Raw genomic sequence first — 115,343 nt, 5'->3', positions numbered from 1 at the left:
ATCGAAAGCATGGGCGCCATCGCCATCGATTACCGCAGCAGCGCGGTCGAAGACTACGTGGCGCAATACACAGCGGGCGAAGGATTCGACGTCGTCTACGACACGGTCGGCGGCACCACGCTCGACGCCTCCTTCCTCGCCGCGCGACATCATAGCGGCCACGTGGTCAGTTGCGCCGGCTGGGGCGCGCACAAGCTGGCGCCCCTATCGTTTCGCGCCGCCACCTACTCCGGCGTATTCACCTTGCTGCCCTTGCTGTGTGAACGCGGCGAGGGCCGTGCGCATCATGGCGAGATCATGCGCCAGGCCACTCGCATGGTGGAAGCAGGTCAGATACGCTTGCGGCTGGATCAACGACGCTTCGCGCTGGCCGACGTCAACCGCGTGCATCAACTGATGGAAAGTCGCAGCGCCGAAGGCAAGCTGGTGATCGATATCGCAGACTGAGCATCGCTACGACCGCAACCGTCCGCTCCCTTCGACGCATTGAGGCAGGAACAAACCGCGCAATCGATTTATCATGCTGCAGTAGCCCATCAGTCAAACACGCCATCACGCGAAATACGGACGGAGACCCACATGAAAATTGCAATTCTCGACGACTATCAGGATGCAGTGCGCCAACTCGACTGCTTCGCCATGCTGGATGGACACGATGTCAAAGTATTCACGAATTCGGTGCGCGGCACCGGCCAACTGGCGGCGCGGCTGGCCAATTTCGACGCACTGGTGCTGATCCGTGAACGCACCGTATTGAACAAGCAGTTGCTGGAAAAACTGCCGTTGCTGAAACTGATCTCGCAGACCGGCAAGGTCAGCGGCCATGTCGATGTCGCCGCCGCCACCGAACGCCGCGTCGCCATCGTCGAAGGCGTCGGCGATCCGACCGCACCGGCCGAACTGACCTGGGCGCTGATCATGGCCGCCATGCGCCGCGTGCCCCAATACACGGCGGCTTTGCGTGCGGGCGCCTGGCAACAGGTCTCCGCCACCCCGCATCACAACCTGATCGGCAGCGCACTCAAGGGCCGCACACTGGGCATCTGGGGTTACGGCAAGATCGGTCAGATGGTGGCAGGCTACGGCAAGGCTTTCGGCATGCAGGTGCTGGTGTGGGGACGCGACCCAAGTCTGCTGAAAGCGCGTGAACACGGCCATGCAACGGCAGCCAGCAAGGAAGAATTTTTCGACCAGGCCGATGTGCTGTCGCTGCATCTGCGCCTCAATGACGCCACGCGCGGCATCGTCACCGCAGCCGATCTGGCGCGCATGAAAACCAGCGCCTGCTTCATCAACACCAGCCGCGCCGAACTGGTCGAAAGCGGTGCGCTGGAACATGCACTGGAGCAAGGCAAACCCGGCCTGGCCGGCGTCGATGTGTTCGAACAGGAACCGCTGCCGGTCGATTCAGCACTGCTGAAAATGGATAACGTGGTGGCGACGCCGCATCTGGGCTATGTGGAAAAAGACGGCTACGAACTCTACTTCCGCGCCGCCTTTCAGAACATCCTCGACTACGCCGCCGGCACGCCGAAGAACGTACTCAATCCTGAGGCGTTGACTTAGTCCCCGAGGCAGACTCTCCCGCCCCCGGCCCCAGCGGCAACTCGCTGCTGGCCGGCGTCGCATAGCGCTGATACTGGGCATGCGACATCTTCCACAAATGCAGCCAGCCCGGCGGCCACGGCAAAGGCGGCCCGGAATACGCAGGCACGCCGCGCCGCACCGGAATCACCGGCAAATGCTCAGGCATCTGCTTGCTCTGGCCCCAGCCCAGACTGAAAGCGTAATCCGGCAGCAAGGCATCGCACACCAAAGAAAACCAGGCCGTGTGATCGTCGTCGCGGCCCAGCGCCTGCGCCAGTCCATGCGGATCGAATTGCGCCAGCATGCTGGCCAGCTCCTGCGGCGTTGCGCCCGGATTGTCGCCCCAGCCCAGCACCGGATTGAAGTTGTAATCGGCGCCCGAGCCATACCAGCCTTCGCGCCACGGCCGCTCTATCCACTGCCGCGGCCCCGCGAACAAATGCCAGCGCCAATGCAGCCCGGAAGGCTTGGGCCAGCTATATAAATACAAGCGCTGATAACCGGCGCGATGCAGCTCGCGCACCATCGCCATGAGGCGCGCCTGCGGCATGCGATCGGGCGGCGTGCGACGGAACAGGATGGGCGTGCCATCCGCATGCTGAACTTCATCGGAAGACAGATTCAGATCGAGCGTGCGCACCTCGCTGCCAAAGCGCGCAGAGATCCAGCCGGTCAAAAGATTGACCAGCACGATCACGCCATAGCCGCGATGACGGTGAAAAATAACGGTGCCGGGAGCGAGCGGTTTCATAGGGCTCCATTATAAAACCCATTTGATTTTCACTTTGGCGGGCGTCGGGTTCGGCAGGCTTCACGTCCATTCTTGCCGGCTCTTGCCTGTGCGCACCATCAATGTGCTTCACAAAATTCATCGCGTAATCAGTACTCCGTCAGCGCGACATAACACTATGCACAAGAGGCATGCACGACTGCGCATTTCCGCACCGACATGCGGCAAAAATGCCTCTGTACTGGCATCTGTACTGTGGTTTTAATGCAGTGAGCGCAACTCAGATGAGTATCGTTCATGCATAAATTTTTTCGCCTCAGTTAGAATTCGCAGCGCAAAAATAAACAGAAGTAAAAGCACCAGAAGGGCCGCGCCAAAAAGATGCAGCCCAACATCGCCGTAAAAAAATCAACATAAAACAAGCGCTCACACTCGCTACCACACTCGGAGAACAGCAACCGCCGCCGGCATCCTTGGACTCTGGCATGCGATTTTCTTTGCCTTGAGAAAACACCGAAACAATACGGTGACAATGCAGAACCATGAAGAGAGACGCCATCCAAATCGATCACTGGATCGCCAGGATGCAGCGACGTCAGGTGGCGGGTCGTGCGAGCACTCCATAAGGGACTACTTGATGACTGCAACAGTAGCAATAAAAACAGAGACCTTCCTGCCCTACATGCGCGACGTCGCCAAGTGCGAACAATCGCTGCAAGAGCTGAATCTGATGTGGCGCGTGATCGAAGCCTCGGCCAAGATGAACTGCCCGCTCGAAGCCAAAACCATCCTGCCGACCATGGCCGCCACCCGCAACGGTTTCAGCCGGCTGGAGCGGGAACTGGTCAGCAGTCTGGTGGAAGAAAAGGTGCGCAATGTGCTGGCCGAAATCGGCACCAAGGCGCAATACGTGATCGACATCGTGGTACGCAATCTGTTCGAGCGCACCGCCGATGTCGGCTTTCTCGCGACCGACCGCGAGCTGTGCAATTTCGTCGCCGGCATCCACGACTCGGCCGACGCTGCACGCTATCGCCTGCGCGAGTATCGCAACAAATATACGGTCTATGACGAGATCATCCTGCTCGACACCGAGGGCAATGTGCTGGTGCAGATCGACCCCGCCACGCCGCTGGAGCACAGCGCCGATCCGCTGATTGCTCAAACCCTGCAATCCGACACCTATGTCGAAACCTTCCGCGCCACCGACCTGCGACCGGCCAAGGATCGCGCGCTGATTTATTCGCGCCGCATGCATCATCCCCACACCGGCGCGGTGATCGGCGTGCTGTGCCTGTGCTTCCATTTTGAAGAAGAAATGTGCGGCATCTTTTCTGCGCACCGCGACCCCGATGCGCGCGCCAACATGCTGCTGCTGGACGGAGACAATCGCGTCATCGCCAGCGCCGACGGACTGTGGATTCCACCCGGAACGGTAGTGCCGGTGAATCGCGATGGGCACGCCAGACTGATGATGTTCTGCGGCCGCGAATATCTGGTGCGCACCTTTGCATCGGAAGGCTATCAGGGCTATCCCGGCCCTGTCGGCTGGCAGGGCCAGGTGATGATTCCGGTCGAAGTCGCCTTCAGCGGCATCGTCAGCGACGTGCTGAGCACGCTGTCGCCGGAACTGGCCGAAGGCCTGCTGGCGCATGCACATTCATTCTGCCCGCCGCTATACGACATCATGACGGCGGCCAAGACCATCCAGCGCATCGTGTGGAACGGCCAGGTGATGACCGCCGGTCAGCGTGGCGAGATGATGAAACTGAAAACCATCCTCGATCAGATCAGCGAAACCGGCAATCGCAGCAACGAGCTGTTCGCGCAATCGATCCACGATCTCTATCAGACGGTGCTGGCGTCCAGCATGCGCGATGCTGAATTTACCGCCGGCCTGCTGGTTGATCTGCTCGATCGCAATCTGTATGAGCGCTCCGACGATTGCCGCTGGTGGGCGCTCACGCCCGAGTTGCGCGCGGCGCTGGCGCAAACGCAGATCGATGCCGCCAGCAGCGCCAAGCTGACTGACATCCTGACTTACATCAACGGCCTCTACACGGTCTACACCCGCATTTTCGTCTACGACCGCAACGGCCGCATCATCGCCAGCACCGGCGATGACAGCGCCGCGCTGCTCGGCAGCAGCATTGATGCCGAAACGCTGGCGCAGGTGACGAGTCTGCGCACCCGGCAGCAATATCATGTCAGCAAGTTCGAGCCGAGCACGCTGTACGGCGAGCGCGATACGTATATCTATCACGCTGCGATCCGCGATCTGCAGCATGACGACAGCGTAGTCGGCGGCATCGGCATCGTGTTCGATTCCACTCCCGAATTCTTCAACATGCTGCGCAGCGGCCTGGCCGGCAAGGCCAAGACCAAGGCCTTTTACGTCGACCGTTCGGGCCGCATCATCTCCGGCACTGACGACACGCGCCCGGTCGGCAGCCTGCTCGACATCGATCCGGCGCTGCTGCAGATCGCCAACGGCGAACATGCCTCGCGCGTGACCGAGCATGACGGCCAGTACGCCATCGTCGCCTGCAGCGTCTCCAACGGCTATCGCGAATTCAAGGTCAGCGACGGCTACAAGGAAGACGTGATCGCCGTGGTGTTCCAGTCCTTCGGCGCGGTCAGTCTGAACGGCGCCCAGACCGGCGGCAGCACCTATCTTCTGGAAAGCGATCCAACCGCCTCCGACGGCATGGAATACGCGACCTTTTTCTCCGACCACAATCTGTTCGCCATCGCTGCCGCCAACGTGATGGAAGCGGTGCCGTACTCCGATGTGCTGCCGACCTCGATGGGCAGCCGCCCGGAACAAATCGGCGTACTCGGCCTGCAACGCGACGACGCCCACAAGGAATTCATCTGGGTGTTCGACCTCGGCCAGCTGATGCGCGGCAGCAAATCGGCCGTCACCAGCAGCAGCCAGGTGATGATCGTCAATCACGGCCAGCACACCATCGGCCTGCTGGTCGATGAATTGCATGCGGTGCCGCAATTCAATCAGGCGCAGATCATCCATACTCCGTTTGCGATGCAGGGTGAATCGATGCTGGTGACGCAGGTGATCAAGGCCAATCAGGGGCAGCTGCTGATTCAGGCGATTGAAGTCGAGCGCCTGTTCGGGTATCTGATCGACGGCAGCATTCCGATGCCGCCGGCGCCGGAGCTGGTCCCGAATGCAGAGCAGACAGGCGATTCGCAATTGCTGGCGGCCTGATTCGGAAAGACAAAAACACTTGCTGGAAAGAAGGTGCAGCGAGCGAAGCTGCCCGTCGGGGGAAAGAGGATGTCGGCCCATGTATCATGAGCGGCTGACATCCTCTTTATATTTTTGCTGACAAGAAACCAGGAACGGACATGAGCCTACGCATCATCGCCACCGGCGGCACCTTCGACAAACACTACGACGAAATCGCCGGCAAACTCGGCTTCGCCGCCAGCCATCTGCCGGAAGTGATTGCGCGGGCACGCCTGACCATCGAGGCGGAACTGGAAGAACTGCCGCTACTCGATTCGCTCGACATGCAAGACATCGACCGCCAGCGCGTGCTGGCCGCCTGCAGTCGTGCGCCTGAAGACGCCATCGTGATCATCCACGGCACCGATACCATGCAGGACACCGCGCGCGTTCTGGGCGCCGCGCCGCTGGGCAAAACCATCATCCTGACCGGCGCCATGATCCCCTACTCGATTCAGGGATCGGATGCACAATTCAACTTCGGCTTCGCCTGCGGCGTGGCGCAAGTCTTGCCGCATGGCGTCTATGTCGCGATGAACGGCCGCGTCTTCCCCTGGGATCAGGTGCAAAAGAATCGCAGCGCAGGGATTTTCGAGGCGCCGCCGCAGGATTGAAGTACGAGCGCATGGCCTCCCGCTTCTTGCAGCTGCGGGAGGAATAGAAAAAGCGAGGCCTGAGCCTCGCTTTTTCTTTGCGCGCCGGATGTCACTCAACGCGTCACTCAAGATGTTCTTTCACGATGCCTGCTGCGATCAGAACCGATGCTGCATCCCCAGCGTCACGCCGACCTGGCTGTTGCCGAAGCCGACGTCGTCACGCGATACGCCTACCAGCTGATTGTTCCTGGCCTTGGCGTAGGCGCCGCTGGCGTACAGATCGGTGCGCTTGGACAAGGCGTACTTCAGACGCAGCGAGTACATGATCGGGTCGGCATCGGTGCCTGCCGCCACGTTCTTGATGTTCTGATAGTAGATGGTGCCGATCAGGGTGAATGCAGGCGTCAGCTTGTAGCTGCCGCCGCCCCAGAAGAAATCGCTGCGCAGATCGGTGGCGCCGGAGGCCAGCGTCTTCTTGTAGTAGCGATAACCGAGGTTGGCCTTGAAGGCTTCGCTGAACTGATAGCCGCCGGCCAGATGCGCACTGGTGGCCTTGTCGTAAGCGCCGGTGGTCGCAAGCGCCGCGCCGTTGACGCGGTCAAAGGTCGCCGCAACCGTGAACGGGCCGGTGCCATAGCCCAGACCGAGCCCGTACTTGGCGCTGTCACTGTTATTGCCGGCGGCTTCACCGAAGGCGTACATCGCACCCAGCTTGAAATCGCCGAACTGGCCCTGGTATTTGATCAGGTTGGAGACGCCGGTCGGCATGCCGTCCTTGCGCGCACCGGTGGCGCCGGCCGAGGTCACCCACGAATACTGTCCGGAGTAACCCATGGGGTCGAAGGGCAGAATGAAATCATAGGTGGTGCTGAATGAACGCCCCGCCACCACGCGGCCAAAGCTTCCTTCCAGGCCGACGTTGGACTGCCGGTTGAACAGTTGATTGGCATCGCCGTCGAAACCGCCGGTGTCGAGCTTGAAGCCGTTTTCCAACTGGAAGATCGCCTTCAGACCGCCGCCCAGATCTTCGCTGCCGCGAAAGCCGATGCGCGAGGTATTCATCGCGCCCGAACTCAGACGCGTGATGCTGCCGCCGTTGGCGCCGGCGTTGTTGACGTATTCCACGCCGGTGTCGATCAGACCGTAGACGGTAACGCTGCTCTGCGCCGCAGCCACGCCGCTCAACCCTGCCAACGCGCCCAGAACGGCGCCGCTGATTAATTTCTTTTGCACTGTTTCATCTCCTTGGTAAAAATCGTTTTTATGTTTGCCTGCCGCCCATCAGGTGCATGCGCCTTTGCCGCATGCACCTCCCTGCCCGTGACTCTGATCTCAAAACTCTGATCTCAGATCAGAATGCCCACAACGCCTGTTCCGGCAAGGTCAGCCAGTACTCGCCCTGCTCCAGCTTGTGCGGCGCGTAGGCGCGCAGGCCGACCACGGTGCTGTCCGCATTGGCCGGCTTGAACAGGCATTCCCAGCGGTCGCCCAGATACATGCAGGTGGAAAGCGGCAGGCGAATCGCGTTGTCGGTCTGCTGATCGGAGATGCGCACCTGCTCCAGACGGATGATGGCGGTAACCTCGCTACCGGTATTGGCGCCGCGTGCGCTGGCCACCACCGTGCCGCCTTCGACCTGCAAGGTGACGCGCTGGCCGTCGCGCTGCAGCACCTTGCCCTTGAGGCGATTGTTGCTGCCCATGAATTCGGCGGTGAACAAGGTATCCGGCGTCTGATACATGCTTTGCGGCGTGCCCTGCTGTTCGATCTTGCCGTTGTTGAGCAGCAGGATGCGATCCGAAATCGCCATCGCCTCGCCCTGATCGTGGGTCACCATCAATGCCGACAAGCCCAGGCGCACGATCAGCTCGCGCAGGAAGGCCCGCGCTTCTTCGCGCAGCTTGGCGTCGAGATTGGAGAGCGGCTCGTCGAGCAGAATCACTTGCGGGTTGTAGACCAGCGCGCGCGCAATCGCCACGCGCTGCTGCTGGCCGCCGGAGAGCTGATGCGGGAAGCGTTCGCCCAGATGGCCGAGGCCGAGCTGCGACAGCACTTCCTTCACGCGTTCGGCAATTTCGGTGCTGGCCATCTTGCGCAGCTTGAGGCCATAGGCGACGTTGTCGAACACGGTCTTGTGCGGCCACAGCGCATACGACTGAAACACCAGGCCGAGATTACGTTCTTCGGCCGGCATTTCAAAATTCCGCACGCCGTCGAACACGCGCCGCTCGGCGATGTCGATAGTGCCGGCCTTGGGCGACTCCAGCCCGGCGACCGCGCGCAGCAGCGTGGTCTTGCCGCTGCCCGAAGGCCCCAGCAAAGCGACTACTTCGCCGCGCTGCAATTGCATGGAAACGCCCTTGAGAATCGGATTGGCGCTGGCGCCGCTGCCATAGTCGAGGTGCAGGTCGTTGACGGTGAGTTCTGACATGTTGATTCCTTTAGAGACGCGCCGGCGCTACGCTGCCCCGGCGTCAATTCATAACGTGATTAGTCGTGCAGCTTGATGCCGAATCTGAGGGCAATGCCCAGTCCGATGGCCACCAGCGCAATGTTGATGAAGGACAGCGCAGCCACCAGTTCCACCGCCCCGGCGGCCCACATCGACACGATCATCGAGCCGATCACTTCGGTGCCGGGCGACAGCAGATACACGCCGGTCGAATACTCGCGCTCGAAGATCAGGAACACCATCAGCCAGGCGCCCAGCAGACCGTACTTCACCAGCGGCAGCGTGACGTCGCGTGTGACCTGGCCGCGCCGGGCGCCGACTGCGCGCGCCGCTTCTTCCAGCTCGGGGCCGACCTGCAGCAAGGCGGTGGTGATCAGACGCAGACCGTAGGCCAGCCACACCACCGAATACGCCAGCCAGACAGAGAAGATGGTGGATCGCAACTCGCGCAACTGAGGAATGAAATTCTCGACCAGCCAGCGCGCGATATCGTTGTCGAAACCCTTGAGGAAGTTATCCAGCAGCGCAGGCACGAACAGGAACACCCACAGGAAAGACAGACCGGCCAGCAAACCCGGCACCGCACGCGGCACCAGCACGCTGTAATCGAGGAAGCGCGTGATGCCGTCGCTCTTGCGATGCATCGCCAGCGCAATCGCGCTGTAGCACACCACCGCAATGGCGCCGCCGATCACGCCGATCAGCACGGTATTGATGATGCCGCGCACCAGCGACGGCTGACTCCAGACATCGCGGAAGTTCTGCAGCGTCAGCACGTCCAGCAGCTGCACGCCGTCGCCCCAGTGCGAGACGAAGGTGCGCAGCGCGATGCCCGACAGCGGCACGATCACGGTGAACAGCAGCCAGCCGGTGATCAGCGCGAACGCGATCCAGCGCCACTTGCCCAGCGGCAGCGCCTTCTGGCGTGCGCCCTTGCCCTTGATCGAGACATATTTGTTGGCCGAACGCAGCAGCCAGCGCTGCAGCATCACCAGCGGCATGGTGACCGCCACCAGACACACCGCCACCGCCGCCATCAGGTGATAGGAAGGCGTGCCGAGCTTGTTGGTCAGCTTGTAGAGATAGGTCGCCAGCACCAGGTGACCTTCGGGATCGCCCAGCACCAGCACCAGACCGAACACTTCGAAACCAAGGAAGAACACCAGCACGCCGGAATACGCCAGCGCCGGCATGATCATCGGCAGCGACACATTGAGCGCCACCTGCAGCGGCGAAGCACCGGCGACACGCGCCGCTTCTTCCACGTCGGAACCCAGACTCTTGAGCGCCGCCGAAGCATACAGATACACGTGCGGCACGTGCGTGAGGCCGGCGATGATGACGATGGCCGGGAAGGAATACACGTTCCACGGGTCGCCCTCAAAACCGAACACCCCCAGCATGTTGCGCACCCACACCGTATAGAAGCCGACCGGCCCCATCGCCACCACGTAACCGAAGGCGATCACCATCGGCGAGACGAAGATAGGCACCAGCAGCATCGGCGCGATCCAGCCGCGTCCCGGCAGATCGGTGCGCACCATCAGGAAGGCCAGCATGCCGCCCAGCGGCACGGCGATCAGGGCCAGGCCCGACGCCAGATAGAAACCGTTGACGAAGGCCTGACGGAAATCCGTATCGTCAAAGATGAAGCGATAGGAATCCAGCGTCAGCGTCTTCACCGGCGCGAAGAACGGCGCCGACAAGAAGCTCTGATAGAAGATCAGCAGCAGCGGCACGAAAATGGCCAGCGCCGCCAGGACCACGACCACGCCGCGCGGCCAGTTCAGTCGCGTGAGGAAGCGCCCGAGGCCGCTGCGAGCGCTATCGCTGCGATGAGGACTTGAAATTGTTTGCATGATCTGCCGTTCCAAAATGAGAGGGCTGCCACCCGCCGCCACGCCTGGTCTCTGAAAACGCAGACAAGCCGGTGGCATGGGCGGCCGCCGGCGCGACCTCCCCGCGAAGAGAGAACCATCTTGAAATCCGACCCGACCGGTCAGCCGGGTCGTTTGCTGCATCATCCGCAGCCGCGTCGGAATCGACACGGCAGACGGATCATTGCGCCGCGCTTACTTCTTGCCTGCGGCGTCCTTCCATTGCTTGAGGAAAGCCAGACGCTTGGTCTGGTCGAGGTATTCCAGCAATTCGGTATTGACCGGCATCGGCTTCAGGGCTGCGCCCAGTTGCTTGTTCAGCTCGGCCGAAGTGGTGGCGCCGGTGACGTCGCCGCGGATCGCGAACAGTTGCGCGTCATTGGCGATGATGGTCTGGCCGCGCTTGGACAGGATGTAGTCCAGCCACAGCTTGCCAGCATTGATGTTCTTGGCCGATTTGTTGACGAAAATCACGCGCGACAGCACCAGGTTGTAATCCTTGGTGAAGGCGATGCCGATCGACGGGTCCTTCTTGGCGCGGGTCAGCGCGTAAGGGCCGAGGATGTTGTAGCCGATCAGGTTTTCACCGGAAGAGATGCGTTCCAGCATGGTGCCGGTAGACGACTGCACGCGCACGGCAACGCCGCCCAGAGCCTTGGCGAAATCCCAGAATTGCGGATTGAGTTTGAGATCGTGAGTGATCAGGCTGAAACCGACGCCCGATTTTTCGATATCGTAGGTGGTGACCTTGTTCTTGTATTTGTCGGTCTTGGTGGTCAGCAGTTTGGTGAATTCGGCGTGCGTGGTCGGCACTTCGGCTTCCGGCACCAGACGCTTGTTGTAGACGATGGCGGTCGGCTCGAAGGTGGTGCCGTAGGCAGTGTCCTTCCAGTTGGCCCAGCCCGGCACGGCGCCCGCTTCCGGCGACTTGTAGACCAGGCCGTAGCCTTCCGAGGCCAGCTTCATCTGCAGGTCCATCGACGACGACCACATCACGTCGGCGGTGGTACCGCCGGCGGCGGCTTCGGAGATGAAGCGGTTATAGACTTCGGTGGAATTCATGTCGTTGTACTCGACCTTGACCGCCGGATACAGCGCGCTGAAATCCTTGATCAGGGCTTCCGCCGCCTTGGAATCCGTGGTGCTGTAGACCACCACCTTGCCTTCCTTCTTCGCCGCGTCGACTATCTTGGCGTAGTCCGCAGGGTAGCCGGCCGGCGCCTGCGCCAGTGCGCTCGCGGACAAAGCTGCCAGCGGCAGGGCCAAAGCCAGGGCAATGGTGATGCGGCGTTTTTCGAACATGTGATCTCCTTGATGTTTTAGTGATGGGCAAGACGGTGCGGTCATCTGACCAGCCCCAGCTCCTGCGATTGCTTGCGATATTGCTCGACCAGCTTGCGCACGTATTCGGTCAGCGGCGCGCCGGTCATGGCGAAGGGATACAGTCCGCTGGCCGCGCGCTGGCGCTGGAATTCTTCGCTGGCCATGGTCTGATCGAAGATGGCGACCCAGCGCCGGTAGTCGGCATCCGGTGTCTGCGCGCTCATGTAAAAGCCGCGGATGATCGGCCACACTACGTCATAGCCCTGTTCACGCGCGGTTGCCACATCGGCCAGCGGCCCCGGCAAACGCTGCTCGGACAACACGGCCAGAACGCGGAATTTGCCTTCCTTGATATAGGCCGCCGCCTCCGAAGCGTCGCCGGAAATCATCTGCACGTGATCGGCCTGCAAGGCGGTGAAAGAATCGCCGCCGCCTTCCAGCGCCACGAAACGGAAATTTCTGGGATCGATATTGGCGCGCCTTGCGATCAGCGCCACCTTGAGCCAGTCCTGGCTGCCGACCGTGCCGCTGACGCCGATGGTGATCTTGCCGGCGTCGCGGCGCATGGCCTCGATCAACTGGCGCAGGTTCTTGTAGGGCGCGTCGCTGCGCACGGCGATCATGCCGTAATCGGCGCCGACGCCGGCCAGCCAGCGCACGTCGGAAACGGCAGCCTGACCGTATTTTCCCTGCGCCAGATTGAGCAGCGAGCCGCCGGAAAAGGTCACCAGCGTATCCGGACCGCCGCGCCGCTGCGACACCACCGAGCTCCAGGCCACGGCGCCGATGCCGCCCGGCAGATAGCTGATCCTGACATCCGCGCCTTCCTTGCCGGGATTCGCCGGCAAGCTCTTGCGCATCATCTTGCAGGCGCCGTCCATGCCGCCGCCCGGCTTGGCCGGCACGATGCATTCCATCGCGGCGGCAGCAAGGCTGAACAGCGAAAGGAAAAGCACACAGGCCAGCTGCCGGCGGCCATGCAGGAACGCGCGCATGAGGCGGCTCAGAGCCCGGTCGAAATAGTCAATGCGGTGTGTCCGCCCTCGACTGCCTGTCGGCAGCGATGCTGTGGCCGGCAAGAAGCGGGCAAGGTGCTGCGCGCAGGCGCATGAATGCTGGGGTAGATCATCCTGTGTCTCCGGTCTATGGTTTTTATTATTTTTGATTTGATTATGTGGGCGCATGCTACCCGGCCAAACTTTCAACAGGCTTTCAGTGTGATGAAAGCTTGCGCGATTCGCGCGCGCGGGCGCTGTTGCAGCGGCGGTGCTTCTGTTAGCATCCGCAACTATTCGTAACGGCAACGCCATGTTGATGGCGATCTGCGCGTCCTTGCATGACCGGAATTTAGGCATGGCGATTCCTTGTTGCAGTGCATGGTTTATTGCTGATCAAGAGGGGCGTCGCGATATTTTCGGTGTCTGTATGCTGGCTGTTTCGTCTCATATTTTCCGGCTCTTTTTTCTATTCACTGCAGTTTTCCGTCCATGGCATCAGCATCATGCGCATTCTATTGGTTGAAGATCACGTCGAACTCTCGCGCTGGCTTTCCAAGGCATTGCGCGATGCACAACTCACGGTCGAATGCGCGGTCAACGGCACCGATGCCGACAGCCTGCTGCTGACGCAAGAGTACGCGCTGGTGATCCTGGATCTGAGCCTGCCCAAGATGGATGGACTGGAAGTCCTGAAACGCCTGCGCGCACGCGGCAGCCGCACGCCGGTGCTGATCCTGACGGCACGCGGCGGGCTCAACGATCGCGTCAACGGCCTCAATCTTGGCGCCGACGATTATCTGGCCAAACCCTTCGAGCTGGTGGAACTGGAAGCGCGCGTCAAGGCGCTGCTGCGCCGGGCGCAGGGCAACGAAGCGGTGACCATCCATTGCGGCGCACTGAGCTTCGACACCGTCTCGCGCATGTTCAGCTACGGCGGCGCGCTGCTGGCCTTGACGCCGCGCGAACACGCCGTACTGGAAGCCTTGCTCACGCGCGCCGGCCGCACCGTGCCCAAGGAAAAATTATTTCAGGAAGTGTTTTCGCTGGACGACAACGCCAATCTCGACGCCATCGAAATCTACATCCATCGCCTGCGCAAGAAACTCGATACGCTCGAACAGGGGCGCGTTTCCATCACCACCTTGCGCGGACTCGGCTATCTGCTGCAGGTGGCCCCTGCATGAAAATCCGGCTGCGCGCGCAGCTCAAGGGCATGAGCCATGCTTCGGGCAAGCTGGGCAGCCTGCGCAGCCAGCTGATGCGCTGGCTGCTGGTGCCGCTGCTGATGCTGGTGGCGCTGGATGCGGTCTCGGTGTATTACAACGCGCTGGAAGTGGCCGACCTGGCCTATGACCGTTCGCTGCTGGCCTCGACCCGCGCGCTGGCCGAACGCGTGTCGGTGGTCAACGGCCAGGTGGTGGCCGATGTGCCTTATGTTGCGCTCGACAGTTTCGAGACCGACACACTCGGCCGCATCTATTACAAGGTCACCGGCGTCAAGGGCGAATTCGTGTCCGGTTATGAAGACCTGCCGCCGCTGCCGCCCGATGTCAAGCGCTCGGAAGCCTATCCGGCGCTGGTGCGTTTTTATCAGGCCGACTATCACGATCAGCCGGTGCGGATTGCTGCGCTGTACCAGCCGGTTTACGACGATACGATGCGCGGCATTGCCATGATTCAGGTCGGCGAAACCATGGATGCGCGACGCGGCCTGACGCGCAAGATCCTGTTCGACACCATGTGGCGGCAAGGCGTGCTGGTGGTGGTGGCGGCCTTGCTGGTGTGGTTTGCAGTGCGCTTCGTGCTGCGGCCGCTGATGCAGTTGCGCAGCGATGTCGAGTCGCGCGCGCCGACCGATCTGTCCGACTTCGATCCGGCGCGCGTGCACAAGGAAGTGCGGCCGCTGGTGCTGGCCGTCAACGGCTATATGGAGCGCCTGCAAACCCTGATCACCGGCCAGCGCCGCTTCATCGCCGACGCCTCGCATCAGCTGCGCACGCCGCTGACGGTGCTGAAAACGCAGGCCGAACTGGCCTTGCGTGAATCCGACCGCACGCCGGGCAATTCCGTTGCGCTGCGCGAGCTGGTCGAAAGCATCGCCAACACCACCGACTCCACCGTGCATCTGGCCAATCGTCTGCTGACGCTGGCGCGCGCCGAACATGGCGCGGCCGAGGGCGGCATCGCACCGGTCTCGCTCACCGACGCGGCGAGGCAGGTGGCGCTGGAACTGGCGCAAAGCGCGGTTGCCCGGCGCATCGATCTGGCCTTCGACGCCAGCGGCGAAGTGATGATTGACGGCAGCCCTCTGCTGTTGCACGAGATGATGGTGAACCTGCTCGACAACGCCATCCGCTACACGCCGGCCGACGGCAAGGTGACCATGCGCGTGTGCCAGCAGAACATCGCCGCAGATGTGTATGCAGTGCTGGAGGTGGAAGACACCGGCGCCGGCATCGCAGCGGCCGATCGTGAGCGCGTGTTCGCGCCCTTCTATCGCGCGCCATCGGCGCAGCTGGCGAATCCGCACGGTGCCGGTCTCGGCATGGCAATCGTGCGCGACATCGCATCGGCGCACGGCGGCGACATCATTCTGGCCGATGGCCCCAGCGATCTGGGCCTGCTGGTCAGAGTGCGCTTTCCGGTGTCGCGCATGGCAGCGGGCGCCACCTCAGGAAAATCAGGCAAGGCCTGAACGCAACGCCTTCTTGCATCATTGCTGTTCATGCTGCTGCGCCCAGCTGCGGAAGAATTCCAGCAAAGATGCCAACCGCACCGACAAGACCCGATGCTTGTTGCGCACCATGTAGAAATGGCGGCGCAGCACCGGCAACGGGGTCGTCAGTTCGATCAGGCGCCCCGACTCCAGCAAATCCTGAACCACGGCGCGCGACAGGCAGCTGATGCCCATGCCTTCGGCAGTGGCGCGCTTGATCGCTTCCGAATTGCCGAATTCGCAAGCGGACGGCAAATGATGCAGATACGGCAGCAAGGCATGCTCGACCGCTTCGCGCGTGCCTGAGCCTGCTTCGCGCAGCAACCAGTCGGCCTGGCTCAGTTTTTTCAGCGTCAGCTTTTTGCCCTCGGTGGCCAGCGGGTGCTGCGGCGAAGCGACCACGATCAATTCGTCCGTCATCCACGGTTCGACCAGCACATCGCCGGCATGGCAGGGGCCTTCGATCAGCGCCGCATCCACCTCGAAATTGCTGACCGCCGCGACGATGTCGGCGGTATTGGCCACCAGCGCGCGCACCCGCAGTTGCGGATGATCGCGCCGATAGCCGGCAATCATTTGCGGCAGCATGTAACTGCCTATGGTGGTGCTGGCGCCGATGTGCAATTGCGCGCCGGCATGATCGGGCGCCAGAAATTGCTGCTCGATGGTGGCGGCGGCATCCAGCATGTGCTGCGCCTGCGGCAGCAGCAAGCGGCCGTTGTCGTTGAGCATCAGGCGCTTGCCGACGCGATCGAACAGTTGCACATCAAGCGCGCTTTCCAGTTCGTTCAAGGCGGCGCTGGCGGCCGATTGCGACAAGGCCAGCGTTTCGGCGGCGGCCGTGGTGCTGCCTGACTGCGCGACCGCCAGGAAGATTTGCAATTGCCTCAGGGTGAGTTTCATGTCTGCGCTTCAATCTATCGATTTTTCAGGTAGATATTAACAAAATAACGCGTTTTTCTTTTATAAGCCCGCACATTAAAGTGTCCCCATACCGATCATCGGCGCAGTTCCCGATCACCAGCAGGGGTACAACATGAACACTCGCAGCGCAACAGCACGGCTTTCCGGCAGCAATCACACAAGTCGCTTCGCAGTCGGCGCGGCGAGCCGCCACCTTCCCGGCCTGGCGCTGGCGGCGGCGCTGGCCGCGGTCGCCATCGAAGCCAGCAAGAACAGCTGGCTGCTGGCGCATGGCTTCAGCGCGCTGACCATCGCCATCGTGCTGGGCATGCTGCTGGGCAATACGCTGTTTCCACGGATGGCGGCGCAATGCGGCAGCGGCGTGGCGTTTTCCAAACAGAATCTGCTGCGTCTGGGCATCGTGCTGTATGGCCTGCGCCTGACGTTTCAGGACATATCACAAGTCGGTCTGAGCGGGGTGGCGATCGACGCCTGTATGCTGATGTCCACCTTCGGCCTGGCCTGGGTGCTGGGCGTGAAAGTGTTCAAGCTGGAGCGCAACGCAGTCTTGCTGATCGGCGCCGGCAGCTCGATTTGCGGTGCGGCGGCGGTGATGGCGACCGAGCCGGTGCTGCGCGCCCGCAGCGAGCAGGTGACGGTGGCCGTATCGACCGTGGTGGTGTTCGGCTCGGTAGCGATCTTCCTGTATCCCATGCTGTATCAGCTGAGCGCCGATCTTGGCGCGCACTTCGGCGGCTGGCATGGCCGCAGCCCGGACTTCGGCATCTACATCGGTTCGACCGTGCATGAAGTGGCGCAAGTGGTGGCGGCCGCGCGCTCCATCGACGAGCCCACCGCCAATACCGCAGTGATCGCCAAGATGGTGCGGGTGATGATGCTGGCGCCTTTCCTGCTGTTGCTGTCGGCATATATCCAGCGCAGCGATACGGCACGCAACCGCGCCTCGCCGGCTGCGAATGCAGTAGATGCAGGCAACAAGACTTCGCGCGGCGCCGGCATCCCCTGGTTTGCCTTTGCCTTCATCGTCGTGGTCGCGCTGCATTCGCTGTTCCCGCTGCCGGCTGCAGTCTCCGGCGCGCTGCTGGATCTGGATACCTTCCTGCTGGCGATGGCGATGGCCGCACTGGGCCTGACCACGCACCTGTCGTCAGTGCGCCGCGCCGGAATGCGTCCGCTGTTGCTGGGAGCGCTGCTGTTTGTGTGGCTGATCGTGGGCGGCGCCTTCATCAACACCGCGCTGGCGCAAGTGTTCTGACGCGCAGACCCGACCGTCAATCAACATCAGATCAGCGAAGACAAGGGCTCAGTGAATCGAGCCCTTGTCTTCATTCAGCTCACGGATGATGCGGATGGTGTCGATGTCCGCTTCCTGATAGGCCGAGCGGCGGAACTCGTTGTAGAAGGCTTCGCTGCTGTCGGCGGTTTCGGGCTGGCCGTCGTCGTATTCGAAGCGCACGAACAGCACGCCGTCCTGCGGTTCTTCGATGGTCATGCTCATGCGCGACTCGGGGATATTGCCCTGCGCCGGCACTTCGTACAAGACCTGAATCTGCGGCAGATAGGTGACCTTGTCGCGGATCACCAGACCGCCGTAGCGCAACTCGCGCCGTACTGAATCGACGCTCTTGTCTTCCAGCCGGCATTCGTCCAGATGCGGCATGAACAGCTTGGGCGATTCGGCGCGCAGCACCAGACCGTGCCACAGTTCCTCGCGGCTCATGGGGTCGATCAGCGGATTGAGCGGATCGTTGATTTGAATCAGATGGTTGAATTTCATGGTTTGCCTTGCATTATCGAGACAGAGGCGCGACTACCGCTGCCCGCATGCAGCGAGACCGCGGCTGCATGCGCATGACGAACGCGCATTGTCCCACATCGCGGGCTGCTACAATGCTGCGTTTCCCCGCCTGCCGCGTGCTTGAAGGCCACTCTTTATGTCCGCCCCCTCTTTCGGTCTTAACCCTCCGCAAAACGAAGCCGTCCACTACATGGCAGGGCCATGCCTGGTGCTGGCCGGCGCCGGCTCGGGCAAAACCCGCGTGATCACGCAAAAGATCGCGCACCTGATCGAGAACTGCGGCTACGAATCCAAGAACATCGCGGCGCTGACCTTTACCAACAAGGCCGCGCTGGAAATGCAGGAACGCATCGCCAAGCTGCTCAAGGATCCGAAACAGGCCAAGCATCTGACGGTGTCGACCTTCCACTCGCTGGGGGTGAAGATACTGCGGCAGGAAGCCAAGCATCTGGGGTTGAAGGATCGCTTTTCAATCATGGACAGCGATGATTGTTTTTCCCTGGTGCAAGATCTGGCGGTGACCACCGACAAGCAACTGATACGGCGCATCCAGACCGAGATTTCGCTGTGGAAAAACGGCATGGTCGATCCCGAGGTTGCGCTCAGGATGGCGGTCGATGAAGAGCAGGCCCAGGCTGCGCGCATTTTCCGCAGCTACGTCGGCACGCTGGCCGCCTATCAGGCGGTCGACTTCGACGATCTGATCCGCTTGCCGGTGGAGCTGTTCCGCGCCAATGAAGAAGTGCGCGACCGCTGGCAGCGCAAGCTGCGCTATCTGCTGGTGGATGAATATCAGGATACCAACACCTGCCAGTACGAACTGGTCAAGCTGATGGTGACCGGGGTCGGCAAGAAGCCGATGTTCACCGCCGTCGGCGACGACGATCAGGCGATCTACGCATGGCGCGGCGCCACCATCGAAAACCTGAAGACGCTGCAGGTGGATTTCCCCAATCTGCATCTGATCAAGCTGGAACAGAATTACCGCTCCAGCACGCGCATCCTGCAAGCCGCCAACGCGGTCATCGCCAACAATCCCAAGATGTTCGACAAGGCGCTGTGGTCGGAACATGGCCTGGGCGATCCGATCAAGGTGATGGCGATGGACGACGATGAAGCCGAGGCCGATCAGATCGCCATGACGCTGTCGGCGCATCGCTTCGAGCGGCATGCCAAGTTTTCCGATTACGCGATTCTGTATCGCGGCAATCACCAGGCGCGGGTGCTGGAAAAATCGTTGCGGCGCGAACGCATTCCCTATGTCATGTCGGGCGGCCAGAGTTATTTCGACCGTGCCGAGATCAAGGACATCATCAGCTATCTGCGCCTGATCGCCAATCAGGACGACGACCCGGCCTTCATCCGCGCCGTCACCACGCCGCGCCGCGGCATCGGCCAGGCCACGCTGGAAGCGCTGGGCACGGTCGCCGGCCAATGGCAGTGTTCGCTGTTCGAAGCGGTCTACAAGGGCGGCACCGAGGAAAAACTGGGCGACCGCCATCTGCTGCCGCTGCGCAAGTTCTGCGACTTCATCAATGCGCTGGAATCACGCGCCAGCCGCCCCGGCCCGTCGGGTAGCGGCGAGAACGCGGCCAAGGTGCTGGACGACATGATGGAAGCGATCAACTACGAGTTCTATCTCTACGACACCTTTGAAGAACGCGCTGCGCAAGGCAAGTGGCAGAACGTGATGGACTTCACCAACTGGCTCAAGGAACGCGGCTGCGGCGGCCGTGATCGCGACCGCGAAGAAAAGAATCTGCTGGAACTAACGCAGATGGTGGCGCTGATGAGCATGATGGAAGGCAAGGATGAAGATCCTGATGCAGTGCGCCTGTCGACGCTGCACGCCTCCAAGGGGCTGGAGTTTCCGCATGTGTTTCTGGTCGGCGTGGAAGAAGGCATCCTGCCGCACAAGGGCGATCCGGATACGCCGCCCGAAGTCGCCGCCGCCCGCATCGAGGAAGAGCGCCGCCTGATGTACGTCGGCATCACCCGCGCCCAGCGCACGCTGCACGTGAGCTGGTGCAAGCGGCGCAAGCGCGCCCGCGAATACATCGCCTGCGACATCTCGCGCTTCGTCAAGGAAATGCGGCTCGATGAAGGCACCGCCGTACCGGAAGAAAGCGAACAGATCACGCCGCAGAACCGGCTGGCGAATCTGAAGGCGCTGCTGTCCAAACCGCGTCCGCCGCTGGCGAATTAGGCCGGCCAACCCGTAGCTGCGCAGCGTGGCGTGGCGCGCTCTTTTCCGGTTTCGCTTGCATCCCTTAAATCCTTCCTTACAATCCCCACTTCCGATGCGCGGCCTGACGCGCATCCCCGTTTTTCCCGGCATGAGCCGCCCCCCCATTTTCTTTTTGATGAGGTCCTGAAGCATGAACAGTTTTCTGAAAAACACCGTACGCACGCTGGCGCTGACTGCCGGTTTCGCCAGCCTGATCGGCCTGAGCGCCTGCGGCAAGAAGGAAGAAGCACCGGCCGCGCCGCAGGCCGCCGCCGCTGCCACACCAGCGCGCGTGTATCTGGTCGGCGTGGAATCGGCCTATGCGCCGTTCTCGGCTGAAAATGAAAAGAAGGAAGTGGTCGGTTTCGACATCGACGTGATGAAGGCGCTGGCCAAAAAGATCGGTATCGAAGTCAAATTCGTGCCGACGCCGTTTGAAGGCTTCTTCAACTTTCTGGCGCAAGGCGACCGCGATCTACTGATCTCCGCCATCACCATCACCGAAGAACGCAAGCAGTCGGTGAGCTTCTCCGAGCCGTATTTCGAAGCCACGCAAACCATCGCCGTACCGGCCGCCGACACCCGCGTGCAAAAGATGGCTGATCTGAAAGAACTGAAGGTCGGCACGCAAAGCGCCACTTCGGGCGACGATCTGGTGCAGCAGGTGCTGGGCAAGAACAACGCCAACATCAAGCGTTTCGACTCCACCCCGCTGGCGCTGAAGGAACTGGAAGGCGGCGGCGTCGATGCAGTCGTGGCGGATGAGCCGGTGGTCAAGAATTACATCGCCAACAATCCGAACAGCAAGCTGCGCACGGTCTCCGACAGCAGCTTCCCCAAGGAAAACTATGGCATCGCCGTGCGCAAGGACGATCCGGAACTGCTGGCCAAGGTCAACAAGGGCCTGGCCGACCTGAAGGCGGACGGCACCTTTGCCGCGATCAGCGCGCAGTATTTTGGCAAGTAAGTCGGCAAACAGGGGATAGCAGCATTCCAGCCCCTTCCGCAACACCGATCGGCATTGCTTTCAAAGCGATGCCGATTATTTTTTCAGACTCCTTTCGAACAAACACCAAATGCAAGGGCGAGCGTAGTGTTAGCGCGCGCCGGCCTCGTCACGCGTGCAAAAATGCGCGGCATACCCGGCCGCAATCCCGCAGCCACTCTGGGCGAGAGCAGGCCCGCCTGCATGAGGGACAACATGAGTACATCCACTTTTTCGGCATGTCACAAGACACCACTTCCGGTCTCGCTTCGGCATCTCTTGCTGAGCCTGGCATGCGGTCTGCTGCTCGCCGGCTGCGGCAAAGAGACTGCCGTCGACGGTCCGCAGGCGATCAAGACCTATACGGTCGGCACCGACGCCGCCTATGCGCCCATGGAAATGCAGGATGAGAAAAAGGACATCATCGGCTTCGACATCGAGCTGCTGAACGCCATCGCAGACAAGGCCGGCTTCAGGCTCAGATTCGTCCATACGCCGTTTGAAAGCATTTTCAGCTCTCTGCAACAGGGCGACCGCGACATCCTGATCTCCTCCATCACCATCACCGACGAGCGCCGCCAGGTGGCCGATTTCTCCACGCCCTATTTCGAGGCCCGGCAGCTGATCGTGGCGCCGCAGGCCGACATGCAGATCCATCGCTTCGAAGACCTCAGGACGCGCAAGGTCGCGGTACAGACGGCCACCACCGGCGACCTCCTCACGCAAAAGCTGATGGGCAAGAACAATCCCGACATCAAGCGTTTCGACTCCATGCCTTTGGCCATGGCGGAACTGGAAAGCCGCGGCGTTGACGCCGTGGTGGCCGACGAGGCCATGGTGAAGTACTACCTCAGGCACCATGACGGCGCCAATTTCCGCACACTGTCCGATCCGGCTTTCTCGCAAGAACACTACGGCATCGCCGTGCGGCGCGGCAATGCAGAGCTGCTGAACCAGATCAACCGGGGTCTGGCGGCGCTCAAAGCCGACGGCACTTACGCCCGCATCAGCGAAAAATACTTCGGTACGCAGTCGCCCTGACAGGGTGCCGCCCGCGGCGATGTGATGCGGCCCTCGACGGGCGGCTATCAACGGCGCCACAACAACTTTGCCAGCCGGGCGTACGCCATATACACTGTCACCCGCGCCGGGTCGCCGGGCATTGCCAGACGGACAATCATGCAAGCGCGGCCATCGCCGGACCTCATGTTTCCGACTGTTGCGCTGGCCACGGCCGGTCTGTTTTCAGAAGGATCGATGCCGGCGCCATCCAAATGATGTAAATCGTTTGCCGCTGTGCGAACCGCGCTGGTCTGCAGGTAGTCGGAATCGCCCTCTTTGCTTTCCCGCAGGCAAATCGCCTCATCCCGTTTTTACTTTCAGTCATTCACGAGTTCAACATGGATTTTCGCTGGAGCATCATCCAGGGCTATGCCCCGCTGTTCGTCAAAGGCTTTTTCATGACGCTGCAGGTATCCCTGATCAGCATCCTGGCCGGCACCGTGATCGGCCTCTTCATCGGCATGCTGCGCCTGTCGGAGGTGCGCCACGGCGCATGGAAGCTGCCGCTGATGCTGGGCCGCTGGATCGCCGGCTTTTATGTCGCCTTCTTTCGCGGCACGCCGCTGTTCGTGCAGATTCTGCTGATCCACTTCGCACTGATGCCGCTGCTGATTCATCAGGATCACGGCCTGCTGATTTCAGGCGAGCTGGCGCGCACCATCAAGCAGAACTACGGCGCCTATCTGTCGGGCGTGGTGGCGCTGTCGCTCAATGCCGGCGCTTACATCTCGGAAATTTTCCGCGCCGGCATCCAGTCTATCGAGCGCGGCCAGTCCTACGCCGCCGCCAGCCTCGGCATGGATTACCGCCTGACCATGCGCTATGTGGTGCTGCCGCAGGCCTTTCGCCGCATGCTGCCGCCGCTGGGCAATGAAGCCATCACGCTGCTCAAGGATTCTTCGCTGGTGTCGACCATCGGCCTGGCAGAGCTGGCCTACGCTGCACGCACCGTGGCCGGCAGTTATTCCCGCTATTGGGAACCCTACATCACGATTTCGGTGGTCTACTTCAGCATGACGATTTGCCTGGCGCTGCTGGTGGCGCGCCTTGAACGTAAATACGCTGCGCCCCACCGGCGCTGATTGAACTCCATTGACGATTGCCAAGATGTCCACCTTCCCTGCTTCCTCCGACGCTTCCGCGTCGACACCTCGCGCCGCGCGCATCGCCGTCATCGGCGGCGGTCCGGCCGGCCTGATGGCCGCTGAAATGCTGGCGGCGCAAGGGTTGAGCGTCGACCTGTACGACGCCATGCCTTCGGTCGGCCGCAAGTTTCTGCTGGCCGGCAAAGGCGGCATGAACATCACGCATTCGGAAGGTTTCGCCGACTTCATCACGCGCTATGCCGCGCGCCGTGAACAACTGACGCCGCTGCTCAAGCAATTCGGCGCCGAGCAACTGCGCGCCTGGATACAGGGCCTGGGCATCGACACTTTCGTCGGTAGCTCGGGACGCGTGTTCCCGACCGACATGAAGGCGGCGCCGCTGCTGCGCGCCTGGCTGCATCGCCTGCGCGAGTCGGGCGTGCGCTTTCACATGCGCCATCGCTGGCTGGGCTGGCCGCAAGGCAATGCGCAACAAAACGATGCACAACAGGACCAGCGCGGCCAGACATTGCGCTTCGCCACGCCCGATGGTGAAATCGCCATGCAGGCCGATGCCGTAGTGCTGGCGCTGGGCGGCGCCAGTTGGGCGCGCCTAGGCTCTGACGGCGCGTGGCTGCCGTGGCTGCAGGCGCTCCAGGTTGACATCGCGCCGCTGCAACCATCCAACTGCGGTTTCGATGTGGCCTGGAGCACGCATTTCAGCGAACGTTTCGCCGGCCAGCCGCTCAAGCCGGTGGCAGCCAGCGTAGCGCTCAATGACGGCAGCATGCAAGGCCGGCGCGGCGAATTCATCGTCACCGCCGGCGGTGTCGAAGGCAGTCTGATTTACGCGCTGTCGCCCAGTCTGCGCGATGCCATCGCCGCCAACGGCATCGTGCGCTTGTATCTCGATCTGCTGCCGGACTGGTCGCTGGAAAAAGTACAGGCCGAACTGGCCCATCCGCGTGGTGCGCGCTCCATGTCCAGCCATCTGCAAAGCCGTCTGCAACTCAAGGGCGTGAAGACCGGTCTGCTGCGCGAGCTGGTCAACAAGGATGATTTCAACGACCCGGCCAGACTGGCGCAGGCAATCAAGGCCCTGCCGCTGCCCTTGCAGCGTCCGCGTCCCATCGACGAAGCGATCAGCAGCGCCGGCGGCGTGCGTTTCGAGGCGCTGGACGACGCGCTGATGCTGCGCGCCTTGCCGGGCGTGTTCTGCGCCGGCGAAATGCTGGACTGGGAAGCACCCACCGGCGGCTATCTGCTGACGGCCTGTTTTGCCAGCGGCCGCGCCGCCGGCGAAGGTGTATTACACTGGCTGGCCGCACAGGCATCGCCCATGGAGCAAGCAACGTGAATACCGACGAACGGCTGATCGACATCGAGATCAAGCTGACCCGGCAAGAAGACAGCATCGACGAACTGAACCAGACCGTCTACCGCCAGCAAAGAAAAATCGACGAGCTGGAACAACTGCTGGTAGCGCTGGCCAAGCGCGTGCAGGAAACCGCGCACGCGTCCAATGAGCGCAGCGCCGCCAACGAAAGGCCGCCTCATTACTGATGGCGGCAGCGCGGCCGCAGGCGGTTTACAATCCCTGCTCTGGTTTGCCTGATTGTCCGGGCATTCGCCGCGCACCTCATTTCTCTCATCACATATCCCAGGATGGATTCCGATCGCCGCCGCATCGCGCATCTGGACATGGATGCCTTCTACGCGTCCGTGGAGCTGCTGCGCTATCCGCAACTGCGCGGCCAGGCGGTGGTGATCGGCGGCGGCTCGGCGGCGCGACCGGTGCTGCAGGAAGACGGCAGCCTGCAGTTTGCCAGGCTGCGCGACTACACCGGGCGCGGCGTGGTGACCACCTCCACTTACGAGGCACGTGCGCTCGGCGTGTTTTCGGCCATGGGCATCATGAAGGCGGCACAACTGGCGCCCGATGCGATTCTGCTGCCGACCGATTTCGATGCTTACCGACGCTGTTCGCGCGCCTTCAAGGAAGCCGTCGCCGGCATCGCGCCGCTGATCGAGGATCGTGGAATTGATGAGATCTACATCGATCTCAGCGAGTGGCCCGATGAGGCCGAAGACGTTGCCCGCCGGATCAAGCAGGCAGTGCATGAGGCCACCTCATTGACCTGTTCGGTGGGCGTGGCGCCCAACAAGTTGCTGGCCAAGATCTGTTCCGAACTCGACAAACCCAATGGCCTGACGATGCTCTGCCGGGAAGACATTGCGCTGCGTATCTGGCCGCTGCAGGCGCGCAAGATCAATGGCATCGGCCCCAAGGCGGCAGAGAAACTGACCGCCCTCGGCATTCACACCGTCGGCGATCTGGCGCAGGCCGAGCCGGAACTGCTGCGCGCGCATTTCGGCCGCAGCTATTCCGAGTGGCTGTACAACGCCTCGCACGGAATCGATGAGCGCCCGGTGGTCACTTCTTCCGAACCCAAATCGATCAGCCGCGAAACCACCTTCGAGCGCGATCTGCACGCGCGCCACGACAAGGCCAAGCTGTCGGAAATTTTCACGGCGCTATGCAAGCGTCTGTCGGAAGATCTGGACCGCAAGGGCTACGTCGGCCGCACCATCGGCATCAAGCTGCGCTATTCGGATTTTCGCGGCGTGACGCGCGATGTCACGCTGCCGGCGCCGACCGACGATGCCGCCGCCATCCGCCAGGCGGCCGGCGAATGCCTGCGCCGCGTGCCGCTGGAACAACGGCTGCGTTTGCTGGGCGTGCGCGTGGGAACGCTGTCGAAGAAGAGTGAGATGGAAGAAGCGCCGCAGCTGATTCAGCAGGAACTGCCCTTCTCTGACTGAAGATGCGACTGCGGTTTTTTCGCGTCTTCCAGCGCAACAATTGCCGCATGCCACGCCCTTTTGTTCTTCCCCTGCCCCTCTCTTGCCTGATTGCTCACAGATTGTCCGGCAAGCAATCCCCGCCATGCAGTAAACGTCCTCAAGGCTCGCGTGATGCCGGTCGCAACGTGTAAAATGCTCCCTTTTGCCCGGAACGCTTTATGTGGTTTAAGAACCTTCAACTCTATCGCCTGCCGGCCCCGTGGGCGATCACCGCCGAACAGCTCGAATCCCATCTTGCACCTCAGGCATTTACCGCCTGCCCCAGCCTGGAAATGCAGAGCCAGGGCTGGGTGTCGCCGCGCAACAATGAGCAATTGGTGCACGTCGTCAATCGCCAGTTTCTGTTGCAGCTGAACACCGAGAAGAAACTGTTGCCGTCCAGCGTCATCAATCAGGTGACCAAGGCGCGCGCCGCCGAGCTGGAAGAACAGCAGGGCTTTCCGCCGGGCCGCAAGCAGACCAAGGACCTGAAAGAACAGGTCACCGATGAGTTGCTGCCGCGCGCCTTCAGCATCGTGCGCAGCACTTACGCCTGGATCGATCCGGTCAACGGCTGGCTGATCGTCGATGCCGGCAGCTCCGGCAAGGCTGAAGAAATCATCAAGCTCTTGCTGAAAGCGATTCCGAAATTCCCGCTGGAGGCACTGCGCACCGTGATGTCGCCGTCGGCCGCGATGACCGACTGGCTGGTCAGCGATGAAGCGCCCAACGGCTTCACCGTGGATCAGGATACCGAACTGCGCTCCAGCGGCGAAGGCAAGGCCACCGTGCGCTACGTGCGCCACACCCTGGAAGCCGAAGACGTGCGGCGCCATATCGAATCCGGCAAGCAATGTACGCGTCTGGCGCTGACCTGGGCCGACAAGGTGTCCTTCGTGCTGACTGAAAACCTCAGCCTCAAGCGCATTACGCCGCTGGATGTGCTGAAAGAAGAAAGCGACATCACCTCCATGAACGACGACGAGCGTTTCGACGGCGACTTCATGCTGATGAGCGGCGAACTGGCCAAGCTGTTCGCCAGTCTGCTGGAAGCGCTGGGCGGTCAGCTGCGCGAGAACGACGGCACCGGCGCCATGGCGCAGGCGGCCTGAAGCAGGCGACTTGACGCACATCTGACTGAACGCCGATGTGCTGTGCACAAAGGCGATGGCAGTTTGCAGATACAAACGGGAACGATGCTTTTGGCTTCGTTCCCGTTTTGTTTTGTCAGGCAGATGTTGCTTGCCCGGCTGTTCAGCCGGCTGCCAGCGCGCGCGTCCTGGCGGTAGTTTTGCCGGCCGCCTTCCCCGCACTCTTTTTTTCACCAGACAGCGGTTTTGCCAGCACCATCTCCAGCGGCAGGATCGCATGCTGCAGAGTCGCCGACAGGCGCGCCGCCGATAAACCATCGCGTGCGCCCAGCGCCAGCCCATTCAAAAAGGCCGTATAGAAATCGCCGAGTGCGGTGATGTCGGCATCTTCGCGAATCTCGCCCTCGCGCTGCGCCTTGAGCAGACGGTTGCGGATTTCGTTGCGGCGTTTGAGCCGCCGTTGCGACAACTCATCCGCATGCTCCACATTTTCCGGCGCGCAGTTGATCGCCGAGATCACCACCATGCAGCCCTTGCCGCTCGCCAGACTCGGCATGCCCGGCGTCTTGCCGGTGTACATCTCGACGCTGGCGCGCAGCATGCCGAGCATGTCTTCGTGTATGCCCTTGCCGGCTTCCAGCACGCGCAACGGGCCGGCGCCGGTGGTGCAGGCGTAAAACTCCACGGCCTCGCGGAACAAGGCATTCTTGTCGCCGAACGCTGCATACAGGCTGGGCGCCTTGACGCCGATGGCCGCCGTCAGATCGGCCATGGTGGTGCCTTCATAGCCTTTTTGCCAGAACACATGCATGGCCTGCTGCAATGCCTGTTCGCGGTCAAAACTGCGTGGACGGCCCCTGCTTCGTATCATCGGTCTTCCTTGAAAGTGTGTCGCTGAAGGAGCACAGTGTAGTTTATTTTAATCTGTATTACAAAAATAGCTTGAAGAAAACGGCCGGCGTTCCTATTATCTAATCCTCGTTACATAAATACGAGATGGCGGAAACGCAAGCTCGGCAGCAAGACAGCGCCGACTGCATTAACCCAACAGGCAATATGTTTTTGCCTGCCGGCGGAGCAAGATGAGTTTGTTTTTCGCTCGCTCCATTCGTTACATTCATGCAATTGTTTATTGGCAATTCACACGCACTTCACTCCCCATCCAGGCTTCAAAAGGAATGACCGGCGCTCTCTGAAAGGAATCACCATGAGCCGCAAGACTCGCATAGAAAACTATCGCAACATCGGTATCAGCGCGCATATCGATGCGGGCAAGACAACGACTACCGAGCGCATTCTTTTTTATACCGGGGTCAATCACAAGATCGGTGAAGTGCACAACGGTGCGGCCACCATGGACTGGATGGAGCAGGAGCAGGAACGCGGCATCACCATTACTTCGGCTGCCACCACCGCCTTCTGGAAAGGCATGGCCGGCAATTATCCCGAGCACCGCATCAACATCATTGATACCCCGGGCCACGTCGATTTCACGATCGAGGTGGAGCGCTCCATGCGCGTGCTGGATGGCGCGGTGATGGTGTACGACTCGGTCGGCGGCGTGCAGCCGCAATCGGAAACCGTCTGGCGTCAGGCCAACAAGTACAAGGTGCCGCGCATTGCTTTCGTGAACAAGATGGATCGGGTCGGCGCCGACTTTTTCCGCGTGCAGAAACAGATTGAAGAACGCCTGAAGGGCAAGGCGGTGCCGATCCAGATTCCGGTCGGCGCCGAAGATCACTTCACCGGCGTGATCGATCTGGTGAAGATGAAGGCCATCATCTGGGACGAAGCGAGCCAGGGTGTGTTGTTCGAGTATCAGGAGATCCCTGCCGATCTGCTGGAGCTGGCGCGCACCTGGCGCGATCGCATGGTGGAACAGGCGGCCGAGGCCAGCGAAGAACTGCTCGATAAATATCTGAGCGGCACCCCGCTGAGCGAAGACGACATCAGGCACGGTCTGCGTCTGCGCACGGTGGCCAATGAGATCGTGCCGATGCTGGCTGGCAGCGCGTTCAAGAACAAGGGCGTGCAGGCCATGCTGGATGCGGTCATCGATTACCTGCCGTCGCCGGTCGACGTGCCGGCCATCGAGGGCCATGATGAGCAGGATCAGGTGATCGAGCGCCATCCCGCCGACGATGAAAAATTCTCGGCGCTGGCGTTCAAGATCATGACCGATCCCTTCGTCGGCCAGTTGACCTTCTTCCGTGTGTATTCCGGCATCGTGCATTCCGGCGATACGGTCTACAACCCGATCAAGGGCAAGAAGGAAAGGCTGGGCCGCATCCTGCAGATGCACGCCAACGAGCGCAAGGAAATCAAGGACGTGTATGCCGGCGACATCGCCGCCGCAGTCGGGCTGAAAGATGTCACCACCGGCGACACCCTGAGCGATCCTGAACATCCGATCATTCTGGAGCGCATGGTGTTTCCGGAACCGGTGATCTCGCAGGCGGTGGAACCGAAGACCAAGGCCGATCAGGAAAAGATGGGCATCGCCCTCGGTCGTCTGGCGCAGGAGGATCCGTCCTTCCGCGTGCATACCGACGAGGAATCAGGCCAGACCATCATGTCCGGCATGGGCGAGCTGCATCTGGAAATTCTGGTGGACCGGATGCGGCGCGAGTTCAGCGTCGAAGCCACGGTCGGCAGGCCGCAGGTAGCTTACCGCGAGGCGATCCGCAAGGCGGTGGACGATGTCGAAGGCAAGTTCGTCAAGCAGTCCGGCGGACGCGGTCAGTATGGCCATGTGGTGCTGAAGCTGGAACCGCAGCCGGCCGGCAAAGGCTATGAATTCGTCGATGCGATCAAGGGCGGCGTGGTGCCGCGCGAATTCATTCCGGCGGTCGACAAGGGCATACAGGAGTCGCTGCGCGCCGGCGTGCTGGCAGGTTATCCGGTGGTCGACATCAAGGCCACGCTGACCTTCGGTTCATACCATGACGTCGATTCGAACGAAAATGCATTCCGCATGGCCGGTTCGATGGCGTTCAAGGAAGGCATGCGCCGCGCCGGTCCGGTGCTGCTGGAACCGATGATGCAGGTCGAGGTGGAAACGCCGGAAGACTTCATGGGCAATGTGATGGGCGATCTGTCCTCGCGGCGCGGCATGGTGCAGGGCATGGAAGACATGGTCGGCGGCGGCAAGCTGGTGCGCGCCGAAGTCCCGCTGTCGGAAATGTTCGGCTACTCCACCACGCTGCGTTCCTTGTCGCAGGGTCGTGCCACCTATTCGATGGAGTTCAAGCACTATGCCGAAGCGCCGCGTCAGGTGGTCGAGCAATTGAGCGGCGGCAAGAACGCACGTTGATTGGCGTCTCGGTTGGTATCTCGATCAGCTGCAAGATTGGCAGCAAGTAATGAAGCCCGCCTGTCTCACGACAGGCGGGCTTTTTTTACCTCATCCCTCTCAGGTAAACATGTCGGGCTGGGTCGCCACCAGTTGATCGTAGATGGGCTGGAAATGCAGCCAGCCTATGTAGTCGCTGCCGACATGTTCGCGGCTGTAGCGCGCTTTTTCCGGCGGCACCAGGCGCGGCGTTTCACCGGTCGCCATCACCAGCAATTGCTGCTTGCAGCAGCGCTCCAGCGCGATAAACCAGAACGCCGCCGATTCGATGCTGTGGCGGCTGGCGGTCAGCAGGCCATGATTCTGATGGATCGCGGCCTTGACGCCGGCAAAGGCGTTGGCGACACGATGCCCGGCCTTGACCTCGACTGCGACCTGGCCGGCCTCATCGCCGATTACCACATGGTCTTCAAAAAACGCAGCGGCATCCTGGCTGATCGGCGCCAGCGGCTTGCCGAGCGCCGAAAACGCAGTGCCGTATTCAGTGTGCGCGTGACACATCGCCACGATGTCGGGATGCGCCTCATGCACCGCCGCATGCAGCACGAAGCCGGCGCGATTGACCGCGTAATCGCCCTGCACCACACGGCCTTCGTGATCGACCAGGATCAGATTCGACAGCCGCACCTGATCGAAATGCACGGCCATAGGATTGGTCCAGTAGAGATGCGGATGCTCGGGATCGCGAATCGTCAGATGGCCGGCGAAGCCGTAATCGAAGCCCTGCTGCGCGAAGGCACGGCAGGCTGCGACCAGCCGCTTCTGCAGATGCAGACGTTCTTCGGCGGGCGTCTTGAATTCGGGGAGCTCAGGAAAATTCAGTCCTCGCTGCTCGGGTTGATACACGGAAATACGTTTAACGCTGTCCAGCATGATGCGGTCTCCTTGTTTCTTATTCGAATCTGATGTGTGAAACGAAGATCATCATGGCACTTGCCTGCCGCGTTGACAAAAGAGCTGTTTTCACACATCGTTGAATCTGATTCAAGCATAAAACTATTCCAAATCAACGAGACCGGCTCTGGCATATGGTTTTTGCCAGGCAGCCATCAATCCAGCTGCCCCCATCATGCGCAAATTGCCATCCTTCTTTTCGCTGCGCGCTTTCGAAGCCGCCGCCCGCCTCGGCAGCTTCACGCTGGCCGCAGGCGAACTGCATCTCACCACCTCCGCCATCAGCCATCAGGTGCGCGCGCTGGAGAACTGGTGCGGCAAGGAATTGTTTCTGCGCCAGACGCGCCGCGTCACGCTGACGCTGGACGGCGAATTGCTGCTCAAGCGTCTGACGCCGGCCTTCGACGCCATCGAAGATGCCTGCGCGGTGTTCCGCCCAGTGCCTGAAAATCGCGCGCTCGCTGTCCATTGCGCGCCCAGCTTCGTCAGTAAATGGCTGAGCCCACGCCTGGGCCGGTTCATGCAGGCGCATCCGGCGATCAGCATTGAACTCTCTTCGAGCGCGGAGGCCAGCGAACTGCAGCGTGAAGATGGCGTGGATATCGACATCGCCTACGGCATGCCGCCGCATCGGGACGGCGTGGTGGTGGAAACGCTGGGCCCGGAAGCAACGCTGCCGCTATGCGCGCCGCACCTGCTGACGCAACATCAGATCGATACCCCGCAAGATGTGCTGAACATGACGCTGATCGAATCCAAGCTCAACCCGGTGCGTTGGGCGGACTGGTGCGAACTGCACGGTCTGAAGATGCCGACGCGCCCGCATCCCTCGTTTGATCGCGGGGCGCTGGCGATTGCAGCGGCCGTCGACGGGCTCGGCGTGGCGCTGGAAAGCACGCGCTTCGCCGAGGCCGAACTGGCGCGCGGCGAACTGGTGATCGTGGGGAGTAATGGAAATGGATTCAAAGCGATAGAACGCGAGATGCATTTTCTTTGCTATCGGCGCAGCGACGCAGCAGACAAGGAAATTGCTTCGTTCCGGGAGTGGCTGTTGATGCAGGCGAGTTTGAGTGGCGGGGAATAAGCGCAGGCGGCTTGCTCCGCCCCGCCTCTGAAATGTTTTTGCTGCGCAAAATTCAAAGGTCAACGTAAAAACGCCTGCTTGGCTTTCGCTAAACAGGCGTTTTAACATGGCGGAGAGGACGCGGCTCTCCTACACAGGCGCAGGCCGCCGAAACGCTTGCAAGCGTTTCGCTTCGAGACCCGCCGCAAGCCGCGCAGGCGGCTTGCTCCGCCCCGCCTCTGAAATGTTTTTGCTGCGCAAAATTTAAATGTAAACGTAAAAACGCCTGCTTAGCTTTCACTAAACAGGCGTTTTTAACTTGGCGGAGCGGACGGGGCTCGAACCCGCGACCCCCGGCGTGACAGGCCGGTATTCTAACCAACTGAACTACCACTCCTAAATCGTATTCAGCTCTCGCTGAAAGACCGCTATTGTATAAGAGCTCTGATAGAAATACCAGCACTTTTATCGGGCCATATTACTTTCTTCAGATCAACCGCAGATCAGGCCTTGAACTTGCCTTCGAAAGCCAGTTTGCTCAGCGGCTCGCGCGGGCTTGGCAGCTCGCGCGCCTGCAGACCTTCGGGCAGGATGGACTTGTCGCCCAGCTTGCCGATGGCGATCGCGGCTTCCACCGAAAACTCCGGCGGCACGCCGAGTTCGGTACGCGCTTTTTCTTTATCGAAACCGGCCATGCCGTGCGCATGCCAGCCGGAGATGCTGGCTTGCAGCGCCATATAGCCCCAGGCCGAACCGGTGTCGAAAGAGTGCGTGGTGGCAGGTACAGCTTCAGTTGCGCCCGGCGGCACCATCACTGTCTTCGACAGCACGATGATCAGCACGGAGGCCTTTTCCGCCCAGCTGCGATTGAATTCATTCAGCAAACCCAGCAGGCTGTCCCATGCCGGCGTACCGCGACGTGCATAGACGAAACGCCAAGGCTGCGCGTTATAAGCCGAGGGCGCCCAGCGTGCCGCTTCGAGGAAGGTCAGCACGGTCTCTTCCGAGATGTCGGCGCCGGTGTAGGCGCGCGGCGACCAGCGGCTGATGAAGTTCGGATCAATAGGGTAATCGGCAACGCGTGGATTGGATGACATGCTTGCTCCTGCGGATGAGTTTCGGGGGAAAGCGGCATCTTAGCAGCGGCGCAGTTATTTTGCAGAGCAGCAGGCGACTTTGCTGCTGCAGATGAATCTGGCGCAGACCGGACTGATCAACCCGCAGGGCACGCGACGCACTCCGCATGGCGCCGCAAAGGACAAAACCGAAGCGCTATAAAAAAACCCGCGCACCATACGGAGCGCGGGTTAAATCCAATTCTCAGGGGTGATGAATTGGAGGGGGAGGACGTTCAGAATAACCAGCCCTCCCGGATGAGCCTATCCTTTTTACATGCTGTAACAACCCCTTTTTATTCTTATCAACTGATGCTGAATGTTGCGGGGCACGATCGTCGGTTGAATCTGCTTCTGCGCATGCCCCGAAGTACTTACACGATCGGAATTCATCATCACCATGTCGATATTTTTTACACTCCATCCATTGGATAAATGTAAGTCCTTGATTTCAAAAGACGGCATATCTTTTGCTTTGCATAAATTTACAACAATAGACATGGGTCGAAAGTGAACATCAAGAAAACATTATTCTCAGCACTGGCATGCCTCCTGCTGATCACCGGCAGCGCATACGCTTCGGTAGTTAAATTCACCGAAAACAACAACCGCAGTGACTCGTTTGCTGACGGTACTTTCAGCAAAAATCTGAGCCACACCTACGGCGACGGCTTTTATGCCAACAACAGCACGCAAGCGTTCAACGGCTATGGTCAAAATGGCGAATTCATTTTGTTCAACTCCGCCGTTCAGCTGATCTCATTGCAGCTTGCAGATTGGCAGTACATCACGTCGACAACCGTTTCGCTTTATGACGCAGCCCAGAATCTCCTGGGCTCACAAACGGTTGCCTCGAACACTCTGCAAACGCTTACCTTCAACACAAATAATGTTACCAAGCTGGTATTTACGTTCACCGGCGGTACTCCAAATCTGTATGGCGATGGCCGGCTTGTAGGATGGTTCATAGTGGACAACATCACCTACGGCCCCAATCAATCAGTCCCTGAGCCCGCCGGCATTGCCTTGCTCGGTCTCGGCCTGGCTGCGATGTATCTGCGTCGCAAGAAGATGATCTGATCAATTCCTCAAGCCATAAAAAAACCGCCGGCAGGCGGTTTTTTTATTGGCGGTCGTATCCACGACTGCCTCAGACGCGCCACCGGCCATGAATATGAAATATAAGCCAGCCTTAAAGACTGCTCGCATTCAGGATTTGTCGAAAAAATTTACAGTGAGCCCGCAAAGATCGGGATATTTGGCTTAAGTCCTTGATTTTATTATGTGGATCACTTTTTGCTACAAGGAGGCAAATTGTAAATATTCGCAAAGAACCTCAAACGAAAGTTGAACATGAATTTCAAAAAATACGCCATCGCTTTGCTGTCGGCAGCCAGCCTCAGCACCGCATACGCTGCACCAACTTTCTTTGTGGCGAATCCATCCGGCAATTCGACCGACTGGACCACTTCCGTGATTTCGCTGGGCGGCGTGGTGAACTCCAACGTCAACTTTGACACCATGGCGACCGGCGCCCTGCAATCGCAGTTCTATCAGTTGTCGGATGGCGTGACCCTGACGACCACCGGTGCATTCGGCGGTGTGACCAACGGCGCCGGGCCAGGCCAGAGCAATGCCAGCAATGCGCAAACCGGCGAAGGCGCGCATGCTGCCTCCAATTATCTGTATGGCCCCTCTGGCGCTAAAACACTGACGATCTCGTTTGCCAGCCCGGTACTGGGCGTGGCGCTCGCAACAATCGACAAATTCGGTTACGGATCCACCTCCGATCCGATGAGCATCACGGCTTACAGCGGCGCAAACGGCACCGGCAGCAATCTGGGCTCGGCGACCGTCTACGACCTGCTGAACTTCCAGGTCAACAACATGTTTTACATGGGTGTGTCCGATGCATCCAACCAGATCCGCTCACTGGTCTTTTCGTACTCCGGCAGCACCACCGGCGACACCATCGGCATCGACAACATCTTGTTCGCAACCGCAGCAGTTCCGGAACCTGCCAGCCTGGCTCTGCTCGGCATCGGTCTGGCCGGTCTGTGCCTGCGTCGCCGCAAGCAAGCCAAACAAGCCTGATCCGACTTCCATCGGCTTCGGCCAAAAACAAAACCCGCCATCAAGGCGGGTTTTGTTTTTGGCGCTACGCAAAATAATTTCAGGGGCAAGAGACCCGGCCCCCCTCATTCACGACATTACTTGCCGATACAGAAGCGTGAAAAAATCACGCCCAGCAAATCGTCCGGTGTGAATTTGCCGGTAATGCTGCTCAGCCTTTCCTGCGCCAGCCGCAACTCTTCAGCAAACAAATCGAGCGCGTGTTCGCCGGCTTCGTTGTCCAACGCGGCATGTTCGGCCGCCAGTTGCAGATGTTCGCCGGCCGCTTTCAGCGCGATCAGGTGGCGTTCGCGCGCCAGGTAGCGCGACTCCACCGTCTGCTGCCAGCCGGCAATGCGCAGCAACTCCGAACGCAGCAAGTCGATGCCGACCTTGTCGGTGGCCGACAGATAGATGTGGATCGCGTCCGGCATCTTGTCGATGGCCGGCTTGTGGCCGGAGCGGTCGATCTTGTTCCAGATGCGGATCACCGGCACGTTGCCGGGAAAGCGTCCGGCGATGCCTTCGTCTTCCAGCGTCGGACCGCGACCGGCGTCCATCATGTGCAGGATGACGTCGGCCTTGGCGACTTCGGCCCAGGTGCGTTCGATGCCGATGCGCTCGACCTCGTCGGGGCCGCTGCCATCGGCTTCCGCTTCGCGTATGCCGGCGGTGTCGATGATGTTGAGCGGCATGCCTTCGATCAGGATGGTCTGGGTGACCTTGTCGCGCGTGGTGCCGGCAATCGGCGTGACGATGGCGACGTCGGAGCCGGCCAGCACATTGAGCAAGGAGGATTTGCCGACATTCGGCTGACCGGCCAGCACGGCATTCAGACCGTCGCGCAGCAGCGCGCCTTGCGCGGCGTGCATGAAGACGTCGGCCAGCGTGGCGCGGATTTTATCCAGCTTGCCGCGCGCATCAGATTGCTTGAGAAAATCGATTTCTTCTTCCGGAAAATCCAGCGTGGCCTCCACCAGCATGCGCAGCGAGGTGACTTGCTCGACCAGTTCGTGGATCACTTGCGAGAAAGCGCCGGACAGCGACTCCGACGCCGACTTTGCGGCCGCTTCGGTGGTCGCTTCGATCAGGTCGGCAACGGCTTCAGCCTGCGCCAGATCGAGCTTGTCGTTCATGAAGGCGCGCTGGGTGAACTCACCCGGCTCGGCCAGCCGCAAGCCGATTTCCTCGCCGGCCTGCAGGCAGCGCTTGAGCAGCATCTGCATCACGACCGGGCCGCCGTGACCTTGCAGCTCCAGCACATCTTCGCCGGTATAGGAATGCGGACCGGGGAAATGAATCGCCAATCCCTGATCGATCACGCTGCCGTCGGCCTGGCGAAATGGCAGATAGGTGGCATGCCGCGGCTGCAGACTTTGCTTGCCGCACACTGCCTGCAGCACCGGCAGCAGGTTCTTGCCGGACAAACGGACCACGCCGATGCCGCCGCGCCCGGGGGCGGTGGCAATGGCTGCGATAGGAGAGGAATCGAGCGTCATTTTTAGTAAATACCTGTAAAGACTTTTTTGATCGAAAAAAAACCCGTGAAACGAATGACACGGGTTTTTTAATTTTTCAGGCAGTTTGCGGCTGCCTTGCAATGCTGGCCTCAGTCCCGGGCAAAGGCAGGCTTTGCCCGGGCGGACGAGGCTTGCTTACTTGGCTGCGCCGGACTGGATCTTCTTGGTGATCACCCACTGCTGCGCAATCGACAGCACGTTGTTGGTGACCCAGTACAGCACCAGGCCGGACGGGAAGAAGAAGAACATGAACGAGAACACCAGCGGCATGAACATCATGACCTTGGCCTGCACCGGATCCGGCGGCGTCGGATTCAGCTTGGTCTGCAGGAACATCGAAGCAGCCATGATGATAGGCAGCAGACCGACCGGCATGTTGAAGTAAGGCACGGTGCCGAACAGCGTATCCGGTGCGGTCAGATCATGAATCCAGCCCAACCATGGCGCACCGCGCATTTCGACGCTGGCCAGCAGCACCCAGTACAGCGAGATGAACACCGGAATCTGAATCACGATCGGCAGACAGCCGCCCAGCGGATTGATCTTTTCGGTCTTGTACAGCGCCATCATCTCGCGGTTCATGTTTTGCGGATCGCCCTTGTGGCGTTCGCGAATCGCGGTCATCTTCGGCGTGACAGCCTTCATCTTGGCCATGCTGCGATACGAAGCAGCCGACAACGGGAAGAAGATCAGCTTGATCAGCACGGTCAGCAGGATGATGGTCCAGCCCCAGTTGCCGACCAGCGCGTGGATGTGGGTCATCAGCCAGAAGATCGGCTTGGCGATCAGCGACAGAATGCCGTAGTCCTTGACCACGTCGAGGCCAGGCGCAGTCGCTTCCAGCACCTTGGAATCCTGCGGGCCGGAATACAGATGCGCATCCATGGTCACGCTGGCGCCGGGCGCCACTGCGCCCATCGGCAGAATGGTGCCGACCGAGTACAGGTTGGTGGCAACCTTCTTGGTGAAGATTTCGCGCTGCACCTTCTCAGGCGGGATGAAGGCCGAAACAAAGTAGTGCTGCACCAGTGCGATCCAGCCGCTGTCGGCCTTGGTCGCGTGCTGTTCCTTGCCCTCTTCGATCTTCTCGAAATTCAGCTTCTGATACTTGTCGGCTTCGGTGTACACCGCAGGGCCGGTGAAGGTGCTATAAAAATGCGATTCGCCGCCCGGCTTGTTGCCGTCGCGCAGCAATTGCAGATACAGCGAAGGATTGATCGCGGCGCTGCTGTCGTTGGTGACAGTGTGCTTGAGATCGATCACGTAACTGTCGCGCTTGAAGGTGTAGGTCTTGGTCAGCTTGACGCCGTTTTCCTGCGCTTCCAGCACCAGTTGCACTTCGTTGCCGTTATCCAGCGAACGGGCGCCCGGCTTGGCCGTGAACACCGACTTGTGATTCGGGAACTGACCGCCGATCAGGCCGGTTTGCGCCAGATAGGTATGGCCGACGCTGGAGTCGAACAACACCAGATTCTTGGTCGGATCAACCGTATCGCGTTGCTTCAGCAGTTCCAGACGCTTGAGTTCGCCACCGACGGTGTCGATGTCAGCCTTGACCACATCGGTCGTGATGGTGATGGTTTCGCCTTTGGCGACAGCTGCACCGCCGACATCGGCGGCGCTGGCCGTCGATGCGCCTGCAGCGGTAGTGCCGGTTGGCACCGGTGCGTTGGCACCGTTGGCGCCGGCCGGAGCTGCAGCTTGCTCCTGAGTCGGAGTCGCCGATGGGAAAAACATCGACTGATGTCCGTTATGGCGCATCCAGCTATCCCACAGCAACAACAGGGAGAAGGAGAATACAACCCACAGGACGGTACGTTTGATATCCATATGCGTATTGATCTATCGGTCAGGAGTGGCTGCAACCGTCGACGGTCGCAGTTGAAGAAGAGAGCGCGGAGGAAGATGACGCAGAAGACTGCGAGCGTGCCGAACCAGCGCCGGCAGCACCGGAATTTCCAGAGTTGCCGGACGCGGCCCTGGAGGCCGGCACCGGATCGAGGCCGCCTTCATGCCAGGGATGGCATTTGCACAGGCGCTTGGCGGCCAGCAGGCTGCCTTTCAGCGCGCCATGCGTTTGCACCGCCTCGGCAGCGTAATCGGAACAGCTTGGATAGAAACGGCAATTCTGCCCGAGAAACGGGCTTACTCCCAGCTTGTAGGCACGTAACAGCAGGAGCAAAGGCGTTTTCATCACTTCCTATTTCCTGGCAAACGCGGGTGCGTTCTGCAAAAAAACGAACAGTTGCGTCACTTCTGCACGCAATGCCGTCTTAAGCCGCACGCTGGTCGCCGTATCGCTTTTGGCGTTGACGGATTTCGACAAGCGCACGATGCAGTCAAATGCAGGCAACTGCGTCTGCCGGAACAGTTCGCGGGTGATGCGTTTGACCGTGTTGCGGGTCACTGCGCGCGGCGCCAGCCGTTTGGCGACAACCACGCCCAGGCGGGCTTGCGGCAACTCACTGCGACGCGCATACAACACGAAATGATCGGTGCGATATACGGGGCGCAAACGAAAAACGGATGAAAACTCATCCGTTTTAACGATTCGCCGATCGCGTGAGTAGAGAGTTGAACGGTCGTCTGTCACGCAACAAGCAGCAGCGCTTCAGGCAAGCTTAAGCTGCCAGACGCTTGCGGCCCTTGGCGCGACGAGCGTTCAGGACAGCGCGGCCGCCACGGGTTGCCATGCGTGCACGGAAGCCATGGGTACGCTTGCGACGCACGACGGAAGGTTGGTAAGTACGTTTCATGATGGACTCGCTTAATCAGCAAAAATAAATCGGAATTCCTGGAACCGCTTTCAGCGCGCCTGTTCCGTATTGACGATGCCCCGGCGCCGGTGTCCGGGCCTCTGCATCCTCTAACATCTTGTTTCTACGCTGCTTGTCTTCCCTGTCTTTATACGTTTTGTATTCCGACGTTCCGAAAACCGAAACAGCGCTGCGATGGCACGTGCGCAATTCTTCAGATGGTGAACCCTGAATTAGACTGCATTTTTCATTTGCCTGTCAATGACTTATGCACTTTCGAGCGCCTTTAGCCGCCATGCTCAGGGGGCTCCGGTCACAAATGCGTGGCGGATTTGCCATACTTTTTAGTCGAGATACAAAAAATTGCAATTTACTCAATTCCTCGCGGCAACTTCATTCGGAGATGACTTGAGTTAACTCCCGCCGACCTGATCGAATGAAAAGACCAGTTAACGAAAAGCAATGTCCGCACTTCTACAAATTTACCGCGCACCGAAACCATGCAGATGAACAACATTCACGGTCATTCGTCTCGCCGTGTTTTTATCTTGACCCGGCAAGAATTAACGCCGAGGACGCATCCGAAGTGCGCCGCAATCCGTAAAAGATTACAGCAGTCGTTCACAATATCCGGCAACCGTGAAAGCGACCGTCAACACCGTAGCAAGCGCCAGATGGCTGGGTACGGCCACAGTCGCGCGATCGAGCTGATCGGATTGCAAAGACGGCGCAACATGGCGGGAGAAAAATGCGCGCTGCGGGGACATTGTGCGCGCAAAAAAAAGAGCACAGAAAAGGAAACGAAGACCGCAAAAAAGTAATGGCGGCGCTTTGATTCTGAGCCTCGATGGTGCAAATTTCCATCAGGGATTTCACCATGGTGCGCGCAGAAAAAATACCTCAACATGAAGTCAACCGCGGATCGGTTTCACTCATTGAAAGAACATTGGGGGAGGCGAATCCGCAGAGTGAAAACGGCGCCATCGGCATATCGATGAGCAGGGCGATGAAAACTTGGCTGTTTGTTGAACCATGAAAACAAAATCCTCCTAAGCTGAAACAAACTCTGTTGTATTCGATCAAGAAAAAAGGAATAGAATAAAAACGAGGGATCGGCAATTTGCAAGGTACTGTTTGCTCCGGCTCTCAAAGAACACATCGACGATCAGACAAGAACATCGGCGTATTCTTTGAAAACCGCAGACGGGAAGTAAGAAGTCTAGTCACACGTATTTCAATTGGGTTTCACACATTGAAGCGACGGAGGTGGTATGGATATTTACAGCAGCTTTGCAAGCCGGTTCGACAAGACCAGAGAAGAAGAATTTTCGCTCGAAGAGTATCTGAGTCTTTGCAAGAACGATCCTGCGGTCTATGCATCGGCTGCCGAACGGATGCTGATGGCAATCGGCGAACCCGAAAAGATCGACACGCGGGAAGATCCACGGCAGTCTCGAATTTTTGCCAACAAGGTCATCAAGGTCTATCCGGCCTTCAAAGAGTTTTACGGTGCCGAGGAAGTCATTGAGCAAGTGGTTTCCTACTTCCGCCACGCAGCGCAGGGGCTGGAAGAAAAGAAGCAGATCCTGTATCTGCTGGGCCCGGTCGGCGGCGGTAAATCATCGATTGCAGAACGTCTCAAGCAATTGATGGAGCATGTTCCCTTCTATTCCATCAAAGGTTCTCCGGTCAACGAGTCACCGCTCGGACTTTTCGATTACGACGAGGACGGCGCCATTCTGGAAGAACAGTACGGCATTCCGCGCCGCTATCTGAAACCGATTCTGAGCCCGTGGGCCGTCAAGCGTCTGCACGAATTCAATGGCGACATCCGCCAGTTTCGCGTGATCAAGCGCTACCCCTCCATCCTGCGTCAGATCGCCATTTCCAAGACTGAACCCGGCGACGAAAACAACCAGGATATTTCCACGCTGGTCGGCAAGGTCGACATCCGCAAGCTCGAGCAGTATTCGCAGGACGACGCCGACGCCTACAGCTACTCCGGCGGCCTGTGCCTGTCGAATCAGGGCCTGCTGGAATTTGTGGAAATGTTCAAGGCGCCGATCAAGGTCTTGCACCCGCTGCTGACGGCGACCCAGGAAGGCAACTTCAAGGGCACCGAAGGCTTCGGCGCGATTCCTTTCGACGGCGTGATTCTGGCGCACTCGAATGAATCCGAATGGAAGGCCTTCCGCAACAACAAGAACAATGAAGCGCTGCTGGATCGCATCTACATCGTCAAGGTACCGTATTGCCTGCGCGTGTCGGAAGAGGTCAAGATCTACGAAAAGCTGATCCGCAGTTCCTCGCTGGGCAAGGCGACATGCGCGCCGGGCACGCTGAAGATGATGGCGCAGTTTTCGATTCTGACGCGCCTGAAAGAGCCGGAGAACTCCAGCCTGTTCTCCAAGATGCAGGTGTATGACGGCGAGAATCTGAAGGACACCGACCCCAAGGCCAAGTCGTATCAGGAGTATCGCGACTACGCCGGCGTGGATGAAGGCATGAACGGCATCTCGACGCGGTTCGCCTTCAAGATTCTGTCGCGCGTGTTCAACTTCGATTCGACGGAAGTCGCCGCCAATCCGGTGCACCTGATGTATGTGCTGGAACAGCAGATCGAGCGCGAGCAGTTCCCGCAGGAAGTCGAACAGAAATACCAGTCCATCGTGAAGGACACCCTGGCGTCGCGTTATGCCGAATTCATCGGCAAGGAAATCCAGACGGCTTATCTGGAGTCGTATTCCGAATATGGTCAGAACGTGTTCGACCGCTATGTGACCTACGCCGATTTCTGGATTCAGGATCAGGAATACCGCGATCACGATACCGGCGAAAGCTTCGACCGTGCCGCGCTGAACGCAGAACTGGAAAAGATCGAAAAGCCGGCCGGCATCAGCAATCCCAAGGACTTCCGCAACGAGATCGTCAACTTCGTGCTGCGTGCGCGTGTCAACAACGGCGGCAAGAATCCGCTGTGGACCAGCTACGAAAAACTGCGCGTGGTGATCGAGAAGAAGATGTTCTCCAACACCGAGGATCTGCTGCCGGTGATCTCCTTCAACGCCAAGGGATCGAACGAAGAAATGCAGAAGCACGAAGACTTCGTCAATCGCATGGTCAGCAAGGGCTACACGCCGAAGCAGGTGCGCCTGCTGTGCGAATGGTATCTGCGCGTACGCAAGTCGTCGTAAAGCAATAGCAGCGCGCGGGATGCGGCATGGCAACTGACGCCGCATCCCGCGCCTGAAGAATTGGCGGCCGCGCATGCCGCCGCCGATTCGGCAAGACATACGGGCTGTCCGCAAGGACTGCCAGGACAGCCCGCCCGCTGTACCACCAGCAGGAGAACGGACAGTGCTGCATCAGATTATCGACCGTAGGCTAGCTGGAAAAAACAAGAGCATTGCCAACCGGGAACGCTTTTTGCGGCGTTTTCGCGGGCATATTCAACGCTCCGTGTCGGACGCCGTGCGCGACCGCAGCATCACGGACATGGAAAACTCCAAGAGCATCAGCATTCCACGCAAGGATGTCTCTGAACCCTTCTTCCACCACGGACGCGGCGGCAAGCGCGAAGCCGTGCACCCCGGCAATCAGGATTATCTGCAAGGCGATCGCATTCAGCGCCCGCCCAACGGCGGCAGCGGCGAAGGCGGCAGCCAGGCCAGCAAGGATGGCGAAAGCCAGGACGATTTCACCTTTGAGCTGACGCGCGAAGAATTCATGCAGTACTTCTTCGAAGACCTTGAGTTGCCGCGTCTGGTTGAAACCAATCTGACCACGGTGCCGAACTGGAAGAATCTGCGCGCCGGTTATTCAGTCGATGGTTCGCCCAACAATATCGATGTGGTGCGCTCCCTGCGCAGCTCGCTGGGACGGCGCATCGCGCTCGGCGGGCCGCTGGTCGCCAAGCTGCGCGAGCTGGAAGCGCAGTTATGCGATCTGAACAAACAGCCCAATGACTACCTGCCTGAAATCAAGCTGCTGGAAGAAGAAATCCATCATCTGAAGGCGCGCATCTGGCGCATTCCCTTCATCGATCCCTTCGATCTGCGCTACGTCAACCGCGTGCGCCAGCCGCAGCCCTCCAGCCGCGCGGTGATGTTTTGCGTGATGGACGTGTCGGGCTCGATGGATGAGCAGCGCAAGGATCTGTCCAAACGCTTTTTCATCCTGCTGTATCTGTTCCTGACGCGCAACTACGAACACATAGAAGTGGTCTTCATCCGCCACCATACGCGCGCCGACGAGGTCGATGAAAACACCTTCTTTCATTCGCAGGAAAGCGGCGGCACCGTGGTCTCCAGCGCATTGGAACTGATGCACGACATCATCACGAAACGCTATTCGCCGAATGAATGGAACATCTATTGCGCGCAGGCCTCCGACGGCGACAACTGGAATGACGATTCGCCGAAATGCCGCGCCATTCTGGAAAGCCAGATCCTGCCGCTGACCCGCTACTTCGCCTATATTCAGGTCGCCGAGCCGGAGCAAAATCTGTGGACCGAGTATGAAAACCTGCTCGATACCCATTCACATTTTGCGATGAAGAAGGTGATGTCGGCCGCCGAGATCTATCCGGTGTTCCGCGAACTCTTTGAAAAACAGGTGCACGCATGAACAGCCGATTCAAGCATGATCCGCTCCCCTGCCCCTCGGACTGGAACTTCGAACTGATCGAACGCTACAACGAGGAAATCGCACGCGTCGCTGCGAGCTACAAGCTCGACATCTACCCCATCCAGCTGGAGATCATTACCGCCGAACAGATGATGGATGCCTATGCCTCGTCCGGCATGCCGGTCAATTACCGGCACTGGTCCTACGGCAAGCATTTCATGCTGACCGAGCGCGATTACAAGCGCGGGCAGATGGGTCTGGCCTACGAGATCGTGATCAACTCCAATCCCTGCATCGCCTATCTGATGGAGGAAAACACGATGACCATGCAGGCGCTGGTCGTCGCTCACGCCGCCTACGGTCACAACTCTTTCTTCAAGGGCAATTACCTGTTCCAGTTGTGGACCGATGCCAGCGCCATCATCGATTATCTGGTCTACGCCCGTAACTACATCGCCGAATGCGAAGAGCGCCATGGCTTTGACCGGGTTGAGGAATTGCTGGATTCCTGCCACGCGCTGATGAACTACGGCGTCGATCGCTACAAGCGCCCGCAGCGACTATCGCTGGCGCAGGAGCAGGCGCGCCAGCGCGAGCGCGAGGAATACATGCAGTCGCAAGTGAACGAGTTGTGGCGCACGCTGCCCACAAAAAAGGAAGCGGCGGCTGCGCTGAACGAAGATCGCTATCCAGCCGAGCCGCAAGAAAATCTGCTGTATTTCGCGGAAAAGAATGCGCCCTTGCTGGAATCCTGGGAGCGCGAAATCGTGCGCATCGTGCGCAAGGTCGGCCAGTATTTTTACCCGCAACGCCAGACCCAGGTAATGAATGAAGGCTGGGCCACGTTCTGGCATTACACCCTGCTCAACACGCTCTACGATCAAGGCCGGCTGACCGACGGCTTCATGATGGAATTCCTGCATTCGCACAGCAATGTGGTGTTCCAGCCGCCGATCACCAAGCCGTATTACAACGGCATCAATCCTTATGCCCTGGGTTTTTCGATGATGAGCGACATCCGCCGCATCTGCGAGCATCCGACCGATGAGGATCGCGAATGGTTTCCGGATATCGCCGGTAGCGACTGGCTGGAGACCCTGCATTACGTGATGCGCAACTTCAAGGACGAGAGCTTCGTCGCCCAATATCTGTCGCCCAAACTGATGCGCGACATGCGCATGTTCGCGGTGCTGGATGACGAAACCCGCAGCGAGATGGAAGTCTCGGCCATCCACAATGAGCGCGGCTATCAATATGTGCGGCAGGCCTTGTCGCGTCAGTACGATATCAATCATCGGGAACCCAACATCCAGGTCTGGTCGGTCAACCGCCGTGGCGACCGCAGCCTGACGCTACGCCATTTCCGCAGCGACGGCCGCTCGCTGAGCGACAGCACCAATGAAGTCCTGCGCCACATGGCGCGCCTGTGGCAGTTCGACGTCTACCTGGAAAGCGTGGACGACAACGGCTACATCGTGCAGCGCTATGAATGCGCCGCCGAGAACCGCTATTCGCGGCCCTGATCCAGGATGAATACCTCATCGATGCCATCGCTGCGCCTTTGAAACCATGAGCACCAGCCTGCCCCTGTTCCCCCTGTCCAGCACTCTGTTTCCCGACGGCAGGCTGCCGCTGCAGATTTTCGAAGTACGCTATCTGGACATGATCAACAAGTGCATCGCCGATGGCAGCGGTTTCGGCGTGGTGGCGCTGACTTCCGGCAGCGAAGTGCGCAAACCGGGTCACAGCGAAAGCTTCGTGCCGGTCGGCACGCTGGCAAGAATCAATGAATGGTCCTCGCCCACGCAAGGTCTGCTGCGCATTTCATGCGTCGGCACTTCACGCTTTCGCGTGCTGTCTTCGCAGTTGCAAAAAAATGGTTTGTGGATTGCCGAGATAGAACCGCTGGAAGGCGACCACGCGGTGCCGGTGCCGGAAGAATTGCAGGACACCGTCAAGACGCTGACCAATCTGCTGGATTCCCTGCGCCATCAATCGATTGCCGAAAGCGATATTCCTATCGCTGCGCCTTACAGGCTGAACGATTGCGGCTGGGTGGCAAATCGCTGGTGTGAATTGTTGCCGCTCAACGCAGAGCAAAAACAGGCGCTGCTGGCGCTGGATAATCCGCTGCTGAGACTCGAGCTGGTGCAGGATGCGCTGGGCGAGCGCGGCTGGTTGAAATAAGCTTCGGCGCCTGGCCGGCCGGACTCGCTGACGACGTCAAATCACGGTGCAACGCCGCTGATCCCGGCTTCGGCCAGCAAGGCCGCCAGACCCGACCAGAAAATCTGGATTCCGATACACAACAGGATAAAGGCCGAGAGCCGCAACACCACCATGGTGCCGAGCCGGCCCAGCATGCCGACCAGCTTCTGCGCGTTGCCGTAGCAAAGATAAACCGCCGCCGCGGTCAAGGCCGCACCCAGCGCAGCACTGCCGATGGAAATCACCCAGTCCACCAGTCGCACCGGAGTGTTCGCGCCCAGCGTGATGGAGGCGGCGATGGTGCCCGGCCCCACCGTCAGGGGAAAACTGAGCGGGTAGAAACTGCGCGCCTTGATCTCATCGTCGGACAAGTCTTCGTCGTAAGTCTTGGCGACCTGAGTGCGAATCGAGTTGTCCTGACTGTTGTCGCTCAGCATGCGCCAACCGGAAACCGCCACCAGCAGGCCGCCGCCGACGCGCACGATGGGCAGCGAGATGCCGAAAAAGGTCAGCACATGAGAGCCGATGAACACCGCACCAACCAGCATGAACCAGCAATTGATCGCCACTTGCCGTGCGATGCGCTGCTCGACCTTGCGACTGACATTGCCGAGCAGGCTGGCGAACACCGGCGCGATGCCGAGCGGATTCAGAATCGGCAACAGCGTCACGGGAATCAGTATCACGGCTTTGAGGAACAGGATCAGCATTTAATCAATGAAGCGTTCGGAAGAATGAATGGGCGTCGGCACGGCGCAATGAAAGACAGCAGCGACATAGCAGGGCGGCCATCAATACGCCCTCGCAAGCCTGCGCAAGCGTAACGCAAACGCCATCGGCTGCCAACTCGGCGAAGTGGGAAAAGCGGCATCATTTCGCCACGCCGCCGCTTGCCGCCGACCGTTTGACAAGGACCAGCCCGCCGCCTCCCCGGCTCAGGCCGTCTGAATCCTGCGACTGCGCACCCGGCTCAGCAAGGCGAAGGCAATCGCGAAATTCACCAGATTCCAGGCGATGCCGTTGGCGAAGGCGGCGTGATAAGAGCCGGTGAGATCGAAGATCTTGCCCGACATCCAGCCACCCAGCGCCATGCCGAGCATGGTGCACATGATCACTGAGCCGACCCGCTCGCCGGCCTCGGAAGCCGGGAAATATTCGCGCACGATGATGGCATAGGACGGTACGATGCCGCCCTGGAACAGACCGAACATGGCCGAGATCACATACAGCGAGGCCAGCCCGTCGAAGGGCAAAAACAATAGCAGCGAGATACATTGCAGCGTCGAGCCCAGCAGCAAGGTGCGCAGACCACCGATGCGGTCACAGATGGCGCCCGACACCAGACGGCTGACGACGCCGCAGGCCAGCATCAGCGACAGCATTTGCGCGCCGCGCGCCGGGCCGTAGCCGAGATCGCCGCAGTAGGCCACTATGTGCACCTGCGGCATCGACATCGCCACGCAGCAACAGACGCCGGCAATGCACAAGACAATCTGCGCCTGCTTGCTGCTCAGGCCGAATGGCCGCGCGCCGCCGCCGGCAGCAGCAGAACCGGCCCTGGCGACAGCCGCCGGCGGCCGCGGACGCATCAGCAAGGCCAGCAGACACATCAAAATGCCGCAGCCCAGGCCAAGGCCGATGTAGGTCTGGCGCCAGCCGACGCTGTCGACGTAATGCTGCACAATGGGCGGCCAGATCGCACCGCCCAGATAATTGCCGCTGGCGCACACGGCGACCGCAATCCCGCGCCGCTTGACGAACCACAACGAGGTATCGGCGATCAGCGGTGAGAAGGTCGATGAACTGCCGAGCAGGCCGATCAGAATCCCGTGACTCAGCATGAACACCCAGATATTGGGCGCCATCGCCGCCAGCACGAAGCCGGCGCCCATACAGGCGCCACCGATCAGCAAGGGCAAGGTCACGCCGAAACGATCGGCCAGACGCCCCATTCCCACGCCGCCGATGCCGAGTCCGATCATGGTCAGGGTATAAGGAATCGAGGCCATGCCGCGTGCTACGCCGAACTCGGCCTGCACTGCCGGCAGCACCACCGCGACCACGTACATGCCGCTGGCGCCCAGCACCATCAGCACCAGCGTGATCAACAGCCGCGTCACGGCGTAAGGGGAATCGATTTGCGCGCGCGCAGCGCCGTCCTGGCTGAGTGTCACTGATGGTCTCCGTTGCGTCTTTGTGCAACGCGCTGATGGCGCTGTGTATTTTTTGACGATTGTTTTGAGGCCTGCGAAGCGGAGGCATATGCCCGAATACGGGCAAACACAGGCCGCCAAGCACGCAGACGGCTAGGCTAACACGGCACGCACGCGCTTGCAGAAGAGCAATTTTCAACAATCACGACAGCCGACCGCCCTCGCCCACTCAAGTGCGTTTGGCCTTGAATGCGAGGACGCGTTAAAAACAGGGAAGGTGCGGCAGGGAGCAAATCGATGCGTGCGGAGCGTAAACACTCCAGCCGCTCAGCAACCAATATCCGGGCGGCGCCGATCAGGCCCAGCGATATTCGACGTGATACGGCGTGACCTGGCGGTAGCCGATTTTTTCTTTTTTCTGGGCAATCTTTTGCAACATTCTGAGGCCGGTTTCATGATCGCCGACCACCAGTCGCTTGCCGCCGCCGCGTTGTTGCAGCAAGCCGCTCCACGACTGGGTGATGATCCAGTCGCCCAGCAGATCCTGGCCGAGATCGACCGTAAAAGTGTTGCGCAAGCCCTCCGAAAAATGCAGGCGGGTCGGCCCGGTGACGGGCAGAGAATGGGTGGCGTTGTCGGCGGAATCGATCATGGGGCAGGATGATAGCAGGACGGCCGCCAATTTCAAGTTGGCCGGCGGCCGTCACAAATACAGAAAAGTTGATGCAAAAACGGCAATGCCGCAGTCGGACGATTACAGGTTGGGCGCAAGCCAGCGTTCGATGGTTTCCTTGCTCTCACCACGTCGCTTGGCCATGTCCAGCACCTGATCTTCACCGATCTTGCCGACCACGAAATACTTGGACTGCGGATGCGCAAAGTAGAAGCCGGAGACCGATGCGCCGGGGAACATGGCATACGACTCGGTCAGTTGCATCTCGATGTCCTCGCATTGCATGAGCTTGAAGGCCTCAGCCTTGACCGTGTGTTCCGGGCAAGCCGGATAGCCGGGCGCCGGACGGATGCCGACATAGTGCTCCTTGATCAGCTCGGCATTGCTGAGCGACTCGTCGGCCGCATAGCCCCACAGATCGGTGCGCACACGCTCGTGCAGATATTCGGCGAAGGCTTCTGCCAGACGATCGGCCAGCGACTTGAGCATGATCGACGAATAATCGTCATGCGCATCTTCAAAGCGCTTCTCGTGCTTCTCGATGCCAAGGCCGGCGGTGACTGCGAACAGGCCGATGTAATCGGCAATGCCCGATTCCTTGGGCGCGATGAAATCGGACAGGCATTGATTCGGACGCGCCACGCCGTCGACCACCGGCTTTTCAGTCTGCTGGCGCGTGCCGTAATAGGTCAGCGCGACCTGGCTGCGCGTGTCGTCGGTATAGATTTCGATGTCGTCGTCGTTGACCGTATTGGCCGGCAACAGCGACACCACGCCGTTGGCGGTCAGCCAGCGGCCATCGATGATTTTCTTGAGCATGGCCTGCGCTTCGGCGAACACCTTAGTGGCCGCTTCGCCCACCACTTCATCCTTCAGAATCGCAGGGTAAGGACCGGCCAGATCCCAGGTCTGGAAGAACGGGCCCCAGTCGATGTACCTGGCCAGCGTCGCCAGATCGACATTCTTGAACAAGCGGCGACCAATGAACTTGGGCTTGAGCGGTGCGAACTCCAGCCGGGTCTTGTTGGCGCGCGCCGCCGCCAGCGTCAGCATAGGCACGGCCTTCTTGTTGGCGTGCTGGTCGCGGATGCGCACATAGTCGGTCTGGATATCGGCGATGTACTGGTCCTTGCTCTCCGGCGTCAACAGCGACTGCGCCACCGAGACCGCGCGCGAGGCGTCCGGCACGTAGACCACCGGACCTTCGTAGTTAGGCGCGATCTTCACCGCCGTGTGCGCGCGCGAGGTGGTGGCGCCGCCGATCAGCAGCGGCATCTTGAGGCCGGCGAAATACGGATCGCGCTGCATTTCCTTGGCGACATAGGCCATTTCTTCCAGCGAAGGCGTGATCAGGCCGGACAGACCGATGATGTCGGCGTTCTCTTCCTTGGCCTTGGCCAGAATCTGCGAACACGGCACCATCACGCCCATGTTGACCACTTCGAAGTTGTTGCACTGAAGCACCACGGTGACGATGTTCTTGCCGATGTCGTGCACGTCGCCCTTGACGGTGGCGATCACGATCTTGCCCTTGGGCTTGGCGACCACGCCGGTTTCGATTTCGATCTGGCGTTTTTCTTCCTCGATGAAGGGCACCAGATGCGCCACCGCCTGCTTCATCACGCGCGCCGATTTCACCACCTGCGGCAGGAACATCTTGCCCTGGCCGAACAGGTCGCCGACCACGTTCATGCCATCCATCAGCGGGCCTTCGATCACGTGGATCGGGCGGCCGCCCTTGGCGGCGACGTTCTGCCGCGCTTCTTCGGTATCTTCCACGATCCACTGCGTGATGCCGTGCACCAGCGCATGCGCCAGACGCTTTTCGACCGGCTCGCTGCGCCACTCCAGCGTCGCTTCTTCCTTCTTGTCGCCGGCCTTCAGCGTGGCGGCGATTTCGATCATGCGCTCGGTGGCATCGGGGCGACGGTTCAGCACCACGTCTTCCACTGCCTCGCGCAGCGCGACCGGCAAGTCGTCGTAGACGCCGACCATGCCGGCATTCACGATGCCCATGGTCATGCCGGCCTTGATCGCGTGATACAGGAACACGGTGTGAATCGCTTCACGCGCCGGATCGTTGCCGCGGAAGCTGAAGCTGACGTTGGACACGCCGCCGCTGATCTTGGCGTAAGGCAGATTGTCGTGAATCCACTGCGTGGCTTCGATGAAGTCCACCGCGTAATTGTTGTGCTCTTCGATGCCGGTAGCGACCGCGAAGATGTTCGGGTCGAAGATGATGTCTTCCGGCGGGAAGCCGACCTTGTCCACCAGCAGGCGATACGCGCGTTCGCAGATTTCGATCTTGCGCGCATAGGTATCGGCCTGGCCGACTTCATCGAAAGCCATCACGATCACGGCGGCGCCGTAGGCGCGGCACAGGCGAGCTTCGTGCAGGAATTTCTCTTCGCCTTCCTTCATCGAGATGGAATTGACGATGGACTTGCCCTGCACGCATTTCAGACCGGCTTCGATCACCGACCACTTGGACGAGTCGATCATGATCGGCACGCGCGCGATGTCGGGTTCGGAGGCGATCAGATTCAGGAAGCGCGTCATGGCGGCGACCGAGTCCAGCATCGCTTCGTCCATGTTGATGTCGATGATCTGTGCGCCGTTTTCAACCTGCTGACGCGCGACCGCCAGCGCCTCGTCGTATTGCTCGTTGAGGATCAGACGGGCGAAGGCCTTGGAGCCGGTAACGTTGGTGCGCTCGCCGACGTTGACGAACAGCGATTCGTCGTTGATGGTGAACGGCTCCAGACCGGACAAGCGCATCTCGTGCGTGGTCTCGGCAATCTTGCGCGGCGCAATCGTAGCGACCGTCTCGGCGATGGCCTTGATGTGCGGCGGCGTGGTGCCGCAGCAGCCGCCGGCCACATTGACGAAGCCACTCTCGGCGAATTCTTTGAGCAGCGCCGAAGTGACGTCCGGTGTTTCATCGAAGCCGGTGTCGCTCATCGGATTGGGCAAACCCGCGTTCGGATAAATGCAGACGAAGGTATCGGCGATCTTGGACAGCTCTTCGGCGTAAGGACGCATCAAGGCAGCGCCGAGCGCGCAGTTCAGACCGACGGTGAGCGGGCGCGCATGGCGGATCGAATTCCAGAAAGCGGGCACGGTCTGGCCCGACAGAATACGCCCCGAGGCATCGGTCACGGTGCCGGAAATCATGATAGGCAGACGCTTGCCGCTCTCTTCGAAGAAGCTGTCGATGGCGAACAGCGCCGCCTTGCAGTTCAGGGTATCGAAAATGGTTTCGACCAGCAGCACATCGGAACCGCCTTCGACCAGCCCGCGTATCTGTTCCAGATAGGAGGTAACGAGCTGATCGAAGGTGACATTGCGCGCCGCCGGGTCGTTGACGTCAGGCGAGATCGAGGCGGTCTTGGGCGTCGGTCCGAGCGCGCCGGCGACGAAACGCGGCTTGTCGGGCGTCGAATATTTGTCGCAGGCGGCACGCGCCAGTCGGGCCGATTGCACATTCATCTCGTACACCAGATGCGCCATGTGGTAATCGTCCTGCGCAACGCCGGTGGCCCCAAAGGTATTGGTCTCGATCAGATCGGCGCCGGCCGCCAGATACTGTTCGTGGATTTCCTGGATGATGTGCGGCTGGGTCAGCGACAGCAGCTCGTTGTTGCCCTTGACGAACATTTCCTTGCCGGGCACGCTGAAATCGGCAAAGCGCTCGCCGCGATAGTCTTCCTCGGTCAGCTTGTATTGCTGGATCATGGTGCCCATGGCGCCATCCAGAATCAGGATGCGCTGCGACATCAGGTCGCGCAATAACAGTTCGGTCTGGCAGAGTTCGTTCGGCTTCATTGGCTGTTCTTTGGCTGATCGATGTAAAAGGAGCAGGGCAGCAGCGCAATCGAATTCTCATCGTTCCTGCGCAGGCCCATTCTCCGCGCAGTTCCGGGCGATTTCACGAGTGCGAAAAGCGCGCCTCAGACAAAAAACCCGGCCGACGGCAGGACCGGGTTTTACAGGCGAAAAAGAGATGGAAATTATACGCGAAAGCCCTTAGCCTTACCGCTTTTGAGGGAATGCGAGGCAGCGCTTGAAAGGCCACGGGTTTCAGCAGCCGACCTCAGCAGCCAGGAGGCCGACTTCCCCTGAATCTGCTCAATCTCGCCTGTGTTCATCCATTAAACGCCACATCACCACAATATGACCGTTCCAAAAGACAACATCCTGATTCTCACCGCACTGGAGAGCGAACTGCCGGCGACCGATGCGCCGGCCGGCGTACAGGTGCGCTATTGCGGCATCGGCAAGGTCAATGCGGCACGCGCCGCGACCGAGGCGATTCTCACGCTCAAGCCTTCATTGCTGATCAATTTCGGCACCGCCGGCAAAGTACGGCCGACGCTGGCCGGATTGCTGGAGGTCAGCAGCGTGCTGCAGCGGGACATGATGGCCATGCCCCTGTCGCCGCGCGGAGTGACGCCTCTGGCCGGACCGGATGAAGTGCCGCGACTGGCGTCCGGCCATCCCGGCGTGCTGTGCGGCACCGGCGACAGCTTCGTGACCGCCACCGATCCCTGGCTGCTGGAGCAGGAAGTCGACGTGGTGGACATGGAGTTGTTCGCGATTGCACGCACCTGTCAGTTCTACGGCGTGCCCTGGCGCGCATTCAAGTTCATTACCGACGATGCCAACGAGGCCTCGGCCAATGACTGGGCCGACAATGTGCATCTGGGCGCGGAGTTGTTCTGGCGGCATTTGCATGCGCTGAGGAATGCACAATGAAGCACGATGAAAGCGCAGTGAATGCGGTGACTGAAAAGCGAGAGCCGGTATGAACACCGGCTCTCGCTTTTTTTCGCTCACTTCAGTTTCACCCCGGCAAATCATCCCGCCGCAATGCCCGCTTCGGCCAGACGCTCGCGGTGCGAGACCGCCGGCACGGTAGCTGCCTGCACCGGCTCAGTCAGCTTCAGCGTCAGGCATTTGGCGGCGCCGCCCGCTTTGAGAAACTCGGACAGCGGTGTCTGATGCACTTCAAAACCGAGCGCCTGCAACTGCGCACAAAGGCCATCCGACGCACGATTGAGAAATATGTGGCGACCGCTGTTGACCGCATTACAGGCGAAGTGGAGCGCATCGGCCAGACCGACGGCGATACGACGCTGCTCCGGCACACGGCTGGCAATCGCCTTTTGCGAGGCCTGATCGAAAGCCTCGGGGAAGTACAGCAGATAGCCGCCGTTGAGCGGACAGAAGCAGGTATCCAGATGATAGAAACGCGGATCGACCAGTTGCAGGGTCTGTACTTCGGTGTCCAGCCAGCCGGCGATCAGTGGTGCACTGCGGATGTCGGAGCGATGACCGTGGCCCAGCCACAACTGACCGCCCTGACGGTCGAACAAGGCATCGCCGGCGCCTTCGAAGGGCACATCGTCCGGCATGTGCAGCACCTGCATGCCATGCGCGGCAAACCAGGCATCGAAATGCGCCTCTTCAGCCTGCCGCTCGATATGGCGGAAGCGCGACAGAATCACCTTGTCGCCCAGCACCAGACCGCCGTTTGCAGTGAATACCATGTCCGGTACACCGGCCGCGGACGGCATGAGCTCGACCTGCGCCACCGCACGCAAGCCGTCGTGCAAGATCTGCCACTGGCGCGCGGCCAGGGCCTTGTCGTCGTGCGCGACATTGCCTTCCATCCAGGGATTGATGACATACGAGACTTCAAAGTGCTCAGGCGGACACATCAGAAAACTGTCGCTGAATGGGCTGTCGAATTGACTCATGTATTTCTCCATGCTGTTGTCCATGTATTTGCTCATAAAGCGGGCTCCCTGGCTGGTTCGGTAAAGGTAAGAAAGGTTTGGCGTATCGCCTGCAGCGCCACGTCGATCTGATCGGCGTCGATGATCAGCGGCGGCGCGAAGCGCACCACGGTTTCATGCGTTTCCTTGGACAGGATGCCTTCTTGCATCAGACGCTCGCAAAACAGTTTTGCGCTGATCAGCGCCGGATCGAGTTCCATGCCGATCAGCAGCCCGCGTCCACGCACTTGCCGGATCGCCGGGTGCGCGATGGCGCGCAGACCATCGCGCAGACGCTGCCCCATGCGCTCGGCATTGGCCGCCAGCGCACCGTCCCGCAGCAACTGCAAAGCCGCCAGACCGACCGCCGCCGCCAGCGGATTGCCGCCGAAGGTGCTGCCGTGATCGCCGGGAGTGAAAACCCGCATCACATCCTCGCGCGCCAGAAAGGCCGAGACCGGCAGCAGCCCGCCGCCGAGCGCCTTGCCCAGCACCAGACCGTCCGGCCGGATCTGCTCGTGGTCGCAGGCCAGCAGGCGGCCGGTGCGCGCCAGTCCGGTCTGCACTTCATCGCAGATCAGCAGCACATTGTGGCGTGTGCAGATGTCGCGGCATTGCTTGAGATAGCCGTCCGGCGGCATGACGATGCCGCCCTCGCCCTGGATCGGCTCCACCAGAAACGCCGCCGTCTCGGGCGTGATCGCCGCCTCCAGCGCCGCCGCATCGCCGAAGGGAATGGTGTCGAAACCGCCGTCGAACGGGCCGAAGCCGTCGCGATATTGCGCTTCAGACGAGAAGCCGACGATGGTGGTGGTGCGTCCGCCGAAATTGCCCTTGCAGACGATGATGCGCGCGCGGTTGTCGGCAATGCCCTTGACCTTGTGGCCCCACTTGCGCGCCGCCTTCAGGGCGGTTTCCACGGCTTCGGCGCCGCTGTTCATCGGCAGCGCGCGCGCCATGCCGGTCAGCTCGCACAAGGTCTGCAGAAACGGGCCGAGCCGGTCGCTATAGAAGGCGCGCGAAGTGACCGCCAGTTTTTGCGCCTGCGACGTCAGCGCCGCGATCAATTGCGGATGCGAATGGCCGAAGCTGACAGCGGAATAGGCCGACATCATGTCCATGTAACGCCGCCCCTCCTCATCCCACAGCCACACGCCCTGCCCCTTGCACAGCACCACCGGCAGCGGCTGATAATTGCTCGCACAGTATTTTTGCTCGAGGGTAATGGCGGCGTTCGTCATGATCGGCTCCTGTATCGGTTCTGAAATCGGCCGCGCAATTCAGGTGGTATTGCGCGGATGCGCAGACTTTTAATGAACAGCCAGTGCCGTGCGGGGCGCCGGACCGGAAGGTGCCTCGCCTCAGTTTCGAGGCCATGCCGACGCCATAGTTCAGCGGCATTTCCCCGTCTTGCGCACGGCCATTTGCAGCACTGCAACACGGCCTCAAGGATAAGCGGGAACGCGAGAAATTTTTTTTCGTTTTCGGTCGTGATTTCTGGATAATATGAACGAATCGTTCATCACTACCAAATTCCATGGAAAAATTCGATCGATACGACAAGATTATTCTTGAAACCTTGCAGGCACGAGGGCGCGCCAGCAACGTCGAGCTGTCCGAGCAGGTCAATCTGTCGCCGCCGCAGTGTTATCGGCGCGTGCAGCGGCTGGAGAGCGAGGGTGTGATTCGCGGTTACGCCGCGCAGGTGGAGCCGGCGGCGCTGGGCCTGGATGTGATCGCCTTCGTCAATCTCAGCCTGGCGCGCGAGCAATTCAAGCAGGTGCGCACGGTGGAAAAGGCGATCCGCCAGTTTCCTGAGATTCTGGAGTGCTATACGATTTCCGGCGATTTCGACTATCTGCTGAAGGTGGCGGCGACCGATCTCAAATCCTTGTCGGCCTTCCTCACCGACCGTCTGATGCAGGTGCCGGGCGTGGCCGGCGTCAAATCCATGGTCTGCCTGGAAGAAATCAAACCGCCGAGTCCGCTGCCTCTGCCGGATTGATCACCCGCAGTTTGAAGCAAGGTCGCTCGCCGATTTGTGCTGAATCCGCACAAGTCTTGTCGCCTTGCGCTACTGTGTGAAGCCTTGCGCGTTGTGTAAGCTGCGCCCTGTCCGTGACGATTCAGCCTGAACCGATAACCCGCACGGCAACTCAATTGAAAGGATTCATCATGCATCATCCAAGCATTCGCGCGCTGGCCGGCGCCAAAGCTCCCGCCGCATTGCAGGCAAGCAGCACCGCGCTGCTGGTCATCGATTTCCAGAATGAATATTTCAGCGGCAAGCTGCCGGTGCCGGACGCGGCTGAAACCCTGGCGCAGGCGCGCCGCCTGATCGCCCATGCCGATGCGCACCGGATGCCGGTGTTTCATGTGCAGCATGTGAGCCCGGCCGGCGGCGTGGTGTTTGCAGCCGATAGCCCGACTGTGGAATTTCACGCCGATGCACAACCGGCGCCGCATCACAAAGTGGTCAAGAAAAATACCGCCAGCGTGTTCGTGAGCAGCGACATCGACCAGCAATTGAAAGACGCAGGCATCAAGACCTTGCTGATCTGCGGCCTGATGACCCACAACTGCATCGCCGGCGCTGCGCGTGATGCCGTACCCAAAGGCTATGCCGTGATCGTGGCGGCCGATGCCTCTGGTACGCGCGCCATCGACAATCCGCTGGGCGGCACCACTTCGCATGTCGAATTGCATCAGGCCACGCTGACCGGACTGAGCGACACCTTCGGCAGCGTGCTGACGACGGATGCCATCCTGGCGCTGGCGGTGAACTGAACACGTCGGCGTTTACGAATGCGGCGCCGTTCGGGTATCAGGCTCACATTGAAAAAATCAAACCCAGCGCGGCGTCGCGTAATAACCGGCAACAAAATCCACGAAAGCGCGCACCTTGGGCGAGAGATGGCGGCTCTGCGGATACACCGCGTAGAGCTCGCGCGGCTGCAGTTGATAGCCGGGCAGCAGCACCACCATCTCGCCGCGCGCCACTGCTTCATGCACCACAAAACTGGCCGAAGCCGTGATGCCGATGCCGGCCTTCACCGCCGCGCAGACGATGTCGCCGTTGTTGGCCTGCATGCTGCCGCGCATCTGCACGGTCTGCAGTTGGCCGGCAGCGTCAGCGAAACTCAGCTCGGTCGATTGCAGCGCCAGTGAATACGCCAGGTAATTGTGTTGCATCAGATCTTGCGGATGCTGCGGCGTGCCCCAGCGCTGCAGATACGCCGGCGCCGCCACCAGCAGCATGTCGCTGGTGCACAGCCGTTTGGCGATCAGGCTGGAATCGGGCAGCTTGCGCGTAATGCGCAGACCGACGTCGAACTCCTCGGCGATCAGATCGACGAAGCGATCATTGCAAACCAGATCGATATGCAGCTCGGGATAGTGCTGCATGAACTGCGGCAGCCATTGCGGCAACTCCAGCGTGCCGAAGGCCATAGGCGCGTTGATGCGCAACAGGCCTGAGGGCCGCTCCTGATGCTGCGCCACCTGACGCGCCGCCTCATCCACCTGCTCCAGAATGTCGACACAACGCCGGTAATAGCCGGCGCCGATTTCGGTCAACGAGAAACGCCGCGTGGTGCGGTTCAGCAATTGCGCGCCCAAGGTTTCTTCAAGCTGGCGCACCTGGCGCGAAACGATGGTGTGAGAAATGTTCAGGGTGTCGGCGGCGGCACTGAAACCGCCCGCCTCGACCACGCGCCGGAACATGCGCATTGCGGCCAGTTGATCCATTCATGTCCCTCGCGTGATGGTGTCCGCGCATCGGCCGTACTGCGGCCGACACCGCCTTGAGATCTCAGCTGGACTCAGTTGAACTCAGTTGAAGCGCCCGCCTTCGAGGCTGAAGCCCTTCAAAAACTCCACCGCCGGCAGGCGTTTGCCGCCCGGCTTTTGCAGCTCGCTCAATTGCAACACGCCCTTGCCGGTGGCGACCAGCACACCACGCTGCGCATCGGCGCTGATGATTTCGCCGGGTGCCGCGCTGCTTTCTTCATTGATCGCACGGGCATTCCACAGCTTGACCAGCGCCTCGCCGCTGCGTGCCGTCGCGCCGGGAAAAGGATTGAACGCGCGGATGCGGCGCGCCAGTTGCTCAGCGCTCAGCGTGAAATCCAGCGCCGCTTCATCCTTGCTGATCTTGGCAGCGTAAGTCACGCCCTGCTCCGGTTGCGGCGTTGCAGTCAGCTTGCCGTCCTGCTCCAGCACACCCACGGCCTCGACGATCATGCGCGCGCCCATGGCCGCCAGCTTGTCGTGCAGGCTGCCGGTATTGTCGTCCTCGCCGATTTCCAGACTTTCTTCCAGCAGCATCGGGCCGGTATCCAGACCTTCTTCCATCTGCATGATGGTGATGCCGCTGCGCTCGTCGCCGGCTTCGATGGCGCGATGAATCGGCGCCGCGCCGCGCCAGCGCGGCAGCAAAGAAGCGTGGATATTGATGCAACCGTAGCGCGGCAGATCAAGCACGCTGCGCGGCAGGATCAGACCATAGGCGGCCACGATCATCAGATCGTGCGGCGTTGCCTGCAGCAGCGCATGCGCCTCGCGCGCGACCTCCGGATATTTGCCGTCCAGCTTGAGCGATTGCGGTTGCGCCACCGGCGTCTGATGCGCCTGCGCGCGCTGCTTCACTGGCGAGGCCTGCAACTGCATGCCGCGTCCGGCCGGGCGATCCGGCTGGGTCAGCACCAGCGTGATTTCATGGCCAGCCTGATACAGCGCATCGAGCGCCACGGCGGCGAATTCGGGAGTGCCTGCGAAGATGATTTTCATGTGTACGTCCTTCCTGATGAACGAAACCGCGTCGTTCAGAGATTGCGTTTCTTGTGCGGCGCCCTGGCAAAGGCAAAATCATATAAACAATTAGGCAGCAGGCGCAGCAGCTTGGCCACCACGCCCATCTGCCACGGGATCACGCGATAGCTGACGCCGCCGGCAATGGCCGAAGCAGCCTTGGCGGCGAAACGTTCCACCGGCATCAGGAAGGGCATCTTGTAGTGGTTGACCTGGGTCATCGGCGTTGCAATATAGCCGGGTGCAATCGTCACCACCTTGATGCCGCTGGCGCGCAGTTCGATGCGCAGCGATTCGCAATAGCTGATCACCGCCGCCTTCGAGGCGCTGTAAGCCTCGGCGCCAGGCAAGCCGCGAATGCCGGCCACGCTGCCGATGCCGACCAGGCGGCAGATCCGGCGCTGTTCCGGCGGCAGTGCCTTCATACGCGCGACGAAGGGCGAAAAGGTAGCGGCAGTCGCCACCACATTGACCGCGATGATGCGTTCGAATACCGGCAAGTCTTCCGTAAATTCGGTCAGCGTGCCTTGTGAGATGCCGGCGTTGGCGATGACGATTTCAGCGCCGCCGACATCAGCGATGAAGGACTCGGCCGCCTGCGCCAGCGCCAGATGATCGGTCACATCCAAGGCATAAATGCGATGTTGCTCAGCGCGCGGCAAGCTGGCGCGCAAGGCCTGCAACTCGGCTTCGCGCCGCGCCACCAGCCCCAGCACTGCGCCCTGCCCGGCATAAGCGCGCGCCAGTGCCGCACCAATACCGCTGGAAGCTCCGGTAATGAATACGCGAATCATGCTCTTGTTCAACTCCTCGACGCCAATAAAAAAAGCCCGTGCTCTCGCGAGCGACGGGCCGTTGGACGGCAGACGGCCTTACTTCTTTTTCGGGGCCGGCTTGCTGTCTTTGCTGCCATGTTCTGCGGCGACCTTGGCGATCAGGTGATCCATCACCTGCAGCGCTGCGGCTTGCTGCATCGATTCCGGCTGGTTCGCCAGCGCCTGACCGACCAGCGCCGGCGAGGTCACATAGCGACCGTCGATGGCGATCATCGGCACACCGTCGACCTTGTAGCTTTCCTGCAGCTGCGCTGCACGGCGGGCCTTGGTCTGCACGCCGAAGGAGTTGTACAGGTCGAGGAATTTCTGCTTGTCCAGACCGATCTTCTCGATGTACGCGAGGATGGTCTTGTCGGTGTTGATGCGCTGACCTTCGACGTGGATTGCACGGAAGATGCCCGGCGTCAGCTCATCGGCCTTGCCCATGGCTTCCAGCGTGTAGTACAGCTTTTGCTGCGGCACGAAGGTATCGCGGAAGGCAACCGGCACCTTCTTGAAGTTGATCTTGTCGCCCTGCTTCTTGACCCAGGCCGTCAGCGACGGATCCCAGGCGGCGCAGTGCGGGCAGTCGTACCAGAAGAACTCGGTGACTTCGACCTTGTTGCCCGACTCGGTCGGCTGCGACTGATCCAGCACACGGTAGTCGGCGCCTTCCTGCGGATTGGCCGGCGATGCGGAGGCGCTCAGCGCCACCAGACCGAAACCGACGGCCGCCAGGACTTGTTGATAGAAACGCATGAATTACACCCTTCTTTCTTGATGATATTGGGAAGAGAACTGAACGGACTTGCTTGATCGCTTTTTACTCAATCACTTGGGAATGCGCACGATCGCCGCATCGACCCCGTTGTCGGACAATTTGCTGCGCGTCCGGTTCATCGTTTCGGCTTGTGCGAAAGGCCCGATGCGCACGCGATACAGCACGCCGCTGTCGGCCGGACGTTCGGTGACCTTGGCTTCGAAACCGAGCAGCGCCAGTTTGGCGCGGGCGCTTTCGGCATCGGCCTGATCGCGGAAGGCGCCGGTCTGCAGGAAGTAGCTCCACTTGTCGTCGGCACTATTGCTGGTGCTGGCGGTGTCGGTCTTGGCAGCGTCCTTGGCGACGGCCTTCTCGGCCGGCTTGGTTTCAACCTTGGGCGTAACGGCGACCGGCGGCGGCACCGGCGTGACCGGCTGCGCTGCGGTATTCGGCGGCACCGGGGTCTGCGACTGCGCCTGATCCTTGGCGGCTTCCTTGGCGATGTCGCGGTTGCCGTACAGCGGACGATTCGGATCGGCCGCCTGGCTAGGCGACAACTCGGCGCGTTCCGGACGGGTGACCTTGTTGACGAAAGGAATCGGCGACTTGGTGATCATCAGCGCCACCACCACTGCAATACCGAGACCGAAGATGAGACCGATGATCAGACCGAGCAAAGTGCCGCCGGCCTGTTTCTGAGTTTTCGCTTTCGACTGTTTCACGTTTCTCTTCATGTGCATTCTTTACATTCTGGACGGCGCCGAGACGCCCAGCAAAGCCAGGCCGTTGCGCAGCACCTGACGGGTCGCGCTCATCAGCGCCAGGCGCGCGAATCTGGTTGGGACATCGTCGACCAGCACGCGTTCCGCATTGTAGTAGCTATGCAGTTCGCCTGCCAGATCGCGCAGATAGAAGGCGACCTGATGCGGGCCGAGTTCCTGCAGCGCGTGTTCCAGCATGTCCGGATACTCGGCCAGCTTGGCCAGCAGCGAGGCTTCGCGCGGCGCGGTCAGCGGCGACAGATCGGTGACCGCCAGCAGTTCGGCTTCATCGCCGCCCCATTGATTGAGCACCGAGCAGATGCGCGCATGCGCGTACTGCACGTAGTAGACCGGATTTTCATCGGAACGCGCCAGCGCCAAATCGACGTCGAACACGAATTCGGTATCGGCTTTGCGCGAGATCAGGAAGAAACGCACGGCGTCGCGGCCGCGCGTCAGATCGCGAGGTTCTCCCTCGACCGCCTCGCCGGCCGACCATTCGATCAGGTCGCGCAGCGTGACGTAGGAACCGGCACGCTTGGAAATCTTCACTTCCTCGCCGTTCTTCATCACGGTGACCATCTTGTGCAGCACGTAGTCGGGATAGCCCTGCGGAATGCCTTCGCCGCAAGCCTGCAGACCGGCGCGAACACGCGCGATGGTGCCGTGGTGATCGCTGCCCTGCACGTTGATGACCTTGCCGTAGCCGCGCTGCCATTTGTTGATGTGATAGGCGACGTCCGGCACGAAATAGGTGTAAGTGCCGTCGGTCTTTTTCATGACGCGATCCTTGTCGTCGCCATAGTCGGTGGTGCGCAGCCACAGCGCGCCTTCCTGCTCGTAGGTCTTGCCGGCCTTGATCAGCGCGTCCACTGCAGCGGCCACCTTGCCTTCGCGGTACAGAGAAGATTCGAGATAGTAATTGTCGAATTTGACGCCGAAAGCTTGCAGATCCAGATCCTGCTCGTGGCGCAGATAGGCGACCGCGAAGTGACGGATCGACTCGATGTCTTCCACATCGCCGCTGGCGGTGGCGGGTTCGCCGTCGCTGGCCGAGGCGGTTTTCTTGTCGAGGAAATCGCGCGCGATGTCGGCGATGTAGTCGCCGTTGTAGGCCGCTTCAGGCCATTCGGCATCACCCGGCCTGAAGCCGCGCGCACGCGCCTGCACCGAGGTCGCCAACGTGCCGATCTGGACGCCGGCGTCGTTGTAATAGAACTCGCGCAGGACATCGTAGCCCTGCACTTCCAGCAAGGCCGACAGCGCATCGCCAAGCGCGCCCTGACGGCCGTGACCGACGTGCAGCGGGCCGGTCGGATTGGCCGAAACGAATTCCACCAGCACCTTCTTGCCGGCACCGGCCCGGCTCTTGCCGAATTCTGCGCCCTGCTCCCGCACCACCTTGACCACCGCCTGTTTGGCGGCTGCCGCCACGCGCAGATTGATGAAGCCCGGACCGGCGATTTCAGCGGTCTCGATCAGGCCCTTGCCGACGGGATCGGCCAGCACGGCGGCGACCAGCGCCTGCGCCAGTTCGCGCGGATTCTTTTTGAGCGGTTTGGCCAGTTGCATGGCGATGTTGCAGGCGATGTCGCCGTGCGAAGGATCGCGCGGACGCTCCAGCGTGATGCTGGGCGTCAGTTCAGACCCGGCGATCAGCGGCGCCAGTGCGGCCTGGAATAATTCGGTGATACGTTGTTTCTGTTGGACAAGCATGGGGGCGAATGAGGTAGGCGGCAGACGCCGCGCACTGATGAAGATAGAAACCCCCGATTATACCGGCTTGCCGCCCTCAGATTGAAGCCGATCTTTGCTCTGATTGCAGGCCGGATGGGGCGGCCGGCGACTGCGCCCGCCGGTACAGATGCAAGATTCGCAACATCTTGCCCAGCGCGGCGCCGATGAAGCCGCCATAAACCAGACCGAGGACGGGTGCGAACCAGAACGCCTGCAGCCAATGAACATGCATGGCCTGCATTACACCGGCGGCATATTTGACGATGAAGATGAAACTCATCATCAGCAAGGGCAGCCAGCTGCCGCGCAGAAAAACCGAGCCACGCGCAGGATAGGCGACGATGCCGCCGCGCCCGGCCAGACTCCAGCTCAGACAGCCGCAGACGGCGGCCGCCAGCAGTGCGAACTCCAGCACAGAAAAGTCGGCCTGCGCCTGCTGATACAAACCGTTCGCAGACAAGGCCAGCATCACCATCGGAATCAGCAGCACCTTGAGCAGCGGCGCTTCGCGGTCGCGGCTGGCGACGGCGCCGCGATACATCAGAAAAGCCAGCAAGGCCCAGACCCAGAGCGGGGTATGAATGATGATTTGTTGCAACATGGTCAGCTCCCGGCACACTTGAAAAAGAGGAATACCGGGATGCTGAATCAGCGCCCCCGACTTGCCGAGCGCCATGCGACGAATGAGCTGATTCAGGCGGAGAACAACAAACTTCAGGCGATGAACGGCGGCCGCACGCCGCTCAGATATCGACCGGATCGACTTCCAGCGACCAGCGCGCACGGGTTTTCATCTGCCGCAGAATCTGCATCCAGTCCTTGAGGAAGGATTGCAGCGCCGGCCGGGATTCGCACTCGATCAGCAATTGCGCGCGTTCGACATTGGCCACGCGCGTCATGGTCATCGGGATCGGCTCGTTGATGGTGATGCCGCCATGCTCGAGACAATGGGCGGCGTCCTGCAAGAAGGCCAGCGCGATATCCAGCTCGCGCGCCTCGGCCCGCAACAGGGCCTGATACATGAAGGGCGGCAGAAACGCCTGACGCCTTTCATCCAGCAGCGTGCCGGCAAAGCCGTCGTAGTCGTGCCGGGTCACCGCTCCGTACAGCGGATGATGCGGATAGCGCGTCTGGATCAGCACTTCGCTGGGATTGCCTTCCTCGCTCGGGCCGGCACGACCGGCGCGCCCCGCCACCTGCATCAGTTGCGCAAACAGGCGCTCGCTGGCGCGGTAGTCGTGCGAGAACAATGCGGTGTCCGGATTGAGCACGCCGACCAGCGTCAGACGTTTGAAGTCATGCCCCTTGGCCACCATCTGGGTGCCGATCAGGATATCCACTTCGCCGCGGTGCACGCTGTCGAAAGCGCTCTGGGCCGAGCCCTTGAGCCGGGTCGAATCGGCATCGATGCGCAACACGCGCGCCTCGGGAAAGATCGCCGCCAGTCCTTCTTCCACGCGCTGGGTGCCGCGCCCCAGCGGTTGCAGGTCGATATTGCCGCAGGTCGGGCAGCCCTTGGGAATGTATAGCTCCAGACTGCAATGGTGGCAACGCAGTCGACGCTCCGGCTTGTGCAAGACCATGAAGGCGGTGCAGCGCGGACAATTGCTGATCCAGCCGCAGGCGTCGCAGGCCAGCACCGGCGCATAACCGCGCCGGTTGAGGAACAGCAGCGACTGTTCGCCGCGCTCCAGACGCTTGCGCATGGCCGCCACCAGGGTGGAGGTCAGACCGTCGTTGGGCTTGTCGCGCTCCATGTCGAGCACCCGCACTTTCGGCAGCACCGCCTGCGCCGCAGCGCGTTGGCGCAGCTCCAGCCGGCGATAGCGGCCTGCCTGCGCGTGCTGCCAGGTTTCCAGCGAGGGCGTGGCCGAACCCAGCACCACCGGAATGCTCAGTTGATGCGCGCGCCACACCGCCAGGTCGCGCGCCGAATAGCGCAAGCCTTCTTGCTGCTTGTAGGACGGGTCATGTTCTTCATCGATCACGATCAGTTTGAGATGCGGCAGCGAAGCCAGGATCGCCAGCCGCGTCCCGAGCACGATGCGCGCCTGCCCGGTGTGCGCCGCCAGCCAGCCGCGCGTGCGCTCGCCTTCGGCCAGGCCGCTGTGCAGGCTGACCACCTCGAGATTGGGGAAGCGCGCGCGGATATTGCCTTCCAGCTGCGGGGTGAGATTGATTTCCGGCACCAGAATCAGAATCTGCGCCGGCGGCAGCTTGCCGCTGGCCGGATCGAGATCGCGCAGCAGAATGCGCGCCGCCGCCTGCAGATAGACCTCGGTCTTGCCGCTGCCGGTCACGCCGTACAGCAGCAGCGGCGTAAAACCGCGCGCCTCGGCGATAGCGTCGGCGGCATCCTGCTGCGCCGGGTTGAGCTGTGGCGCGACGCCGAAGTACAGCTCGGAGCCGGACGCGTGCTCGGTGGAATCGGGCGCATGGGCAGAATCTTCGGCTTCAGCCGCGAGGCCGGCCGCGTGCACCGGCGCGGCCATCGCCTCCGGACTTTCAGCGCAGGGGGCGACGCTGGCGCTGGCATTATCTGCAAGCACGGCAGCTTTCGCCTTCTTGCGGGTTTTCCTGACGGCGACCGGCTTGGGCGTCTTGTCCAGCGCCTTGAGGGCCTTGTCCAAGGCCGTCGGTTTGATCGCGCGCAGATTCTTGGGCAAGCCCGGCAGTGCTACTTCGCCCAGCGGCCGCTGGTAGTAATCGGCGGCAAAGGCGCACAAGTCCAGCCATTGGCGCGATAGCGGCGGCAGTTGGCGGCGCAGCTCCAGCGCGTCTTTCAGCTTGTCCGGCGGCAGCTCGCTGTGCGTGGCGAGCTCGACGATGAGGCCCATGGTGTCGCGGCGCCCGAAGGACACCATCACCAATTGACCGATTTCGGGCGGTGCTTCGCCGCTCGCTTGCCGCCAACGATAATCGAAGACGGTATGCAAGGGGGTGTCGAGGGCGACCTTAAGAATCCACTGTTCCACGAACTTAATGTAAATCCTGAAAAACGAAGCTAACTATTGGTTTCATAGCGTTTTTTTGGCATATCCACAAAACCTGTGGATAACTTTGGGGACAACTCGCTATTGACAGCCCTTTGCCCAGTCTGGAAGCGGCTTTCAATAAATTGCCCAATTCAAAAGCAAAAAATAATTCCTTAAAAAACAATTACTTAGGAAAATAAAAAGTTCTCGAAAAAATTTTTTTAAAATTATTTTTCAAGCCGGTGACATGGCCCTTCATGTGCATAAGTCCTTTTTTGTGCTTCCTTATGCAAACGCTGAGCGGTTTTTGTCAACCCATCATTTAATTTCATTACAGAAACAAAATGGAACATTTCATTGGAACGGTGCCGACAAACCTCAAGTAAAACTTGAGATACATCCGTAAGCGCCCGTTTCATAAGCTCTTTTTGAGCTATCCACAAACTCTGTGGATAACTTTGGGGACAAGTCGGTATTGACAAGCCTGCAGCCCAGGTCACGAGCGGCTTCCAATAGATTGCCCAAATGCGCGGCAAAAATTAAGTCATTTAAAATCAAACACTTGCAAAAACCGGAGTGCGAAACACTTCTATCCACGGATAAAAAACATTCTTGTTAAGCGCAGACCCGATATTGTGCATAAGTTGGCGCAGCAGGATTGACATCTGCATTTTTTTGCACCAAGGCCAGCCTGCATGACGAACCGACGGCGCAAAACACGGGAAAATATTGAGCCTGGGGAATTCTTATTCAGGACTTGGCGCTCATCTTGCACACTATCGATGAAGCGAACTCGCCAGCCGCACCAATGTTGACTGTTATGTTGTTCACGCGCAGCCCGCGTCGCTCAGAAAGAAACCGCTGCAAGCAGTGAAAGTGGCGCGTATCTGCCCCTTTCTACATCTTGTCAGTCAGACATTTTCCGAGCACGTGCGCACGGCCGCGAGCATGCTTCGCACTCCCCTGGCGTGTTAATTAAGCCCGCAGTTCTCTGCTGATCCGATGCACGGCCTCGGCCAGCACCGTCACCGATTCCGGCGGCGTGAACTGCGAGATGCCATGGCCGAGATTGAAGACATGGCCCTGCCCTGCTTCCGGCTTGCCATAGGACTCCAGCAATTTGCGCACTTCGGCGCGAATCTGATCCGGGCCGGCGAATAGCACGTTCGGATCCAGATTGCCTTGCAGCGCGACCTTGGCCCCCACGCGGCGACGCGCTTCGGCCAGATTCACGGTCCAGTCGAGGCCGACGGCGTCGGCGCCGATGGCGGCAATCTGCTCCAGCCACAGGCCGCCGCCCTTGGTGAACACGATGGCGGGAATCTTCACGCCGTCTTTTTCGCGCTTGAGCTGACGCATGACATCGGCCATGTAGTTCAGCGAAAACTGTTGATAGATGCCGTCGGCCAGCGCGCCACCCCAGGTGTCGAAGATCATCACGGCTTGTGCGCCTGCGTCGATCTGCGCATTGAGATAGGCGGCGACCGCAGCGGCATTGGTTTGCAGGATGTGATGCATCAGATCGGGACGATCGTAGAGCATGGTCTTGACGGTGCGGAAGTCGTCCGAACCGCCGCCTTCCACCATGTAGCAGGCCAGCGTCCATGGGCTGCCGGAGAAACCGATCAGCGGCACGCGGCCATCGAGCTCGGTACGGATCTGCGTGACGGCGTTGAAGACGTAGTCGAGCGAAGCCAGATCGGGCGCGCGCAGCGCCTTGACCGCCGCTTCGTCGCGCAGCGGACGTTCGAATTTGGGACCTTCTCCATCGGCAAAATACAGACCCAGACCCATGGCGTCCGGCACGGTCAGGATGTCGGAAAACAGGATCGCAGCATCCAGCGGATAACGTTCCAGCGGTTGCAGCGTCACTTCGGTAGCGTAGTCGGGATTTTTCGCCAAGCCCAGAAACGAACCGGCGCGCGCGCGGGTGGCGCGGTATTCGGGCAGATAACGGCCGGCCTGACGCATCAGCCACATAGGCGTGTAGTCGGTCGGCTGGCGCAGCAGCGCGCGCAGGAATGTGTCGTTCTTGAGGGGAGCAAATTGGGACATGAGTCGATTCTGATAGCGGACGGCAATTCGCTATTATCTCATTCAATTCGCATGGACTTTGATGCGCGGCATCATGGCCGCCATGGAGCGGCCGGCATTTCCCACATGCCGGCCGCCGCTGATGTCGTCAGTATCCCGGCTCAGATCTCAGATGCCGCCCATGCACAGATACTTGATGACCAGATAGTCGTCCAGACCGTAATGTGATCCTTCGCGCCCCAGACCGGATTGCTTGACGCCGCCGAAGGGCGCGACTTCATTGGAGATCAGGCCGGTATTGATGCCGACCATGCCGCTTTCCAGCCCTTCGGCCACGCGCCAGATGCGGCCGATATCGCGCGAGTAGAAGTAGCTGGCCAGACCAAATTCGGTATCGTTGGCCAGTGCCACCGCCTCTTCATCGGTCTTGAAACGGAACAGCGGCGCCATCGGGCCGAAGGTTTCTTCCTTTGCCACCCGCATGTCGCTGGTGACGTCGGCCAGCACCGTGGGCTCGAAAAAGCTGCGGCCGAGTGCATGGCGTTTGCCGCCCAGCAGCACCCGTGCGCCCTTGCCGGTGGCGTCTGCAATATGCTCCTCGACCTTTTTGACTGCGCTCTCGTTGATCAGCGGCCCTTGCGTCACGCCGTTTTCCACGCCATCGCCGACCTTGAGTTTCTGCACGGCGGCGACCAGCTTTTGCGCGAAGGCATCGTAGACACCGTCCTGCACATACAGGCGATTGGCGCAGACACAGGTCTGCCCGGCATTGCGGTATTTGGAGGCAATCGCGCCTTCCACGGCGGCATCCAGATCGGCATCGTCGAACACGATGAAGGGCGCGTTGCCGCCCAGCTCCAGCGAGAGTTTCTTGATGGTGGGCGCCGATTGCGCCATCAATTTACGGCCGATATCGGTAGAGCCGGTAAACGACAATTTGCGCACCAGCGGGTTGGAGGTCAGTTCGGCGCCGATGGCATCGGAGGAACCGGTCACCACGCTGAACACGCCGGCCGGCACGCCGGCACGCTCGGCCAGCACCGCCAGCGCCAGCGCTGAAAACGGCGTGGCGCCGGCCGGTTTGAGCACCATCGGGCAGCCTGCGGCCAGCGCGGGACCGGCCTTGCGCGTAATCATCGCCGCCGGGAAATTCCACGGTGTGATCGCCGCGCAGACGCCGATCGGCTCCTTGGTCACGACGATGCGATTGCCCGCCAGCGGCGACGGAATGGTATCGCCATAGGCGCGCTTGGCTTCTTCGCCGAACCATTCGATGAATGAGGCAGCGTAAGTGATTTCACCCTTCGATTCGGTGAGCGGCTTGCCCTGCTCGGCGGTCATGATCAGCGCCAGATCGTCGGCATTGGCCAGCATCAGATCGTTCCACTTGCGCAAGATCTGGCTGCGCTCCTTGGCGGTCTTGCTGCGCCAGCCCTTCCAGGCGGCGTTGGCGGCTTCGATGGCGCGGCGCGTTTCGACGCCGCCCATTTTCGGCACCGTGCCGAGCTGTTCGCCATTGGCCGGATTGTGCACGGCGCTGGTCGCCTGGTTGTCGGCATCGCACCATTTGCCATCTATGTAAGCCTGCTGACGCAGCAGCGCCGGGTCTTTCAATCGCAACATGTTGTCTCCCGTTCAAGCGTGAAAAAAACGGATGTCGGCGCCGGCGCTCATTGCAAAACAATCGCACAGACAATCACAGCAACCGGCTCGGCATCCGCTGATGCCTGTTAGTAAGCGGGCCCGGGTCCGAGTTCATCCCGATTGCGTAACAAGCGATGAGGATCAGCAAAAAGCTGAGGCCATGCCGCGGCCGGCGCCCGAACTTTTGCTATCATCTGGCACCGCTTTGCCGGGCAAAAAGTGCATCAAGGCCCATCAGGCAAACAGTGACCAAGGCGCGCGCACAGCGCCACATTGCCAAAAAATCAATCTGGAGACTTGCATGAAAAAAATCCTCTGCGGCATGCTGCTGGCATGCGCCGCGCTTTCATCCATCAGCAATGCCGCCGACGCCGTTCCGGCCTCTGCCTCACGCCTCGATCAGGTGATGCAGTCGGGCAAGTTGCGCGTATGCATGACCGGCGACTACAAGCCCTTCACCTATTACAAGCCCGATCAGAGTTTCGAAGGCATCGATGTCGATCTGGCGCAATCGCTGGCCAAGTCGCTGGGCGTGGAAGCGCAATTCGTGAAGACCAGCTGGACCACGCTGACCAGGGACTTCATCGCGCAATGCGACATCGCCATGGGCGGCGTTTCGATCACGCTGGAGCGGCAAAAGATGGTTTCGTTCTCGGTGCCGCATCTGGTGGATGGCAAGGCGCCCATCGTGCGCTGCGCCGACGCTGCGAAGTTCAAGAACTTCGACATGATCGATCAGCCTGGCACGCGCGCCATCGTCAATCCGGGCGGCACCAACGAACGCTTTGCGCGCGCCAATTACAAGAAGGCGCAGCTGATTCTGCACCCGGACAATGTCACCATCTTTCAACAGATCGTGGATGGCAAGGCTGACGTGATGGTGACCGATTCCAGCGAGACCTTGTGGCAGGCCAAGCTGCATCATGAGCTGTGCCCGGTCAATCCGGATCAGCCTTTGCAGTTCGCCGAAAAGGCCTTCATGCTGCCGCGCGGCGATGTGGTGTTCAAGGACTATGTGGATGCCTGGATGCATCTGCTGAAGGCCACCGGCGACTATCAGCGCGTGTTCGACAAGTGGCTGCACTGAGCTGATACGGCGCCCGGTGATCCATCCCAGGCTTGGCCGCGATATCCGGCCCGGCATGCAAAACGCCCGCTCACGATGAGCGGGCGTTTTCATATGCATTGCCGGATTATCGTGCGGCGCTGACTAGGCGTTGGCTTCCGTCTTGCTCTTTTCGAATGCGTTTAGCGTCGCCTGTGCCAGTTGCGCTGCCCACATGTGCACGCCGGCAGCGGAGGGATGGTAGCCGTCATGCGCCATCAGACTGCGATCGCGGGTGTCGCTCCGGATCGGCACAAAGATCGTCTTCGAAGATTGTTGCGCCAGCTGACGTGCAGCACGATTGAGCACTGCCGCCTTCATGCCGAGCACATGACGCAGCGGTTGCGGCAAGGCCGGAAACAGATGCAGCGGCGGCACGCCCGCGATGATGATCAGATCGGGATGCAGCCGCGCGCGCACGGTCTGCATCAGCAAGCCGAGATCGCGACGATAGCGCGCGCTGCTGTGGAATGCGGTGCTGTCGTTGACGCCGAATGCAAGCAGCACGATCTGTATCGAACGCGACGGCAATTGCGGCGTGACATCGCGCAATGCATCGGCCACCGTTGCGCCGTTCTTTCCGAAGGCGGTCCAGCGCACCGCACTTTGCAATTGCTCTGCAAGTTGCCCTGCGAAGCGGGCAGAGATGGCCTGATCCTGCGTATCCACGCCAACGCCCGCGACCGGCGATTCGCCGATGGCCAATACTTCGATGACGGGCCATGCGTCCTTCGCGCCGGCCGGCAGACACAGACCTTCACGCGCGCCGGCCGCCTCGGGCATGCGCGGCGTCACGCGGCGGGTGCGCCGGCCCTGCACCAGCAACCATGGCAACAAGGGCAAAGCCAGCACTTCAGGCAGCCAGCGGCGCATGCTCAGCTCACCTTCAATCCGGCCAGTTCCTTCTTGGCCGGCGGATAGGCCAGCTTCATGCCCTGCAGCGTTTCCAGCACAATGTTGGCGATCGCCAGATTGCGATGCGTCTTGGAGTTCGCGGGAATCACATACCAGGGCGCGTGATCGGTATCGGTAGCCTGAATCGCCTGAAGATAGACCTTCTGATAGTCGTCCCAGCTCTTGCGCTCCTCCAGATCCTGCACGTCGAATTTCCAGTGCTTGTTGGGGTCGTCGACGCGCTCCTGCAAGCGCGAGCGCTGCTCTTCCTTGGAGATGTGCAGAAAGAACTTGAGCACCACCGTGCCGGTTTCGCTCAGCATGCGTTCGAAGTCGTTGATGTGGCCGTAGCGGCGCTTGGCTTCGGCGGCATCGATCCAGTCATGCACGCGCGTGATCAACACGTCTTCGTAATGACTGCGGTTGAACACCGCGAGTTCGCCCTGCTTCGGCACCTGCTGATGGATGCGCCAGAGATAATCGTGCTGCAACTCCAGCGGGCTGGGCGCCTTGTAACTGATGACGCGGATGCCTTCCGGATTGACGCTGCCGAACACACCGTTGACGGTGCCGTCCTTGCCGCTGGTATCCATGCCTTGCAATACCACCAGCACCTTCTTGCTATGGCTGGCGTAGAGCATGGCCTGCTGCTCGGCGATCTGCAACGCCAGCGTCTGCACCGTGACCTTATCGGCGGCCTTGTCGCCGCTGGAGAGCGGTTTGAGCGCCGCGTTTTCGTCCTTGATTTCGGTCTTTTTGGTGACGCGGAATTGTTCGCGAATGCTTGTTGCCATGGCGCTGATCTCCCTATCTTGTGGCGAGCATGATTGAAGCTGCTTCGACTACAGCACGCCGTGCGTAATTCCCATGGCGTGTTCAACTTTGATGCAACGATCCATGATCACCTTCAACCCCGCCGCCTCGGCCTTGGCGGCGGCAGTGTCATTGGCAATGCCCAGCTGCATCCAGACGCAGCTCGCGCCGATGGCGATGGCTTCGTCGACCACCGGTGGGATATCTGCCGACTTGCGGAAGCAATCGACGATATCGATCTTTACTCCGGCAGCAACAAGCGCCCCTGCGGCTTCGCTCAGGCTGGCATAGCAATGCTCGCCAAGGATCTGCTCGCCCGCATACATAGGATTGACGGCGACGATGCGGTAACCCTGGCGCTGCATATAGGCCGTCACATCGTAGCTGGGACGATCAGGACGATTGGACAGGCCGACAACAGCGATGACTGGTTTGGACGTGCTTGCGTTCACGGATGCGCTCCTTTGCAATAAGGCTAAGGCTGCGACACCAGATGTCGCAGCTGTCGCGATGAGATAGACGTGACGGTTGCAGCCAGACAGATCCGATGACAACCACGCGCAAACGATCACTTTACCCGATCATGATGCGGCGCGCCGGCTGCCCATATATGAAAGCTTTGCGGGTACTGCGATCGCGCTTTGAAAAGGAAGAGGAAGAGGAAGAGGAAGAGGAAGAGGAAGAAGAAGAAGAAGAAGAAGAAGAAGAAGAAGACCTGCTCAAAACGCGGCAACTACTATCGCTGCCAAAATGCAAACAAGAAAAAAGGCAGCCGAAGCTGCCTTTTTTCTTGATGCCGAAACTGATCGCAGAATACTGCTTCTGCTTAACGCTTCTGACGCAGCTTGTGAATCGCCGCCAATTGCGCAACCGCAGCAGCCAGTTCGGCTTGTGCAGAGGCGTAATCGATCTTCGAATCGCGATTGGCCAACGCTTCTTCAGCCAGTCGCTTCGCTTCCGTCGCCTTGGCTTCGTCCAGATCGGCGCCGCGAATCGCGGTGTCGGCCAGCACGGTCACGGTGTGAGGCTGAACTTCCAGCAGACCACCGGCCACGAACACAAACTCATCCTGCGCCTGACCCGGCACCTTGATGCGGACTGCACCCGGCTTGATGCGCGTGATCAGCGGCGTGTGACGAGGATAAATCCCCAGCTCGCCCGATTCACCCGGCAACGCGACGAATTCGGCTTCACCGGAGAAGATTTCTTCTTCGGCGGAGACCACGTCAACGTGAATGGTATTTGCCATGTCGTTTCCTATCCGGTTGACCATCCCCGCTTACGCGGGAATGGCGCCGAGATCAATAAGTGACCTTAGTTGATCTTCTTGGCTTTTTCGATTGCTTCGTCGATCGTACCGACCATGTAGAACGCTTGTTCCGGCAGGTGATCGAGTTCGCCGCTGGCGATCATCTTGAAGCCCTTGATCGTGTCCTTCAGCGAAACGTATTTACCTGGCGAACCGGTAAACACTTCAGCAACGTGGAAAGGCTGCGACAGGAAACGCTGCATCTTACGAGCACGCGACACCAGCAGTTTGTCTTCCGGAGCAAGTTCGTCCATACCCAGAATCGCGATGATGTCGCGCAATTCTTTGTAGCGCTGCAGAATACCCTGAACAGCGCGTGCTGTTTCGTAGTGTTCCTGACCCACGACTTGCGGGTCCAGCTGGCGCGAAGTCGAATCCAGTGGATCGACCGCAGGGTAGATACCCAGCGATGCGATGTCACGCGACAGAACGACGGTCGAGTCCAAGTGAGCAAACGTAGTAGCAGGCGACGGGTCGGTCAAGTCATCCGCTGGAACGTAGACGGCCTGGATCGATGTGATCGAACCGGTCTTGGTCGAAGTGATACGCTCTTGCAGACGGCCCATTTCTTCAGCCAGCGTAGGTTGATAACCCACGGCGGAAGGCATACGACCCAGCAGCGCCGATACTTCAGTACCAGCCAGTGTGTAACGGTAGATGTTGTCGACGAAGAACAGAACGTCCTTGCCTTCATCACGGAAACCTTCAGCGATCGTCAGGCCGGTCAGCGCAACGCGCAGACGGTTGCCCGGCGGTTCATTCATCTGACCGTAGACCATGGCAACCTTGGAGTTCTCTGGAGTTTCCAGATCCACAACCTTGGCTTCAGCCATTTCGTGATAGAAGTCGTTACCCTCACGAGTACGCTCACCAACACCGGCGAACACGGACAGACCGCTGTGCGCCTTGGCGATGTTGTTGATCAGTTCCATCATGTTCACGGTCTTGCCCACACCCGCGCCGCCGAACAGACCGACCTTACCACCCTTGGCAAACGGGCAGACCAGGTCAATCACCTTGATGCCGGTTTCCAGCAGTTCCTGCGATGGCGACAATTCGTCGTATGCAGGAGCCTTGCGGTGGATAGAAGCAGTTTGTTCGTGGCTCACCGGACCGCATTCATCGATCGGGTTACCCAGCACGTCCATGATGCGGCCCAGGGTCGCCTTGCCGACTGGCACGGTGATCGCTTTGCCGGTGTTCGTGATAGTCAGGCCGCGGCGCAGACCGTCCGACGAACCGAGCGCAATGGTACGAACGACGCCGTCGCCCAGCTGTTGCTGAACTTCCAGAGTCAGTTCCGAACCTTCCAATTTCAAGGCATCGTAAATCTTGGGCATCGCGTCGCGTGGAAACTCCACGTCCACCACTGCGCCGATACACTGAACGATTTTGCCATCAGCCATTTTCGTTCCTTCAATATATAAAATTTAAATACTGTTACGCATCGCTGCGCTACGTCATCAGACCGCTGCCGCACCGGCGACGATTTCAGACAGCTCTTTGGTAATCGCAGCTTGACGCGTCTTGTTGTAGACCAACTTCAACTCGCCAATTACGCTCCCCGCGTTATCGCTTGCTGCCTTCATCGCGACCATACGCGCCGATTGCTCGGACGCCATGTTTTCTGCGACGGCCTGGTAAATCAGTGCTTCGACGTAACGCACCAGCAATTCATCCACCACGCTCTGGACATCAGGTTCATAGATGTAGTCCCAGGAATGCGCACCTTCGTCCGCCTTCAGCTTGTCGCTGGACAACGGCAGCAATTGCTGCAGCGTTGCTTCCTGCTTCATCGTGTTGATGAATTTGGTGTACACCAGATAAACCGCATCCAGCTTGCCTTCCTGGTAGGCGTCGAGCAGCACCTTGACGGGGCCGATCAGCTTTTCCAGGTGCGGCGTATCGCCCAGTTGGACGGCATTGGCCGCAACGCGGGCGCCGATACGGTTCAGAAAACCGAGGCCCTTGTTGCCGATCGCGACTGTTTCAATCGCGTTGCCCTGGCCTTCCAACTCGCGCAGCTTGGCAGTCAACAGACGCAGCGAGTTGGTGTTCATGCCACCGCACAGACCCTTGTCTGTGGTGATGACGATGAAACCAACACGCTTGGCCGTATCTTGCTTGACCATGAACGGATGCGTGTACTCAGGATTGGCCTGGGACAGATTCGCAGCAATGTTGCGAATCTTGTCGCTGTATGGACGGGCCGCGTGCATCCGGTCCTGCGCCTTGCGCATTTTGGATGCGGCGACCATTTCCATCGCCTTTGTGATCTTCTTCGTATTTTCTACGCTCTTGATCTTGCCACGTATCTCTTTACCTGTAGCCATGAGTCATACTCCTTATAGCTTCAGTGAAAATTAATACGCGCCGGATTTCTTGAAATCGGCGATGGCGGCGGCCAGTGCAGCTTCGGCTTCCTTGTCCAGTTGCTTGGAGTCTTCGATCTTTTGCAGCAGCGGAGCGTGGCTGGTCTTCATGAAGCCATGCAGGCCGGCTTCGAAAGACAGAACCTTCTTGACTTCGACGTCGTCCAGATAGCCCTTGTTGACCGAGAACAGCGTCACAGCCATCAGCGAAATCGATTGCGGCGAGTACTGAGCCTGCTTCAGCAGTTCAGTCACACGTGCGCCGCGATCCAGCTGTTTGCGGGTCGCTTCGTCCAGATCCGATGCAAACTGCGCGAACGCAGCCAGTTCACGGTACTGTGCCAAGTCGGTACGGATACCGCCGGACAGGCCCTTGATGACCTTGGTCTGAGCAGCGCCACCGACGCGCGACACCGAAATACCGGCGTTGATCGCAGGACGGACACCGGCGTTGAACAGCGAAGTTTCCAGGAAGATCTGACCGTCGGTGATCGAAATCACGTTGGTCGGAACGAAAGCGGAAACGTCACCAGCTTGTGTTTCAATGATAGGCAGAGCTGTCAGGGAACCGGTCTGGCCCTTGACTTCGCCATTGGTGAACTTCTCGACATAGTCGGGGTTCACGCGCGCGGCGCGTTCCAGCAGGCGGCTGTGCAGATAGAACACGTCGCCTGGATACGCTTCACGGCCTGGCGGACGGCGCAGCAGCAGCGACACCTGACGGTAGGCAACAGCTTGCTTGGACAGATCGTCATAAACGATCAGCGCATCTTGACCGCGGTCGCGGAAGTATTCGCCCATTGTGCAACCCGAGTAGGCCGACACGTATTGCATCGCTGCCGATTCGGATGCTGTCGCAGCCACCACGATGGTGTAATCCATCGCGCCGTGCTGTTCCAGTGCGCGCACCACGTTCTTGACCGACGAAGCCTTCTGGCCGATCGCAACGTAGATGCAGGTCATGTTCTGACCCTTTTGATTGATGATGGCGTCGATCGCGACGGCAGTCTTGCCGGTCTGACGGTCGCCAATGATCAGTTCGCGCTGACCGCGACCGATAGGCACCATGGAGTCGATCGACTTCAGGCCGGTTTGCATAGGCTGCGAAACCGATTGACGTGCGATAACGCCTGGCGCGATCTTTTCGATCGGCGCTGTCAGCTTGGTGTCGATCGGACCCTTGCCGTCGATCGGCTGACCCAATGCATTCACCACGCGGCCCTTCAGTTCAGGACCGATAGGCACTTCCAGAATGCGGCCGGTGCACTTGACCGTGTCGCCTTCGGAGATGTGTTCGTATTCGCCCAGAATAACGGCGCCCACGGAATCGCGCTCCAGATTCAGCGCCAGGCCGAATGTGTTGCCCGGGAATTCCAGCATCTCACCTTGCATCACGTCGGACAGACCATGGATACGGCAGATACCGTCGGACACGGAAATGACCGTGCCCTGATTGCGAATTTCAGCGGTATCGCCAAGGCCTTGAATCCGGCTCTTGATCAGCTCGCTGATTTCAGATGCGTTGAGTTGCATAACTAACTCCTAAAATTTTTTTCTATCGCTTAGCAGGGGCTCGGACAATTACGCAGCCAAAGCAACATGTAACTGCTGCAATTTCGCGCGTACCGATGTATCGAACACTTCGTCGCCAACCACCACGCGCACGCCACCGATCAGGCTGTTGTCCACGGTCACCGAAGGATTCAGCTTGCGGCCGAACTTCTTCTCCAGTGCTGCGACCAGCTCTTTCAATGGCGCGCCGCTCAGTTCGAACGCACTGACGATATAAGCGTCTGCGGCGCCTTCCTGGGCATTCTTCAGCTCATGGAATTGCGCGGCGATTTCCGGCAGCGCAGTCAGGCGGCCGTTGGCCACCAGCGTGCTGATGAAATTCGCAGCCTCGACGCTCAGCGATGTCTTCAGCGCAGCCTTGAACACTTCGGCCAGCTTGTCATGCGAAACGGACGGGTTGTGCGCGAGCGCCTGGAGATCCGGATTGGCAGCAACCTGAGCCATCTCGGAGACGAGATCGGACCAGGCTGACAGGCTACCGGCCTTGGCTACGCGAAACAGGGCCTCTGCGTATGGGCGAGCGATCGTTGCGAGTTCGGCCATATTACAGCTCTGTTTTCAGTTGGTTCAGCAAATCGGCGTGGGCCGCTGCATTGACTTCGCGCTTCAGAATCTGCTCGGCGCCCTTGACTGCCAGAGTCGCGACTTCAGCACGCAGTTCCTCGCGCGCCTTGGTCACTTGCTGTTCAGCGTCGGCTTTGGCATTGGCGATGATACGCGCGGCTTCTTCAGCAGCGGTCTTCTTCGCTTCTTCGATCATCAGTTGAGCGCGCTTTTCAGCGTCGCCGATACGTTTCTGACCTTCGTCGCGTGCCGATGCCAGCTCAACCTGGACGCGCTTTTCAGCGGCAGCCAGATCAGCCTTGCCGCGATCAGCTGCTGCCAGGCCGTCCGCAATCTTCTTGGCGCGTTCGTCGAGCGCCTTAATCAACGGCGGCCATACGAATTTCATCGTAAAGGCCGCGAGGATGAAGAAGACCACGAACTGCGCAATCAATGTTGCATTTAAGTTCACGGTAATTTCCTTCTCAGAATAACGTGTGCCGGAATCAGACGTCCGGCATTGTGAGAATCGGCTATGCCGCCCGAATTACTTCGCGATGAACGGGTTTGCGAATGCGAACAGCATGGCGATACCAACACCGATCAGGAACGCAGCGTCGATCAGACCAGCCAGCAGGAACATCTTGGTTTGCAGGGTATTCATCAGTTCTGGCTGACGTGCAGACGCTTCCAGGTACTTACCGCCCATGATAGCGATACCGATACAAGCACCGATAGCACCCAGGCCAATGATCAAACCGCAAGCCAAAGCAACGAAAGAGACATCAGTCATGACAATTCCTTAAGAAAGTTAAGTTAATACAAGAATCAAATTACAAAATCAAAAACCGAACAGCAGTACAGCAGCCTTGTTAGTGCGCTTCGTGCGCCTGGCCCAGGTAAACCAGTGTCAACATCATGAAAATGAATGCTTGGAGCAACACGATCAGGATGTGGAAAATTGCCCAGATCGAACCCGCGATCACGTGGCCGACAAAGCCGAACGCGGTTGCAGTCGATCCCAGCAATGCGATCAGCAAGAACAACAGCTCGCCCGCATACATGTTGCCGAACAACCGCATGCCCAGGGACACGGTCTTCGCAGCAAATTCGATGATATTCAACAGCAGATTGAACGGCGCCATCCAGATGCCAAACGGAGCGGCAAACAGTTCATGAATGAAGCCGCCGGCACCCTTGATCTTGACGCTGTAATACAGCATCAGCGCCAGTACGCCCAAAGCGATGCCCAGTGTGCCGTTCAGATCGGCGGTCGGCACGATGCGGTGATGCATTTCACCCATGCCGAAGAGACGGAAGATGCCCGAAGCCAGATCGACCGGCAGAAAATCCAGCGAGTTCATCAGGGCAACCCAGACGAACACGGTCAGAGCGACCGGCGCGATGAAAGCACGGTTGCCGTGAACGATGGCCTTGGACTGGTCTTCGACCATTTCCACCACCATTTCCACGAATGCCTGGAAACGACCCGGCACGCCGGAAGTCGCCTTGCGTGCAGCAAGATACATGAACAGGCAAGCGATCACACCGGAGAACACGGACCAGAAAATGGTATCCACGTTCAGGATGGAGAAATCGACAATCTTGGTCTGGTGATGGGTAGAGAAATGCCCGAGGTGGTGGACAATATATTCGGATGCGGTGGGCGCGTGCTCAGCAGCTTCTACGGTCATGGTCGATGTCTAAACAGTAAAATGAAATAACTTTTAAGCACCACGATGAAGCTCAGCACAAATGCGAGCCAGTTCAAGCCGTGGTACAACCAAACAATTGCAGCCATGAGCGCAAAAGTCGTAGCAATCTTGATAAATTCCCCGAAGAAAAACGTCATCGGGTTGGTGCCACCAGGTTTGCGTGCACTTGTAAAAAGACGCAGGGCGAAAAGACTGTTAGGGACTACACAGCAAACTCCGCCTAGCAGAGCCGACCATAGTGCCGGAACGCCGCCCAACAAACCTGCTACACATGCAGCGACGACCATGGTCACAAGCTGCAGGAGAATAATGCGCAGCATATATATCCAATATCGTGCAAGCCGCACCCATTATGAGCAGACGGCAGCTTAGAAGCCCGGCGATTATAAAGGCTGGCTTTCCGGTTAGTCAAACTTTTACTGCGAGATCAAAGCGTTATCTCATCTACTTGACGGCGAGATGTGGAAAATACTGTACAGGATCACTTTGGCGCGTTGCAGCAAAAGTTACATCGGTGAAAGCAGCATTCGCCATCAAATTTTCAGCAGAAGTGTGGGGCTGGCAATCCCTGCTTCGCGCAACAAGAAGGACACTCTGCCCAGCAACTACACAAAAGGACGCCATGTAACCGCGCAAGCATCCGCAATTCCAAAAGCAAGACGAGCCGGCTTCGGCACTTTAAACAAATACCCACCAGAAAACCAGCCAAAGCCAAGGCCTTCCGAGAGGCTGATTCTCAAATCAGAAGCATTCGCAAATCGCTCACATCCTCAGGGCCGAACAATCGATCGCTCCGCCTTCTCAAGCAAAAGGACACTCGCGTATCGAAAAAATGCTGCAACACAGCGAGCGCTTCGCAGAATCTCAAGCGCAGGCCGCTGCTATTCATTTGTTATATCGAAATCCAGTCTGACGGCTCCCGCTCAAGCGATCGACTGCACCGCTGAAGCAGCGCCTGTGGTCCCAGACTGCCTAAGGCCCTGGAAGAACTACCTCGCTTGCTCATGCGCAAGCAAATCAGCTACAAAAAGAAGAACTTGAAAAGTGGTGCGGCTGGCTGGAATCGAACCAGCGACCCTTGGCTTCGGAGGCCAATACTCTATCCACTGAGCTACAGCCGCGTAGGAGGATTCTTGAAGAGGCCTGAAGGATACCGGTTTTCTGAGAGGCCGTCCACGCCGGGGCGCGTATTTTCCACCCCCACCCGAATTGCATTGTGACTATAATCGACGGCTAAGCGAGATCGCGCATTGAATGCCCTGCCCGGGTTCCGGGCGCAAATAAGGGGTACTGACGGGATCCGTTCCAATTCGAGGAAACATTGTCTGAGGGAATTATGAGCGACGCACATAACGAACACAATTCAGCGATCAAAACCCCAAAACAACTGATCGCAGCAATTGCAGCTGGTTTTTTAGTCCCGATAGTCTGCATTATTTTATTAGTGCAATACGTCACAAATGGCCCCAAGGTCGGTGCCGGCTCCGCCGGCCAAACACCTGAAATGATCGCCGCACGCATCAAACCGGTCGCCGATGATGGCTTCACTTTCCGTGATGCCAACGCTCCCAAACAACTGCAAACCGGCGAGGAAGTTTTCAAGTCGACCTGTGCCGCCTGCCATGCAGCAGGCATCGCCGGAGCCCCTAAGGTTGGCGACCCGGCCTCCTGGAAAGCCCGCATCGCAGAGGGGTACGACAAACTGGTGTCGCATGCGATCAACGGCTTGCGCGCCATGCCGCCCAAAGGCGGCAATCCCGATCTTGATGATGTGGAGATCGAACGCACCGTGGTGTATATGGCCAATCAATCGGGCGCCAAGTTCAAGGAGCCGGAGGTAAAGGCCGCAGCGGTTGCGGCGCCAGCCGCCGATGGCACTGCACCAGCTGCTGGCGCCGCTCCGGCCGCAGGGTCGACCGCACCTGCAGCGCCTGGGCCAGAGGTTGCCAAGTAAATTGCAGCGGCTATTTATTTGCGGCATCCGACCTGAAATGTGCGGCACACTGGCTCCGCCAGCCATGACGCCTATGAATTCTTGCGATGAAAAGCGCGAATAAGAAGCAAAAAAGCCCCGGAAAACCGGGGCTTTTTCATAGGCTCAAATCCAAATCAGCGTGGCTGCTGCTGAGGCTCGGCGACAAAGATTTCAACACGGCGATTCTTCGCGCGATTGGCATCCGAATTATTCACGACCAGCGGCTCGTGTGAACCACGGCCCTCGGTGGTGAAGCGATTCGCGGCAACGCCACGTGCACTCAGATAATCACGCGCGCGCGTTGCACGCTCCACCGACAAAGGATTGTTGATGGCATCGCTGCCGGTATTGTCGGTGTGACCAATGATGGTCACGACCGTCGCCGGATTTTCAAGCAGCGTGCTTGCAAAGCGATCCAGCACAGGACGGAAATTCGGCTTGATGTCGGCTCGGCCGGTATCAAAGGAAATGTCGCTCGGAATCTCAAGCTTCAGGCGATTATCCTGCGTCTGAGTGACCTGCACACCGGTACCTTGGGTCGCCTGTTCCATCGCACGCTTCTGGTTCTCCATGCGGGTCGACCAGACATTGCCGACCACGGCACCGATCGCCCCGCCAATCGCCGCGCCGCCCACTGCGCGTCCACCACCACCGCCGCCGGTCGCAGCACCGAGAATACCGCCGATGCCCGCGCCCACGCCGGCACCGGTTGCCGTACCGCGCTGCGTCGCGCTCATGTCGGCGCAACCGGAAACGGCCAATGCCAGCGCCACTGCGCCTATCGATAATTTGTACATGGGAGATCCTTTCTTTTTCAATTGCCCGGCCTGTTCAGGTGGGCCAATCAGAAATTTTTGATGAGAGTTGAGGCCTGCTATAAATGTTGAAGCGGGGCTGAAGAATCATCCAACTTTTGCATGGACGCGTCGGCGCGCCCCGCCGGAGTCACGCAAGTCCAAAACTATTCGACTTGCGTGAAAGATCCGTCTTCATCGTCGTCAAGCGCATCATCCCTGTTGCGCCTGCTGAGGTAAAAAGCCAGCCCCGCGACCGCGGTGATCACGCCGCCGTACATCAGCGGTTTGCGCAGATAGCGCTTGGACATCAGAGACATCGCGCCGATCACCAGCGGCGACAAAGACTGCAGGCTTGCGCCTGAGCTCAAGGTACCGCCGAGTACCGAACTGGCGGCGCCGGCGATGCGCTTGAACGCTCCCTTGGCGAGCGATTCGGCGTTGAGGTTGGAACGCACCACAGTACGCGCCTCGATAACACCCAGCCGATACAAGGCGCCCTGCGCCAGCACTTTGCGCTTGCGCTCCTCCAGCGTCATTCCCTGATCGATGTCCGGCATGAATATATCTCCCTGTTATTCGCTTGTTTCGCTGGTGTCGGAGTCGCCTGCAGATTTACAGCAAGGCATCCCTGTCCTTGCGCAACTCTGTCATCGTCGTACGCAGAGACAACTTGCCTTCGGTCAGTATGTAGCGTGCGTACCAGGCAAGTCCCAGCGTGGCCAGGGTGAAGAACAGGCCGAACGCCAGCAGGATCTTCCAACCCCAGGCTTCCCACGCGAGGAAAACCACCAGCACCGACCAGAAGGCGACCGCGAACCATAAAGCGATCGCGCCGAGCATGAAAATGACCAGAAAACGGATCACGTTCACGCCGATTTCCGACATCTCGAGAGATGCCAGCTCGATGCGGCTGATGATCAAACCCAGCAGATTCTTGGCGATGCCCAGCAGGCCGGCGACGAGCCCCGGATTAGTTGGCTCCGGATTTGGATGGGGTTGGTGGTTTGCCATCGACGGCGCTTACTTGCTGCGGCCGATGACGAGGCCGACCAGCAGACCGACGCCGGCGGAAATTGCAACGGCGCGCCATGGATTTTCATGCACGTAGTCGTCGGTGCGGGTGGCGACTTCCTTGCCCTTTTCAATCGCGACGGCTTGCGCGGCCTGCGCTTTTTCAACAGCGGCTTCCAGCAGGGTCAGGCCCTTGGCGCGCAGCTCATCGGCCTTGTCGCCGGTGGCGGAAGCGGCTTCCGCAAACAATTCCTGCGCATCTTTTACCAGTGTCTTCATATCGTTTCTCACAGTCTTAAGGGCGTTGGATGGGGCCATTATGGATTCTCCTTCTTGGTCTCGGTTGATTGAATGCTGAGCGAGGCCGCAGTCGGAGAGAAAAGCCGGCATCGGAAGTTGCTGATGCACGGCTTCTGAGTCCGATTCTAACGGCAGCTAATTTTGTTCGATATGGATTTGTAACTAAAGTTTCCGACAACACAAGCAACATCAGCAATTAACAAGAAATTAACTATTTCCTTGTACCACGACAGGCCTCGGTGTTGCGATCTTAGGAAGAGCCTGTCGCATACAGTTTGCACTCAGCTCGGCTGCGCCGGCATGACTTGGCGCAACAAATCCGATCAGAAACGCGTTTCGCGCGCCGCGCGCAGGAAGCTGTCCAGAATCGGCGTGCAATCCAGCAATTCGGCGCCGCCGGCGCGGTGAAACTCAGGGTGCCACTGCAAACCCATCACGAACGGCGCCTTCTTGTAGCGGATCGCCTCGACGATGTTGTCGTTGCCGGACACCGCCTCGATCGAAAGATCGCGGCCCAGATCGCGCACCGCCTGGTGGTGAATCGAGTTGACCAGCGCATTCTCGGTCTTCACCAGCGACGGCAGACTGGAGCCCTGCGGAAAGCGCAAGGCGTGGTGATTGCTGTCGTACATGTCGTTGACGTGCGGAATCGCCTCCGGCACGTCGGTGGCGATGTCCTGATACAGGGTGCCGCCGAAGGCCACATTGATCAGCTGACAACCGCGGCAGATGCCCAGCACCGGCTTGCCGGCTTCGATGAATTCATGCAGCAGCTCCAGCTCGTACATATCGCGCACGCGGTCGCCGCTCCATTCCGGACGAGTCGCGTTCTGCGCATAGCTTTGCGGAGAGACATCAGCGCCGCCCTGCAGCACCAGGCCATCCAGATGCTTGGCGTAATCGCGCAGACGGATATTGCTGGGATGAACCAGACCATTGGTATTGACAGTCGGGATCATGAACACCAGCACATCGCGCGACATGACCCACTGCGCGATCGACTCTTCCAGATATTGCAGCGTCTTGCTGCGCAAGCCCTTGGAGCCGCTTTCCGGATGAAAGATACGCGCCGAGACGCCGATCTTGAGCGTGCGCTGCATCACGCGCCGGCCGGCCTTGTCCGACATCGCCCGGAAACGCGCGACCAGCAGACGCCAGGTCTGGGTCCAGGGCGCATCCATTTCATCATGGCGCTTGAACGGCGTCTGACCGATAGGCGGAGGAGCAGCTTCGGGCGGCTGCTGCGGGGCTTGAGCTGCTTGAGCTGCTTGAGCTGCTTGAGCTGCTTGAGGCGGAAGCGCAGCGGCTTGAGCGGCGGCTGGCATGCCAGCCGCAGATGCTTCTGCCGCCGCTACAGGAGTTGTTACCGGCGCGGCTGAAGGCGAAGGTGTCTCGGCCTGCGTCGAGGCATTGGACGGTTTGGCCGGTTGCGGCGAATTTTGCTGGCTGGCTTCTGAGTCTTGGATATCGGACATGGCTGCAATAATGAGTGAATATGAATAAACTGCGGCGGGTGTCAGCGCTCCGAGGCAGGCATCGCCTTAGAAAGATTGCCAGAGTATAAGCGTAATATTTCGCTTTTATTTGCTTTTACCACTGCGCAAGCACAGCAGGCTGCGCGGCTAATCTCTGGCGAAATTTCCTGAGCGATGTGGCGATACCGGCCGAGCGCCGTTTTTGCGGGCTTAAAACCATGATGTGTACGAATGCATTCACTTCAAGGTTTTTTGGCACTCCCCCTCTTTTCCTTTACGGAATTTTTCCTTGATTACCTTCAGACAAGGCCTGCATATTTCTTGTGGCTTGAAATAGTCCAGACAACAGACCGAGGTCGAGTGTTCCGACAAATTCGATTTTTTATTATTTACACCGTATTCGACCGCCAAATCACACCTTCCCACACATGAGCAAACCACGCATCCTCATCCTCTACGCCCACCCGGCCGCGCATCGTTCGCGCGCCAATCGCCTGATGATCGAGGCCGTCCAAGGACTCGATCATGTCCAGGTGCATGACTTGTACGAAAGCTATCCCGACTTCCATCTCGACGTCAGGCATGAGCAGCAACTGCTGAGCCAGAGCGATCTGATCGTGCTGCAGCATCCCATTCATTGGTACAGCATGCCGGCGCTGCAAAAGGAATGGCTGGACGTGGTGCTGCAACGCGGCTGGGCCTTCGGTCACGACGCGACTGCGCTGCGCGGCAAAAGCCTGTGGCTGGCGGCCAGCACCGGCGGCGATCATGCCGCCTATCAGACCTCCGGACGACACGGCCACAGTTTCGATGCCTTCCTGCCGCCCTATCAGCAAACGGCGCAACTGTGCGGCATGCGCTGGCTGGAGCCTCTGGTGATCTACGGCGCACATCAGGTCGGCGAAGCCGCGCTGGAAGAACATGCCCGCCGCTATCGCCGCCTGCTGGAAAGCTATCCCGACTGGCCCGCGGCAGATGCGCCGCAGCCGACAGCGGCATGATCCGCCTGCAGTTGCCACGCCGCCCTCCCGCTCATTTTTCAACCACAATCAGAATCTTCGCCAAAGCCCGCCACCATGGATGAACACTTACTCAAAGCGCTGGTATATCTGCTGGCCGCCGTCGCCGCCGTGCCGATCGCCAAACGTCTCGGCCTGGGCGCCGTGCTCGGCTATCTGCTGGCCGGCATCGTCATCGGCCCCTGGGGTCTGGGCCTGATCACCGAGGTCAATCACATCCTGGAATTTTCAGAGTTCGGCGTAGTGCTGTTGCTGTTCCTGATCGGGCTGGAACTTGACCCGAAACGCCTGTGGTCGCTGCGCCGCCCCATCTTCGGCTGGGGCAGCGCCCAGTTGGCGGCGGTCACCGCTGCGCTGCTGGCCGGCGCACTGGCCATCGGCGTGCCTTGGAAAGTCGCGCTGATCGCCGCGCTCGGCATGTCGCTCTCGTCCACCGCGATTGCACTGGCAACGCTGGGCGAGCGCAAGCTCACCGCCACGCCGGCCGGCTCGGCCGCCTTCGCCATTCTGCTGTTTCAGGATATCGCCGCGATCCCGATGATGGCGGCGGTGCCGCTGCTGGGGGTCGCCGCCATCGAAGGCAGCGGCCAAGGCTGGCTGCATGCGGGCAAGGTGGTGCTGGTGATCGCCTTGCTGATCTTCGGCGGTCGCGTGCTGATCCGCCCCATCCTGCGCGTGATCGCCAAGACCAATATGCGCGAGATCTTCACCGCATTTTCGCTGCTGCTGGTGATTGCCACCTGCCTGCTGATGCAGTGGGTCGGCATGTCGATGGCGCTGGGTACCTTTCTGGCCGGCGTGCTGCTGGCTGATTCCGAATATCGCCACGCGCTGGAAAGCGATATCGAACCGTTCAAGGGCCTGCTGCTCGGCCTGTTTTTTATCGCGGTCGGCATGTCGGTGGATTTCGGCGTGTTCCTCGCGCAACCCTGGCGCATCCTCGGCCTGGTCGCAGGCTTTCTGCTGATCAAGGTGGCGGTGATGTACGCGCTCGGCAAGTGCTTCAAGATTCCCAAACGCCAGCAATTGTTCTTTGCATTTCTGCTGTCGCAGGGCGGCGAGTTCGCCTTCATCGTATTCGGCGCGGCGGTCAGCGCCAAGGTGCTGACGCCTGAGGTATCGTCGGTGCTGGTGGTGGTCGTCGCGCTGTCGATGCTGGTCACGCCGCTGCTGCTTCTGTTGCACGACCGCTTGCTGATGCGCTGGATGAATCCGGGCAACCAGCGCCCCGACGATCACATGGAGCCGCAGGACAATCCGGTCATCATCGCCGGTTTCGGCCGTTTCGGCCAGATCGTCGGCCGTCTGCTTCACGCCAACGGCATCGGCATGACGGTGCTGGATCATGATCCCGACCAGATCGATCTGCTGCGCAAGTTCGGCTTCAAGGTGTTTTACGGCGACGCCACCCGCATCGATCTGCTGCGCACCGCCGGCGCCGACAAGGCGCGTCTGTTGCTGATCGCCATCGACGATGCCGACGCCAGCCTGCGCATGGCGGAAGACGTGAAGCAAGCCTTCCCGCATCTGAAGATCGCCGCCCGCGCACGCAACGTCACGCATTATTACGACCTGCTGGATCGCGGCGTCACCGTGCTGGAACGCGAGACTTTCGAAAGCGCGCTGCAGATGGGCCAGCAGGTGTTGAAGGAAATGGATTTCGGCGCCTATCAGGCACGTCAGGCGGCGATGAAATTCCGCGCGCACAATATCAAGACGCTGTATGAGCTGTATCCGCATTACAAGGATCAGCAGCAGATGGTCTCGATGGCGGTACAGGCGCGTGAAGAATTGCAGGCCATGTTTGCGCACGACAAGGAAGCCCTGGAGCAGGACAAGCGCCAGGCGCATTGGGACTGACAGCGTCCGGGCAGGCGCGGCAATAGAAATAGAAATAGAAAAGGGCCGAATGCATGACGCACCCGGCCCTCCCTTGCTGCGTGACGCCTTGAGGGCGCGTCAGGCCCGATTCGAAATCAATTCAGATACACCGGCACGAAGATCTTTTCATCGCCGCGCTCGACCAGCAGTGCGACGTTCTTGCCGGCCTCGCTGACCAGCTTACGCAACTGCGGCACGCTGGAAACAGTGGTGCCGTTGAGCGCCAGAATCACGTCGCCGCTCTGGATGCCGGCCACCGCTGCCGGGCCGCTGACATCTTCCACCAGCAGGCCGCTTTTGGTGCCCAGTTGCTGTTGCTCATCCTTCTGCAAGGGGCGCACCGCCAGCCCCAGACGACCTTGCTGCTCGGCCTTGTCCTTGGTTTTGTCATTCTTGGCGAGCTTCATCTCGCCTACCGTCACGTTCATGCTGCGCACCTTGCCGGCACGCATCACTTCGATCTTCTGCGTGCTGCCGGGAGCGGCATCGGCCACCAGGGTCGGCAGATCGACCGAGTGATCGATCGCGGAACCATTGAAGCTGAGGATCACGTCGCCGGCCTGCAGCCCGGCCTTCTCGGCGGGGCTGTCTTTTTCCACTGAACTGATCAGCGCGCCCTGCGATTTCTTCAGACCGAAGGATTCCGCCAGCGCCTGATTCAAGTCCTGTACCGACACGCCGAGCCGACCGCGCGTGACTTTGCCATGCTGCACCAGTTGCTGCTCGACCTTCATCGCCACATCGATGGGAATCGAGAACGACAAGCCCTGAAAGCCGCCGGTCTGGCTGTAGATCTGCGAGTTGATGCCGATCACCTGGCCTTGCAGATTGAACAGCGGGCCGCCCGAATTGCCCGGATTGACCGCAACGTCGGTCTGAATGAAGGGCACGTAATTGTCATCCGGCAGGCTGCGCGACTTGGCGCTGACGATGCCGGCGGTCGCGGTATTGTCGAAGCCGTAAGGCGAACCGATGGCCAGCACCGGCTCACCGACCTTCACCTGCGAGGGGTTGCCGATCTGTACGATAGGCAGGTCCTTGGCGTCAATGCGGATCACGGCGATATCGCTTTGCTTGTCCACGCCCAGCACCTTGGCCTTGAACTCGCGACGGTCGGTCAGCTTCACCGTAACTTCAGCCGCGCCATCCACCACGTGCGCATTGGTCAGGATCAGCCCGTCCGGCGAGATGATGAAGCCCGAACCCAAACCATGCATGATCTGCGGCGAACGCGGCATCTGCAGTTGCGGGCCGAAGCGCTTGAAGAATTGCGCGAACGGATCGTCCGAATCGCCGTCATCATCATTGCTGTTGTCAGCCACCCGCTGCGCCTTGCCGGTGACACTGATATTCACCACCGCCGGGCCGGCACGCTGCACGATGCCGGAGAAGTCGGTCGCTGCCGCCACCACCGGTCCGGCCGGTGCTGCCGGCGCCGGATTGGCGGCCACCAGCGGCGCACTCGCGGTATTGAACGCGGCCGCGTGCGCGGACGGCAGGTCGACGCCGCGAAAATAGACATAGCTGCCGCCCACGGCGGCGGCCAGCATCACGGCCAGAGTATTGCGAACGAAAATGACGCGACGATTCATGGTGCACTCCTCGGTAAAGAGAAATCAAGAGACATGCGGAGCAAAATGGAGCGAATTGCGCCTGCATGTCCAGCCGGCTTCTTCAGCCATTGGAGTGGACTGTATGCGTCGAAAATTAAGGGAAACTTAAGAGAAAAAAATCCTGCAATCTTTTCTGAAAGGCGCCGCGTTTTTTGCGACTAGCTGCGCTTGAAAATCACCTGTGCCTGCAAACCCTGCCCGGTATTTTTGAGCTGCACCTCGATGCCGTGCAGATCGGCAATCTGGCGCACGATGGCCAATCCCAATCCGCTGCCGAAGGCGGTCTGCCCGGACAGATCGGCACGCTGCTGCGCCCGATAGAAACGGTCGAACACGCGCGGCAAGTCGGCCTCGGGAATGCCGGGACCGCTGTCCTGTATCGTCACCACCGGCGCGCCGCGTTCATCACGCTGCATGGAGACATCCACCACGCCGCCGGCCGGCGTGTAGCGCAAGGCATTGTCCAGCAAGTTGTTGAACAGAATGCGCAAGGCATCGGCATTGCCGTCGACCGCCAGCGCCGCCGGCACATCTTCCGCCACGCCGAGATCGATACCGCGATGATCGGCCACCGACGACAGACCCGCCACCGCCTCGCGCAGCAGGGCCGGCAATTCCACCGCAGCGTTGTGCATCAGGTCGGGTTCCTGGCGCGCCAGCGTCAGCAACTGATGCACCAGATGGGTGGCGCGTTCAATGCCGTGCTTGAGATCGGCAAAAGCCGCCTTGCGTTCTGCTTCGTCCTCCGCGCGCTCCGCCAGTTGCGCCTGCAGGCGCAAGGCGGTCAGGGGAGTGCGCAGCTCATGCGCGGCGTCGGCGACGAAGGCGCGCTGGGTTTCGGTGGCGTGCTTGAGACGCGCCAGCAAATCATTGAGCGCATGCGTCAACGGTTGAATTTCCTGCGGCAGGCCGACGTCGGCAATCGGCGTGAGCGTATTCATGTCGCGCGCCTGCACTTCCTTTGCAGCACGTCGCACCGGCGCCAGTCCGCGCCCCACCGCCACCCAGGCCAGAATGCCGATCAGCGGAAACAGCAGGAACAGCGGGGTCATGGTCTTGATCGCCATTTGCGCGGCGATCTCTTGCCGCGCGCTTTGCGGCTGCGCCACCTGCACCACGGTATTGCCGATCTGCGCGCTGTAGACGCGCCACAGCCCGTTCGGGCCGGGGACGTCGGCGAAGCCCAGCTCCGCCTGTTGCGGCATGGCGCTGCGCGCATGCGAGTGATAGATCACGGTGCCGGTGCGGTCCCAGATCTGCATCATGATTTCATCATCGAGTCCGGGGAAATCCTGGCCCGGCGTGATCGGCGAAAAGGCCTGGCGCGGCAGTGACGCGGCGATCTGGCGCATCTGGTAATCGAAGATTTCATTGGCTTCGCCGCGTGCCTGATAGTAGAGCGCAGTGCCGGCCAGCATGATGCTGCCGAACAGGCCCAGGCCCAGCCACAGCAGCAATTTATTGCGGATCGAATTCATGAAGGAAACACTCATCTGCTCTGTCTCTCAATCACCGGCCGGCACCAGATAACCGACGCCGCGCACATTCTTGATGAAGTCGCTGCCCAGTTTCTTGCGCAGGGCGTGGATGTGCACTTCGACGGCGTTGCTCTCCACGCCGTCGTTCCAGCCGTAGAGTTTTTCTTCCAGCTGCGCACGCGAAAGAATCACGCCGGGACGATCCGCCAGCGCGCGCAGCAGCGCAAATTCACGCGCCGACAAGGCGACCGGCTGACCTTGCAGAAACACTTCGTGCGTCGCCGGATTGAAGGTGACGTCGCGCACCTGAATCAGACTATCGGCGCGGCCGGCATGACGGCGCAGCAAGGCGCGCATGCGGGCCGACAATTCTTCCAGATCGAAAGGCTTGATCAGATAGTCGTCAGCACCGGCATCTAGCCCGGCGACACGGTCAGCCACCGCGTCGCGCGCGGTGGTGATCAGCACCGGAATCGCATTGCCGGATTGACGCAGCGACTTCAGCACGCTCAGACCATCCTTTTGCGGCAGGCCCAGATCAAGCAGCAGCATGGCGTAGTCTTCCTGACGCAAGGCCAGCTCGGCGGCCTTGCCGTCCTGCAGCCAGTCGACCGCGAAGCCGTCCTGGCGCAAGCCCTTGCGCACCGCCTCGCCCACCATCGCATCGTCTTCCACCAGCAACACGCGCATGCTTGCTCCGTCGACATTGAGTCGGATTTGTTTACGTCTGAATACTTAAAGAATTTTCGCCAGCAGAAACACCACCGTCGACAGCAGGATGGTGGAGGCAAACGGCAATGAATAAATGCGTCCGAACAGCTTGAAGCGCAGATCGCCGGGCAAGCGACCGATGCCGAGTTTTTCCAGCCACGGCAGCAGCGACGAGAACACGATCACCGCCACGAAAATCACCAGTACCCAACGTATCATTTAAGGCCTCTGCGGGATGCTGCGTGCGTTGTGGAGTCCGGCTTCATAGGCTTCTCGGGTGAGGAAATCAGGTGTGGATCGGTCGCCGCTTTTACAAGCGATGCGTACGGTCGTGTTGCAGCATGCGTCGGGGCCACTCCACCTTCTTGCCCAGCGCCAGGACCTTGAACAGCTCGCCCATTTCAGCCGGCGAAATCAGTTTCTGTACGGCATTGGTTTGCGGCAGATAAGCGGCAGCCTGCTCGGGCGAGGTCCGCAGCAGCAGTTCCCCGATTCCGGCATTGAGCAGAAACGCGCCCTGGCTCATGTAGCCCAGCACATCCAGTCCGCGTTCGGCGGCGCTCACCGCAGTCGCCGTGAAATCGACATGCGCCGTGATGTCTTGCAGACCCGGCAAATAAAACGGATCGGGATGCGCATGATGGCGGTAATGGCACATCAGCGTACCCTGCGCGCGTTGCGGTAAATAATATTCGGAGGCCGGAAAGCCGTAGTCGATCAACAACGCGGCGGCGGCCTCGCCTTCCAGCATCATGTCCGACAGCGAGCGCATGAAGGCCAGCGCGACCGGATTGACCTCGGTCAGATAACCGGCCGGCAGGCTCTCGGACTCTGGGATCAGCGCCGACAAGGCAGCATCGGCGGGCCGGTCCTCAAACCGGAAAGCGCGCGCGGCGTCGAGCGCCACGCCGCGCTCCAGCCAGCCGCCGGCTTCGCTTTTCAGCAGCAAATTGACCGGCATCGCATCCAGCACTTCGTTGCCGATCACGATCCCGGAAAACGCTTCCGGCAGGATGTCCAGCCACTCCACCTGCGGGAAATCGCGCAGCGCCTCCTGTTGTCGAGCGCGCAATTGCCCGGATATTTCCACGATGAAATATTTCTCAGGCGCCCGCCCTTGCTGCCCCAGTTCGCTCAGGATGTCGTGCGCCAGTTTGCCGGTGCCGGCGCCGAATTCCATGAACAACGAGGGCAAAGCCGGGTTCGATTCGATCAGTTCTGTCGCCAAATGCGCCAAAGTCGCGCCAAATAGCGGCGAAATTTCCGGCGCGGTTGTAAAATCTCCCTCTTTGCCCAATTTTGCGGCGCCGCCACTGTAGTAGCCCACTTGCGGCGCGTACAACGCCAGCTCCATGTAACGTGCAAACGGAATCCAGCCGCCGTGGCGAACGATATCGCCGGCGATCAGTTGCTGGAGGGAGAGCGAGGCTGCCAGTGCGTCGGCAGCAGGTTCAGGTAGTTGCAATTGCATGGGCCATATTGTATTTGAATCTATGACACCAGAGTTTCCCTCCTCCACGCCGGCTGACGCCGCAGCGCGCCAGACCCATCCCCGTCCGGTTGCGCTGGTGACCGGCGCCGGCAAGCGCATCGGCCGCAGCATCGCGCTGGCGCTGGCCGGCAAGGGCTGGGACGTGGCCGTACATTACAACCGTTCACGTGCAGAAGCGCTGGGAGTGGTGGCGGAAATCGAGGCGCTCGGCCGCCGCGCAGTAGCGCTGCAATGCGAGCTGGGCGACGAAAATGCGGTGCGCGGCTTGCTGGCGCGCGCCGGCGAACTGGGCGCAGTCGGCTGTGTGGTCAACAGCGCATCGTTGTTCGACTACGACGACGCCGCCAGCTTCAGCGGCGCCCGCCTGCAGCAACACATGAGCGCCAATGTCGCCGCGCCGCTGCTGCTGGCGCAGGCGCTGCATGCGGCGACGCCGGCCGGCAGCCAGTCGGTGGTGATCAATCTGCTGGATCAGAAGCTGTACAATCCGAACCCGGATTATCTGTCCTATACGCTGTCCAAGGCTGCGCTGCACAGTGCAACCACGCTGCTGGCGCAAGCGCTGGCACCGACCGTACGGGTGGTGGGCGTGGCGCCCGGCATCACCATGCTGTCCGGCGATCAGACCGACAGCCAGTTCGAACAAGCCCATCGCGTCACGCCGCTGGGCAAAAGCAGCACCCCGCAGGATATTGCGGACGCCGTGTGTTTCGTGGCGACCGCGTCGGCCATGACCGGCACCACCTTGCTGGTCGATGGCGGCCAGCATTTGCTCCCCTTGTCGCGCGATGTCATGTTCATCGCCAAATAAATTGAATACCATGCTTGCTCTTTCCCACCCTGATTTACAAGACTGCCGCCGGCTGTTCCTGCGCAACTACGAAGTGCTGATCAATATCGGCGTGCACGAATTCGAGAAGAAGGGCGAGCAGCGCATCCTGATCAATGTCGACCTGTTCATTCCTCTGGCGCTGTCGACGCCCAAGGACGATCTGCTGGACGAAGTGGTGGACTACGATTTCATCCGCTCCACCATTGCCCGCCGCATGGCGCAAGGCCATATTCATCTGCAGGAAACCTTGTGCGACGACGTGGTCAAGGCGATGCTGGCGCATCCGAAAGTGCGCGCGGTGCGCGTCTCCACCGAGAAGCCGGACGTGTATCCGGATTGCGATTCGGTCGGCGTTGAAGTGTTTCGCGTGAAGAGCGCGGAGTGAAGCCGAGGGCGAGGCGCCGATTGATGCACATCGCGTCGCTCGCCTTGAAAGAATGTTCCAAACCCGCGCCACGGCGCACCGTTTCATCAAGGTTGTCCCATGAACGATAGACTGCAAGAGGTTTCCCTGACGACACTGAGCAGCGAGACCGAATTCGCTGAGGTTTCGACTCCGGCCGCTGCCGAAGCGCCGCCGGCAACAGCTGCACCCGCAGCAGCCGGCAGCTTCAAGCAGGCTGAGAAGCTGGCCCACGAAAACAACAAGCTGCACAAGCGCCTGTGCCGCCTGACCGGCCAGGCCATCGGCGACTACAACATGATCGAAGACGGCGACAAGGTGATGGTGTGCCTGTCGGGCGGCAAGGACAGCTACGCGCTGCTGGATATTCTGCTGACGCTGCGCGAACGCGCGCCTATCAACTTCGACATCATCGCGGTCAACCTCGATCAGAAGCAGCCGAATTTTCCGGCACACGTGCTGCCGGAATATCTGACCCGTCTCGGCGTGCCCTTCCATATCGAGAATCAGGATACCTATAGCATCGTCACGCGCGTGGTCCCGGAAGGCAAAACCACCTGTGCGCTGTGCTCGCGTCTGCGGCGCGGCATTCTGTATCGCGTGGCGACCGAACTGGGTGCGACCAAGGTAGCGCTGGGCCACCACCGCGACGATATTCTGGAGACCTTCTTCCTGAACATGTTCTTCGGCGGGAAGCTGAAGGGCATGCCGCCCAAGCTGCAGTCCGACGATGGCAAACAGATCGTGATCCGTCCGCTGGCCTATGTGAAGGAGGCCGACCTGACACGCTATGCCGAGGTCAAGCAATTCCCCATCATTCCCTGCGACCTGTGCGGCAGCCAGGAAAATCTGCAGCGCAAGCAGATCAAGGGCCTGATGCGCGAATGGGAAAAGAAATTTCCGGGCCGCGTGGATAACATTTTCTCGGCGCTCTCGACCGTCGTTCCTTCGCATCTGATGGATCGTGACCTGTTCGATTTTGCCGGTCTGAAGGCGACCGGCGAAGCCGATGCGAATGGCGATATCGCCTTCGATGAAGAACCCTGCGCAACCGGCACCAGTGGTAATACCAATTCATTGGGAGCATCACAGATCATCTCGCTGTTTCCCAGCGAATAGCAGCAGAATCCTGAGCGGCAGAGCCGCTCAGGCAGGCACAAAACCGGCCTGAAAGTCTTATATTTCAATGCCTTGCGCCGCTCGCAGCGAGCGCGCCATCGCAGCCCCTCCCTCCGGCACTCAACCAGCGCCCGATACTTCCGATCCGGCGTATGAGTCCCCCACACGGCCTGCACCCGTAAAGATTGGTTGCCGGGAAATATATTTGTGTGGATTAGGTGCCAAATACCCTCCTGATCGTCGATTGAACGGCAAATTGCCCATGTTCTAATTTCATCGTCCTGAAGATCACGGCAAAACCCGCATCTTCGGCATAAGAAACAATCATAAAACATGAAAGTCGTGCCCCCGGCAGGGGAACGTGGCCTGAGCTAGATAGATTTTTATTGGTAGAGCATCTGCTACCAGCCTGCATTCAGCACCAACGCCTCTGCACCTACTCGACTGTTTGTACTACATGTATGAGGCGGCTTGATGTCATCTAATTTCTGGCGAGATAAACGAGTATTCATTACCGGCCATACCGGCTTCAAAGGAAGCTGGCTGACCCTGTGGCTGCACCGCATGGGCGCCAAAGTAAGCGGCTACTCCTTACCCGCACCGACCAGCCCCAGCCTGTTCCACCTGGCGCGCCTGCAGAATTGCGTGCAAACCACCACCGGCGACGTACGCGATCTCAAACACCTGAGCGATACGCTGGCTGCCGTGCAGCCGGAAATAGTGTTCCACCTGGCGGCACAGCCGCTGGTGCGCGAAGCCTATTCCACCCCGATCGACACCTTCGCCACCAACGTGATGGGTACTGCCCACCTGCTGGAAGCCGCACGCAATGTACCTAGCGTGCGCTCCGTGATCGTGGTGACCAGCGACAAATGCTATGAGAACCGCGAATGGCTATGGGGCTACCGTGAGGACGACCCGATGGGCGGTCACGATCCTTACAGCAGCAGCAAGGGCGCGGCGGAACTGGTGACCTCGGCTTATCGCCGCTCCTACTTCGCCAAGGATCCCGAAGGCCAAACCGGGATTGCCACCGTACGCGCCGGCAATGTGATCGGCGGCGGCGACTTCGCCGGCGATCGCCTGATTCCGGATTTCGTGCGCGCGCTGGAAAAGGAAGAGCCGGTCAGCATCCGCAATCCGCATGCCGTTCGCCCCTGGCAATTTGTGCTGGAGCCCTTGTCGGGCTATCTGCTGGTAGCGCAACGCCTGTACGAAACCGGCCAGCCCTATGCCGAAGGATGGAATTTCGGCCCGGCCGATACCGACCTGCAGACCGTCAGCCAACTGTGCGCGACCTTCAACCATTCGCTACAGAAAAATGATGTGAAGCCGGTAGAAGTCTTGCTTGAAGAGCAAGCCAATGCGCCGCATGAAGCGGCCTTCCTGCGACTCGACATCTCCAAGGCGCGTCAGCGCCTGGACTGGATTCCGAAGATGGAGCTGTATACCGCGCTGGAGCTGACCGCCCAGTGGTATAGCGGCTATCTGAACAATGAAGACCTGCGCACCCTCAGCGAAAATCAGATCGAGTTCTACCAGAGTCTGACATAATTCCGAAAGTCTTCTTTCGGGGGTGAAATCCAGCATGAACATTCTTGTTACAGGCGGCGCCGGCTATATCGGCTCCCACACATGCGTCGAATTGCTTAACGCCGGCCATCGGGTGGTGGTATTCGACAATTTCTGCAATAGCCATCCCGAATCGCTCAAACGCGTCGCCACCATTACCGGCAAATCCGTCGATCTGGTGGAAGGCGACATCCGCAACGGTCATCAAATCGAACAAGCCCTGCGCGACTTCAAATGCGAAGCCGTGATTCACTTTGCCGGCCTGAAAGCCGTCGGCGAATCGGTACAACTGCCGCTGAAGTACTACGACAACAATGTGGTCGGTACGGTGCGCCTGCTGGAAGCCATGCAGGCCACCGGCGTAAAGACGCTGGTATTCAGTTCCTCGGCCACGGTCTACGGCGATCCGCAATATCTGCCGCTCAATGAAGAACATCCGCTGTCGGCCAGCAATGCCTACGGCCGCAGCAAGATCATGATCGAAGACATGCTGCGCGATCTGTTCCGCGCCCAGCCCGACTGGAAGATCAGCCTGCTGCGCTACTTCAATCCGGTCGGCGCGCATGCCAGCGGCCTGATCGGCGAAGATCCGGATGGCATCCCCAACAATCTGATGCCCTTCGTCGCCCAGGTGGCGGTCGGCAAGCGCGACCAGCTCAATATCTGGGGCGGCGATTATGCAACTCCGGACGGCACCGGTGTGCGCGACTTCATCCACGTGGTCGACCTGGCCCACGGCCATCTCAAGGCGCTGGAACAAATGCAGCAGGCCCAGTGCCTGGCCGTCAATCTCGGCACCGGCATCGGCTATAGCGTGCTGGACGTCGTCAAGGCCTACGAAAAAGCATCCGGCAAACCGGTTCCTTACGTCATCGCAGCACGCCGGCCTGGCGACATCGCCTCGTGCTACGCCGAGCCTGCGCTGGCGGCATCGCGCCTGAACTGGACCGCGAAGCTGGGACTGGACGACATGTGCGCCGACTCCTGGCGCTGGCAAAGCCAGAATCCGAACGGATTCAAAGCATAAGCACTCCAGAGGAACGCGATGTTATTTGTTACCGGCGGCGCCGGCTTCATCGGCAGCAATTTCATCCTTGATTATTTGTCCGCCTCGGACGGTCAGGATGACGCCATCCTCAATATCGACAAGCTCACCTATGCCGGCAATCCCTACAATCTGGCCGGGCTTGCCAAAGATTCTCGCTACATCTTCAGCCAGACCGATATCGGCGATCAGACGGCGATCACTCAACTGTTTCAACAATACCGACCGCGCGCCATCATTAACTTCGCGGCCGAGAGCCACGTCGACCGCTCCATACACAGCCCAGACGAATTCATCCGCACCAATGTCAACGGCACCTTCAATCTGCTTGAAGTCGCGCGCCGCTACCGGGCAGAATTAGCTGCAGACGAACAAGCTGCTTTCCGCTTCCTGCATGTGTCAACCGACGAAGTCTACGGCACGCTGGGCCCCGATGATGCGCCGTTCAGCGAGACCAGGCCATACGCGCCCAACAGCCCCTACTCCGCGTCCAAAGCAGCGTCGGATCATCTGGTGCGCGCCTATCACCACACCTACGGCCTGCCGACGCTGACCACCAATTGCTCCAACAACTACGGGCCGTTCCACTTCCCCGAAAAACTGATCCCGCTGGTGATTACCAATGCGCTGGACGACAAACCGCTGCCGATCTACGGCGACGGCATGCAGATCCGCGACTGGCTGTTCGTCAGCGATCACTGCACCGCCATCCGCAAGGTGCTGGCCGACGGCAAGCCGGGGGAAACCTACAACATCGGCGGCTGGAACGAGAAGGCCAATATCGACGTGGTCAATACTTTATGCGACATGCTCGATCAGCTTTCACCCAAAGCAACAGGCAGCTACCGCGATCAGATCACTTTCATCAAGGACAGACCCGGCCATGACCGCCGCTATGCCATCGATGCCGGCAAGATCCAGCGCGAACTCGGCTGGCGGCCGGCAGAAACTTTTGAAAGCGGCATCCGCAAAACCGTCGAATGGTATTTGCGCCACCCAACCTGGGTCGCCAATGTGCGCTCCGGCGCTTATCTGAATTGGATGGAACGACAATACGGTGCCGGGAGCTCCACATGAGCTACACAGAAATCCAGACCGCAAGTTCATCTGCGCGCAAAGGCATCATCCTGGCCGGCGGCTCCGGCACCCGGCTATATCCGGCGACTACCGTCATCAGCAAACAATTGATGCCGGTGTACGACAAACCGATGGTGTATTACCCGCTGAGCAGCCTGATGCTGTCCGGCATACGCGATATCCTGGTCATCTCTACCCCCCAAGACACGCCGCGCTTTGCCGAACTGCTGGGTGACGGCCACCAGTGGGGGCTTAACCTGAGTTACGCAGTACAGACCGCGCCTGAGGGGCTGGCCCAGGCTTTCATCATTGGTCGAGAATTCATCGGTAACGCCTCCTCGGCACTTATTCTGGGCGACAACATTTTCCACGGTCGCGAGCTGGAACCGCAATTGCGTGCGGCCGATGCGCGATCCAGCGGCGCCACTATATTTGCCTATCACGTCAATGATCCTGAGCGGTATGGCGTGGTCGAATTCGACAAGCAAAGAAACGCCATTGATATTGTTGAGAAGCCGCTGCAGCCGAAATCCAATTTCGCAGTGACAGGGCTTTATTTCTATGACAATCAGGTATGCGACATCGCCGCAGACATCAAACCCTCCGCACGCGGAGAGCTGGAAATCACCGATGTCAACCGCACCTATCTGGAACGCAAGCAACTTCAGGTTGAAGTCATGGGACGCGGCATTGCATGGCTGGACACCGGCACGCATGAATCGCTGCTGGAAGCAGGGCAGTTCATTTCCATCATCGAAAAGCGGCAAGGTCTGAAGGTCGCCTGCCCGGAAGAAATCGCATTCCGTCGCGGCTATATCAATGCGGAACAGCTGGAGAAACTCGCAGCGCCATTGAAAAAAAATGCCTATGGCAAGTACCTTTTGCAACTCCTGAGCGACATGAGTTATTGAAGCGACGAACCACGGAATCCACACATGCAGACAAAGCCGATATCTCTACCCGAAATCGTCATCATCGAACCTCAGGTGTTCGGCGACGAACGCGGTTTCTTCTACGAAAGCTTCAATGCGAAGAAATTCGCCGAAGCGACCGGCGTGCACACGAATTTCGTTCAGGACAATCACTCGCGCTCCAGCAAGAATGTGCTGCGCGGCCTGCATTATCAGATTCAGCATCCGCAAGGCAAGCTGGTGCGCGTAACGTATGGCGAAGTACTGGATGTCACCGTGGATATCCGTCGCAGCTCACCAAATTTCGGTCGCTGGAGCAGCGTACGCTTGTCGGGTGAGAACAAGCGTCAGCTATGGATACCGGCTGGCTTCGCACATGGCTTTGTGGTTTTGAGTGAGCATGCTGAGTTTCTCTATAAAACTACCGACTACTGGATGCCTGAACACGAACGCTGCATTCTCTGGAACGATCCCGCTTTGGGCATCAACTGGGAGTCGGATGGCGAAGTGACCGTTTCCGCCAAAGATCGCCTGGGTCGTTCGCTCGCTGATGCAGAGGTTTTCGCGTGAAAATCTTGCTGACGGAGAAAGTGGCAAGCCGGGCCGATGGCATCCCGGCATAAGCAATTCCACCCCGTCTCCATTAGCGCATCTCCGAAAAAGAACGCCTGGACAAAAAAGTTGCCTGAATGGCAATTCGCAAAAGTGGCAATGGCGGACTTTCACGGACCTTCACGGACTTCATGGCTCCGTAGTGCAGTCGCACCCCACCCCACGTTTTCGGAAGATAGGCCCGAAATCCCCCGGTAATCAAGCCATTTAATTTCTACAATCCTCGTAGACTCCTCAGCATTGCAGGCAGTGCGGCGACCATCCGCTCAGCCATATAACAAGCGCTTCGCCCACAGCGGCTGGTGACTGTTCTTTCGTCTGAAACGAAGAGACTGATCGCAGTGAAGTGGGCTATTGAGGAGTTACCCAGCGTGTCAGAACCAAAAAACGTCGATGTAGTGCTAGTCAATCCTGGCAGCCGGCAGGCTGTGTATCAGGAGTTGGGCAATGAGTTTTCCGCGATCGAACCGCCGTCACTGGCGGGACTGATCGCGACCTATCTGCAGCGCAAGGGGCTATCGGTCGCCATCGTCGATGCTCCCGCCAACAATCTCAGTCCGCGTGGCGCTGCCGAGCTCATCAATGCGCAATACATCAGCAAATTGATTGTCATGGTCGTGTATGGCTTTCAACCATCGGCGTCCACCCAGAACATGCCCGCCGCCGGGGAGACCTGCACGGCGCTCAAAGAACTCATCCCCGGCTGCAAGATCATGATGACCGGCACGCATCCGGCCGCACTGCCGGAACGCACTTTGCGTGAAGAGAGTATCGATTTCGTCTGCGATCGAGAGGGGCCGGAGACCATTCTCGGCGTCACTCAGGCGCTCAAGGCCGGCACCACCTCATTCACAGGCATCCCCAGTCTTTGGTACAAAGTGGGCGGCGTGATCATGTCCAATCCGTCCGGAGAGCTGATGGACAATCTGGACGAAGAAATGCCAAGCGTGGCCTGGGACTTGCTGCCCATGGACAAATATCGTGCGCACAACTGGCATTGCTTCGATCACATCTTCGACCGTCAGCCGTATGTATCGATGCATACCAGCCTGGGCTGCCCCTACAAATGCTCGTTCTGCTGCATCAACGCGCCGTTCGGCAAACCTTCGTACAGAATGTGGTCGCCGGATACCGTGATCAAGGAAATCGACATTCTGGTGACCAAGTACGGCGTCAAAAATATCAAATTCGTCGATGAAATGTTCGTGCTCAACCCTAGCCACGTGCTGGGCATCTGCGACCATATCATCGAGCGCGGCTATGACCTGAACATCTGGGCCTACGCGCGGGTTGATACCGTCAAGGACAGCTTTCTGGAAAAACTGCATAAAGCCGGTTTCCGCTGGCTTGCGCTGGGTATTGAGTCAGGCAGCAAAATGGTGCGCGACGGCGTCGAGAAAGGCCGTTTCGGCTCTATCGATATCATCAAGACCGTACGAAAAATTCAGGACGCCGGCATCAACGTGATCGGTAATTACATCTTCGGCTTGCCCGACGATACCCACGAATCCATGCAGGAAACGCTGGAACTGGCACTGGAAGCCAACTGCGAGTTCGCCAATTTCTATTGCGCAATGGCGTATCCCGGCTCCAAGCTCTACAACATGGCGCTGGAGAAGCAATGGCCGTTGCCGGAAACCTGGATCGGCTATTCCCAGCACAGCTATGAATGTCTGCCTCTCAGAACAGAAACATTGAGCGCTGCGGAAGTATTGAAATTCCGCGACGAAGCATTCAACCGTTACTTCTCGGATCCTGGCTATCTGAGCCTGGTGGAGAAAAAATTCGGCAAGGATGTGGTCAGCCATCTGCATGACATGACAAAAATAAAACTGAAACGAAAGATTCTCGGCGACTGAGCCATGTCCGCGGCTCACCACGAGCAATGGTGATTGCACAGCAGACGGTCGGTGACCTTGCTTCTAACTGATTACATATGATCATTACGCGTACTCCTTTCCGAATGTCCTTTTTCGGTGGCGGCACTGATTACCCGGCCTGGTATGCCGAGCATGGCGGCGCTGTGCTGGCGACCAGCATCAATAAGTATTGCTACATCACCTGCCGTTATCTGCCGCCGTTCTTCGAGCACAAGCATCGGATCGTCCATTCGCTGATCGAAAACGTGCAGCACATAGACGAAATCAAGCACCCGGCGGTACGCGCGATTCTGGGTTGGGCCGGCTGCGAGCGCGGCCTTGAAATTCACCACGACGGCGACCTGCCGGCACGCTCGGGACTTGGCTCAAGCTCGTCCTTCACGGTCGGTCTGGTGCATGCGCTGGCGACCATGGAAGGCCGCTATTCATCCAAGCGCGACCTGGCGGCCAATGCCATTCACATCGAACAGAATGTGATCGGCGAAAACGTCGGCTCACAAGATCAGGTCTCGGCCGCATACGGCGGTTTCAACCGCATCGACTTCCATCGCAACGGCAACTTCAATACGGCCCCGGTGGTACTTCGCCCGGAGCGACTGCAGGAATTCCAGAGCCACCTGATGCTGTGTTTCACCGGGTTTTCACGCATTGCCTCGGAAGTCGCAAAATCTCAGATCGAGAATTTGCGTCAGCGCGAAAGCCAGCTCAACCGCATGCGTGAGATGGTGGAAGAAGCCATCATCATTTTGCAAGACAGCCGGGCGCCGATTACCGAAATCGGCAAACTGCTGCACGAAAGCTGGCTGTGCAAGCGCAGCCTGTCCGACAAGGTTTCCACCAGCGAAATCGATTTCCTGTATCAGGAAGCGATTGACGCCGGCGCGATCGGCGGCAAGATCATGGGCGCAGGGGGTGGCGGCTTCCTGATGCTGTTTGTCAAACCTGAACTGCAAGATCAGGTACGCGAACGCCTCAAACACCTGATTCATGTTCCGTTCAAATTCGAAGACTCGGGTAGCCGGGTCGTGATGTATCAACCGAACGGACTTGAGTGATGAGCACATCAACGATGACGACTGCTCCCTCCGGCACACCGCCTCTGGACGCGAAAATTTTTGTTGCAGGCCATGCCGGGCTTATCGGTTCTGCGCTGATCCGCAAGCTGCAGGCTGCCGGTTATCGCAATCTGATCACGCGCACGCGCGCCGAACTGGAGTTGCGAGACAGCGCGCAAGTCATTCAGTTTTTCGAATCGGAAAAGCCGCAATATGTACTGCTGGCAGCAGGCCGCGTCGGCGGCATTCTTGAAAATCAGACGCTGCCGGCCGACTTCATCAATGAAAATCTGGCGATAGCGCTCAACGTGCTGAGCGCAGCCCGTCGGGCTGATGTGCGCCGACTGATCATGTTCGGCTCGTCCTGCATGTATCCCAGGGAAACCGCGCAGCCGATGCCGGAAGAGGCGCTGCTGTCGGGCCATCCTGAGCCGACCAGCCTTCCCTACGCGATCGCCAAACTGGCCGGGGTTCACCTCTGTCTGGCCTACAACCGCCAGTATGGTGAACAGCGCTTTATTCCCGTGATTCCCAACAGCGCCTATGGGCCGAATGACAATTTCGATCCTAAGTCGGGCCACGTCCTGTCGGCGCTGATGGCCCGTTTCCACCAGGCCAAGCTTGATGGCGCAGCTAATGTCACCCTGTGGGGCAGCGGCGCACCGCGCCGCGAATTTGTTCACGCCGACGATATCGCCGCGGCCTGCTTGCTTTTGCTGCGCGAAGATCTGCCTCAGCTATCGCTGCCGCTGAACATAGGTACCGGCAGCGACGTCTCGATACGCGAACTTGCACAAGCGATGGCAAAAGTGGTGGACTATCAGGGCGAACTGGTATGGGACGCATCCAAACCGGATGGCGCCATGCGCAAGCTGCTCGATAGCAGTCGTCTGCATCAGCTTGGCTGGCAAGCCGGCATCGACCTGGAATCAGGTCTGCGTAATACTTATGCGTGGTATCTGCAGCAAACATCCGCGGCCAATGTATGAACTTATCTTGCAACTGTCCGCTGGCAGGCATTTCAACTGACGCCCCCGTGGCGTCATTTCCGTTTGGTGAAATATGACTAAAGATGAACTGATCGCATTCGAAGATGAAATTGCGGCCACATTCAATGCAGGAAAAATCCGTGCTCCGGTCCACCTGTATTCGGGCAATGAAGAACAGATTATTTCTGTCTTCAAGAATGTGCGGCCCCAGGATTGGGTTTTCTGTTCGTGGCGCGCCCACTATCAATGCCTGCTGAAGGGCGTCCCGCCGGAACAGGTACGGGATGAAATTATGGCCGGCCGCTCCATCTCGCTGTGCTTCCCCGAGCAACGCATTTACTCTTCCGCCATCGTCGGCGGCGTGTTGCCGATCGCGGTCGGCGCTGCCATGGCGATCCAACGCAGCGGCGAAGATGCCAAGGTGTATTGCTTCATGGGCGAGATGACCTCCGAGACGGGCATCGCTCACGAGTCGATCAAGTACAGCCGCAACCACAAATTGCCGATTCATTTCATCGTTGAAGACAATGAAAAGTCGGTCTGCACGGACACCCGCGAAGCCTGGAACCAGCCGCATCTGAGCTATCAGGATGTTGCGGACGAATACATCACCTATTACCGTTATCAAACCAAGTATCCGCACGCCGGCGCCGGCATGCGCGTGCAGTTCTGAGGAACCGAGATGAAATACTTCGATGAACTGAAACGTTCGATGGACTTTCTGGCCGCAGATCCCCGCACCGTATTCATGGGGCAGGCGGTGGCGGTTCCCGGCACTGCGATGAGCAATACGCTCAAGGATGTACCACGCGAACGGCTGCTGGAATTGCCGGTGGCAGAAGAAATGCAGATGGGCATGACCACCGGCATGGCATTGGCCGGCGCAGTACCTGTCAGCATTTTCCCGCGCTGGAATTTTCTGTTGTGCGGCATGAGCCAGCTGATCAATCACCTCGACAAGATCGACGTGATGTCCACCGGCGGTTACAAGGCGAAGGCCATCGTGCGCACCGGGATCGGATCGCAACGGCCGCTGCATCCTCAGCACCAGCACATCGGTGATTACACGGAAGCCTTGCGCATGATGTGCAGCACCATAGAAATCATCCGCCTGGAAGAGCCGGAAGACGTCTTCCCGGCCTACGAGCGCGCATTGCTGCGCGATGATGGACGCAGTACCATCATCGTCGAATACGGTGACTACTACGGCGAAAAATAAGCATCGCTTATCGCACATGACGATGCAGGGAATGCCCTGCACGGCCCGGAAATAGCCGCACGCCATTGAACATTGAGAACCTACTGGATAGAAGCAAGATGAAATTTCCGTTGATGAGAAACAATATCCTGCGCGAAGACCTGGACGCAGTGATTGCCCATTTGCAGCAAGATGATCCGATTCTTACGCACGGCGCCAACGTACGCGCCTTTGAGCAGGAATGGTCGGCGTGGCTGGGCGTCAAATACAGCGTCTTCGTCAATGCGGGCGCATCCGCCAATATGCTGAGCATGGCGGTTCTTAAACTGCGCCATCCGGAAGGCGGTGAAGTGCTGGTGCCGCCGCTGGCCTGGGTGTCTGATGTTGCGACGGTCTTGCAAAACGGCTTCACTCCGGTGTTTGTCGATATCTGCCCGCAGACGCTGGCAATGGATCCGCAACAGATCATCAGCAAGTTGAATGACCGCACGCGCGCCGTGTTCCTGACCCACGTGCAAGGCTTCGACGGCTTGACCGATGAGCTGCTGGCTGAACTGGAGCGCCGCGGCATTCCCTTGATCGAAGACGTCTGCGAATCTCACGGCGCCACCCACAACGGCAAGCGTCTGGGCAGTTTTGGCTGGATGTCGAACTTCTCGTTTTACTATGCGCATCACATGAGCACCATCGAGGGTGGCATGGTCTGCACCAACGACCCCGAGGTCTATCAGCAAGTGCGGATGCTGCGCTCGCATGGCATGGTGCGTGAATCCACCGACGACCAGCTCAAACAGCACTATCGCGAATCCAATCCGGAACTGAATCCCGATTTCATTTTTGCCTATCCGGCCTATAACGTCCGTAATACCGAAATCGGCGGAATCATGGGACGCAGCCAACTGAAGCGACTGGACGCCAACGTTGAACGTCGCACCCAGAATCTGCTGCGCTTCCTGAACCGGATCGACAAGAACCGCTATCGCACTGACTTCAAGCTCGAAGGATCGAGCAACTACGCTTTCAATCTGATTCTGAAAGAAGCGGATGACGTCTTCGTTGAGCGACTGATGAAAGCCATGCGCGCAGCAGGTGTCGAATTCCGTCGCGGCAGCGCGGGCGGCGGCAATCAGGTGCGCCAGCCTTACCTGAAGGGCATTGTGCCGGCGGATCATTATTTACAGTTTCCTCAAACCGAGCACGTGCATTTCTACGGCTTCTATATCGGCAACTTCCCCGATCTTGCCGATGCCGAAATCGACGCGCTGTGCGACATTCTGAACGCCGTCTGAAATGAGCCTGCACTCCGCCGTCATTCTCGCAGGAGGACTCGGGACGCGCTTGCGCAGCGCCGTTCCCGATTTGCCCAAACCCATGGCGCCGATCGCGGGCCGTCCGTTTCTTGAATACCAGCTGGATTACTGGCTGGCGCAGGGGATAGATCATTTCATACTGTCGGTGGGTTACCGCCACGAAGTGATCATCGCGCATTTTGGCAATCGATATCGCGATGCCCGGCTCGACTACGTGATCGAGACCAGTCCGCTGGGCACCGGTGGCGGCGTACTGCTGGCGCTGGACCGGCTGGATGCGGATCAGCCCTTCCTGCTGTTGAACGGCGATACCTATTTTTCCGTCGATCTGGCGCAACTGGATCAATTCGCGCAAGCCAGCGACAGCGACTGGTGTTTTTCTTTGTTCCGTACCACGGAAACCAGCCGTTACCTGGGTATGGGAGTGACTCCCTCAGGCCGCATCAGCGAACTCAAATCCAGCCAGGACGGCGCGGAATGCCTGGCCAACGGCGGCGTCTATCGGGTCCGGCCACACGCCTTGCGCGGCTTGCTGTCGCAAGACAGAAAGTCCTTCGAACCCGGTATTGCCGCGTCGCTTGAAAACGATATTTTCCCGAGCGCTTTCGCTGCCGGGCAGCGCATGTTCGGCATGGAATTCAAGGGCAGCTTCATCGATATCGGCATCCCCGGCGACTACCACCGCGCGGCGACCATCCTTAACGTGTAAAAGACATCATGATGACGCCCATCGACCGGCTTAAACGCAATCTGGAGGCCTCCATCCAGGCCAAGCAGGCTCTCATGCAGAACAGCGCAACACTGGCCGTTTTTGCGGAAGCCGTCGACGCAACGGTGGCCTGCTATCAGCGCGGCCATCGCATCTACATCGCCGGCAACGGCGGCTCCGCTGCCGATGCTCAGCATCTGGCGGCGGAATTCGTCAGCAAGCTGGCACGCGACCGTGCGCCACTTGCAGCCGAAGCGCTCACGACAGACAGTTCGATTCTGACCGCGATTGGCAATGACTACGGCTTCGACCAGGTATTTGCCCGCCAGCTGGCAGGCAAAGCCGTGGCCGGCGACATGTTTCTCGGCATCAGCACTTCGGGACAATCGCCCAACATTCTGAAGGCGCTGGAGCGCTGCCGCGAGATGCGGGTGCCAAGCATCCTGTTTGCAGGACGCGACGGCGGCCCTGCAACGCAGCTGGCGGATTTCAGCATCGTCGTGCCGGGTCAGGCAACCAGCACCATCCAGGAATTGCATATCGTATTGGCCCATACACTCTGCGAATGTGTGGAAGTCGCCATCTTTGGCGAATAAGATTGATAAGACTGAATAAGACTACAGGCAAAGGATTCTCCAAAATGACTTACAACATCCTCGTCACCGGCGGCGCCGGCTATCTTGGCTCCACCATGGTTCCGGCCTTGCTGGAAGCCGGCCACAAGGTCACCGTGCTGGACAATCTGATGTACGGGCAGACCAGCCTGTCGCATGTCTGCTACCACGACAATTTCACGGTGGTGCGTGGCGATATCCGCCTGGAAAAAACCATGGTTCCGCTGCTGCAGAAAGCCGATGTGGTGATTCCTCTCGCGGCCTATGTCGGCGCCCCCTTGTGCAACAAGGATCCGGTCGGCGCCTCGTCGGTCAACCATGATGCGGTCATCATGATGCTCAAGCACCTGAGCAAGGAACAACTGGTGCTGATGCCTACCACCAACAGCGCCTACGGTACCGGCGACGAAAATAATTTCTGCACGGAAGAGTCGCCGCTGCGTCCGATTTCGCAATATGCGATCGAGAAGCTGGAGATCGAAAATGCCATCATGGAACATCCGAACGCCATCAGCTTCCGTCTGGCGACGGTGTTCGGCATGTCGCCGCGCATGCGTATCGATCTGCTGGTCAACGACTTCACCTATCGTGCGGTATATGACCGCTTCGTCGTGCTGTTCGAGCCTCACTTCAAGCGCAATTACGTGCACGTGCGCGACGTAACCCGTGCCTTCCTGCACGGCATCAATAATTTCGATCGCATGAAGGGCGAGATCTATAACGTCGGCCTGTCGGACGCCAATGTGTCCAAGATGGAGCTGTGCCAGGCCATCGCACGCCATGTGCCTGACTTCATTTTCCCGGAAGCGGAGATCGGCAAAGATCCGGATCAGCGCAATTACATCGTCTCCAATGCCAAGATCGAAGCCACCGGCTTCAGAACTGCACACTCGCTCGACATGGGTATTGCCGATCTGGTGAAGGGCTACACCATGATGAAGAACACCAAGTACGGCAACGTCTGACATGCTGCAGCAGGAGCTTTCAGCAGCGCGTGCCTGCGTCTTCATCGACCGCGATGGAACGCTGAATATCGAAAAGAAATATCTGCACAAATATGCAGATTGGGAATGGATTCCGGGCTCGGTGAAGATGTTGAAGACATTGCACGAAGCGGGCTTTCTCAACATCGTCATCACCAATCAGGCCGGCGTGGCACGTGGTTACTACGACACGGCCGCGATCAAGACGTTGCACGCGCAGGTGGATGAGGAACTGCTGGGCACCGGCGCCGTAATCGATGCCTATTATTTCTGCCCTCATCATCCTCAATACGGCGAGGAACGCAATTGCAGCTGCAGAAAACCTGCACCCGGCATGCTGCTGACCGCCAAAGAGCAATGGAATATATCCATGGCGCGCTCCTGGATGATAGGCGACAAGATCAGCGATATTGAGGCAGGCCTCGCTGCTGGCGTAAGGTGCATACTGGTCGCCACGGGTTATGGCGAAGAAGAACGCCAGGCCTGCCCGGCCGGCGTATGGCAGGCCGCAGATTTTGCGGCGGCGGGCGCACTGATTCTGCAAGACATGCAGCGCAACTGAACCAGGCGGCAGGCATCAGGCGAGACCTGAACGTGCCGAATTGAAAACCGAGGAAGAAGGACCAGATGTCAGATCGCTTGCCCAACGCCCTCCCCAGGATATTGTTTATATTCCTGGAATTTCCAAACTGGAAATTGGGGCGCAGCCTTGGATACCCGACCCAGATGGGTATTGAGCATGCTTTACGTCAATCGGGCGTGGAAGTATGCAGTATCGCGAGCATGTTCGGCCTGAGCAGCGACGCGCCCGGCAACTGGCTGTCGCGCATCAAGAGTCTGTATCAGGGGCGGCAGTTCGATCAGGTCTGGATTGAACTGGTACACACCAGCTACGACGACGGTTTTTTGTCCTGGATAGAAACGCTGGCGCCGGTGCGCCTGGGCTTTGTCATGGAGTCCTTGCAATACGAACCCCACGTCTACGAGATGTCGCCCCATCTGAAAACGCGCAAGGAGCAGGTAGTAAAGCGTCTGAAGCATATGACGCACGTGCTGCTGGCAGATGAACAGGATGCCACCGATCTGAATCTGCAAGGCGGCATCAACGCCATGTGGTGGCCGCAGACAGTCCCTGCTGCGAGTATCCAGGCACCGCCGCCGGTCGAAAACTCCTACGCCGTCTTTTACGGAGCGCTGTACGGCAACCGGCAAGGCTGGCTGACTCACCCGGCGCTGGCGGGTCTGCTGGTGCAACCCGGCCCCTCGCTTGAATATCAGACATCGTGTCCGGAGTTCTTCGACCGCCTGCAACAGATTGCGACGCTGGCGTTGAATGAGGGCTTGCAGGCCAGGCTTTATCATCTGAATCGCTATCTTTCCATCTTGAGAAGTGTGCGCGAGCAGATTTTTTCGCTGTGGCTGGGCAGCCTGCAACAAGGTTCTGCGGTGGTCAATCTGCCGTCGTTTTTCCAGGGTTTCCCTGGTCGCGTGTATGAAGGCATGGCCGCCGGTCGCCCGGTCATTTCGTGCACGGTGCCAGGCCGTCCGCGCACCAATGCCTTGTTCACGGATGGCGAAGACATACTGCTGTATGACCCGAATTCTCCGGAGCATCTGGCAGAGCAGATCCGGCGTGTGCAAACCGATGCGGCATTGGTGCAGCGCCTGACCAGCAATGCCACGCGCAAGATGCAGCGCTCGCATACTGCAGAAATCCGCGTGAGCCAGATTCTGCGCTGGCTGGACGATGGAGTAGAGACTGATTTCACTGCTGTTTAAGTTCGTCGAACTGCTACAATAATTTCGACGGGCACAAAAACTGCGGGCTTGAGACTGATTAAAAACAATCTTGCCTGCGCCGGGTATCCGCTACCCTCTTTCGAAGCCTTTTCGTATAGGAAATATCGTGACTGCAGGAAGCTTTTTCATCAAACCCGGCTACCGGGCTCGCACCAAGCCGGAATACTATGCCGACGTCAGCGATGACGGCGCAGTGTGGCAACCCGATGTCTATCCACTGGCCGCAACGCTGGCGCGCCAGTACGAATGCAAATACATCATCGACATCGGTTGTGGCCGCGCGCGCAAACTTGCCCCGCTCTATCCTGAATTTCAGATTATCGGTCTGGATTTCGGCAGCAATCTCTTGCATTGCCGCCAGGAATATCCATTCGGCAACTGGATCGAGGTTGATCTGGAGGCAGGCAGCAAGGTTGAGCTGCCGGTGGAAATTCTTCAGAGTGCAGTCATCATCAATTCCGATGTGATTGAGCATCTGGTCGATCCTACACGTCTGATGGATCTTATCCGCTCATTCCTGATTCACGCCAAAGTGGCGTTGCTGTCTACCCCCGAACGCGATCTGGAACGTGGCTTCAACGATTTAGGTCCTCCGGCCAATCCCAGCCATATGCGCGAATGGAACCTGTCTGAGCTGGAGACCTTGCTCACCAGCGCCGGCCTGCGCCCGGCATTCTGCGGCCTGACGATGAGCAACGATCGTGACCGCTTGCTGAAGACCTCGCTGGCAGTCATTCCCGGCATCCATCTGAATTCCGGTTCGGTGCGCGATCTCGCTTCGTTCTGCGAGCAATGGCTCAAAGCCACACCGGAACAACGCAGCGGCGCTCAGGATCCGTACATGAGTGACCTGGCTCAATTGGAGCGCGAAGTCAACATGATGAACCTCGCGGCCAAAAACAATGTGGTGGCGCCCCCACCACCGCCGCCGCCGACATTGCTTGAAATCGGCATTCAGCGAATCAATTCCGCCCAGTACGAAGGCGCATTTGAAGCACTCACTGAAGCGCTGGCCAAGGAACCTGAAAACGCCGCGATCGTTTTCCAGATGGGACGTCTGGCGGCAATCTGCAACATGAATGAAGATGCCCGCGAGCTGTTTTATCAGGCATCGCTGCGCGATGCGGAACTGACGAAATCGATCGTTGATTTCTATATCGAACAGCTGGCCAAGGCACGTGCCGGCATCGACTGACATCAAACGCCAAGCTCGTGCGAGCCTGATTGAAACTAAGGCCGCTCAGATGAACACCATCTGAGCGGCCTTAGTCATATGAAAGTTGAAAAACCTTCACCGAAGTCTGATGCCATTCAGCCCGGATTAAAGCGATGCTGCTCGGTCAGACTGAGGCCAAAGTCTTCATAACCGCTCAGGTTCTGCAGCTCCACCTGCTCCAGCACCATCATGTCCCCTACCAGCTTGTCCTCGTAGTATTCGCCGTCGTACAGACCGGGAAACCGCGTCATGGCGACCACCAGTTTCCCTAACGGCCCCGGCCCCAAATAGTAAGCACCACCCATGGCCCAAGGGCGGTGGAACGGCTTACCGTAAGAACGGGAATTCAGCGCCGGATCCTGACACTTGTTCCAATGCCAGTTGCGATCATGCGTCGTACCCGATACCGGCACCCCTGCATACACATCCATTTGACGCAATTGCTCAAGGACCAGCCTCGCGCGCGCCGGATCGAACAGCGTCTGGTCGTCATCGACCTTGAGTACGCCGACGTTATCGCCCAGATTCTCAAATACCCAGGTGCAGGCGGCGACGGTCTTGCGCGGCAAGCTTTCGTAGTTGTCGGGGGCCTCTACCTGGATCGCACGCGGGTG

The 115,343-nt window shown here is 59.5% G+C and carries 108 protein-coding genes and 2 tRNA genes (2 of these 110 running past the window's edge); 52 read left to right on the top strand and 58 right to left on the bottom strand.

Annotated features, from left to right (window positions below; translation table 11 throughout):
• Window positions 1-447: the final stretch of a zinc-dependent alcohol dehydrogenase family protein gene (locus PQR62_RS08185; RefSeq protein WP_408156654.1), read on the top strand. It extends 588 nt beyond the left edge of the window; 447 of the gene's 1,035 nt are visible here — the last part of the coding sequence; the start codon falls outside the window, past its left edge; it ends in the stop codon at window positions 445-447.
• A 132-nt stretch (window positions 448-579) separates the two neighbouring features.
• Complete coding sequence (locus tag PQR62_RS08180; RefSeq protein WP_408156652.1) at window positions 580-1,566, top strand: D-2-hydroxyacid dehydrogenase family protein; 987 nt, start codon at window positions 580-582, stop codon at window positions 1,564-1,566.
• On the opposite strand, the gene PQR62_RS08175 is transcribed toward PQR62_RS08180, so the two are convergent.
• Entirely contained in the window at window positions 1,544-2,338 is a 795-nt protein-coding gene (locus tag PQR62_RS08175; RefSeq protein ID WP_408156650.1) for an L-asparaginase, read from the bottom strand. The genes PQR62_RS08180 and PQR62_RS08175 overlap by 23 nt on opposite strands.
• A gap of 616 nt (window positions 2,339-2,954) precedes the next feature.
• Between PQR62_RS08175 and PQR62_RS08170 the strand changes: the two genes are divergently transcribed.
• Window positions 2,955-5,546: a chemotaxis protein CheW gene (locus PQR62_RS08170; protein WP_408156648.1), complete on the top strand. Its 2,592-nt coding sequence runs from the start codon at window positions 2,955-2,957 to the stop codon at window positions 5,544-5,546.
• A 140-nt stretch (window positions 5,547-5,686) separates the two neighbouring features.
• Complete coding sequence (locus PQR62_RS08165) at window positions 5,687-6,181, top strand: asparaginase domain-containing protein (protein ID WP_408156645.1); 495 nt, start codon at window positions 5,687-5,689, stop codon at window positions 6,179-6,181.
• Window positions 6,182-6,319: 138 nt separating this feature from the next.
• On the opposite strand, the gene PQR62_RS08160 is transcribed toward PQR62_RS08165, so the two are convergent.
• From PQR62_RS08160 to PQR62_RS08140, 5 genes are all read right to left on the bottom strand, one after another.
• Complete coding sequence (locus tag PQR62_RS08160; RefSeq protein WP_408156643.1) at window positions 6,320-7,396, bottom strand: porin; 1,077 nt, start codon at window positions 7,394-7,396, stop codon at window positions 6,320-6,322.
• A gap of 118 nt (window positions 7,397-7,514) precedes the next feature.
• Window positions 7,515-8,594, bottom strand: a complete 1,080-nt coding sequence (locus PQR62_RS08155) for an ABC transporter ATP-binding protein (RefSeq protein ID WP_408156641.1) — start codon at window positions 8,592-8,594, stop codon at window positions 7,515-7,517.
• Window positions 8,595-8,653: 59 nt separating this feature from the next.
• A complete protein-coding gene (locus PQR62_RS08150; protein WP_408156639.1) occupies window positions 8,654-10,474 on the bottom strand; it encodes an ABC transporter permease in 1,821 nt (606 codons plus the stop codon).
• Between the two features lie 213 nt (window positions 10,475-10,687).
• The gene (locus PQR62_RS08145; protein WP_408156637.1) at window positions 10,688-11,794 is read right to left on the bottom strand and encodes an ABC transporter substrate-binding protein; all 1,107 of its coding nucleotides are present in this window, start codon (window positions 11,792-11,794) and stop codon (window positions 10,688-10,690) included.
• A gap of 41 nt (window positions 11,795-11,835) precedes the next feature.
• Window positions 11,836-12,810: a Bug family tripartite tricarboxylate transporter substrate binding protein gene (locus PQR62_RS08140; RefSeq protein ID WP_408156635.1), complete on the bottom strand. Its 975-nt coding sequence runs from the start codon at window positions 12,808-12,810 to the stop codon at window positions 11,836-11,838.
• 506 nt (window positions 12,811-13,316) lie between these two features.
• On the opposite strand from PQR62_RS08140, the gene PQR62_RS08135 reads away from it, so the two are divergent.
• Both PQR62_RS08135 and PQR62_RS08130 read left to right on the top strand, forming a co-directional pair.
• Window positions 13,317-13,997: a response regulator gene (locus tag PQR62_RS08135; RefSeq protein WP_408156633.1), complete on the top strand. Its 681-nt coding sequence runs from the start codon at window positions 13,317-13,319 to the stop codon at window positions 13,995-13,997.
• Window positions 13,994-15,508 (top strand): sensor histidine kinase, encoded by a 1,515-nt coding sequence (locus PQR62_RS08130; protein WP_408156631.1) that lies wholly within the window; start codon window positions 13,994-13,996, stop codon window positions 15,506-15,508. Before PQR62_RS08135 ends, PQR62_RS08130 begins: the two co-directional genes overlap by 4 nt.
• Window positions 15,509-15,526: 18 nt before the next feature.
• Here the strand turns inward: PQR62_RS08130 and PQR62_RS08125 are convergent, their stop codons facing one another.
• Entirely contained in the window at window positions 15,527-16,432 is a 906-nt protein-coding gene (locus tag PQR62_RS08125) for a LysR family transcriptional regulator (protein ID WP_408156629.1), read from the bottom strand.
• A gap of 133 nt (window positions 16,433-16,565) precedes the next feature.
• Between PQR62_RS08125 and PQR62_RS08120 the strand changes: the two genes are divergently transcribed.
• Complete coding sequence (locus PQR62_RS08120) at window positions 16,566-17,708, top strand: YeiH family protein (RefSeq protein ID WP_408156627.1); 1,143 nt, start codon at window positions 16,566-16,568, stop codon at window positions 17,706-17,708.
• 48 nt (window positions 17,709-17,756) lie between these two features.
• Here PQR62_RS08120 and PQR62_RS08115 read toward each other — a convergent pair whose 3' ends face one another.
• Window positions 17,757-18,230: an SRPBCC family protein gene (locus PQR62_RS08115; protein ID WP_408156625.1), complete on the bottom strand. Its 474-nt coding sequence runs from the start codon at window positions 18,228-18,230 to the stop codon at window positions 17,757-17,759.
• Window positions 18,231-18,387: 157 nt separating this feature from the next.
• Here PQR62_RS08115 and PQR62_RS08110 point away from each other — a divergent pair, with 157 nt between their 5' ends.
• The 8 genes from PQR62_RS08110 to PQR62_RS08075 all read left to right on the top strand — a co-directional run bounded on the left by PQR62_RS08110 (window position 18,388) and on the right by PQR62_RS08075 (window position 27,566).
• Window positions 18,388-20,457: a UvrD-helicase domain-containing protein gene (locus PQR62_RS08110; RefSeq protein WP_408156623.1), complete on the top strand. Its 2,070-nt coding sequence runs from the start codon at window positions 18,388-18,390 to the stop codon at window positions 20,455-20,457.
• Window positions 20,458-20,629: 172 nt separating this feature from the next.
• Window positions 20,630-21,445, top strand: coding sequence for a basic amino acid ABC transporter substrate-binding protein (locus tag PQR62_RS08105; protein WP_408156620.1), 816 nt, complete (start codon window positions 20,630-20,632; stop codon window positions 21,443-21,445).
• Window positions 21,446-21,679: 234 nt separating this feature from the next.
• Window positions 21,680-22,504, top strand: coding sequence for a basic amino acid ABC transporter substrate-binding protein (locus tag PQR62_RS08100; RefSeq protein WP_408156618.1), 825 nt, complete (start codon window positions 21,680-21,682; stop codon window positions 22,502-22,504).
• Window positions 22,505-22,863: 359 nt separating this feature from the next.
• Complete coding sequence (locus tag PQR62_RS08095) at window positions 22,864-23,607, top strand: amino acid ABC transporter permease (RefSeq protein ID WP_408156616.1); 744 nt, start codon at window positions 22,864-22,866, stop codon at window positions 23,605-23,607.
• Between the two features lie 25 nt (window positions 23,608-23,632).
• Window positions 23,633-24,967 (top strand): TIGR03862 family flavoprotein, encoded by a 1,335-nt coding sequence (locus tag PQR62_RS08090; protein WP_408156613.1) that lies wholly within the window; start codon window positions 23,633-23,635, stop codon window positions 24,965-24,967.
• Window positions 24,964-25,173 carry a SlyX family protein gene (locus PQR62_RS08085; RefSeq protein WP_408156611.1) on the top strand — a complete coding sequence of 70 codons (210 nt, stop codon included), beginning with the start codon at window positions 24,964-24,966 and terminating at the stop codon, window positions 25,171-25,173. Before PQR62_RS08090 ends, PQR62_RS08085 begins: the two co-directional genes overlap by 4 nt.
• 102 nt (window positions 25,174-25,275) lie before the next feature.
• A complete protein-coding gene (locus PQR62_RS08080) occupies window positions 25,276-26,433 on the top strand; it encodes a Y-family DNA polymerase (RefSeq protein WP_408156608.1) in 1,158 nt (385 codons plus the stop codon).
• 200 nt (window positions 26,434-26,633) lie between these two features.
• Window positions 26,634-27,566 carry a recombination-associated protein RdgC gene (locus PQR62_RS08075; protein ID WP_408156606.1) on the top strand — a complete coding sequence of 311 codons (933 nt, stop codon included), beginning with the start codon at window positions 26,634-26,636 and terminating at the stop codon, window positions 27,564-27,566.
• Between the two features lie 142 nt (window positions 27,567-27,708).
• Here PQR62_RS08075 and PQR62_RS08070 read toward each other — a convergent pair whose 3' ends face one another.
• On the bottom strand, window positions 27,709-28,416 hold the full coding sequence (locus tag PQR62_RS08070; RefSeq protein WP_408156604.1) for a TetR/AcrR family transcriptional regulator: 708 nt from the start codon (window positions 28,414-28,416) through the stop codon (window positions 27,709-27,711).
• A 336-nt stretch (window positions 28,417-28,752) separates the two neighbouring features.
• On the opposite strand from PQR62_RS08070, the gene fusA reads away from it, so the two are divergent.
• Complete coding sequence (gene fusA, locus PQR62_RS08065; protein WP_408156602.1) at window positions 28,753-30,858, top strand: elongation factor G; 2,106 nt, start codon at window positions 28,753-28,755, stop codon at window positions 30,856-30,858.
• A gap of 99 nt (window positions 30,859-30,957) precedes the next feature.
• Here the strand turns inward: fusA and PQR62_RS08060 are convergent, their stop codons facing one another.
• Window positions 30,958-31,770: a class II aldolase/adducin family protein gene (locus tag PQR62_RS08060; protein ID WP_408156600.1), complete on the bottom strand. Its 813-nt coding sequence runs from the start codon at window positions 31,768-31,770 to the stop codon at window positions 30,958-30,960.
• Window positions 31,771-31,966: 196 nt separating this feature from the next.
• On the opposite strand from PQR62_RS08060, the gene PQR62_RS08055 reads away from it, so the two are divergent.
• The gene (locus tag PQR62_RS08055) at window positions 31,967-32,875 is read left to right on the top strand and encodes a LysR substrate-binding domain-containing protein (RefSeq protein WP_408156598.1); all 909 of its coding nucleotides are present in this window, start codon (window positions 31,967-31,969) and stop codon (window positions 32,873-32,875) included.
• Window positions 32,876-33,174: 299 nt separating this feature from the next.
• Here PQR62_RS08055 and PQR62_RS08050 read toward each other — a convergent pair.
• Both PQR62_RS08050 and PQR62_RS08045 read right to left on the bottom strand, forming a co-directional pair.
• Window positions 33,175-33,251 (bottom strand) — tRNA-Asp (locus PQR62_RS08050).
• A 106-nt stretch (window positions 33,252-33,357) separates the two neighbouring features.
• On the bottom strand, window positions 33,358-33,951 hold the full coding sequence (locus PQR62_RS08045) for a nitroreductase family protein (RefSeq protein ID WP_408156596.1): 594 nt from the start codon (window positions 33,949-33,951) through the stop codon (window positions 33,358-33,360).
• Between the two features lie 528 nt (window positions 33,952-34,479).
• On the opposite strand from PQR62_RS08045, the gene PQR62_RS08040 reads away from it, so the two are divergent.
• Window positions 34,480-35,049, top strand: a complete 570-nt coding sequence (locus PQR62_RS08040) for a PEP-CTERM sorting domain-containing protein (RefSeq protein ID WP_408156593.1) — start codon at window positions 34,480-34,482, stop codon at window positions 35,047-35,049.
• 273 nt (window positions 35,050-35,322) lie between these two features.
• On the top strand, window positions 35,323-36,063 hold the full coding sequence (locus PQR62_RS08035) for a PEP-CTERM sorting domain-containing protein (RefSeq protein ID WP_408156591.1): 741 nt from the start codon (window positions 35,323-35,325) through the stop codon (window positions 36,061-36,063).
• Between the two features lie 116 nt (window positions 36,064-36,179).
• Here the strand turns inward: PQR62_RS08035 and mnmE are convergent, their stop codons facing one another.
• The 5 genes from mnmE to rpmH form a co-directional block, all read right to left on the bottom strand.
• Window positions 36,180-37,580 carry a tRNA uridine-5-carboxymethylaminomethyl(34) synthesis GTPase MnmE gene (gene mnmE / locus PQR62_RS08030; RefSeq protein ID WP_408156589.1) on the bottom strand — a complete coding sequence of 467 codons (1,401 nt, stop codon included), beginning with the start codon at window positions 37,578-37,580 and terminating at the stop codon, window positions 36,180-36,182.
• Between the two features lie 156 nt (window positions 37,581-37,736).
• The gene (gene yidC, locus PQR62_RS08025) at window positions 37,737-39,431 is read right to left on the bottom strand and encodes a membrane protein insertase YidC (protein ID WP_408156587.1); all 1,695 of its coding nucleotides are present in this window, start codon (window positions 39,429-39,431) and stop codon (window positions 37,737-37,739) included.
• A gap of 19 nt (window positions 39,432-39,450) precedes the next feature.
• Window positions 39,451-39,795 carry a membrane protein insertion efficiency factor YidD gene (gene yidD, locus PQR62_RS08020; RefSeq protein WP_408156585.1) on the bottom strand — a complete coding sequence of 115 codons (345 nt, stop codon included), beginning with the start codon at window positions 39,793-39,795 and terminating at the stop codon, window positions 39,451-39,453.
• A gap of 6 nt (window positions 39,796-39,801) precedes the next feature.
• Complete coding sequence (rnpA, locus tag PQR62_RS08015) at window positions 39,802-40,194, bottom strand: ribonuclease P protein component (protein WP_408156583.1); 393 nt, start codon at window positions 40,192-40,194, stop codon at window positions 39,802-39,804.
• Between the two features lie 28 nt (window positions 40,195-40,222).
• Window positions 40,223-40,357 (bottom strand): 50S ribosomal protein L34, encoded by a 135-nt coding sequence (gene rpmH / locus PQR62_RS08010; protein ID WP_061535510.1) that lies wholly within the window; start codon window positions 40,355-40,357, stop codon window positions 40,223-40,225.
• A gap of 506 nt (window positions 40,358-40,863) precedes the next feature.
• On the opposite strand from rpmH, the gene PQR62_RS08005 reads away from it, so the two are divergent.
• The 6 genes from PQR62_RS08005 (at window position 40,864) to PQR62_RS07980 (ending at window position 47,170) form a co-directional block, all read left to right on the top strand.
• The gene (locus tag PQR62_RS08005; RefSeq protein WP_408156581.1) at window positions 40,864-41,178 is read left to right on the top strand and encodes a hypothetical protein; all 315 of its coding nucleotides are present in this window, start codon (window positions 40,864-40,866) and stop codon (window positions 41,176-41,178) included.
• Window positions 41,179-41,204: 26 nt separating this feature from the next.
• Window positions 41,205-41,393, top strand: a complete 189-nt coding sequence (locus PQR62_RS08000) for a hypothetical protein (RefSeq protein WP_408156579.1) — start codon at window positions 41,205-41,207, stop codon at window positions 41,391-41,393.
• A gap of 235 nt (window positions 41,394-41,628) precedes the next feature.
• A complete protein-coding gene (locus PQR62_RS07995; protein ID WP_408156577.1) occupies window positions 41,629-43,551 on the top strand; it encodes a PrkA family serine protein kinase in 1,923 nt (640 codons plus the stop codon).
• Between the two features lie 163 nt (window positions 43,552-43,714).
• Window positions 43,715-44,983 (top strand): YeaH/YhbH family protein, encoded by a 1,269-nt coding sequence (locus PQR62_RS07990; protein WP_408156575.1) that lies wholly within the window; start codon window positions 43,715-43,717, stop codon window positions 44,981-44,983.
• A complete protein-coding gene (locus PQR62_RS07985) occupies window positions 44,980-46,506 on the top strand; it encodes a SpoVR family protein (protein ID WP_408156573.1) in 1,527 nt (508 codons plus the stop codon). Before PQR62_RS07990 ends, PQR62_RS07985 begins: the two co-directional genes overlap by 4 nt.
• A 46-nt stretch (window positions 46,507-46,552) precedes the next feature.
• On the top strand, window positions 46,553-47,170 hold the full coding sequence (locus PQR62_RS07980; protein ID WP_408156571.1) for an LON peptidase substrate-binding domain-containing protein: 618 nt from the start codon (window positions 46,553-46,555) through the stop codon (window positions 47,168-47,170).
• Window positions 47,171-47,211: 41 nt separating this feature from the next.
• Here PQR62_RS07980 and PQR62_RS07975 read toward each other — a convergent pair whose 3' ends face one another.
• From PQR62_RS07975 to metH, 4 genes are all read right to left on the bottom strand, one after another.
• Window positions 47,212-47,901 carry a MarC family protein gene (locus tag PQR62_RS07975; protein ID WP_408156569.1) on the bottom strand — a complete coding sequence of 230 codons (690 nt, stop codon included), beginning with the start codon at window positions 47,899-47,901 and terminating at the stop codon, window positions 47,212-47,214.
• 225 nt (window positions 47,902-48,126) lie between these two features.
• Window positions 48,127-49,281, bottom strand: a complete 1,155-nt coding sequence (locus PQR62_RS07970) for an MFS transporter (RefSeq protein WP_408156876.1) — start codon at window positions 49,279-49,281, stop codon at window positions 48,127-48,129.
• A gap of 418 nt (window positions 49,282-49,699) precedes the next feature.
• Entirely contained in the window at window positions 49,700-49,996 is a 297-nt protein-coding gene (locus tag PQR62_RS07965; protein WP_408156567.1) for a hypothetical protein, read from the bottom strand.
• Window positions 49,997-50,098: 102 nt separating this feature from the next.
• Window positions 50,099-53,842 (bottom strand): methionine synthase, encoded by a 3,744-nt coding sequence (gene metH, locus PQR62_RS07960; protein WP_408156565.1) that lies wholly within the window; start codon window positions 53,840-53,842, stop codon window positions 50,099-50,101.
• Window positions 53,843-54,190: 348 nt separating this feature from the next.
• Here metH and PQR62_RS07955 point away from each other — a divergent pair, with 348 nt between their 5' ends.
• Window positions 54,191-54,772, top strand: coding sequence for a phosphorylase family protein (locus tag PQR62_RS07955; RefSeq protein ID WP_408156563.1), 582 nt, complete (start codon window positions 54,191-54,193; stop codon window positions 54,770-54,772).
• A 101-nt stretch (window positions 54,773-54,873) separates the two neighbouring features.
• Here PQR62_RS07955 and PQR62_RS07950 read toward each other — a convergent pair whose 3' ends face one another.
• The gene (locus PQR62_RS07950; RefSeq protein ID WP_408156561.1) at window positions 54,874-55,776 is read right to left on the bottom strand and encodes a dimethylarginine dimethylaminohydrolase family protein; all 903 of its coding nucleotides are present in this window, start codon (window positions 55,774-55,776) and stop codon (window positions 54,874-54,876) included.
• Window positions 55,777-55,808: 32 nt separating this feature from the next.
• Entirely contained in the window at window positions 55,809-57,035 is a 1,227-nt protein-coding gene (gene rocD / locus PQR62_RS07945; protein WP_408156560.1) for an ornithine--oxo-acid transaminase, read from the bottom strand.
• A gap of 296 nt (window positions 57,036-57,331) precedes the next feature.
• Here rocD and PQR62_RS07940 point away from each other — a divergent pair, with 296 nt between their 5' ends.
• Window positions 57,332-57,799, top strand: a complete 468-nt coding sequence (locus tag PQR62_RS07940; protein ID WP_408156558.1) for an Lrp/AsnC family transcriptional regulator — start codon at window positions 57,332-57,334, stop codon at window positions 57,797-57,799.
• A 170-nt stretch (window positions 57,800-57,969) separates the two neighbouring features.
• Window positions 57,970-58,581, top strand: coding sequence for a cysteine hydrolase family protein (locus tag PQR62_RS07935; protein ID WP_408156556.1), 612 nt, complete (start codon window positions 57,970-57,972; stop codon window positions 58,579-58,581).
• 57 nt (window positions 58,582-58,638) lie between these two features.
• On the opposite strand, the gene PQR62_RS07930 is transcribed toward PQR62_RS07935, so the two are convergent.
• From PQR62_RS07930 to gabD, 10 genes are all read right to left on the bottom strand, one after another.
• Window positions 58,639-59,541, bottom strand: coding sequence for a LysR family transcriptional regulator (locus PQR62_RS07930; protein WP_408156554.1), 903 nt, complete (start codon window positions 59,539-59,541; stop codon window positions 58,639-58,641).
• 84 nt (window positions 59,542-59,625) lie between these two features.
• Window positions 59,626-60,582 (bottom strand): methionyl-tRNA formyltransferase, encoded by a 957-nt coding sequence (gene fmt / locus PQR62_RS07925; protein WP_408156552.1) that lies wholly within the window; start codon window positions 60,580-60,582, stop codon window positions 59,626-59,628.
• A gap of 35 nt (window positions 60,583-60,617) precedes the next feature.
• Complete coding sequence (locus PQR62_RS07920; RefSeq protein WP_408156550.1) at window positions 60,618-61,397, bottom strand: SDR family oxidoreductase; 780 nt, start codon at window positions 61,395-61,397, stop codon at window positions 60,618-60,620.
• 78 nt (window positions 61,398-61,475) lie between these two features.
• Complete coding sequence (locus PQR62_RS07915) at window positions 61,476-62,177, bottom strand: thiol:disulfide interchange protein DsbA/DsbL (RefSeq protein ID WP_408156548.1); 702 nt, start codon at window positions 62,175-62,177, stop codon at window positions 61,476-61,478.
• 72 nt (window positions 62,178-62,249) lie between these two features.
• Complete coding sequence (locus PQR62_RS07910) at window positions 62,250-62,900, bottom strand: SPOR domain-containing protein (protein ID WP_459251855.1); 651 nt, start codon at window positions 62,898-62,900, stop codon at window positions 62,250-62,252.
• 21 nt (window positions 62,901-62,921) lie between these two features.
• The gene (gene argS / locus PQR62_RS07905) at window positions 62,922-64,655 is read right to left on the bottom strand and encodes an arginine--tRNA ligase (RefSeq protein ID WP_408156544.1); all 1,734 of its coding nucleotides are present in this window, start codon (window positions 64,653-64,655) and stop codon (window positions 62,922-62,924) included.
• A gap of 76 nt (window positions 64,656-64,731) precedes the next feature.
• Window positions 64,732-65,277 carry a DUF6622 family protein gene (locus tag PQR62_RS07900; protein ID WP_408156542.1) on the bottom strand — a complete coding sequence of 182 codons (546 nt, stop codon included), beginning with the start codon at window positions 65,275-65,277 and terminating at the stop codon, window positions 64,732-64,734.
• Window positions 65,278-65,419: 142 nt separating this feature from the next.
• A complete protein-coding gene (locus PQR62_RS07895) occupies window positions 65,420-67,651 on the bottom strand; it encodes a primosomal protein N' (RefSeq protein ID WP_408156540.1) in 2,232 nt (743 codons plus the stop codon).
• A gap of 975 nt (window positions 67,652-68,626) precedes the next feature.
• Window positions 68,627-69,706, bottom strand: a complete 1,080-nt coding sequence (gene hemE, locus PQR62_RS07890; protein WP_408156539.1) for a uroporphyrinogen decarboxylase — start codon at window positions 69,704-69,706, stop codon at window positions 68,627-68,629.
• Between the two features lie 147 nt (window positions 69,707-69,853).
• Window positions 69,854-71,308: an NADP-dependent succinate-semialdehyde dehydrogenase gene (gene gabD, locus PQR62_RS07885; RefSeq protein ID WP_408156538.1), complete on the bottom strand. Its 1,455-nt coding sequence runs from the start codon at window positions 71,306-71,308 to the stop codon at window positions 69,854-69,856.
• Window positions 71,309-71,630: 322 nt separating this feature from the next.
• On the opposite strand from gabD, the gene PQR62_RS07880 reads away from it, so the two are divergent.
• Window positions 71,631-72,416 (top strand): transporter substrate-binding domain-containing protein, encoded by a 786-nt coding sequence (locus PQR62_RS07880; RefSeq protein WP_408156537.1) that lies wholly within the window; start codon window positions 71,631-71,633, stop codon window positions 72,414-72,416.
• 123 nt (window positions 72,417-72,539) lie between these two features.
• Here the strand turns inward: PQR62_RS07880 and PQR62_RS07875 are convergent, their stop codons facing one another.
• The 14 genes from PQR62_RS07875 to PQR62_RS07810 all read right to left on the bottom strand — a co-directional run bounded on the left by PQR62_RS07875 (window position 72,540) and on the right by PQR62_RS07810 (window position 82,773).
• Entirely contained in the window at window positions 72,540-73,307 is a 768-nt protein-coding gene (locus tag PQR62_RS07875) for an SGNH/GDSL hydrolase family protein (protein ID WP_408156535.1), read from the bottom strand.
• Window positions 73,308-73,309: 2 nt separating this feature from the next.
• Entirely contained in the window at window positions 73,310-74,122 is an 813-nt protein-coding gene (locus tag PQR62_RS07870; protein ID WP_408156533.1) for a PPK2 family polyphosphate kinase, read from the bottom strand.
• Between the two features lie 48 nt (window positions 74,123-74,170).
• Window positions 74,171-74,593, bottom strand: coding sequence for a CoA-binding protein (locus tag PQR62_RS07865; protein ID WP_408156531.1), 423 nt, complete (start codon window positions 74,591-74,593; stop codon window positions 74,171-74,173).
• Between the two features lie 116 nt (window positions 74,594-74,709).
• A complete protein-coding gene (locus PQR62_RS07860) occupies window positions 74,710-74,874 on the bottom strand; it encodes a hypothetical protein (protein ID WP_408156529.1) in 165 nt (54 codons plus the stop codon).
• A 93-nt stretch (window positions 74,875-74,967) separates the two neighbouring features.
• Window positions 74,968-75,390, bottom strand: coding sequence for a F0F1 ATP synthase subunit epsilon (locus PQR62_RS07855; RefSeq protein ID WP_408156528.1), 423 nt, complete (start codon window positions 75,388-75,390; stop codon window positions 74,968-74,970).
• 65 nt (window positions 75,391-75,455) lie between these two features.
• Window positions 75,456-76,856: a F0F1 ATP synthase subunit beta gene (gene atpD, locus PQR62_RS07850; RefSeq protein ID WP_408156527.1), complete on the bottom strand. Its 1,401-nt coding sequence runs from the start codon at window positions 76,854-76,856 to the stop codon at window positions 75,456-75,458.
• Between the two features lie 57 nt (window positions 76,857-76,913).
• On the bottom strand, window positions 76,914-77,783 hold the full coding sequence (gene atpG / locus PQR62_RS07845) for a F0F1 ATP synthase subunit gamma (protein WP_408156525.1): 870 nt from the start codon (window positions 77,781-77,783) through the stop codon (window positions 76,914-76,916).
• 30 nt (window positions 77,784-77,813) lie between these two features.
• On the bottom strand, window positions 77,814-79,355 hold the full coding sequence (gene atpA / locus PQR62_RS07840; RefSeq protein WP_408156523.1) for a F0F1 ATP synthase subunit alpha: 1,542 nt from the start codon (window positions 79,353-79,355) through the stop codon (window positions 77,814-77,816).
• Between the two features lie 48 nt (window positions 79,356-79,403).
• Window positions 79,404-79,937, bottom strand: coding sequence for a F0F1 ATP synthase subunit delta (locus PQR62_RS07835; protein ID WP_408156521.1), 534 nt, complete (start codon window positions 79,935-79,937; stop codon window positions 79,404-79,406).
• 1 nt (window position 79,938) lies between these two features.
• The gene (locus tag PQR62_RS07830) at window positions 79,939-80,409 is read right to left on the bottom strand and encodes a F0F1 ATP synthase subunit B (protein ID WP_408156519.1); all 471 of its coding nucleotides are present in this window, start codon (window positions 80,407-80,409) and stop codon (window positions 79,939-79,941) included.
• A gap of 75 nt (window positions 80,410-80,484) precedes the next feature.
• Window positions 80,485-80,730 (bottom strand): F0F1 ATP synthase subunit C, encoded by a 246-nt coding sequence (gene atpE / locus PQR62_RS07825; protein ID WP_006461334.1) that lies wholly within the window; start codon window positions 80,728-80,730, stop codon window positions 80,485-80,487.
• A 79-nt stretch (window positions 80,731-80,809) separates the two neighbouring features.
• A complete protein-coding gene (atpB, locus tag PQR62_RS07820) occupies window positions 80,810-81,631 on the bottom strand; it encodes a F0F1 ATP synthase subunit A (protein WP_408156516.1) in 822 nt (273 codons plus the stop codon).
• Entirely contained in the window at window positions 81,628-81,972 is a 345-nt protein-coding gene (locus tag PQR62_RS07815; protein WP_408156514.1) for an ATP synthase subunit I, read from the bottom strand. Before PQR62_RS07815 ends, atpB begins: the two co-directional genes overlap by 4 nt.
• Window positions 81,973-82,697: 725 nt before the next feature.
• Window positions 82,698-82,773: transfer RNA gene (locus PQR62_RS07810), tRNA-Arg, on the bottom strand.
• A gap of 215 nt (window positions 82,774-82,988) precedes the next feature.
• Here PQR62_RS07810 and PQR62_RS07805 point away from each other — a divergent pair.
• Entirely contained in the window at window positions 82,989-83,606 is a 618-nt protein-coding gene (locus PQR62_RS07805) for a c-type cytochrome (protein WP_408156512.1), read from the top strand.
• 155 nt (window positions 83,607-83,761) lie between these two features.
• On the opposite strand, the gene PQR62_RS07800 is transcribed toward PQR62_RS07805, so the two are convergent.
• From PQR62_RS07800 to PQR62_RS07780, 5 genes are all read right to left on the bottom strand, one after another.
• Window positions 83,762-84,424, bottom strand: coding sequence for a YiaD family glycine zipper/OmpA-like lipoprotein (locus PQR62_RS07800; protein ID WP_408156510.1), 663 nt, complete (start codon window positions 84,422-84,424; stop codon window positions 83,762-83,764).
• Between the two features lie 164 nt (window positions 84,425-84,588).
• The gene (locus PQR62_RS07795; protein WP_408156508.1) at window positions 84,589-84,981 is read right to left on the bottom strand and encodes a hypothetical protein; all 393 of its coding nucleotides are present in this window, start codon (window positions 84,979-84,981) and stop codon (window positions 84,589-84,591) included.
• Window positions 84,982-85,036: 55 nt separating this feature from the next.
• A complete protein-coding gene (locus PQR62_RS07790; protein WP_408156506.1) occupies window positions 85,037-85,435 on the bottom strand; it encodes a phage holin family protein in 399 nt (132 codons plus the stop codon).
• A gap of 9 nt (window positions 85,436-85,444) precedes the next feature.
• Window positions 85,445-85,753: an ElaB/YgaM/YqjD family protein gene (locus PQR62_RS07785; RefSeq protein ID WP_408156503.1), complete on the bottom strand. Its 309-nt coding sequence runs from the start codon at window positions 85,751-85,753 to the stop codon at window positions 85,445-85,447.
• 305 nt (window positions 85,754-86,058) lie between these two features.
• Window positions 86,059-87,210: a gamma-glutamyl-gamma-aminobutyrate hydrolase family protein gene (locus PQR62_RS07780; protein ID WP_408156501.1), complete on the bottom strand. Its 1,152-nt coding sequence runs from the start codon at window positions 87,208-87,210 to the stop codon at window positions 86,059-86,061.
• A gap of 428 nt (window positions 87,211-87,638) precedes the next feature.
• Between PQR62_RS07780 and kefF the strand changes: the two genes are divergently transcribed.
• Both kefF and kefC read left to right on the top strand, forming a co-directional pair.
• Entirely contained in the window at window positions 87,639-88,211 is a 573-nt protein-coding gene (kefF, locus tag PQR62_RS07775) for a glutathione-regulated potassium-efflux system oxidoreductase KefF (protein ID WP_408156500.1), read from the top strand.
• A 75-nt stretch (window positions 88,212-88,286) separates the two neighbouring features.
• A complete protein-coding gene (gene kefC / locus PQR62_RS07770) occupies window positions 88,287-90,089 on the top strand; it encodes a glutathione-regulated potassium-efflux system protein KefC (RefSeq protein ID WP_408156498.1) in 1,803 nt (600 codons plus the stop codon).
• Window positions 90,090-90,205: 116 nt separating this feature from the next.
• Here kefC and PQR62_RS07765 read toward each other — a convergent pair whose 3' ends face one another.
• The 5 genes from PQR62_RS07765 to PQR62_RS07745 form a co-directional block, all read right to left on the bottom strand.
• On the bottom strand, window positions 90,206-91,702 hold the full coding sequence (locus PQR62_RS07765; protein ID WP_408156496.1) for a DegQ family serine endoprotease: 1,497 nt from the start codon (window positions 91,700-91,702) through the stop codon (window positions 90,206-90,208).
• Window positions 91,703-91,881: 179 nt separating this feature from the next.
• Window positions 91,882-93,201, bottom strand: coding sequence for an ATP-binding protein (locus tag PQR62_RS07760; protein ID WP_408156874.1), 1,320 nt, complete (start codon window positions 93,199-93,201; stop codon window positions 91,882-91,884).
• Window positions 93,202-93,228: 27 nt separating this feature from the next.
• Complete coding sequence (locus PQR62_RS07755) at window positions 93,229-93,891, bottom strand: response regulator (protein WP_408156494.1); 663 nt, start codon at window positions 93,889-93,891, stop codon at window positions 93,229-93,231.
• Between the two features lie 45 nt (window positions 93,892-93,936).
• Complete coding sequence (locus PQR62_RS07750; RefSeq protein WP_408156492.1) at window positions 93,937-94,131, bottom strand: DUF2905 domain-containing protein; 195 nt, start codon at window positions 94,129-94,131, stop codon at window positions 93,937-93,939.
• A gap of 91 nt (window positions 94,132-94,222) precedes the next feature.
• Window positions 94,223-95,383, bottom strand: coding sequence for a class I SAM-dependent methyltransferase (locus PQR62_RS07745; protein ID WP_408156490.1), 1,161 nt, complete (start codon window positions 95,381-95,383; stop codon window positions 94,223-94,225).
• A gap of 22 nt (window positions 95,384-95,405) precedes the next feature.
• Between PQR62_RS07745 and PQR62_RS07740 the strand changes: the two genes are divergently transcribed.
• The 20 genes from PQR62_RS07740 to PQR62_RS07645 all read left to right on the top strand — a co-directional run bounded on the left by PQR62_RS07740 (window position 95,406) and on the right by PQR62_RS07645 (window position 114,708).
• Complete coding sequence (locus tag PQR62_RS07740; protein WP_408156488.1) at window positions 95,406-96,215, top strand: SDR family oxidoreductase; 810 nt, start codon at window positions 95,406-95,408, stop codon at window positions 96,213-96,215.
• A gap of 10 nt (window positions 96,216-96,225) precedes the next feature.
• Window positions 96,226-96,621 (top strand): dihydroneopterin aldolase, encoded by a 396-nt coding sequence (locus tag PQR62_RS07735; RefSeq protein ID WP_408156486.1) that lies wholly within the window; start codon window positions 96,226-96,228, stop codon window positions 96,619-96,621.
• 99 nt (window positions 96,622-96,720) lie between these two features.
• Entirely contained in the window at window positions 96,721-97,758 is a 1,038-nt protein-coding gene (gene ttcA / locus PQR62_RS07730; protein WP_408156484.1) for a tRNA 2-thiocytidine(32) synthetase TtcA, read from the top strand.
• A 474-nt stretch (window positions 97,759-98,232) separates the two neighbouring features.
• Window positions 98,233-99,312: a CDP-glucose 4,6-dehydratase gene (rfbG, locus tag PQR62_RS07725; protein WP_408156482.1), complete on the top strand. Its 1,080-nt coding sequence runs from the start codon at window positions 98,233-98,235 to the stop codon at window positions 99,310-99,312.
• Between the two features lie 34 nt (window positions 99,313-99,346).
• On the top strand, window positions 99,347-100,357 hold the full coding sequence (gene galE / locus PQR62_RS07720; RefSeq protein WP_408156480.1) for a UDP-glucose 4-epimerase GalE: 1,011 nt from the start codon (window positions 99,347-99,349) through the stop codon (window positions 100,355-100,357).
• An 18-nt stretch (window positions 100,358-100,375) separates the two neighbouring features.
• Window positions 100,376-101,452 carry a dTDP-glucose 4,6-dehydratase gene (rfbB, locus tag PQR62_RS07715; protein WP_408156478.1) on the top strand — a complete coding sequence of 359 codons (1,077 nt, stop codon included), beginning with the start codon at window positions 100,376-100,378 and terminating at the stop codon, window positions 101,450-101,452.
• Window positions 101,449-102,363, top strand: coding sequence for a glucose-1-phosphate thymidylyltransferase RfbA (rfbA, locus tag PQR62_RS07710; RefSeq protein ID WP_408156476.1), 915 nt, complete (start codon window positions 101,449-101,451; stop codon window positions 102,361-102,363). Before rfbB ends, rfbA begins: the two co-directional genes overlap by 4 nt.
• 24 nt (window positions 102,364-102,387) lie before the next feature.
• On the top strand, window positions 102,388-102,933 hold the full coding sequence (gene rfbC, locus PQR62_RS07705; RefSeq protein WP_408156474.1) for a dTDP-4-dehydrorhamnose 3,5-epimerase: 546 nt from the start codon (window positions 102,388-102,390) through the stop codon (window positions 102,931-102,933).
• A 413-nt stretch (window positions 102,934-103,346) separates the two neighbouring features.
• Window positions 103,347-104,834: a B12-binding domain-containing radical SAM protein gene (locus tag PQR62_RS07700; RefSeq protein WP_408156472.1), complete on the top strand. Its 1,488-nt coding sequence runs from the start codon at window positions 103,347-103,349 to the stop codon at window positions 104,832-104,834.
• A 104-nt stretch (window positions 104,835-104,938) separates the two neighbouring features.
• Complete coding sequence (locus tag PQR62_RS07695) at window positions 104,939-105,910, top strand: GHMP family kinase ATP-binding protein (RefSeq protein WP_408156469.1); 972 nt, start codon at window positions 104,939-104,941, stop codon at window positions 105,908-105,910.
• The gene (locus PQR62_RS07690; RefSeq protein ID WP_408156467.1) at window positions 105,910-106,899 is read left to right on the top strand and encodes a GDP-L-fucose synthase family protein; all 990 of its coding nucleotides are present in this window, start codon (window positions 105,910-105,912) and stop codon (window positions 106,897-106,899) included. The genes PQR62_RS07695 and PQR62_RS07690 overlap by 1 nt, the downstream gene beginning before the upstream one ends.
• 73 nt (window positions 106,900-106,972) lie before the next feature.
• Window positions 106,973-107,572: a thiamine pyrophosphate-dependent enzyme gene (locus PQR62_RS07685; RefSeq protein ID WP_408156464.1), complete on the top strand. Its 600-nt coding sequence runs from the start codon at window positions 106,973-106,975 to the stop codon at window positions 107,570-107,572.
• A gap of 9 nt (window positions 107,573-107,581) precedes the next feature.
• Window positions 107,582-108,118 carry a hypothetical protein gene (locus tag PQR62_RS07680; RefSeq protein WP_408156461.1) on the top strand — a complete coding sequence of 179 codons (537 nt, stop codon included), beginning with the start codon at window positions 107,582-107,584 and terminating at the stop codon, window positions 108,116-108,118.
• Between the two features lie 113 nt (window positions 108,119-108,231).
• Window positions 108,232-109,386, top strand: a complete 1,155-nt coding sequence (locus PQR62_RS07675; protein WP_408156460.1) for a DegT/DnrJ/EryC1/StrS family aminotransferase — start codon at window positions 108,232-108,234, stop codon at window positions 109,384-109,386.
• A gap of 1 nt (window position 109,387) precedes the next feature.
• Window positions 109,388-110,116 carry a nucleotidyltransferase family protein gene (locus PQR62_RS07670; RefSeq protein WP_408156458.1) on the top strand — a complete coding sequence of 243 codons (729 nt, stop codon included), beginning with the start codon at window positions 109,388-109,390 and terminating at the stop codon, window positions 110,114-110,116.
• 8 nt (window positions 110,117-110,124) lie between these two features.
• Complete coding sequence (locus tag PQR62_RS07665) at window positions 110,125-110,712, top strand: D-sedoheptulose-7-phosphate isomerase (protein WP_408156456.1); 588 nt, start codon at window positions 110,125-110,127, stop codon at window positions 110,710-110,712.
• 44 nt (window positions 110,713-110,756) lie between these two features.
• Window positions 110,757-111,695 (top strand): NAD-dependent epimerase/dehydratase family protein, encoded by a 939-nt coding sequence (locus PQR62_RS07660; RefSeq protein WP_408156454.1) that lies wholly within the window; start codon window positions 110,757-110,759, stop codon window positions 111,693-111,695.
• Between the two features lies 1 nt (window position 111,696).
• Entirely contained in the window at window positions 111,697-112,275 is a 579-nt protein-coding gene (gene gmhB, locus PQR62_RS07655) for a D-glycero-beta-D-manno-heptose 1,7-bisphosphate 7-phosphatase (protein ID WP_408156453.1), read from the top strand.
• Window positions 112,276-112,439: 164 nt separating this feature from the next.
• Entirely contained in the window at window positions 112,440-113,492 is a 1,053-nt protein-coding gene (locus PQR62_RS07650; protein ID WP_408156451.1) for a glycosyltransferase, read from the top strand.
• A 127-nt stretch (window positions 113,493-113,619) separates the two neighbouring features.
• Window positions 113,620-114,708, top strand: coding sequence for a methyltransferase domain-containing protein (locus PQR62_RS07645; protein WP_408156449.1), 1,089 nt, complete (start codon window positions 113,620-113,622; stop codon window positions 114,706-114,708).
• Window positions 114,709-114,824: 116 nt separating this feature from the next.
• On the opposite strand, the gene PQR62_RS07640 is transcribed toward PQR62_RS07645, so the two are convergent.
• Window positions 114,825-115,343, bottom strand: the 3' portion of a protein-coding gene (locus PQR62_RS07640) for a hypothetical protein (RefSeq protein ID WP_408156447.1). The gene runs 411 nt beyond the window's last position; 519 of the gene's 930 nt are visible here — the last part of the coding sequence; its start codon lies off the right edge, out of view; its stop codon occupies window positions 114,825-114,827.

Source organism: Herbaspirillum lusitanum (assembly GCF_046025995.1).
Taxonomy (GTDB): Bacteria; Pseudomonadota; Gammaproteobacteria; order Burkholderiales; family Burkholderiaceae_D; genus Herbaspirillum; species Herbaspirillum lusitanum_A.
This window is presented reverse-complemented; position numbering and strand designations above follow the sequence as displayed.

Excerpts from the sequence above, each read along its gene's own strand:
- PQR62_RS08180 (WP_408156652.1), top strand. The coding sequence starts at position 580 with ATGAAAATTGCAATTCTCGACGACTATCAGGATGCAGTGCGCCAACTC.
- PQR62_RS08175 (WP_408156650.1), bottom strand. The coding sequence starts at position 2,338 with ATGAAACCGCTCGCTCCCGGCACCGTTATTTTTCACCGTCATCGCGGC.
- PQR62_RS08170 (WP_408156648.1), top strand. The coding sequence starts at position 2,955 with ATGACTGCAACAGTAGCAATAAAAACAGAGACCTTCCTGCCCTACATG.
- PQR62_RS08165 (WP_408156645.1), top strand. The coding sequence starts at position 5,687 with ATGAGCCTACGCATCATCGCCACCGGCGGCACCTTCGACAAACACTAC.
- PQR62_RS08155 (WP_408156641.1), bottom strand. The coding sequence starts at position 8,594 with ATGTCAGAACTCACCGTCAACGACCTGCACCTCGACTATGGCAGCGGC.
- PQR62_RS08150 (WP_408156639.1), bottom strand. The coding sequence starts at position 10,474 with ATGCAAACAATTTCAAGTCCTCATCGCAGCGATAGCGCTCGCAGCGGC.
- PQR62_RS08145 (WP_408156637.1), bottom strand. The coding sequence starts at position 11,794 with ATGTTCGAAAAACGCCGCATCACCATTGCCCTGGCTTTGGCCCTGCCG.
- PQR62_RS08140 (WP_408156635.1), bottom strand. The coding sequence starts at position 12,810 with ATGCGCGCGTTCCTGCATGGCCGCCGGCAGCTGGCCTGTGTGCTTTTC.
- PQR62_RS08135 (WP_408156633.1), top strand. The coding sequence starts at position 13,317 with ATGCGCATTCTATTGGTTGAAGATCACGTCGAACTCTCGCGCTGGCTT.
- PQR62_RS08130 (WP_408156631.1), top strand. The coding sequence starts at position 13,994 with ATGAAAATCCGGCTGCGCGCGCAGCTCAAGGGCATGAGCCATGCTTCG.
- PQR62_RS08125 (WP_408156629.1), bottom strand. The coding sequence starts at position 16,432 with ATGAAACTCACCCTGAGGCAATTGCAAATCTTCCTGGCGGTCGCGCAG.
- PQR62_RS08120 (WP_408156627.1), top strand. The coding sequence starts at position 16,566 with ATGAACACTCGCAGCGCAACAGCACGGCTTTCCGGCAGCAATCACACA.
- PQR62_RS08115 (WP_408156625.1), bottom strand. The coding sequence starts at position 18,230 with ATGAAATTCAACCATCTGATTCAAATCAACGATCCGCTCAATCCGCTG.
- PQR62_RS08110 (WP_408156623.1), top strand. The coding sequence starts at position 18,388 with ATGTCCGCCCCCTCTTTCGGTCTTAACCCTCCGCAAAACGAAGCCGTC.
- PQR62_RS08105 (WP_408156620.1), top strand. The coding sequence starts at position 20,630 with ATGAACAGTTTTCTGAAAAACACCGTACGCACGCTGGCGCTGACTGCC.
- PQR62_RS08100 (WP_408156618.1), top strand. The coding sequence starts at position 21,680 with ATGAGTACATCCACTTTTTCGGCATGTCACAAGACACCACTTCCGGTC.
- PQR62_RS08095 (WP_408156616.1), top strand. The coding sequence starts at position 22,864 with ATGGATTTTCGCTGGAGCATCATCCAGGGCTATGCCCCGCTGTTCGTC.
- PQR62_RS08090 (WP_408156613.1), top strand. The coding sequence starts at position 23,633 with ATGTCCACCTTCCCTGCTTCCTCCGACGCTTCCGCGTCGACACCTCGC.
- PQR62_RS08080 (WP_408156608.1), top strand. The coding sequence starts at position 25,276 with ATGGATTCCGATCGCCGCCGCATCGCGCATCTGGACATGGATGCCTTC.
- PQR62_RS08075 (WP_408156606.1), top strand. The coding sequence starts at position 26,634 with ATGTGGTTTAAGAACCTTCAACTCTATCGCCTGCCGGCCCCGTGGGCG.
- PQR62_RS08070 (WP_408156604.1), bottom strand. The coding sequence starts at position 28,416 with ATGATACGAAGCAGGGGCCGTCCACGCAGTTTTGACCGCGAACAGGCA.
- fusA (WP_408156602.1), top strand. The coding sequence starts at position 28,753 with ATGAGCCGCAAGACTCGCATAGAAAACTATCGCAACATCGGTATCAGC.
- PQR62_RS08060 (WP_408156600.1), bottom strand. The coding sequence starts at position 31,770 with ATGCTGGACAGCGTTAAACGTATTTCCGTGTATCAACCCGAGCAGCGA.
- PQR62_RS08055 (WP_408156598.1), top strand. The coding sequence starts at position 31,967 with ATGCGCAAATTGCCATCCTTCTTTTCGCTGCGCGCTTTCGAAGCCGCC.
- PQR62_RS08045 (WP_408156596.1), bottom strand. The coding sequence starts at position 33,951 with ATGTCATCCAATCCACGCGTTGCCGATTACCCTATTGATCCGAACTTC.
- PQR62_RS08035 (WP_408156591.1), top strand. The coding sequence starts at position 35,323 with ATGAATTTCAAAAAATACGCCATCGCTTTGCTGTCGGCAGCCAGCCTC.
- mnmE (WP_408156589.1), bottom strand. The coding sequence starts at position 37,580 with ATGACGCTCGATTCCTCTCCTATCGCAGCCATTGCCACCGCCCCCGGG.
- yidC (WP_408156587.1), bottom strand. The coding sequence starts at position 39,431 with ATGGATATCAAACGTACCGTCCTGTGGGTTGTATTCTCCTTCTCCCTG.
- yidD (WP_408156585.1), bottom strand. The coding sequence starts at position 39,795 with ATGAAAACGCCTTTGCTCCTGCTGTTACGTGCCTACAAGCTGGGAGTA.
- rpmH (WP_061535510.1), bottom strand. The coding sequence starts at position 40,357 with ATGAAACGTACTTACCAACCTTCCGTCGTGCGTCGCAAGCGTACCCAT.
- PQR62_RS08005 (WP_408156581.1), top strand. The coding sequence starts at position 40,864 with ATGAACAACATTCACGGTCATTCGTCTCGCCGTGTTTTTATCTTGACC.
- PQR62_RS08000 (WP_408156579.1), top strand. The coding sequence starts at position 41,205 with ATGGTGCAAATTTCCATCAGGGATTTCACCATGGTGCGCGCAGAAAAA.
- PQR62_RS07995 (WP_408156577.1), top strand. The coding sequence starts at position 41,629 with ATGGATATTTACAGCAGCTTTGCAAGCCGGTTCGACAAGACCAGAGAA.
- PQR62_RS07985 (WP_408156573.1), top strand. The coding sequence starts at position 44,980 with ATGAACAGCCGATTCAAGCATGATCCGCTCCCCTGCCCCTCGGACTGG.
- PQR62_RS07980 (WP_408156571.1), top strand. The coding sequence starts at position 46,553 with ATGAGCACCAGCCTGCCCCTGTTCCCCCTGTCCAGCACTCTGTTTCCC.
- PQR62_RS07975 (WP_408156569.1), bottom strand. The coding sequence starts at position 47,901 with ATGCTGATCCTGTTCCTCAAAGCCGTGATACTGATTCCCGTGACGCTG.
- PQR62_RS07970 (WP_408156876.1), bottom strand. The coding sequence starts at position 49,281 with ATGGTGCTGGGCGCCAGCGGCATGTACGTGGTCGCGGTGGTGCTGCCG.
- PQR62_RS07965 (WP_408156567.1), bottom strand. The coding sequence starts at position 49,996 with ATGATCGATTCCGCCGACAACGCCACCCATTCTCTGCCCGTCACCGGG.
- metH (WP_408156565.1), bottom strand. The coding sequence starts at position 53,842 with ATGAAGCCGAACGAACTCTGCCAGACCGAACTGTTATTGCGCGACCTG.
- PQR62_RS07955 (WP_408156563.1), top strand. The coding sequence starts at position 54,191 with ATGACCGTTCCAAAAGACAACATCCTGATTCTCACCGCACTGGAGAGC.
- PQR62_RS07950 (WP_408156561.1), bottom strand. The coding sequence starts at position 55,776 with ATGAGTCAATTCGACAGCCCATTCAGCGACAGTTTTCTGATGTGTCCG.
- rocD (WP_408156560.1), bottom strand. The coding sequence starts at position 57,035 with ATGACGAACGCCGCCATTACCCTCGAGCAAAAATACTGTGCGAGCAAT.
- PQR62_RS07940 (WP_408156558.1), top strand. The coding sequence starts at position 57,332 with ATGGAAAAATTCGATCGATACGACAAGATTATTCTTGAAACCTTGCAG.
- PQR62_RS07935 (WP_408156556.1), top strand. The coding sequence starts at position 57,970 with ATGCATCATCCAAGCATTCGCGCGCTGGCCGGCGCCAAAGCTCCCGCC.
- PQR62_RS07930 (WP_408156554.1), bottom strand. The coding sequence starts at position 59,541 with ATGGATCAACTGGCCGCAATGCGCATGTTCCGGCGCGTGGTCGAGGCG.
- fmt (WP_408156552.1), bottom strand. The coding sequence starts at position 60,582 with ATGAAAATCATCTTCGCAGGCACTCCCGAATTCGCCGCCGTGGCGCTC.
- PQR62_RS07920 (WP_408156550.1), bottom strand. The coding sequence starts at position 61,397 with ATGATTCGCGTATTCATTACCGGAGCTTCCAGCGGTATTGGTGCGGCA.
- PQR62_RS07915 (WP_408156548.1), bottom strand. The coding sequence starts at position 62,177 with ATGCGTTTCTATCAACAAGTCCTGGCGGCCGTCGGTTTCGGTCTGGTG.
- argS (WP_408156544.1), bottom strand. The coding sequence starts at position 64,655 with ATGCTTGTCCAACAGAAACAACGTATCACCGAATTATTCCAGGCCGCA.
- PQR62_RS07900 (WP_408156542.1), bottom strand. The coding sequence starts at position 65,277 with ATGTTGCAACAAATCATCATTCATACCCCGCTCTGGGTCTGGGCCTTG.
- hemE (WP_408156539.1), bottom strand. The coding sequence starts at position 69,706 with ATGTCCCAATTTGCTCCCCTCAAGAACGACACATTCCTGCGCGCGCTG.
- gabD (WP_408156538.1), bottom strand. The coding sequence starts at position 71,308 with ATGTTGCGATTGAAAGACCCGGCGCTGCTGCGTCAGCAGGCTTACATA.
- PQR62_RS07880 (WP_408156537.1), top strand. The coding sequence starts at position 71,631 with ATGAAAAAAATCCTCTGCGGCATGCTGCTGGCATGCGCCGCGCTTTCA.
- PQR62_RS07875 (WP_408156535.1), bottom strand. The coding sequence starts at position 73,307 with ATGCGCCGCTGGCTGCCTGAAGTGCTGGCTTTGCCCTTGTTGCCATGG.
- PQR62_RS07870 (WP_408156533.1), bottom strand. The coding sequence starts at position 74,122 with ATGGCAACAAGCATTCGCGAACAATTCCGCGTCACCAAAAAGACCGAA.
- PQR62_RS07855 (WP_408156528.1), bottom strand. The coding sequence starts at position 75,390 with ATGGCAAATACCATTCACGTTGACGTGGTCTCCGCCGAAGAAGAAATC.
- atpD (WP_408156527.1), bottom strand. The coding sequence starts at position 76,856 with ATGGCTGATGGCAAAATCGTTCAGTGTATCGGCGCAGTGGTGGACGTG.
- atpG (WP_408156525.1), bottom strand. The coding sequence starts at position 77,783 with ATGGCTACAGGTAAAGAGATACGTGGCAAGATCAAGAGCGTAGAAAAT.
- atpA (WP_408156523.1), bottom strand. The coding sequence starts at position 79,355 with ATGCAACTCAACGCATCTGAAATCAGCGAGCTGATCAAGAGCCGGATT.
- PQR62_RS07835 (WP_408156521.1), bottom strand. The coding sequence starts at position 79,937 with ATGGCCGAACTCGCAACGATCGCTCGCCCATACGCAGAGGCCCTGTTT.
- atpE (WP_006461334.1), bottom strand. The coding sequence starts at position 80,730 with ATGACTGATGTCTCTTTCGTTGCTTTGGCTTGCGGTTTGATCATTGGC.
- atpB (WP_408156516.1), bottom strand. The coding sequence starts at position 81,631 with ATGACCGTAGAAGCTGCTGAGCACGCGCCCACCGCATCCGAATATATT.
- PQR62_RS07815 (WP_408156514.1), bottom strand. The coding sequence starts at position 81,972 with ATGCTGCGCATTATTCTCCTGCAGCTTGTGACCATGGTCGTCGCTGCA.
- PQR62_RS07805 (WP_408156512.1), top strand. The coding sequence starts at position 82,989 with ATGAGCGACGCACATAACGAACACAATTCAGCGATCAAAACCCCAAAA.
- PQR62_RS07800 (WP_408156510.1), bottom strand. The coding sequence starts at position 84,424 with ATGTACAAATTATCGATAGGCGCAGTGGCGCTGGCATTGGCCGTTTCC.
- PQR62_RS07795 (WP_408156508.1), bottom strand. The coding sequence starts at position 84,981 with ATGCCGGACATCGATCAGGGAATGACGCTGGAGGAGCGCAAGCGCAAA.
- PQR62_RS07790 (WP_408156506.1), bottom strand. The coding sequence starts at position 85,435 with ATGGCAAACCACCAACCCCATCCAAATCCGGAGCCAACTAATCCGGGG.
- PQR62_RS07785 (WP_408156503.1), bottom strand. The coding sequence starts at position 85,753 with ATGGCCCCATCCAACGCCCTTAAGACTGTGAGAAACGATATGAAGACA.
- PQR62_RS07780 (WP_408156501.1), bottom strand. The coding sequence starts at position 87,210 with ATGTCCGATATCCAAGACTCAGAAGCCAGCCAGCAAAATTCGCCGCAA.
- kefF (WP_408156500.1), top strand. The coding sequence starts at position 87,639 with ATGAGCAAACCACGCATCCTCATCCTCTACGCCCACCCGGCCGCGCAT.
- kefC (WP_408156498.1), top strand. The coding sequence starts at position 88,287 with ATGGATGAACACTTACTCAAAGCGCTGGTATATCTGCTGGCCGCCGTC.
- PQR62_RS07765 (WP_408156496.1), bottom strand. The coding sequence starts at position 91,702 with ATGAATCGTCGCGTCATTTTCGTTCGCAATACTCTGGCCGTGATGCTG.
- PQR62_RS07760 (WP_408156874.1), bottom strand. The coding sequence starts at position 93,201 with ATGAATTCGATCCGCAATAAATTGCTGCTGTGGCTGGGCCTGGGCCTG.
- PQR62_RS07755 (WP_408156494.1), bottom strand. The coding sequence starts at position 93,891 with ATGCGCGTGTTGCTGGTGGAAGACGATGCGATGGTGGGCGAGGCGGTG.
- PQR62_RS07750 (WP_408156492.1), bottom strand. The coding sequence starts at position 94,131 with ATGATACGTTGGGTACTGGTGATTTTCGTGGCGGTGATCGTGTTCTCG.
- PQR62_RS07745 (WP_408156490.1), bottom strand. The coding sequence starts at position 95,383 with ATGCAATTGCAACTACCTGAACCTGCTGCCGACGCACTGGCAGCCTCG.
- PQR62_RS07740 (WP_408156488.1), top strand. The coding sequence starts at position 95,406 with ATGACACCAGAGTTTCCCTCCTCCACGCCGGCTGACGCCGCAGCGCGC.
- PQR62_RS07735 (WP_408156486.1), top strand. The coding sequence starts at position 96,226 with ATGCTTGCTCTTTCCCACCCTGATTTACAAGACTGCCGCCGGCTGTTC.
- ttcA (WP_408156484.1), top strand. The coding sequence starts at position 96,721 with ATGAACGATAGACTGCAAGAGGTTTCCCTGACGACACTGAGCAGCGAG.
- rfbG (WP_408156482.1), top strand. The coding sequence starts at position 98,233 with ATGTCATCTAATTTCTGGCGAGATAAACGAGTATTCATTACCGGCCAT.
- galE (WP_408156480.1), top strand. The coding sequence starts at position 99,347 with ATGAACATTCTTGTTACAGGCGGCGCCGGCTATATCGGCTCCCACACA.
- rfbB (WP_408156478.1), top strand. The coding sequence starts at position 100,376 with ATGTTATTTGTTACCGGCGGCGCCGGCTTCATCGGCAGCAATTTCATC.
- rfbA (WP_408156476.1), top strand. The coding sequence starts at position 101,449 with ATGAGCTACACAGAAATCCAGACCGCAAGTTCATCTGCGCGCAAAGGC.
- rfbC (WP_408156474.1), top strand. The coding sequence starts at position 102,388 with ATGCAGACAAAGCCGATATCTCTACCCGAAATCGTCATCATCGAACCT.
- PQR62_RS07695 (WP_408156469.1), top strand. The coding sequence starts at position 104,939 with ATGTCCTTTTTCGGTGGCGGCACTGATTACCCGGCCTGGTATGCCGAG.
- PQR62_RS07690 (WP_408156467.1), top strand. The coding sequence starts at position 105,910 with ATGAGCACATCAACGATGACGACTGCTCCCTCCGGCACACCGCCTCTG.
- PQR62_RS07685 (WP_408156464.1), top strand. The coding sequence starts at position 106,973 with ATGACTAAAGATGAACTGATCGCATTCGAAGATGAAATTGCGGCCACA.
- PQR62_RS07680 (WP_408156461.1), top strand. The coding sequence starts at position 107,582 with ATGAAATACTTCGATGAACTGAAACGTTCGATGGACTTTCTGGCCGCA.
- PQR62_RS07675 (WP_408156460.1), top strand. The coding sequence starts at position 108,232 with ATGAGAAACAATATCCTGCGCGAAGACCTGGACGCAGTGATTGCCCAT.
- PQR62_RS07670 (WP_408156458.1), top strand. The coding sequence starts at position 109,388 with ATGAGCCTGCACTCCGCCGTCATTCTCGCAGGAGGACTCGGGACGCGC.
- PQR62_RS07665 (WP_408156456.1), top strand. The coding sequence starts at position 110,125 with ATGATGACGCCCATCGACCGGCTTAAACGCAATCTGGAGGCCTCCATC.
- PQR62_RS07660 (WP_408156454.1), top strand. The coding sequence starts at position 110,757 with ATGACTTACAACATCCTCGTCACCGGCGGCGCCGGCTATCTTGGCTCC.
- gmhB (WP_408156453.1), top strand. The coding sequence starts at position 111,697 with ATGCTGCAGCAGGAGCTTTCAGCAGCGCGTGCCTGCGTCTTCATCGAC.
- PQR62_RS07650 (WP_408156451.1), top strand. The coding sequence starts at position 112,440 with ATGGGTATTGAGCATGCTTTACGTCAATCGGGCGTGGAAGTATGCAGT.